Origin of the sequence: Blautia sp. SC05B48 (assembly GCF_005848555.1) — a bacterium.
Classification (GTDB): Bacteria; Bacillota; Clostridia; order Lachnospirales; family Lachnospiraceae; genus Blautia_A.
The window spans coordinates 519,043-634,385 of the sequence record NZ_CP040518.1 but is presented as its reverse complement, the minus strand read 5'-3'; the positions used below and the strand labels follow the sequence as shown (position 1 = coordinate 634,385).

102 protein-coding genes, 1 tRNA gene and 3 pseudogenes (2 of these 106 only partly in view) are annotated in these 115,343 nt (G+C 43.5%); 80 read left to right on the top strand and 26 right to left on the bottom strand.

Features of this window, described 5'->3' with window-relative positions; genetic code table 11:
* The 3 genes from EYS05_RS02825 to EYS05_RS02815 form a co-directional block, all read left to right on the top strand.
* Positions 1 to 787, top strand: partial view of a CDP-glycerol glycerophosphotransferase family protein gene (locus EYS05_RS02825; RefSeq protein ID WP_118512955.1) — the final stretch only. It extends 1,982 nt beyond the left edge of the window; 787 of the gene's 2,769 nt are visible here — the last part of the coding sequence; its start codon lies beyond the left edge, outside the window; its stop codon occupies positions 785 to 787.
* Positions 788 to 802: 15 nt separating this feature from the next.
* On the top strand, positions 803 to 1,879 hold the full coding sequence (locus tag EYS05_RS02820; protein ID WP_138276563.1) for an acyltransferase family protein: 1,077 nt from the start codon (positions 803 to 805) through the stop codon (positions 1,877 to 1,879).
* 97 nt (positions 1,880 to 1,976) lie between these two features.
* On the top strand, positions 1,977 to 3,506 hold the full coding sequence (locus EYS05_RS02815; protein ID WP_158293299.1) for a serine hydrolase: 1,530 nt from the start codon (positions 1,977 to 1,979) through the stop codon (positions 3,504 to 3,506).
* 136 nt (positions 3,507 to 3,642) lie between these two features.
* Here EYS05_RS02815 and EYS05_RS02810 read toward each other — a convergent pair whose 3' ends face one another.
* Both EYS05_RS02810 and EYS05_RS02805 read right to left on the bottom strand, forming a co-directional pair.
* Positions 3,643 to 4,569, bottom strand: a complete 927-nt coding sequence (locus EYS05_RS02810) for a helix-turn-helix transcriptional regulator (RefSeq protein WP_138276561.1) — start codon at positions 4,567 to 4,569, stop codon at positions 3,643 to 3,645.
* The gene (locus tag EYS05_RS02805) at positions 4,562 to 4,774 is read right to left on the bottom strand and encodes a TOBE domain-containing protein (RefSeq protein ID WP_015527392.1); all 213 of its coding nucleotides are present in this window, start codon (positions 4,772 to 4,774) and stop codon (positions 4,562 to 4,564) included. Before EYS05_RS02805 ends, EYS05_RS02810 begins: the two co-directional genes overlap by 8 nt.
* A gap of 307 nt (positions 4,775 to 5,081) precedes the next feature.
* Between EYS05_RS02805 and modA the strand changes: the two genes are divergently transcribed.
* The 3 genes from modA to EYS05_RS02790 all read left to right on the top strand — a co-directional run bounded on the left by modA (position 5,082) and on the right by EYS05_RS02790 (position 7,744).
* Entirely contained in the window at positions 5,082 to 5,936 is an 855-nt protein-coding gene (gene modA / locus EYS05_RS02800; protein WP_138276560.1) for a molybdate ABC transporter substrate-binding protein, read from the top strand.
* Positions 5,937 to 5,999: 63 nt separating this feature from the next.
* Complete coding sequence (modB, locus tag EYS05_RS02795; protein ID WP_138276559.1) at positions 6,000 to 6,695, top strand: molybdate ABC transporter permease subunit; 696 nt, start codon at positions 6,000 to 6,002, stop codon at positions 6,693 to 6,695.
* Positions 6,695 to 7,744, top strand: coding sequence for a sulfate/molybdate ABC transporter ATP-binding protein (locus tag EYS05_RS02790; RefSeq protein ID WP_138276558.1), 1,050 nt, complete (start codon positions 6,695 to 6,697; stop codon positions 7,742 to 7,744). Before modB ends, EYS05_RS02790 begins: the two co-directional genes overlap by 1 nt.
* 85 nt (positions 7,745 to 7,829) lie before the next feature.
* Here EYS05_RS02790 and EYS05_RS02785 read toward each other — a convergent pair whose 3' ends face one another.
* Both EYS05_RS02785 and EYS05_RS02780 read right to left on the bottom strand, forming a co-directional pair.
* Entirely contained in the window at positions 7,830 to 8,918 is a 1,089-nt protein-coding gene (locus tag EYS05_RS02785) for a PucR family transcriptional regulator (RefSeq protein ID WP_138276557.1), read from the bottom strand.
* A 105-nt stretch (positions 8,919 to 9,023) separates the two neighbouring features.
* Entirely contained in the window at positions 9,024 to 10,139 is a 1,116-nt protein-coding gene (locus tag EYS05_RS02780) for an ABC transporter ATP-binding protein (RefSeq protein ID WP_138276556.1), read from the bottom strand.
* Between the two features lie 309 nt (positions 10,140 to 10,448).
* Here EYS05_RS02780 and EYS05_RS02775 point away from each other — a divergent pair, with 309 nt between their 5' ends.
* From EYS05_RS02775 to EYS05_RS02765, 3 genes are all read left to right on the top strand, one after another.
* Positions 10,449 to 10,907, top strand: coding sequence for a transcriptional repressor (locus EYS05_RS02775; protein ID WP_227752296.1), 459 nt, complete (start codon positions 10,449 to 10,451; stop codon positions 10,905 to 10,907).
* Between the two features lie 260 nt (positions 10,908 to 11,167).
* The gene (locus tag EYS05_RS02770) at positions 11,168 to 11,521 is read left to right on the top strand and encodes a DUF6110 family protein (RefSeq protein ID WP_118625824.1); all 354 of its coding nucleotides are present in this window, start codon (positions 11,168 to 11,170) and stop codon (positions 11,519 to 11,521) included.
* 14 nt (positions 11,522 to 11,535) lie between these two features.
* On the top strand, positions 11,536 to 13,611 hold the full coding sequence (locus EYS05_RS02765) for a heavy metal translocating P-type ATPase (RefSeq protein WP_138276555.1): 2,076 nt from the start codon (positions 11,536 to 11,538) through the stop codon (positions 13,609 to 13,611).
* 136 nt (positions 13,612 to 13,747) lie between these two features.
* Here the strand turns inward: EYS05_RS02765 and EYS05_RS02760 are convergent, their stop codons facing one another.
* Positions 13,748 to 14,695, bottom strand: a complete 948-nt coding sequence (locus EYS05_RS02760) for an AraC family transcriptional regulator (RefSeq protein ID WP_138276554.1) — start codon at positions 14,693 to 14,695, stop codon at positions 13,748 to 13,750.
* A gap of 256 nt (positions 14,696 to 14,951) precedes the next feature.
* On the opposite strand from EYS05_RS02760, the gene EYS05_RS02755 reads away from it, so the two are divergent.
* Positions 14,952 to 17,069 (top strand): glycoside hydrolase family 36 protein, encoded by a 2,118-nt coding sequence (locus EYS05_RS02755; RefSeq protein ID WP_138276553.1) that lies wholly within the window; start codon positions 14,952 to 14,954, stop codon positions 17,067 to 17,069.
* A 141-nt stretch (positions 17,070 to 17,210) separates the two neighbouring features.
* Here the strand turns inward: EYS05_RS02755 and EYS05_RS02750 are convergent, their stop codons facing one another.
* Entirely contained in the window at positions 17,211 to 18,404 is a 1,194-nt protein-coding gene (locus EYS05_RS02750; protein WP_138276552.1) for an MFS transporter, read from the bottom strand.
* A gap of 180 nt (positions 18,405 to 18,584) precedes the next feature.
* Between EYS05_RS02750 and EYS05_RS02745 the strand changes: the two genes are divergently transcribed.
* Positions 18,585 to 19,430: an AraC family transcriptional regulator gene (locus EYS05_RS02745; protein WP_118625814.1), complete on the top strand. Its 846-nt coding sequence runs from the start codon at positions 18,585 to 18,587 to the stop codon at positions 19,428 to 19,430.
* A 321-nt stretch (positions 19,431 to 19,751) separates the two neighbouring features.
* Here EYS05_RS02745 and EYS05_RS02740 read toward each other — a convergent pair whose 3' ends face one another.
* The 3 genes from EYS05_RS02740 to EYS05_RS02730 all read right to left on the bottom strand — a co-directional run bounded on the left by EYS05_RS02740 (position 19,752) and on the right by EYS05_RS02730 (position 22,857).
* Positions 19,752 to 20,165, bottom strand: a complete 414-nt coding sequence (locus EYS05_RS02740) for a C-GCAxxG-C-C family protein (protein ID WP_138276551.1) — start codon at positions 20,163 to 20,165, stop codon at positions 19,752 to 19,754.
* 20 nt (positions 20,166 to 20,185) lie between these two features.
* Positions 20,186 to 21,544, bottom strand: coding sequence for a M20 family metallopeptidase (locus EYS05_RS02735; protein WP_138276550.1), 1,359 nt, complete (start codon positions 21,542 to 21,544; stop codon positions 20,186 to 20,188).
* A gap of 104 nt (positions 21,545 to 21,648) precedes the next feature.
* Positions 21,649 to 22,857 (bottom strand): MalY/PatB family protein, encoded by a 1,209-nt coding sequence (locus tag EYS05_RS02730; protein ID WP_138276549.1) that lies wholly within the window; start codon positions 22,855 to 22,857, stop codon positions 21,649 to 21,651.
* A 149-nt stretch (positions 22,858 to 23,006) separates the two neighbouring features.
* On the opposite strand from EYS05_RS02730, the pseudogene EYS05_RS02725 reads away from it, so the two are divergent.
* Positions 23,007 to 23,462 (top strand): annotated as a pseudogene (locus EYS05_RS02725) (ABC transporter substrate-binding protein); the annotation flags it as partial.
* A 517-nt stretch (positions 23,463 to 23,979) separates the two neighbouring features.
* Here the strand turns inward: EYS05_RS02725 and EYS05_RS02720 are convergent.
* The 3 genes from EYS05_RS02720 to EYS05_RS02710 all read right to left on the bottom strand — a co-directional run bounded on the left by EYS05_RS02720 (position 23,980) and on the right by EYS05_RS02710 (position 27,151).
* Complete coding sequence (locus EYS05_RS02720) at positions 23,980 to 24,717, bottom strand: Abi family protein (protein WP_243119193.1); 738 nt, start codon at positions 24,715 to 24,717, stop codon at positions 23,980 to 23,982.
* A gap of 358 nt (positions 24,718 to 25,075) precedes the next feature.
* Entirely contained in the window at positions 25,076 to 26,110 is a 1,035-nt protein-coding gene (locus tag EYS05_RS02715; RefSeq protein ID WP_138276547.1) for a helix-turn-helix domain-containing protein, read from the bottom strand.
* Positions 26,111 to 26,383: 273 nt separating this feature from the next.
* A complete protein-coding gene (locus tag EYS05_RS02710) occupies positions 26,384 to 27,151 on the bottom strand; it encodes a helix-turn-helix domain-containing protein (RefSeq protein WP_138276546.1) in 768 nt (255 codons plus the stop codon).
* A gap of 469 nt (positions 27,152 to 27,620) precedes the next feature.
* Between EYS05_RS02710 and EYS05_RS02705 the strand changes: the two genes are divergently transcribed.
* Entirely contained in the window at positions 27,621 to 27,815 is a 195-nt protein-coding gene (locus tag EYS05_RS02705; protein WP_138276545.1) for a hypothetical protein, read from the top strand.
* Positions 27,816 to 27,832: 17 nt separating this feature from the next.
* Here EYS05_RS02705 and EYS05_RS02700 read toward each other — a convergent pair whose 3' ends face one another.
* Complete coding sequence (locus EYS05_RS02700) at positions 27,833 to 28,210, bottom strand: SdpI family protein (protein ID WP_003864540.1); 378 nt, start codon at positions 28,208 to 28,210, stop codon at positions 27,833 to 27,835.
* A gap of 30 nt (positions 28,211 to 28,240) precedes the next feature.
* A complete protein-coding gene (locus EYS05_RS02695; RefSeq protein ID WP_138276544.1) occupies positions 28,241 to 28,873 on the bottom strand; it encodes a GyrI-like domain-containing protein in 633 nt (210 codons plus the stop codon).
* A 365-nt stretch (positions 28,874 to 29,238) separates the two neighbouring features.
* On the opposite strand from EYS05_RS02695, the gene EYS05_RS02690 reads away from it, so the two are divergent.
* The 8 genes and pseudogenes from EYS05_RS02690 (at position 29,239) to EYS05_RS02660 (ending at position 39,001) form a co-directional block, all read left to right on the top strand.
* Positions 29,239 to 31,197 carry a recombinase family protein gene (locus tag EYS05_RS02690; RefSeq protein WP_243119192.1) on the top strand — a complete coding sequence of 653 codons (1,959 nt, stop codon included), beginning with the start codon at positions 29,239 to 29,241 and terminating at the stop codon, positions 31,195 to 31,197.
* Positions 31,172 to 31,747, top strand: a pseudogene (locus EYS05_RS17565) (ABC transporter substrate-binding protein); the annotation flags it as partial. The gene EYS05_RS02690 and the pseudogene EYS05_RS17565, both read left to right, overlap by 26 nt.
* A gap of 420 nt (positions 31,748 to 32,167) precedes the next feature.
* Positions 32,168 to 33,406, top strand: a complete 1,239-nt coding sequence (locus EYS05_RS02685; protein ID WP_118512929.1) for an ABC transporter substrate-binding protein — start codon at positions 32,168 to 32,170, stop codon at positions 33,404 to 33,406.
* A gap of 74 nt (positions 33,407 to 33,480) precedes the next feature.
* Positions 33,481 to 34,353: a carbohydrate ABC transporter permease gene (locus EYS05_RS02680; RefSeq protein ID WP_118512928.1), complete on the top strand. Its 873-nt coding sequence runs from the start codon at positions 33,481 to 33,483 to the stop codon at positions 34,351 to 34,353.
* Positions 34,354 to 34,365: 12 nt separating this feature from the next.
* Positions 34,366 to 35,205, top strand: coding sequence for a carbohydrate ABC transporter permease (locus tag EYS05_RS02675; protein ID WP_118512927.1), 840 nt, complete (start codon positions 34,366 to 34,368; stop codon positions 35,203 to 35,205).
* A gap of 77 nt (positions 35,206 to 35,282) precedes the next feature.
* On the top strand, positions 35,283 to 36,809 hold the full coding sequence (locus EYS05_RS02670; RefSeq protein ID WP_138276543.1) for a DUF5605 domain-containing protein: 1,527 nt from the start codon (positions 35,283 to 35,285) through the stop codon (positions 36,807 to 36,809).
* Between the two features lie 105 nt (positions 36,810 to 36,914).
* Entirely contained in the window at positions 36,915 to 37,949 is a 1,035-nt protein-coding gene (locus EYS05_RS02665) for a LacI family DNA-binding transcriptional regulator (RefSeq protein ID WP_118625075.1), read from the top strand.
* Between the two features lie 29 nt (positions 37,950 to 37,978).
* Entirely contained in the window at positions 37,979 to 39,001 is a 1,023-nt protein-coding gene (locus tag EYS05_RS02660) for a threonine aldolase family protein (protein WP_138276542.1), read from the top strand.
* 90 nt (positions 39,002 to 39,091) lie between these two features.
* Here the strand turns inward: EYS05_RS02660 and proC are convergent, their stop codons facing one another.
* From proC to EYS05_RS02645, 3 genes are all read right to left on the bottom strand, one after another.
* Positions 39,092 to 39,886: a pyrroline-5-carboxylate reductase gene (proC, locus tag EYS05_RS02655; RefSeq protein ID WP_138276541.1), complete on the bottom strand. Its 795-nt coding sequence runs from the start codon at positions 39,884 to 39,886 to the stop codon at positions 39,092 to 39,094.
* Between the two features lie 68 nt (positions 39,887 to 39,954).
* Positions 39,955 to 40,025 (bottom strand) — tRNA-Gly (locus EYS05_RS02650).
* A 74-nt stretch (positions 40,026 to 40,099) separates the two neighbouring features.
* A complete protein-coding gene (locus EYS05_RS02645; RefSeq protein WP_138276540.1) occupies positions 40,100 to 40,582 on the bottom strand; it encodes a CYTH domain-containing protein in 483 nt (160 codons plus the stop codon).
* 183 nt (positions 40,583 to 40,765) lie between these two features.
* On the opposite strand from EYS05_RS02645, the gene EYS05_RS02640 reads away from it, so the two are divergent.
* The 13 genes from EYS05_RS02640 (at position 40,766) to rpsI (ending at position 53,664) form a co-directional block, all read left to right on the top strand.
* On the top strand, positions 40,766 to 41,323 hold the full coding sequence (locus EYS05_RS02640) for a DJ-1 family glyoxalase III (protein ID WP_138277667.1): 558 nt from the start codon (positions 40,766 to 40,768) through the stop codon (positions 41,321 to 41,323).
* The gene (locus tag EYS05_RS02635) at positions 41,320 to 42,615 is read left to right on the top strand and encodes an InlB B-repeat-containing protein (RefSeq protein WP_138276539.1); all 1,296 of its coding nucleotides are present in this window, start codon (positions 41,320 to 41,322) and stop codon (positions 42,613 to 42,615) included. The genes EYS05_RS02640 and EYS05_RS02635 overlap by 4 nt, the downstream gene beginning before the upstream one ends.
* 210 nt (positions 42,616 to 42,825) lie before the next feature.
* Positions 42,826 to 44,112, top strand: coding sequence for a trigger factor (tig, locus tag EYS05_RS02630; RefSeq protein WP_118512920.1), 1,287 nt, complete (start codon positions 42,826 to 42,828; stop codon positions 44,110 to 44,112).
* A 24-nt stretch (positions 44,113 to 44,136) separates the two neighbouring features.
* Positions 44,137 to 44,718 (top strand): ATP-dependent Clp endopeptidase proteolytic subunit ClpP, encoded by a 582-nt coding sequence (gene clpP, locus EYS05_RS02625; RefSeq protein WP_015527365.1) that lies wholly within the window; start codon positions 44,137 to 44,139, stop codon positions 44,716 to 44,718.
* A gap of 111 nt (positions 44,719 to 44,829) precedes the next feature.
* Complete coding sequence (gene clpX / locus EYS05_RS02620) at positions 44,830 to 46,143, top strand: ATP-dependent Clp protease ATP-binding subunit ClpX (protein ID WP_118512919.1); 1,314 nt, start codon at positions 44,830 to 44,832, stop codon at positions 46,141 to 46,143.
* A 17-nt stretch (positions 46,144 to 46,160) separates the two neighbouring features.
* The gene (gene lon / locus EYS05_RS02615; protein ID WP_138276538.1) at positions 46,161 to 48,473 is read left to right on the top strand and encodes an endopeptidase La; all 2,313 of its coding nucleotides are present in this window, start codon (positions 46,161 to 46,163) and stop codon (positions 48,471 to 48,473) included.
* A gap of 65 nt (positions 48,474 to 48,538) precedes the next feature.
* Entirely contained in the window at positions 48,539 to 49,150 is a 612-nt protein-coding gene (gene yihA, locus EYS05_RS02610; RefSeq protein ID WP_118512917.1) for a ribosome biogenesis GTP-binding protein YihA/YsxC, read from the top strand.
* Between the two features lie 14 nt (positions 49,151 to 49,164).
* The gene (locus EYS05_RS02605; RefSeq protein WP_118512916.1) at positions 49,165 to 50,016 is read left to right on the top strand and encodes an energy-coupling factor transporter ATPase; all 852 of its coding nucleotides are present in this window, start codon (positions 49,165 to 49,167) and stop codon (positions 50,014 to 50,016) included.
* Complete coding sequence (locus tag EYS05_RS02600) at positions 50,001 to 50,888, top strand: energy-coupling factor transporter ATPase (RefSeq protein ID WP_138276537.1); 888 nt, start codon at positions 50,001 to 50,003, stop codon at positions 50,886 to 50,888. Before EYS05_RS02605 ends, EYS05_RS02600 begins: the two co-directional genes overlap by 16 nt.
* Positions 50,885 to 51,688: an energy-coupling factor transporter transmembrane component T family protein gene (locus tag EYS05_RS02595; protein WP_118512914.1), complete on the top strand. Its 804-nt coding sequence runs from the start codon at positions 50,885 to 50,887 to the stop codon at positions 51,686 to 51,688. Before EYS05_RS02600 ends, EYS05_RS02595 begins: the two co-directional genes overlap by 4 nt.
* A gap of 157 nt (positions 51,689 to 51,845) precedes the next feature.
* Positions 51,846 to 52,583, top strand: a complete 738-nt coding sequence (gene truA / locus EYS05_RS02590) for a tRNA pseudouridine(38-40) synthase TruA (protein WP_118512981.1) — start codon at positions 51,846 to 51,848, stop codon at positions 52,581 to 52,583.
* Between the two features lie 243 nt (positions 52,584 to 52,826).
* The gene (rplM, locus tag EYS05_RS02585; RefSeq protein ID WP_021650595.1) at positions 52,827 to 53,255 is read left to right on the top strand and encodes a 50S ribosomal protein L13; all 429 of its coding nucleotides are present in this window, start codon (positions 52,827 to 52,829) and stop codon (positions 53,253 to 53,255) included.
* 16 nt (positions 53,256 to 53,271) lie between these two features.
* Positions 53,272 to 53,664, top strand: a complete 393-nt coding sequence (gene rpsI, locus EYS05_RS02580) for a 30S ribosomal protein S9 (protein ID WP_059086106.1) — start codon at positions 53,272 to 53,274, stop codon at positions 53,662 to 53,664.
* Between the two features lie 386 nt (positions 53,665 to 54,050).
* Here rpsI and EYS05_RS02575 read toward each other — a convergent pair whose 3' ends face one another.
* The 7 genes from EYS05_RS02575 to EYS05_RS02540 all read right to left on the bottom strand — a co-directional run bounded on the left by EYS05_RS02575 (position 54,051) and on the right by EYS05_RS02540 (position 60,647).
* A complete protein-coding gene (locus EYS05_RS02575) occupies positions 54,051 to 55,463 on the bottom strand; it encodes an ATP-binding protein (RefSeq protein ID WP_138276536.1) in 1,413 nt (470 codons plus the stop codon).
* 560 nt (positions 55,464 to 56,023) lie between these two features.
* The gene (locus EYS05_RS02565; protein ID WP_138276535.1) at positions 56,024 to 57,388 is read right to left on the bottom strand and encodes a sensor histidine kinase; all 1,365 of its coding nucleotides are present in this window, start codon (positions 57,386 to 57,388) and stop codon (positions 56,024 to 56,026) included.
* Complete coding sequence (locus tag EYS05_RS02560; protein WP_174235824.1) at positions 57,379 to 58,041, bottom strand: response regulator transcription factor; 663 nt, start codon at positions 58,039 to 58,041, stop codon at positions 57,379 to 57,381. Before EYS05_RS02560 ends, EYS05_RS02565 begins: the two co-directional genes overlap by 10 nt.
* 38 nt (positions 58,042 to 58,079) lie before the next feature.
* The gene (locus tag EYS05_RS02555) at positions 58,080 to 58,457 is read right to left on the bottom strand and encodes a NisI/SpaI family lantibiotic immunity lipoprotein (RefSeq protein ID WP_025580194.1); all 378 of its coding nucleotides are present in this window, start codon (positions 58,455 to 58,457) and stop codon (positions 58,080 to 58,082) included.
* Positions 58,450 to 59,193, bottom strand: coding sequence for a lantibiotic immunity ABC transporter MutG family permease subunit (locus tag EYS05_RS02550; RefSeq protein WP_138276533.1), 744 nt, complete (start codon positions 59,191 to 59,193; stop codon positions 58,450 to 58,452). Before EYS05_RS02550 ends, EYS05_RS02555 begins: the two co-directional genes overlap by 8 nt.
* 2 nt (positions 59,194 to 59,195) lie before the next feature.
* Complete coding sequence (locus tag EYS05_RS02545; protein ID WP_138276532.1) at positions 59,196 to 59,942, bottom strand: lantibiotic immunity ABC transporter MutE/EpiE family permease subunit; 747 nt, start codon at positions 59,940 to 59,942, stop codon at positions 59,196 to 59,198.
* Complete coding sequence (locus EYS05_RS02540) at positions 59,943 to 60,647, bottom strand: lantibiotic protection ABC transporter ATP-binding protein (RefSeq protein ID WP_174235858.1); 705 nt, start codon at positions 60,645 to 60,647, stop codon at positions 59,943 to 59,945. It lies immediately after the preceding gene.
* A gap of 101 nt (positions 60,648 to 60,748) precedes the next feature.
* On the opposite strand from EYS05_RS02540, the gene EYS05_RS02535 reads away from it, so the two are divergent.
* The 23 genes from EYS05_RS02535 to galE all read left to right on the top strand — a co-directional run bounded on the left by EYS05_RS02535 (position 60,749) and on the right by galE (position 86,640).
* Positions 60,749 to 62,023: an MATE family efflux transporter gene (locus EYS05_RS02535; RefSeq protein WP_243119191.1), complete on the top strand. Its 1,275-nt coding sequence runs from the start codon at positions 60,749 to 60,751 to the stop codon at positions 62,021 to 62,023.
* Between the two features lie 29 nt (positions 62,024 to 62,052).
* Positions 62,053 to 62,535, top strand: coding sequence for a flavodoxin (locus EYS05_RS02530; protein WP_138276530.1), 483 nt, complete (start codon positions 62,053 to 62,055; stop codon positions 62,533 to 62,535).
* 348 nt (positions 62,536 to 62,883) lie between these two features.
* Complete coding sequence (locus tag EYS05_RS02525) at positions 62,884 to 63,462, top strand: TetR/AcrR family transcriptional regulator (RefSeq protein WP_138276529.1); 579 nt, start codon at positions 62,884 to 62,886, stop codon at positions 63,460 to 63,462.
* Between the two features lie 77 nt (positions 63,463 to 63,539).
* A complete protein-coding gene (locus tag EYS05_RS17335; protein ID WP_158293298.1) occupies positions 63,540 to 63,974 on the top strand; it encodes a hypothetical protein in 435 nt (144 codons plus the stop codon).
* Positions 63,975 to 64,130: 156 nt separating this feature from the next.
* The gene (locus EYS05_RS02515; protein ID WP_138276528.1) at positions 64,131 to 64,904 is read left to right on the top strand and encodes a ZIP family metal transporter; all 774 of its coding nucleotides are present in this window, start codon (positions 64,131 to 64,133) and stop codon (positions 64,902 to 64,904) included.
* A gap of 169 nt (positions 64,905 to 65,073) precedes the next feature.
* Entirely contained in the window at positions 65,074 to 66,051 is a 978-nt protein-coding gene (locus tag EYS05_RS02510; protein WP_227752278.1) for a helix-turn-helix domain-containing protein, read from the top strand.
* Positions 66,052 to 66,054: 3 nt separating this feature from the next.
* Entirely contained in the window at positions 66,055 to 67,818 is a 1,764-nt protein-coding gene (locus EYS05_RS02505) for an ABC transporter ATP-binding protein (RefSeq protein WP_138276527.1), read from the top strand.
* Positions 67,815 to 69,548, top strand: a complete 1,734-nt coding sequence (locus EYS05_RS02500; protein WP_138276526.1) for an ABC transporter ATP-binding protein — start codon at positions 67,815 to 67,817, stop codon at positions 69,546 to 69,548. The genes EYS05_RS02505 and EYS05_RS02500 overlap by 4 nt, the downstream gene beginning before the upstream one ends.
* Complete coding sequence (locus EYS05_RS02495; RefSeq protein WP_138276525.1) at positions 69,532 to 69,777, top strand: hypothetical protein; 246 nt, start codon at positions 69,532 to 69,534, stop codon at positions 69,775 to 69,777. Before EYS05_RS02500 ends, EYS05_RS02495 begins: the two co-directional genes overlap by 17 nt.
* A 206-nt stretch (positions 69,778 to 69,983) precedes the next feature.
* Positions 69,984 to 71,540 (top strand): cardiolipin synthase, encoded by a 1,557-nt coding sequence (gene cls / locus EYS05_RS02490; RefSeq protein WP_138276524.1) that lies wholly within the window; start codon positions 69,984 to 69,986, stop codon positions 71,538 to 71,540.
* A gap of 17 nt (positions 71,541 to 71,557) precedes the next feature.
* Positions 71,558 to 72,547, top strand: coding sequence for a choloylglycine hydrolase (bsh, locus tag EYS05_RS02485; RefSeq protein ID WP_118625039.1), 990 nt, complete (start codon positions 71,558 to 71,560; stop codon positions 72,545 to 72,547).
* A gap of 36 nt (positions 72,548 to 72,583) precedes the next feature.
* Positions 72,584 to 73,081 carry a flavodoxin family protein BilS gene (gene bilS / locus EYS05_RS02480; protein ID WP_022427068.1) on the top strand — a complete coding sequence of 166 codons (498 nt, stop codon included), beginning with the start codon at positions 72,584 to 72,586 and terminating at the stop codon, positions 73,079 to 73,081.
* A gap of 153 nt (positions 73,082 to 73,234) precedes the next feature.
* Positions 73,235 to 74,791, top strand: coding sequence for an ABC-F family ATP-binding cassette domain-containing protein (locus EYS05_RS02475; protein ID WP_118625037.1), 1,557 nt, complete (start codon positions 73,235 to 73,237; stop codon positions 74,789 to 74,791).
* 121 nt (positions 74,792 to 74,912) lie between these two features.
* A complete protein-coding gene (locus EYS05_RS02470; protein WP_118512892.1) occupies positions 74,913 to 75,782 on the top strand; it encodes a patatin-like phospholipase family protein in 870 nt (289 codons plus the stop codon).
* 84 nt (positions 75,783 to 75,866) lie between these two features.
* Complete coding sequence (locus EYS05_RS02465) at positions 75,867 to 78,881, top strand: translation factor GTPase family protein (RefSeq protein WP_138276523.1); 3,015 nt, start codon at positions 75,867 to 75,869, stop codon at positions 78,879 to 78,881.
* A gap of 216 nt (positions 78,882 to 79,097) precedes the next feature.
* Positions 79,098 to 79,631, top strand: a complete 534-nt coding sequence (locus EYS05_RS02460; RefSeq protein WP_243119189.1) for a CarD family transcriptional regulator — start codon at positions 79,098 to 79,100, stop codon at positions 79,629 to 79,631.
* Positions 79,619 to 79,771 (top strand): hypothetical protein, encoded by a 153-nt coding sequence (locus EYS05_RS17330; protein WP_015527341.1) that lies wholly within the window; start codon positions 79,619 to 79,621, stop codon positions 79,769 to 79,771. The genes EYS05_RS02460 and EYS05_RS17330 overlap by 13 nt, the downstream gene beginning before the upstream one ends.
* Positions 79,768 to 80,268, top strand: coding sequence for a transcription elongation factor GreA (gene greA / locus EYS05_RS02455; RefSeq protein ID WP_015527340.1), 501 nt, complete (start codon positions 79,768 to 79,770; stop codon positions 80,266 to 80,268). The genes EYS05_RS17330 and greA overlap by 4 nt, the downstream gene beginning before the upstream one ends.
* Before the next feature lie 189 nt (positions 80,269 to 80,457).
* Positions 80,458 to 82,278: a Na/Pi cotransporter family protein gene (locus EYS05_RS02450; RefSeq protein ID WP_138276521.1), complete on the top strand. Its 1,821-nt coding sequence runs from the start codon at positions 80,458 to 80,460 to the stop codon at positions 82,276 to 82,278.
* Positions 82,279 to 82,436: 158 nt separating this feature from the next.
* Positions 82,437 to 83,111 carry a winged helix-turn-helix domain-containing protein gene (locus EYS05_RS02445; RefSeq protein ID WP_118608440.1) on the top strand — a complete coding sequence of 225 codons (675 nt, stop codon included), beginning with the start codon at positions 82,437 to 82,439 and terminating at the stop codon, positions 83,109 to 83,111.
* Positions 83,108 to 84,463: a sensor histidine kinase gene (locus tag EYS05_RS02440; protein ID WP_118512887.1), complete on the top strand. Its 1,356-nt coding sequence runs from the start codon at positions 83,108 to 83,110 to the stop codon at positions 84,461 to 84,463. The genes EYS05_RS02445 and EYS05_RS02440 overlap by 4 nt, the downstream gene beginning before the upstream one ends.
* 144 nt (positions 84,464 to 84,607) lie before the next feature.
* A complete protein-coding gene (locus tag EYS05_RS02435; protein ID WP_138276520.1) occupies positions 84,608 to 85,531 on the top strand; it encodes a sugar phosphate nucleotidyltransferase in 924 nt (307 codons plus the stop codon).
* Between the two features lie 92 nt (positions 85,532 to 85,623).
* A complete protein-coding gene (gene galE / locus EYS05_RS02430) occupies positions 85,624 to 86,640 on the top strand; it encodes a UDP-glucose 4-epimerase GalE (protein WP_138276519.1) in 1,017 nt (338 codons plus the stop codon).
* 181 nt (positions 86,641 to 86,821) lie between these two features.
* On the opposite strand, the gene EYS05_RS02425 is transcribed toward galE, so the two are convergent.
* On the bottom strand, positions 86,822 to 87,931 hold the full coding sequence (locus EYS05_RS02425; protein ID WP_138276518.1) for a tyrosine-type recombinase/integrase: 1,110 nt from the start codon (positions 87,929 to 87,931) through the stop codon (positions 86,822 to 86,824).
* A gap of 312 nt (positions 87,932 to 88,243) precedes the next feature.
* Between EYS05_RS02425 and EYS05_RS02420 the strand changes: the two genes are divergently transcribed.
* The 18 genes and pseudogenes from EYS05_RS02420 (at position 88,244) to EYS05_RS17560 (ending at position 106,692) form a co-directional block, all read left to right on the top strand.
* Positions 88,244 to 89,479 carry a zinc ribbon domain-containing protein gene (locus tag EYS05_RS02420; RefSeq protein ID WP_158293297.1) on the top strand — a complete coding sequence of 412 codons (1,236 nt, stop codon included), beginning with the start codon at positions 88,244 to 88,246 and terminating at the stop codon, positions 89,477 to 89,479.
* 333 nt (positions 89,480 to 89,812) lie between these two features.
* The gene (locus EYS05_RS02415) at positions 89,813 to 90,637 is read left to right on the top strand and encodes a DUF4422 domain-containing protein (protein ID WP_118512882.1); all 825 of its coding nucleotides are present in this window, start codon (positions 89,813 to 89,815) and stop codon (positions 90,635 to 90,637) included.
* Positions 90,638 to 90,648: 11 nt separating this feature from the next.
* Positions 90,649 to 91,683, top strand: a complete 1,035-nt coding sequence (locus tag EYS05_RS02410; protein WP_138276516.1) for a glycosyltransferase family 2 protein — start codon at positions 90,649 to 90,651, stop codon at positions 91,681 to 91,683.
* Positions 91,684 to 91,714: 31 nt separating this feature from the next.
* Positions 91,715 to 92,845, top strand: coding sequence for a glycosyltransferase family 1 protein (locus tag EYS05_RS02405; protein WP_118512880.1), 1,131 nt, complete (start codon positions 91,715 to 91,717; stop codon positions 92,843 to 92,845).
* Positions 92,846 to 93,154: 309 nt separating this feature from the next.
* Positions 93,155 to 93,844, top strand: coding sequence for a LicD family protein (locus tag EYS05_RS02400; RefSeq protein ID WP_243101052.1), 690 nt, complete (start codon positions 93,155 to 93,157; stop codon positions 93,842 to 93,844).
* Between the two features lie 24 nt (positions 93,845 to 93,868).
* A complete protein-coding gene (locus EYS05_RS02395) occupies positions 93,869 to 94,951 on the top strand; it encodes a galactofuranosyltransferase (protein ID WP_118512878.1) in 1,083 nt (360 codons plus the stop codon).
* A gap of 48 nt (positions 94,952 to 94,999) precedes the next feature.
* Positions 95,000 to 96,379, top strand: coding sequence for an O-antigen polymerase (locus EYS05_RS02390; RefSeq protein ID WP_138276515.1), 1,380 nt, complete (start codon positions 95,000 to 95,002; stop codon positions 96,377 to 96,379).
* Positions 96,380 to 96,455: 76 nt separating this feature from the next.
* A complete protein-coding gene (locus tag EYS05_RS02385; RefSeq protein WP_118512876.1) occupies positions 96,456 to 97,184 on the top strand; it encodes an IspD/TarI family cytidylyltransferase in 729 nt (242 codons plus the stop codon).
* Between the two features lie 52 nt (positions 97,185 to 97,236).
* Positions 97,237 to 98,274 carry an NAD-dependent epimerase/dehydratase family protein gene (locus EYS05_RS02380; RefSeq protein WP_118512875.1) on the top strand — a complete coding sequence of 346 codons (1,038 nt, stop codon included), beginning with the start codon at positions 97,237 to 97,239 and terminating at the stop codon, positions 98,272 to 98,274.
* 43 nt (positions 98,275 to 98,317) lie between these two features.
* Positions 98,318 to 99,760, top strand: a complete 1,443-nt coding sequence (locus EYS05_RS02375; RefSeq protein WP_138276514.1) for a flippase — start codon at positions 98,318 to 98,320, stop codon at positions 99,758 to 99,760.
* Between the two features lie 50 nt (positions 99,761 to 99,810).
* Positions 99,811 to 100,872: an acyltransferase family protein gene (locus EYS05_RS02370; protein WP_158293296.1), complete on the top strand. Its 1,062-nt coding sequence runs from the start codon at positions 99,811 to 99,813 to the stop codon at positions 100,870 to 100,872.
* A 62-nt stretch (positions 100,873 to 100,934) separates the two neighbouring features.
* On the top strand, positions 100,935 to 102,050 hold the full coding sequence (gene glf, locus EYS05_RS02365; RefSeq protein WP_334295813.1) for a UDP-galactopyranose mutase: 1,116 nt from the start codon (positions 100,935 to 100,937) through the stop codon (positions 102,048 to 102,050).
* A 24-nt stretch (positions 102,051 to 102,074) separates the two neighbouring features.
* Entirely contained in the window at positions 102,075 to 102,980 is a 906-nt protein-coding gene (locus tag EYS05_RS02360) for a sugar phosphate nucleotidyltransferase (RefSeq protein WP_138276511.1), read from the top strand.
* Positions 102,981 to 103,228: 248 nt separating this feature from the next.
* Positions 103,229 to 104,932, top strand: coding sequence for an IS1634 family transposase (locus tag EYS05_RS02355; RefSeq protein ID WP_138276510.1), 1,704 nt, complete (start codon positions 103,229 to 103,231; stop codon positions 104,930 to 104,932).
* A 5-nt stretch (positions 104,933 to 104,937) separates the two neighbouring features.
* Positions 104,938 to 105,162, top strand: coding sequence for an ErpK protein (locus EYS05_RS02350; protein WP_118512869.1), 225 nt, complete (start codon positions 104,938 to 104,940; stop codon positions 105,160 to 105,162).
* The gene (locus tag EYS05_RS02345; RefSeq protein WP_243101051.1) at positions 105,152 to 105,577 is read left to right on the top strand and encodes a plasmid pRiA4b ORF-3 family protein; all 426 of its coding nucleotides are present in this window, start codon (positions 105,152 to 105,154) and stop codon (positions 105,575 to 105,577) included. The genes EYS05_RS02350 and EYS05_RS02345 overlap by 11 nt, the downstream gene beginning before the upstream one ends.
* A 174-nt stretch (positions 105,578 to 105,751) precedes the next feature.
* Positions 105,752 to 105,892, top strand: a pseudogene (locus EYS05_RS02340) (VOC family protein); the annotation flags it as partial.
* Between the two features lie 11 nt (positions 105,893 to 105,903).
* A complete protein-coding gene (locus tag EYS05_RS17560) occupies positions 105,904 to 106,692 on the top strand; it encodes a hypothetical protein (protein WP_243101050.1) in 789 nt (262 codons plus the stop codon).
* 502 nt (positions 106,693 to 107,194) lie between these two features.
* On the opposite strand, the gene EYS05_RS02330 is transcribed toward EYS05_RS17560, so the two are convergent.
* Positions 107,195 to 108,157 (bottom strand): Rpn family recombination-promoting nuclease/putative transposase, encoded by a 963-nt coding sequence (locus EYS05_RS02330; RefSeq protein ID WP_118512867.1) that lies wholly within the window; start codon positions 108,155 to 108,157, stop codon positions 107,195 to 107,197.
* A 332-nt stretch (positions 108,158 to 108,489) separates the two neighbouring features.
* Here EYS05_RS02330 and EYS05_RS02325 point away from each other — a divergent pair, with 332 nt between their 5' ends.
* The 5 genes from EYS05_RS02325 to EYS05_RS02305 all read left to right on the top strand — a co-directional run.
* Complete coding sequence (locus EYS05_RS02325) at positions 108,490 to 109,182, top strand: N-acetylmannosamine-6-phosphate 2-epimerase (protein WP_118512866.1); 693 nt, start codon at positions 108,490 to 108,492, stop codon at positions 109,180 to 109,182.
* 29 nt (positions 109,183 to 109,211) lie between these two features.
* Positions 109,212 to 110,099, top strand: a complete 888-nt coding sequence (locus EYS05_RS02320; RefSeq protein ID WP_118512975.1) for an ROK family protein — start codon at positions 109,212 to 109,214, stop codon at positions 110,097 to 110,099.
* 118 nt (positions 110,100 to 110,217) lie between these two features.
* Entirely contained in the window at positions 110,218 to 111,333 is a 1,116-nt protein-coding gene (gene glf / locus EYS05_RS02315; protein ID WP_118512865.1) for a UDP-galactopyranose mutase, read from the top strand.
* Between the two features lie 124 nt (positions 111,334 to 111,457).
* Complete coding sequence (locus EYS05_RS02310; protein ID WP_118512864.1) at positions 111,458 to 112,390, top strand: hypothetical protein; 933 nt, start codon at positions 111,458 to 111,460, stop codon at positions 112,388 to 112,390.
* 39 nt (positions 112,391 to 112,429) lie between these two features.
* On the top strand, positions 112,430 to 115,343 hold the 5' portion of the coding sequence (locus EYS05_RS02305) for a C1 family peptidase (RefSeq protein ID WP_158293295.1). The gene runs 26 nt beyond the window's last position; 2,914 of the gene's 2,940 nt are visible here — the first part of the coding sequence; it begins with the start codon at positions 112,430 to 112,432; the stop codon falls past the right edge of the window.

Here is a 115,343-nt window from a genome sequence, read left to right as displayed (position 1 = left end):
GCATGGTGTTACCAAAGACAACCAGTCCAAGTGGCTGAACAAATACAACCGTAATCTTTTCGGATTTATCGTCAGCACAAAGCCGGAGTATGATTCTGCCTTTACCTATGACTATTTTTATCCGGAAAAAAATATCTGGCTTACGGGAATGCCACGTTATGACCGTCTGGTCCATGATGAACGCAAGTATGTGACGGTGATGCCTACCTGGCGCAAGAGCCTTTCCTCAGGAACCGATGCCAGAGGAGTATGGCAGCTTGGAAAAGAATTTCAGGAAAGCGAATACTTCCATTTTTATGATGATCTTCTCAACAACGAAAAACTTCTGGGAGCGGCAGAGAAATACGGATATACCATCTGCTTCATGCCTCACCCAAATACCATTGATGGCCTGCATATGTTCCGCCATGATCCACGGGTAAAATTTATGGATTCGTCTTATTCCTACAAGGACATTTTTGCCCAGACAGATCTGATGATCACGGACTATTCTTCGGTTGCCTTTGATTTTGCATACCTGAGAAAACCCATCGTATACTCCCAGTTTGACAGAGACAGCTTTTTCAGTGGTGCGCATTCCTACACAGAGGGATACTTTGACTATGAGAGAGATGGCTTTGGAGAGGTGGAACATACACTGGACGGAACTGTGGAACGGATCATTGAATATATGGCAGACAGCTGTCAGATGAAAGAGGAATATCGGAAACGAATGGATGAGACCTTTGCATTTAATGACCGTAACTGTTCCAAACGTGTGTATGAGAGAATCATCGAGAATCGGTAATATGGAGGTTGGATTTTGGAAGGAAAGCAGGCAATAAAGTTTGATAAATATAATTCTCAGGCGATAAAGGGCATTGCCATTGTTATGATGCTGTTCCATCATATGTATCTGAGTCAAGACAGATTTGAGGGACTGAATGTTGTTTTCACTCCGTTTTCGGCAGATCGGATCATGTATCTGTGCAGAACATTTAAGATCTGTGTACCGATCTATGCATTTATTTCCGGATACGGACTGTATCTCAGTTACAGAAAAAATAATTCCACACCTGGTAAGTGGACAGCCAAAAGACTGATAAAAACAATGGGAGGGTTCTGGATCATATGGGGGCTTTCTGTTGTGATCTTACAGCTTTATAACGGCTATGCCGTGACCAGATATTTCGGAAACGGAAATATTGCCAAAGGTGTTAGCGCAATGGTGCTGGATTTTTTTGGTCTGGCGAAACTTTTCGGAACTTCGACTCTGAACGGAACCTGGTGGTATATGAGCGCGGCGATCATTTTTATCATCTGCGTGCCGCTGTTTATGATAAAGGAAGAATATCTGGTATTTATTCTTGTGGCTGTTGCGGCATTTCCGCGGACAATTTCCATGGAGGTTATGGGAATTACAGGTATTTATGCATTTTTACCGGTATTTCTCATGGGAATGTGCGTAGCCAAGTATGATTTGTTTAACCGATGGTTTAGGATATGGAATGTTGGAGTGAAGCATGTTTTCAAATTTCTTCTGGAACTTCTTGCGGTGTTTATTTTGTATAAAGCCTACAGAACTTTGCCGCTGAAGGTATACAGTGAGATCCACTGGGGTGTGTATCCAATTGTATTTATGGCATTTTGCTGCGAATTTATTAATGTTATTCCGGGAGTGCGACAGATTTTACTGTTTCTCGGAAAACATTCCATGAATATATTTCTGATACATACATTTATAAGACAATATTCTTTTGTGTATGTGAGTGGATATTTTCTGACCAATACACTGACGCTTCTGCTGGCTTCACTGGCCGTGTCCATAGCGCTGGAATGGCTGAAAAAGGTAAGCGGATACAACCGCCTGATCCAGAACATCTGTGTGAAAATAGGATAATAAAGATAAAGGAGAAAGACCTGTCATCGTCTGTGGCAGGTCTTGTTAAAGTATGAAAGCAAAGAAAATAGTTTGTATATATTGGATGATATTAGTAATGATTTTTGGAGGCATTATTGGTATCAGAAGTACAGAGATAAAGGTCGAGGCTGCTGAAAGAACAGTACGATTTTGGGATAACAGTGGAAATTATCTTCAGAAATCCGGCGGAAACTGGTATCTGAAAGATTCAAAGAAGCGAAAACTTAGCGGATTGCGTTATTTGTCAATTCCAAAGACAGAGTTTTTAAAAACAGGATTTTATATGTTTGACAAAAACGGAAAACTTTTGAGAAAACAATCCGTGTATTATTTCGATAAAAAGACAGTTTCTGGTGTTCGCTTTGATAAATACCACATCACAGACTCCAATGGAAGAATTTCAAAGGGAGAGCGTGGCTTTGTAAACGTAGCTGAACAGAACGTGCGGGGCAAAAAAATTATCGCAGGCATTTATTATGTGGAAGCGTACGGAAAACTGGCTGATCGTGGAACAGTACGTTATATAAGACAGAGAAGATTCGGTGGGCGTAATTTTAAAAGTGGTTATTATTATTTCTATGGAACCGGAAGAATCTGCATGCGTCCGTCTTTTCATAAAATGAACAAAACAGTTCAGGGAAAAAAGTTTAACGGAATCTATTATTTTGGCAATGATAACGGAAGAATGGCACAGAAGGCAGGGTGGGTAACCTGTGATGGCCAGCAATATTATGTAGATCAAAATGGAAAAATGCTGGTGAACCGGTGGAAAGATGGCTATTACCTGAAATCTAACGGAACCATTGCGAAAAATATGAAAACACCGGATGGTCAGTATGTGGACTGGAGGGGAAGAAAAAGTACAAGATCAGAGTATGCCTTAAGTGAGTTTAAATCGGAATTAGAGAGTTTTGCTTCTGCCTACGGTGGAAACTGGTCTGTTTATATAAAAGATCTGAAAACAGGAAATGTTGTAAATATAAATGATCAGGAAATGTATCCGGCAAGTACGATCAAGGCGTTTGTGATGGCATCCGTCTATGATCAGATTCGTCAGGGAAAAATGCAATACAGCTCCGGTGTGTACAGCTTGCTGTGGGATATGATCACCGTCAGTGATAATGAATGTTATAATGAACTGGTAAGGCGTCAAGGGGGCGGAAGCTTTGTAGGAGGAACGGCTGTAGTGAACCAATATCTTCGAAAGAACGGTTACAAAAATACCGGCTGCCACAGTTCCTTGCATCCATCTTCTTCAGCCTGGAGCAGTGATGGGTGGCGTAACACGGCATCTGCAAAAGATTGTGGGATGCTTTTAGAAAAAATCTATAGAGGTCGGTGCGTTTCTCAACAGTATTCCAGAGAAATGTTAAATCTTTTACTGTATCAGACGAAACGATACAAAATTCCATCAGGCCTTCCGGCAGGTGTAGTGTGTGCGAACAAAACGGGTGAAACAAGCTCAGTTCAGCATGATATGGCGATCATCTATGGAAAGAAAACAAATTATGTATTATGTATATTCTCTGAAGGAGCCTCCGAAGATCATTTACTGCACGGAATCCGTTCGATTTCTTCAAGAGTATATCAATATCTGAATAAATAAAGATCAGCCAGCAGTCATGAGCCCGGGGGCCTTCCTTGATTCGGTAAAAATAAGTGGCATTCATGAACGTGCTGGCTGATTTTGTATTATCATCAAAGAAATGGTTGCGGAAGAATTTCACAGATAAGGTTTTTCTTTATCCTTTAATATGCCGGATGTTTCCGGTATCTGTGATATCGTAGCCGGTCTGGAGAGACAGGAACCGACGGAAAGGTTCGGATGCAACGGTTTCCGCTACGGCCTGAAAGCCGGGGGTGCTCAGATTTTTGGTCTGCATAACCAGGAAGCGTGATTCCTGGCAAACAGGAAGAAAATCCAGCTCCGGAAAGCTTCTCGCCACACAGGCCTCGCCAAGAGCTATGTCTGCCTGTCCACCAGCCACTGCGGCAGCCGTGGAGTGATCGGTAACAAGCTCATTTCGATATCCGGATATGGAATCCGGTGAAATTTCGGAAGACAGCAGTGTACGGTCGAGAAGGATCCGACGGCTGCTTCCTTTTTCGCGGTTCGCAAAAATAATATCTGCCCGTGTAAGATCAGAAAATCCCCGGATATTCTTGGGATTTTCTTTTTTTACATAGAAGCCGACGGGATACTGACACAGAGAGATCACAGTCAGTGGGATACCGGGTACAAGGCTATGGATATCCTCCGGTGAGGCGGATGCACAGGCAATGTGGACTTTTTCAAAATAAAGAGAATACAGTCCGTTGTAGGTATTCATGTGAGATTGCAGAATCGGCAGACTGTCCGGGTGTGTGGGAAGCTGATTCAGGAGAAGATCCAGAGCCGGAGAAGCCTGCCCGCTGATGATCAGTCCACTGGAATGCAGAAGATAATCTCTTTTCAGAAGAGAACTTTCCGGCTGATAATTGTGAGACTGAACAGAAAGGGGAGAATATTCCGGACTATTAAGATACTGAGACAACTGTTCCTCGCTGACCCGCAGCTGTTTGCCGACTTTGGAGGATGGGAGCTCTCCCCGCTTGATCAGGTCATATACCGTTGACTTTTTGATTTTCAGCTTATCTGCCACTTCCTGAGCTGTGTAAACCTTATTCATCGATACCTACCATAACATTGGTTGCTTTGATGACTGCGTAAGCATCAGAGCCTACTTTCAGTCCAAGTTCTTCCACCGCCGCACAGGAGATGGTAGCAGTGATGATATTTCCACCACCGATATCGATAGAAACGATGGAATTTACAGCTCCCTGGTTGATGTTGATGATTTTTCCTTTTAACTGATTACGTGCACTGAGTTTCATAAGTAATTCTCCCTTTCTTGAATATTGAATGAACCGGATCAGGCAAATTCTCTGCTTCCGTTGTGCAGAGCAATGAACCTTGTGTGGGATTTGTCTGTATCAGGAGTGCTGTAAGCCACTCATGATAAGAAACGAAGCGGATCGTGAACATCCGCCTGGCTTGTCAACTATGTATTTATGATAGCACTTGTAGAGAAAAACAGCAATGCCTTATAGCTTGACAAGAAACTTTCCTTTCGGTAAAATTAAACAAAACCATTCAAAACTAAACAAAACTGAATGAAACGGAAAAGTAGAGGAACAAAAGATGAAGAAAAAAATCTTAGCAGCCCTTACCGCGGGAATTTTAACAACAGGCCTTATGACCGGAACTGTTTTTGCGGCAGACACAGAAGTGAAAGGTGATGAGAACCTGAAGGGAGAGGTTTATGCATTTATTGCTGCCAGCCTCAGCAATTCCATGGAGGAGATCCAGAAGGATTTCAATGAGCTTTATCCGAATGTAACGATCTATTACAGTGCAGACAGTTCAGGTACACTGCAGACACAGATCGAGGAAGGTGCACGCTGTGATCTTTTCTTTTCAGCAGCAGATAAACAGATGGATGCCCTCACAGAGGAAAAACTGACAAAGGAAGACACCGTTAAGGATCTTCTTGAGAACAAAGTCGTTCTGATCAAACCAAAGGACGGAGAGACAAAGGTAACAGGATTCGAGAATATCACAGACGCTGAGAATATGGCGCTTGCAGGAGAGGATGTTCCGGTGGGACAGTACTCCCGTGAGATCTTTAGCAATCTTGGAATCATGGACGATGTAAACAAAATGGAGATCAACGAGTGCAAGAATGTAACGGATGTACTTGCAGCAGTCAGTGAAAGAAGTAATGAGGTTGGTGTTGTATATGCGACAGATGCTGCATCTGTTACTGATAAAGTAGATATCATCGCAGAGGCGCCGGCAGACAGCCTTAAGACGCCGGTTCTTTATCCTGTGGGACTTATCGAGGACAAGGAAGCATCTGAAGACGATACCAAGGCAGCAGAGGCTTTTCTTGATTATGTAGAGTCTGACGCAGCGATCAAGGTCTTTGAGGACTATGGATTTACAGCATATGAGGCTGAGGACAGCACAGCTTCCGCAGACAGCACATCCAAATGAGTATGATGTAGAAAATCGGCAGTAAATACTGAAACACAGTAAATGCTGACGCAGGAATGAAATATGGCAGAATTTTTGAGCGAAATAAACTGGAGTCCTCTGTGGATTTCCTTAAAAACAGGTCTGGCAGCGACAGTGATCGCTTTTTTTCTGGGAATATTCTGTGCCCGAAAGATTATGAAACTGAAGCCGGGAGCCAGAGCAGTACTGGACGGGATCCTTACTCTTCCGCTGGTACTTCCTCCTACAGTGGCTGGATTTTTTCTGCTTCTGATCTTCAGCCTGAAAAGGCCCTTCGGAAGCTTTCTTCTGGATAATTTTGATATTAAGATCGTGCAGACCTGGAAGGGCTGTGTGATTGCAGCGGCAGTGATCGCATTTCCGCTGATGTACCGCAATGCACGGGCTGCTTTTGAACAGGTGGATATAAATCTTATCCATGCAGGTCAGACTCTGGGGATGAGCGACAGCCGGATATTCTGGCGAGTAGTCATGCCGGCGGCAGGACCGGGGATTGCATCCGGAACAGTGCTGGCATTTGCACGCGCGATCGGAGAATATGGCGCAACCTCCATGCTTGCCGGAAATATCCTTGGAAAAACCAGAACAGTTTCTGTTGCGATTGCATCAGAGACAGCAGCCGGAAATTACGGAACTGCAGGATTCTGGGTCATTGTGATCGTGCTGATCTCCTTTGTGATCGTGGCATTGATCAATATCGTATCCGGAAGAGGAATGAAGACAAGAAGGTGGATCTGATGGCAGTCAAAGTAAATATCGAAAAAAACTTCCGTGATTTTTCCCTGAAGGTGGATTTTGAAGGCAGTTCGGCATCCATTGGGCTTCTTGGCGCTTCCGGCAGCGGAAAAAGCATGACCTTACGCTGTATTGCAGGGATCGAAACACCGGATAAGGGAAGAATCATCATCAATGGAAAAACAGTATTTGATTCTGAAAAGGGGATCAATTTGAAACCGCAGAAGCGACGGATCGGATATCTGTTTCAGAATTATGCTTTGTTCCCAACCATGACAGTGGAACAGAACATCCGCTGTGGTTATCGTGGGGAAAAAGCCTCCGCCAGGGAAAAGGTGGCAGATCTGATTCGGCGATATCATCTGGAGGGGCTGGAGAAGCGCCTGCCCTCACAGCTTTCCGGCGGACAGCAGCAGAGAGTGGCACTGGCCAGAATGATGATCGGAGAGCCGGAAGCTATTCTTCTGGATGAGCCGTTTTCCGCACTGGACGGTTACCTGAAGGATGTGCTCCAGCGAGAGATGCAGGATTTCCTCAAGGACTATCCGGGAGATATGATCCTTGTGACACACAGCAGAGATGAGGCCTATAAATTCTGCAGGGAGCTTTCCATTGTACATGAAGGCAGGATCCTTGTGACCGGGGAGACAAAGCAGCTGTTTGAGAGACCGGGACTTCTGGAAGCAGCAAAGCTTACCGGCTGTAAGAATTTTTCCAGAGCGGAGAGGCTGGGATCTCACGAGATCTATGCGGCGGACTGGAAAATGAAGCTCCATACCGAAGAAAACGTAGATGAGGACATTACTTACGTAGGGATACGCGGTCACTGGATCCGCCCGGAATCAAAGCCGGGTGAGAACTGTATGGCAGTGCGGGTAGACCAATACATAGAAACTACATTTGAACATCAGTATATGATCCGGAACAAAGCAGAAGAGAATGCTGCCGGATTATGGTGGATGCGTCCCAAAAACAGCTTTACGGAGGATCCGGATAAAGATCTTCCGGAATATCTGTATCTTCCACCGGAGCATCTGATGTTGCTGAAATAAAGAAAGCTCCGGAAACAGACATTATCTGCTGTTTCCGGGGCTTTTTTGTGTTCCGGAATTTTTGATGGATTTTTACGGGCAGAATCTATTTTCCATGATTTCCGGAGTAGGTGATGTAATCGGACACCATCATGGCAAGCTTGAAGGCCAGTGCATCCTCAAAGGTACGGATATCCAGGCCAAAACGTTTCTGCAGCTTTTCAAAACGGTATACCAGAGTATTCCGGTGCACATAGAGCTGTCTGGAAGTTTCAGAAAGGTTCAGGTTATTTTCAAAGAAGGTCCGGATGATATTGAGGGTTTCGTCGTCGATAGATTCCAGGGATTCTTCTCCGAAGATCTCGCCTACAAACATGTTGCAGACCTGAGTGGGAAGCTGATAGATCAGACGGCCAATGCCCAGCCGGTTGTAACCGAAAACGTTTTTGTCAGCATAAAAGATCTTGCCGACCTCCAGAGCAGTGCGGGCTTCCTTGTAGGCGTCGGAAAGCTCCATGATATCATCTGCAACATTGCTGTAGGAAACCCAGGCAGAGGTCATGGCCTCTGTATTGAGCATATCCACCAGCATGCAGGCGATACCATCCAGCTCTTCGTAGCTTTCGGTGTTCTGAAGCTCACGTACTACGATGATGCCGGAATCATCCAGTGCAGTGATAAAATCCCGTGTACGGGCAGAAAAGATGTTACGGATGGTAGCCAGGGCATTTTCGTCCTTGTGCTGCTTGGTTTCCACAAGAAATACCGCACGGCGGGCAGAAGGTGTGATATGAAGACGGGCAGCCTTGTTAAAAGCCTCTACCTGGGAATAGCGGTTCAGGAGAAGATTCTGCATAAAGGAGTTCTTGTCTGTTTTTTCCGTATAGGCGGTTAGGAGACTTTCTACCTGGCAGACAGCAAGCTCTCCGATGGTAGAAGCCTGCTCTCCGGAGCCCCATACGATCAGAAGCATATTGCTCTGAGGTGTGTTGTTCAGCTTGTACAGAATGCAGCTGTGATTGGAGATGCATAAGGCAGGATCCTCCCGGAACTGAGCAAGCTTTTCAGAAGAAGGAAGCCGGCGATCCCCTGTGGAAATGTATATCTGGTCATTTTCATCCAGAATACAGAAATCAAGACCGCTGATCCGGTTCCAGTCATCCAGAGATTTTTGAATTGTTTGCTGTATTTTCATAAAAAGCGTCCTTTCTGATGTAAAATAAAACTAGTGAAATAAAAAGAAAACCCCGGGAAATCATATCCCCCGGGGTTACATTCTGTTTTTATGATTCGATGAGAATTAGTTTGTGATAGTAAGCTCTGTCTCTTTGTCGAAGAAGTGAGCTTTCTCCATATCGAATGCAAATCTGATCGGATCACCGGTCTTAGCTGTTGTACGAGGATCAACTCGTGCTGTAACCTGAGTTCCGTCAACATCGAAGTACAGGAATACTTCAGCACCAAGAAGCTCGTAAACTTTAACTACGGAGTTCATTGGTTTGCTTGGAGATGTCTCAAGGAACATCTGAGAATCATGGATATCCTCAGGACGGATACCAAGAACAACTTTCTTTCCAACATAGCCTTTGTCTTTCAGGATTTTAGCCTTAGCTGCCGGAACGATAACCTCATGCTCACCACCGATCGTAGCAACTACATTGCCGCCTTTCTCGGAGATAACAGCATCAAGGAAGTTCATCTGCGGAGATCCCATGAATCCAGCAACGAAGAGGTTGCCTGGTTTCTGATACAGGTTCTGTGGTGTATCAACCTGCTGAACAACACCGTCTTTCATAACAACGATTCTGGTACCAAGTGTCATAGCCTCTGTCTGGTCATGTGTTACATAGATGATTGTAGCACCAAGTCTCTGATGGATCTTGGAGATCTCGATACGCATCTGTACACGAAGTTTAGCATCCAGGTTGGAAAGAGGCTCATCCATAAGGAATACCTTAGGATTACGAACGATAGCACGTCCCATAGCAACTCGCTGTCTCTGACCACCGGAAAGAGCCTTCGGTTTACGATCAAGAAGCTTGTCAAGGTCAAGGATTCTTGCTGCTTCACGAACAGCCTTGTCGATCTGGTCCTTCGGAACTTTACGAAGCTTAAGTCCGAATGCCATGTTATCATAAACTGTCATATGAGGATACAGAGCGTAGTTCTGGAATACCATTGCGATATCACGGTCCTTAGGCTCAACATCGTTCATGACTTTGTCACCGATCTTAAGTGTACCACCGCTGATCTCCTCAAGACCTGCGATCATACGAAGTGTTGTAGATTTTCCACATCCGGATGGTCCTACGAAGATGATGAATTCTTTGTCTTCGATCTCCAGGTTGAAATCTTTAACTGCCTGGAAGCCGTTCGGATAAGTTTTATTAATGTGAGATAATGATAAACTTGCCATTGTTGTTTCCCTCCAAAATTAATATATTGTTTTTACGTAATTTCCTTTGCTGGTTAACAGTATATCGAAAATGAGGGAAAAGGGCTAGAGCTGAATCGTACAAAGTTTCCGGCAGTTTCTTGTCATTCTGACGAAAAAATGAAAGGGGATTTTTCGTCATTTTGTCAAAACGACGGTTTCCAGTGTACCGTAACGCAGAATCTTCAATATGTAAAAAAAGTTCAAATAAGTTATTTACAGCTAACTGAAGTTGGAGTATACTAACTTATTAGATAAAAGAAAAGTTTTCTCAATAAAGGAGGGATCAGAATGCATATTGCAGAAGCTGAAACAGAAGAGAAAAAAACGGGATGCTACCGACATACAGAGATGCAGAGGGATCTTATTATAGAGAAACTGAAGGAGAAGGGATTCCGCATCACCAGACAGAGAAAGATCCTTCTGGATATTATCCTGGAGGGAGAGTGCTCCTGCTGTAAGGAAATCTATTACAGGGCTTTCGCACTGGATCCAGGAATCGGTGTGGCCACAGTATATCGTATGATCAATACACTGGAGTCCATCGGTGCTATCAGCCGAAAGAATATGTATCGCGTGGCATGCAGCACAAAAGGAGCCTGTGCAGTAGAACTGGATGATGATACGATATGCCATCTGTCCGGGCAGAAGCTTAATGAAGTGATCCTTGCAGGACTTCGGGCCTGCGGAGAGATCAGTGAGCAGAATATCCGTACCCTGGCACTGCTGCCTGTTCATGAGGTCGGGTGAGTATGGAAAAGCTATGGCACAATATAATAGGAAAGAAGAGGTTTGTGCAGACTAATAATTAGACAAATTAAACTATTAGTAAAAAATAACTGTTAGGCAAAAATAACTGAAAATTCAACAAATTGTATCAAAAACACAAAAAAAACACTGGACTTTTTCTTACAGACATTTTATAATGATGAAAATATCGGGGCGGACATGAAAAAATCCTCACCGGAAATCAGAAAAAATAAAAATCATATATCAGGAGGATACTTATTATGGCAGACTTTAAATTCAAAAAATCAGGACTTTTTGCAGCAGGCGTTCTTTTCGGAACAGCAGGAATCAAGATCCTTACAAGCAAGGATGCGAAGAAGCTTTACACAGGATGCACAGCAGCCGTTTTAAGAGCTAAGGACTGCATTATGAAAACAGCTACGAATCTGCAGGAGAACGCTGAAGATATTTTCGCTGAAGCTAAGGAGATCAATGAGGAAAGAGCAGCAGCTGAAGAAGCTGTAGAGGATGTTGAGACAGAAGCTGAGGAAACTGTAGCTGAGGATGCATTCAAAGAAACAGCAGAAGAGACAGAAGAAGCAACAGAAGAGACAGCAGAAGAGACAGCAGAGTAAAGAGGCGATTTTCCGTGAAATTTTATATCAAACATGAGACAAGAGGCCGGCTTCGTATCCATCTTGCTCAGAAGAGAATGAGTTACGGGCAGGCAGATACGCTGCTGTATTATCTCGAGAACCTTGATGGAGTGGCTTCTGCTAAGGTATACGAGAGAACCTGTGATGCAGTTATAAATTATCGGGGCAGCAGAGCAGCGGTTATCCGTGGCATCAGCGAATTTCATTATCAGGATGTAGAGGTTCCTTCACAGGTGCTGCAGAGCTCAGGGAGAGCACTGAATGCAGAATATCAGGAGAAGCTGATCTCCAAAGTGATCTGTCATTATGGAAGAAGGCTTTTTTTGCCATATCCGCTGAATGCCATTTATACAACAGCTACTTCCCTGAAATATATCTGGAAGGGAATTGATACACTTCTTCACCGTAAGATCGAGGTGCCGGTTCTGGATGCCACTGCAATTGGAGTGTCTGTATTACGTCAGGACTTCGGTACTGCAGGCTCCATCATGTTCCTGCTTGGGATCGGAGAGATCCTGGAAGAGTGGACACATAAGAAATCCGTAGGTGATCTTGCAAGAACCATGTCCCTGAATGTTGGCAAGGTATGGCTGAAGAGACAGGATCAGGAGATCCTGGTAGAGTCCGGAGAGGTCCAGCCGGGAGATGAGGTTGTTGTACGTATGGGTACCGTAATTCCTTTTGACGGAAGTGTTACGGATGGAGAGGCTATGGTCAACCAGGCTTCTCTTACCGGCGAGTCTGTACCGGTATGCAAGAAAGAGGGCAGCGTTGCCTATGCAGGCACTGTTGTGGAGGAAGGTGAGATCACCATCCGCGTAAAGACCGTAGGAGGTTCCAGCCGTTATGACAAGATCGTCACCATGATCGAGGAGTCTGAGAAGCTGAAATCTTCTTTGGAGGGAAAGGCAGAGCATCTGGCAGATAAGCTGGTTCCGTATACACTTGGAGGAACAGCTCTTACATATCTGATTACCAGAAACGCTACCAAAGCTCTTGCGATCCTGATGGTAGACTTCTCCTGTGCGCTGAAGCTTGCAATGCCGATCTCCGTATTGTCCGCAATCCGTGAGGCCGGTACACACAAAGTTACAGTTAAGGGCGGTAAATATCTGGAGGCAATGGCAGAGGCAGATACCATCGTATTTGACAAGACCGGAACTCTGACAAAAGCGAAACCGACCGTTGTGGACGTGGTTCCGTTTGATAACAATAATCCGGATGAAATGCTTCGTATCGCCGCATGTATGGAAGAGCATTTCCCGCATTCCATGGCGAAAGCCGTTGTCAGTGCAGCCAAGAAGAAACATCTGGCACACGAGGAGATGCATTCCAAGGTTGAATATGTAGTAGCGCATGGAATTTCCACTACGATCGAAAACCATAAGGCCGTGATCGGAAGCTATCACTTTGTATTTGAAGATGAGAAATGTCTGATCCCGGAGGAGGGCAGGGAGAAATTCGACAATATTCCGGAAGAGTATTCTCATCTGTATCTTGCCATTGACGGACGCCTTGCGGCAGTGATCTGTATTGAAGATCCCCTTCGTGAGGAAGCGAAAGCTTCTGTAGAAGCACTGCGTGGGGCAGGAATTTCCAAGATCGTTATGATGACAGGGGACAGCGAGCGTACAGCAGCAGCCATTGCCAGACGTGTGGGAGTGGACGAATATTATTCCGAGGTACTTCCGGAGGATAAGGCCAACTTCATCGAAAAAGAAAAGGCAGCCGGAAGAAAGGTTATCATGGTAGGTGACGGAATCAATGATTCTCCGGCACTTTCCGCAGCCAATGTCGGTATCGCCATCAGTGATGGTGCTGAAATTGCCCGGGAGATCGCAGATATTACTGTAGGTGCAGATGATCTTCAGGAGCTTGTTGTTCTGAAAGAGATCAGCAATGCACTGATGAAGCGTATCAGACGCAATTACCGTTTTATTATTACCTTTAACGCAGGCCTTATCGCCTGTGGCGTTGCAGGTATCCTGCAGCCGACTTCATCCGCACTTCTGCATAATACCTCCACACTGGCGATCAGTCTGAAGAGTATGCAGAATCTGCTCCCATAGAAATTTTTCAAAATAAATATAAAAAGCCGGCCAGGTTATCGAAGAGATAAGAGCTTCGTGCCTGGCCGCTTTTTTTAGGCTGCTCAGACGCGGATCGCAGGTATCAGCATGAAGGTGCAGGTGTATGAAGTAAGTTTTATTCATGAGGAAAGGGTTCGCTTTCCAGCTTCAGTCCGTCAGTCATATGATAGCGTTTCTTTTGGGTATCCGAACGGAGAGGCCGAGTATGAAGGCTTCGGTACCTGGAAGGGCTCATATGATAAAATTTTTCGAAGGTATGTGCAAAATGCTGCCGGCTGTTGCAGCCGGAAGAAAAGGCAATATCCGTAATGCGCAGAGTACTGTTGCACAGAAGAAAGGCGGCCTGTTCCATACGCTTGCGGTTGATATAGGTATTGATGGTGCAGCCGTTTTTTTCTGTAAAGAGCGCCTGCAGGTAGGATTTGTTGATCCCTGCATATGCGGAGATGGCAGGAATATCAATGTCTTCCAGATAATGCTCATCAATGTAGCGGAGCGCTTTTTTCAGATAGACGATTCCCTGAGTGCTCCGGCTGGAGCGGGCGCAGAATGCAAGCTCTGTAAGCATACGGCTGAAAAGAAGAAAGAAGAGAAATTCTTCCTTTTGTATCTGACCGGGATTTTGTTGTAAAAATGTGAGCAGATCCTTCAGGCTGTATCCGAAGCTGCGGGAATCCGTGCCGGAGCAGAAGCCCTGGGAGACGTCCGTAAAATTCCAGAACCGGGAAAATCTGGGATCCTTTTTCAGGAGAAGCTCCAGAGCAACCGGGCTTTTTTCGGAAGTAAGGGAAAATTCCAGATTCAGGATCGAGCAAGGGAAACCATCTGGAATCTCCAGCCTGTGAGGTACATCCGGCCGGATAAAGATAAATTGCCCGGATTTCAGTGGGAATTCTGTGTCCTGCGTGCCGTCCAGGCAGAAAACCCGGCAGGAACCGGAGGTGATATACATGATCTCATAGCTGGAATGTGTGTGGTGCTCCATATGATAATAAGGCAGGGAGAGAGCATAAAAAGCAGAAATATGGAAATATTGGGAAGAGTCCTGGAAAATATCTGGCATGAAAAAACCTCCTGAGTACGATGCGAAACGGAATGTAAATATTTCAGCTGTAAATTTCGAGTCAGACAGATGCAGATATCCGGTTAAAAAACTCTGCCCGCCTGAATATACCCTTTGCTGTCTGCAAACAGTATATCACGCAAAAATAAATACGACAATATATTGCATTTTTACATTCAGGGGATGATACCTGTCACCTCATAAAAAAACAGATGTTATACTGTGATCAGAATCAGAAAAACGGAGGGTATTTTCTATGAGCTATAAAAATGAAAACATGAAAATGATCGAATTACATGAGAATGGCCTGGATATCCGGTTCCGTATCCGGGAAAACGGCGTGGTAGAGCTGGCAGATTTTTCTTCACAGGAAGTAAAAAAAGCAATCATGGAGCCGAAGGAGGATATCTGTTACCCGGCTGTTGAGATTCACAGAAGCGGCACAGGAAGCCTGAACATGCATGCTTACAAAAACAACATTAATCAGTCCTCTGTGGATTTTGTTTATGAGAACCATGAGCTGAAGGAACAGGATGGCGGAAAAGAGCTGGAGATCGTAATGGTTTCCCCGGAAAAGCTGAAGGCGGTATATCATATGCGCCTGTTTGACGGAGTGCCGGCAGTACAGACCTGGACAGAGATCATCAACGAGGGAAGCGAGGATCAGGGGCTGACTTATGTTTCTTCCTTTATGTATCAGGGAATCTCCGGAGGCGGCGAGAAGCCTTATTATAAAAAAACAGATATCTATGTGCCATTTAACAGCTGGTGCTGTGAGGCACAGTGGCAGAAATACGATGCAGAAACGCTGAATTTAAACGGAATGGTCGTAGATGGCTTCAATCATCAGGGATATGGCCTGAACCGTTATTGTTACAGTGGAAAGGGCACCTGGTCTACCTGTGAGTATCTTCCCATGGGAATTGCCGAGGACAGAGAAACGGGGGAGACGTATATTTTCCAGATTGAAAGCTCCGGACAGTGGCTGGCAGAATATGGCTCTGCACAGGGCGGAAATCTGTATCTTACCTTAAGCGGTGCCACCGAGCAGGAGCACGGTTGGTATAAGAATCTGAAACCAGGAGAAAGCTTCACAACCGTTCCGGCAGGGGCAGCTGTTGTAAAAGGTGGCCTGAATCCGGCAGCAGCGGCATTGACCAGGTATCGGAGAAAAGTACGCAGACCTAATACGGACGATGAGAAGCTGAACGTGGTATTTAATGATTACATGAACTGCCTGATGGGAGACCCTACAACGGAGCGGGAGCTTTCCATTATTGACAAGGCAGCAGAGCTTGGATGTGAATATTACTGCTTGGATGCAGGCTGGTATGACGACGGATTCTGGTGGGACCGTGTCGGGGAATGGAAAGAAGCATCCGGAAGATTCCCGAATGGTCTGAAAGAAGTCTGCGATCATGCACACAGTAAAGGCCTGAAAATGGGACTCTGGCTGGAAATCGAGGTTATGGGAGTTGCCTGCGAGCTGGCAAACAAGCTTCCTGATGACTGGTTTGTCTGCCGCCATGGAAAACGCCACATTGACAATAAACGCTATATGCTGGATTTCCGCAATCCGGAGGTACGAAAATACTGCCGTGATGTAGTAGACAGGCTGATCAATGATTACGGTGTAGAGTACTTTAAAGTGGACTATAACGTAACCATGGGATACGGAAGTGACCTGAACAGTGACAGCTGTGCAGATGCCATCCGTGAGCATTATGAATGCCTCCACCAGTGGTATGAGGAAATCTTCCGGGATCATCCGGAGCTTGTTGTGGAGAACTGCGGTTCCGGCGGACAGCGTATGGATTATGGTATGCTGAAGATATTAAGCCTGCAGTCTACCAGTGATCAGACAGATTATCTCTACAATGCCAATATCGCTGCCAACGTAGCCAGTGCGGTAACTCCGGAGCAGGGAGGTATGTGGGTATATCCGTATGAGGATGAAGAAGAGCATGTGATCTACAATGTAGTAAATGGCATACTTCTCCGCCCATATATCAGCGGTATGGTATGGAAACTGGGAGAAAATTCCATGAACCGGATGAAGGAGGGAATCTCCCTGTATAAGGAGATCCGGGAGGAAGTCCGTGACGGCGTGCCGTTCTTCCCACTTGGTTTTGGAACTCTGAAATCCGAAGTTCTTGCTTACGGAGTGAAAGCAGAGAAGAATACTTATCTTTCCGTATGGACACCGGGAACAACAGAAGCAGTGATCCCTCTGGAAAATGCAGATCAGATTAGCAGAGTATCCGTGATCTATCCGAAGGAAGAGATGTGCGAATATAAAATCGAAAATGGAAATCTTGCAGTGAAGATGCCGCAGGAAAAAGCAGCGAGATTATTTAGAATCGAGATGAAATAGAAAAACAGGAAAGTCCTGATTATGGGACTGAAAGAATATGAAAGTAAAACCACATCAGTAACAGAAGAAAATTGAGAGAATAAAAATACAGCCAGAAATATCGGATATAAGATCCGGATAATTTCCTGGCTGTATTTTTATTTACCGGATATCCGCGCCAGGCTTCATGATCTGAAGCAGGATCATCGCACAGATGAACGCTCCGATGCCGGGAACTGCACCGCCGATCCCTACAAAACGAAGTCCGGCATATTTTACGATCATTCCACCCATGGCAGAACCGGCTGCAATACCAAAGTTAAAGAAAACCGAGATCAAAGAAGATGCAAGGTTTACACAGGCAGGATGCTCTCTGGTAGCGATCTTCAAAAAATGCATCTGCAATGGTGAGTTCAGAAGATACATCACAACACCGAGGATAAACAGTACCAGTCCTCCGCTTATCAGATTATGGGTGGCAATGGGCAGAAGCAGCAGACATACAGTTTGGATGACGTAGATCAGGGGCAGCATGTGGATGCCGGTTTTGTTTGCCACCTGACCGGAGCTTACATTGCTGGTGATCGCTGCAATACCAAAGATCAGAAGCGCAAGGCTCAGCATGGAATCCGGAATATGGAGCTCCTGCTGGAAAATCGGTGTCAGATAAGTATAGAAACAGTAAGTGGAGGCGCCTGCCAGGAAAACGATGGCACAGCCAATGGAGATCCTTTTGTCCAGAAAAAGCTTAAACTGTTCCAGAATACTTCCGGCCTTCAGCCGGTTCTGCCGCGGCAGTTTCACAAACAGAAGCGCCAGCAGAGCCAGGGTTGCCACGAAGATCGTGATAAAAGCCGCACGCCAGCCAAAAGTTTGCGTGATAGTGGAAGCGATAGGCACACCCACAACAGAAGCAACGCTGAAGCCTGAAAAGACACCTGCGATCACACCTGGGATATGCTCCGGGATGGAAGCAACATCTTCCGCATAAGTCATGGAGATGGAAACCACAGTACCGGAAACCACAGCCGTAAGAATACGGAACACCAGAAATACCATGTAATTGACAGCAATGGCACAGATCAGATTGCAGAGCGCAAACAGTGAGATCCCCAGCATGGTAATACGAAAACGGTTGTATTTTCCCACATAGGCAGCCAGAAACGGAGTGCCAAGGCCATAGGCAAAGGCAAACAGAGATACAATGCTTCCGGCCTGAGTCAGTGAAATTCCGAATCCGTCCGCAATTTCCGGCAGGATACCGATCACAGTATATTCACTGGTACCCAGAAAAAAGCTGAGCATGATCAGGCCTACAACAGCCGGATTAAAAAATCGAGCTTTGGATGATGACATGATGATAAGTCCTCCCTGAAAAAATTAAAGATTAAATATCTGCATCAGAGAAATTTTTTTCAACAAGAAAATCTCCTTCAATGCGGTAAAAGAATATCACAATTTACACTACGTTTCTTGTTTACAGCTGTCAGATTTTTGTAGTATATTGATATCAGGAAGCGGGGAGGAGAAGAGAAGATGGAAATACCGGTATTTGGAAAAGAACAGTATCCGCTGAACAGAGAGTCCGGACTTTCCTATACGATTTCGGATATTTACAAGCATGTGCCAATACATACTCATAATCATTATGAACTTTTTATCATTTCAGAGGGTACGGCCTATCATATGATCAATGATTCCGTGCAGACAGTAAGAAAGGGGGATCTGTTTTTTATACGCCCCAATGATATGCACAGCTATAACTTTTATCATTCGGAGAATTTCTGCGTCCGGAATCTGGGCTTTTCTACCCAGGTGCTCCGGAATGTTTCTCTGTTTCTGGAGCAGGAGGAAAAGATGGATAAACTGATAAACAGTGAGATGCCTGCCTATGTACATCTGGAAGGGGAAAATTTCCGCAAGGTTCTGGATGCAATGGATACTGCGGGAAAGCTGGTAAACAGCAGCCATCCCCGGCACGCAAGATATCATGCGCAGTGTGTCATTGCGCTTCTTCTGGAGGATTATTTCTTCACTTATGATGAAAAGGATCCCTGGAATCAGATGCCTTCCTGGCTGTCAGAGCTTCTCTTAAATATGTCAAAGATTGAAAATCTCCAGGAAGGCTACGAAAAAATGTGCGAGTTGGCTCCCTGCTCTCCAAGCCATCTCTGCAGGCTGCTGAAACAGATCTGTGGGAAAACGCCTACCCAGTATATTAACCAGGAGCGTCTGAAATATGCAGTTTATCTTCTGGCACAGACAGACCGGGAGATTCTGGATATCTGTGAGTGCTGCGGATTTTCCAATGTGAGCCACTTTTATCATCTGTTCCGGGAGCAGTTTGGAGTGTCACCGGCGAAATTCAGGAAGACGGTGTGATCGGGTATGAGTTAGAAGAGGCAGAACAAAAGTTTTATCTGAGAGATCACAGATGCGGACAAGCCATATTACTTTAAGGACCGTAAGTTTGATGAGGAGGTATGGGAAAAATAAATGAAAAATAAAAGATACCTGGCATTTTTACCAGAAAGCTTATCAGCCTGGATGAATTTGTAAAGATCCCGGCGGTGTACCTGAATTATAAGAAATACAGATGAGTGAAGGATCTGACAGTGAAAAGCGAATAGGAACAGAAAACAGCAGAGCTGTATGTCCCGGGATTACAGGGAATATACAATTCTGCTGTTTTATTTTATGAGATTATCTGTTTTCCGCAAGATATTCTTCTGTAAGAGCAACCGCATCCGTGATGCACTGCGGGCAGCTGCAGAGGACCTTGCCTGTCTCTACACCTTTTAATTCACGGCAGATGCAGGAGCCGTTTTTTTCTTTGAATTTCCCGATATAGGTGCGAAGCTTTTTGTAAGTGTCACCTTTGGAGCCGGAACCTTCTTCGGTATTTCCGCGGCTGTTGGAAAGTCCGATGATCATAGCCATACCGGAAATAGCACCGCACATTTCCATAACACCCATTCCAAGGCCGAAACCCTCAGCAATACGGAACATCTCGTTTTCATCGATGCCAAATTCCCGGCAGAAAGAGCAGGCAACTGCCTGTGCACAGTTGCAGCCATTCTCGTGTAATTTTGCAGCGTATTCGGCTTTTGTACTCATGATTTCTTATCCTCCTGATTTCAAATCGCAAGTAGGTTTTTGATCGCTTCCATATAAATCAGTACCGCTTCTTCCATACCGGAGACCAGGATAAATTCATCGGCTCCGTGGATGCGGTAGTCAATTCCCTCTTTTTCAGGTCCGAAGGCTATGATGTTTTTGAGGGATTTTGCGTAAGTGCCGCCTCCGATGACCATTGGTTTGTGCTCGGTATCGCCGGTCACATCTGTGTAAGCTTTGTAAAGAGCATTTACCAGCGGAGATTCTCTTGGGAAGAATAACGGGGCAACAATCTGTGTGATCTCAATACGACCGTTTTTATCTTCCAGTCTGTCCTGGCACATTTTGCGGATATCGGTCTCATTAAGAGTTACCGGAACACGGATATCGATGGTACAGGAAATGACACCGTTTTCTGTTTTTACGATTCCGTTGCATAACGTCAGATCGCCGTATTCATCTGCAAATTTCAGACCAATGCCGGAGCCGTCACATGCAGTGCCGATATGGGAGTTATAGAATTCTACAAAGTCATCTTCAAAGCCTGCTTCTGCCAGGCATTCAAAGGTTACTCCTGCAGCATTGACACCGAGATGAGGAGTGCTGGCATGGGCCGGAACACCTTTGGCGTAGATGGTGAGTCTGCCATTTTCTTCGCTTACCTTATATTCCTGGAGCTTCGTCCGGGAAAGTGCGGATTCCAGTTTTTCCTTCAGACCGTCCTCATCGGGAACAACGGTTGTACAGGTGTCACACATTGCATTGGATACAAAACCGCCGTTTATGGAGATGATTCGGGTGTTTTTTGAGCAGGCGATCATGGCAAGCTGGCCTTTTTCGCCGTGGATACATGGGAAGCTGGCATCCGGTGTGAAACCGCAGGAAAGCTCTTCTGCTACCTGATTGTAGTGAGCCATACATTTGGAACCTGTTTCCTCGTTGCAGCCCATGATCAGGCGGACTCTTTTGTTCAGCTTCACGCCGTGATCGCGGAGAAGCTTCATAGCATAGAGCGCTTCCAGGATAGGGCCCTTGTCATCAGTGGTCCCGCGGCCGTATACATGATCGCCTTCACGGGTAAGGCGGAACGGATCGTAGGTCCAGTCTCCGCCTACAGGAACGATATCCAGATGACCGGCGATGCCGACGATCTCATCGCCCTCGCCCATTTCGGCATAACCACAGTAGTTATCCAGGTTTACGGTTTTAAAGCCAAGTTCTTCGGCGATCTTCAGTCCCTCTTTCAGGGCTTTTGCAGGGCCCTCACCAAATGGCTTTCCCTCGGAAGGGGTACCGAGCTGGGAGTCAATGGCAACCAGTCTGCCAAGATTTGTGAGCATTTCTTCTGATAATGCGTGGATTTCTTCTTTAATATCCATATTGATTTCCTCCTATTTACAGCGTTCCGGAAAGTGACAGGATGGAACGCTGGTGTTATGAGCTCTATTATAGCATAGATTGTAATGAACGGCAGAGTAGATTTTTACCTGTTGAAGACGTATCGATCCATTCGGCGGAAGGCTTCCTCTATGCGGGAACGGGGTGAGGCCAGATTCATTCTCAGGTGACAGGAACCGAAAAACATCCTGCCGTCCTGGACGGCAACACCGACATCCCAGCAGGCTTTTTCCACATCCTCGATTGTTTTGCCATGGGCGGCACACCAGTCGGTGCAGTCGGCAAAGAGCATGTAGGTGCCTTCAGGCCTGGAAACGTTGACACCATTAAAGTGCCGGTCAATGTAATCACAGGCAAAGTTTACATTTCCGCTTAGTACTTCGCATAGTTCATCGGTCCATTCATAGCCCTCAGGCTGATAAGCGCCAAGCAGAGCGTGCATGGACAGAACATTCATCATATTATAATGGCTCAGACTGGACTCTTTCAAAATACGATCCCGCCACCAGCTGTTGTATACAATGTGATAGCTGCCAACAAGCCCTGCAAGATTAAAGGTTTTGGATGGAGCGTAGAAGGCCGCTGTACGCTGGCGGGCATCTTCACTGACGGACTGGCTAGGGATATGCTTATGGCCGTTCAGGATGAGGTCAGACCAGATCTCGTCTGAGATGACATAGACATCATGTTTTCGGTAAAGTTCCATGGCTTTTTCCAGCTCCCAACGCTCCCACACGCGTCCACAGGGATTATGCGGATTGCAGAGAATGGCAGCGTGGATCTTCTTTTCCCGGAGTTGTTTCTCCATGTCTGCATAATCCATTCTCCATATGCCGTTTTCATCCCTTACCAGCGGAGAATGTACGGCCTCGTAGCCGTTGTTTTTTAGACTTGTTGTGAAGCCTATGTATGTCGGGCTGTGAACCAGGACGTTATCACCGCGGGAGCAGATGCAGTTCAGTGTACTGATAACTCCGCCCAGAACGCCATTTTCGTAGCCAATGTGCTTGGGCTTCAGACCGGTGACACCGTGACGTGTTTCCTGCCAGCGGATGATGGCCTTATAATATTCCGGCGGGGCTTCGAAGTAACCGAAGGCCGGGTGACCGGCCCGTTCGATGATCGCCTGCTGTATGGTAGGTACAGTAGGGAAGTTCATGTCTGCTACCCACATCGGGATGGCATCGAAGCCTTCTTTCGGCGGGGCAGGAGAGAAACCATCGCCCTTCAGGCCGTCTACTGCGATGGAATCTCTGCCATGCCGGTCAATGATGGAAGTGAAGTCATATTTCATATGGATACTCCTTCTGAAAGATTCTATTTGCTTCACCTTATCATATTTTTGGGGGAGAGGCAATTCCTTTCCATTTCAGTATGATGTTCCGAACCCTTCAGGTCCTTCTGGCATATGCTAAAATCAGAAGTCAAAAAAGGAGTATCTGCATGAAAAATAAAAAACGGATCGCATTGGCGGTGGCAGTCGTGCTGGCGGTGACGGCGCTGCCGATGACAGTTTTTGCATCAAAGAAAGATAAGGAAGAGGAGAAATTGAGCAAAGTCACTTTAAATGAGGTAGCACATTCTGTTTTCTATGCACCCCAGTATGTTGCGATCGAGAAGGGATATTTTGCGGAGGAAGGTCTGAATCTGACACTGGTGACGGGATTCGGAGCAGATAAAACGATGACTGCTGTGATTTCCGGTGAGGCAGATATTGGATTTATGGGTGCAGAGGCATCTGTTTATGCTTATCAGGAGGGCGCCACGGATCCTGTCGTAAATTTCGCGCAGTTAACTCAGCGTGCGGGGAATTTTCTTGTGGCAAGAGAAGAGATGCCTGATTTCAAGTGGGAGGATCTGAAAGGAGAGAAGGTTCTTGGCGGTCGTAAGGGTGGCGTACATATAACTATGTAAATTATGAGACGATTGTGATTCTGTGTAACTGGGTGGATGGGATGAATAGTGCGAAGAATGTATAAAAGAAGTGGCGGAAATACCAGCAATGATATTTCCGCCGTTTTACAACTCTGAATATCCGATTCAGAGCTACTTTGTATTTATATAATACTGCATGGATTACTTACCGTCAATAAAGAAGGAGCCAGATTGTCCCGACTCCTCCAAGTATATGTCCGCAAACACATACCCCAATTGTTATTAATATACTGCAACAACTCTAAATATGCAATAAACAAGATAAAACTTTTATTTAAATTTATATTTTGCGGAATTTTGTTATCTCTTTCCAGTTTGATGGGAATCCCATATATTCAAAGAGAACATTCAGCTTAAGATTTGAATTCTGTTTTTCGTACTTACTGAAAATATGCAATAGTTGTTTTTTAAATTGTATAAAATCTGTTTTGGAAAGTAGATAACGAAAAGCAATAACAACACTGAATAAGTCGTTTTTTCCTTATATGTATTTTGAACCATTTTTAGAAATGTTCAATTTTTTATGTAACAATGTATCTGGAATGTCGATATATGTGCGATAAGAAAACAGGCGTTCATTATGTGCACATACGTTTCGGTACAGCGTTAATACCTTCAAATACTTTATCATTTCATTTTTCTTAACATTCCCAAAATCCTGGCAAACTGTTCCCTGTATATTCTGAGGTAAAAATTCAAACATTTTGGATATCTGACCAAAAGTAAGTGTATTCATAATCACCCATAATGGAATATTATGATATTTATTACGCTGATAAACAAGATAATCATGATCCCTATTTTGTTTCGCCATCGTATCAAGCATCTTAATTAATTTTGCGATTCCATTTTTATTTTTTGAAAGATTGTTATAATTGTTAGGATTGAGATATTCTTCCTGACGCTCCCCATGCTTTTTACAGAAATGATAAGAAATGGACGAACGCATTCTTCTTTCTACACGGCATAAATATTTAAAAAAGAGTCCACGCAGTTCTTCATCAAATTCATAAAGAGATACGATATCTTCAAAACGTGCTTCGTTAATATATTTACGAGTATGAATATCAATAAATGGATGTTTATATCCACCAATCAATGCATAATAACTGATATTTTGCAGAGCTTCTACCGCGAAATCAGAATCTACAATAATCAGATTTTTTTCACTTTTCAGTTTTTCAATCTGTGTAGTATATGTAATAAATGGTTTGCTCATATGTACCTCTCAGCAAAATATTTTCAGATAAAGAAAAAGGAGAGGGGCCTCGGCACCCTCCCCCGATCGCAGGCTTCACGAGTTTCTGCAATCTGATCACTAAAGATAATATAACCGATATAACTTGGAAAGTCAATCAGAAATTATCCTTGCGTTAAATTATATTCAATCAGGATTTTTTTATACCCACTTGTTTACAAGTATGCAAATTTCAATTATTATGGTGGTAAGATTATTTGAGGTGGTAAATTTCGTTGCAACCACGCACCCTATAGGTTAAAAGAGATGCAGGAGCCGCGACGCCTGCCAAATAATCTCTTTCATCTATAAAATGCTCTGTTCCCGGCGGATAGGGCTTTTATTCATGAATAAATTGATCCCACGGTTCATATCCATTCATGTAAGAAAATTCTTCTTCAGTTCTGAATCCTTCCAGTAATGCCTTCTTCATTTCTTTGGCATACGGATTTTCAGTATCCCGGAATTTCATGTGCTGATATAATTTTGATTCTCGAAAATCACCCATGGTATCTACGTTCTCCAAGAGTTGCTTTGCCATCTGAAAAGTGCCTTTCACATCTTTTTCGGCAACAACAACATTTAACATTGCTGCGCATTCATGATATTTTCCCATGTCAAATACATTGGCTAAAATACTCATTTTTTTTGCCAGATATTTTGCATATTCATGATTCTTTTCTTCAAGAGCTTGGGTGATCATGGTACCAAAAGTCAGATTTAATGTAGTATACGTTGAAAAGACTACATCTTCAAGTTTTTCATATGCATCTTCTGTTTTTCCCTGCTTCATATATAATTGTCCCATTTTTACTTTTTTCACAGGATCATAGTCGGAAAAATAACGTAGATATTTTTCTGCCATAGCATAATCCTTTTTCCTTAAATAAAAGCCAAACAGGGAATCTGCTGCATGGTGCTGGATTTTTTCCTCTTCGTCATTCAAGGCTATTTCATACCAGGCATTGATTTGTTCATCGTACTTATCTGGATTATCACATTCACCAATAATTCTTCGGGAATCGAGCATTACTGCGATCTGCCAGATAAGCAAGTTGCAGTTTGGGTATTTTTTTATGGTATTTACAGCCCATTGATATGTTTTTTCGTAACCTTCCTCTGAAAACATTTTGTCCATCTTCTGAATAAATTCTCCGATTTCAAAATCTGTCAATTTTTCTTGAAAAGACAACAGGGTATCCAGAGAAATATGCAACAATCTTGCAATAGGTGACAACAATTCAATGTCTGGCTTAGAGTTGCCATTTTCCCATTTATTTACTGCTGGAGTTGTAACACCAAGCCTGTTTGCCATCTCTTCCTGGGTGTATCCGGCTTCTTTTCTGTATTTTTTTATCACACTACCAATATTCATTTAAATTCTCTCCTAACAGATTTTCCAAAAGCTTTTGTAACTAAATCATAACAGCATTCAAGATATAGCACAATTGAATTGTTGTTAATTATCTTTCAGATTTTTTAACTGCCGGGAAAATAACCTACTGCTCTACATTTACCTGTAGCTCTCGGCATTCTGCGATGGAAGGTATCCCGCAAAGGAGATTCCTGAAAGAGCAGAACTGAGTTTGAATAATAGCATGGCGATGCTGTTATTTAAACGATGCCACATTTGAAGAAAGGTATATTTCTACCAATGATCATCTGATCTTTTCTCCGGCACACTGTTATCAAAAATATATTTTGCCAATTCCTGTACCATTGTAAGTCCCGTATCGTTCAGATCTGTTGTCTGCCCCATATAAAAAGCAACGGCATTTGCCACATCATCACTTGTAATATCAGAAGCTGGCTTATCAGGCAATGCATTTCGGATTGTCTTTATGGATTCGGCTGTAGCAACAGTACTTGTAAGTTCTTTGTTCTGCATACTGGATTTTATATCACGCAATATGGATACAAACTGATTCTTGATTTTTTCAATATCTGCTTCATTCAATCCTAATTTCTGCCAATTTAAAAACTGTTTATCTTTTATAATTTCTTTTCGTTTTGCCGGTTCTGCATTCATTAAATCCGTCAACTGATCTACTGCAAAATCAACCACCTGGTTTCGAGCCATGACTCCCTCGATAATGGTACCATCAAAGAAATTGCGAATCATAATACACAGGCGTGGAAAGTGCTCATGTTCTAACAGGCAGTTTAAAATATTTATATCTATTCTTCCGGTAATTAACCTCTTTACAGGTTCTTCAGAAAGTCCTAATTCTGAAATATCATAACTTTTTGGTGTGGTAATCTGTGTAATTCCAAGCAGATAATCTGTGGAAACATGAAAAAATCTGGCTGCATCTATCACGATACTTATATTAGGATTTTTTGTTTCACCACTTTCGCTATGGCTGATCTGTGAGTGTGTCACATGAAGCTCCTCAGCCAGTTGTTTTTGGCTCATGCTACGGTCTTTGCGTAAATTACTTAACCGATAAAGAAATTACTGATCTACTGGAAAATACAAACTTTTTCAATGCGGGTAAAAATACGGATAAAGCAGTTGAACTTTTGCAGAAGTTTTTCCCCGCAATGGAGAATTTTCAGACACAGATTCGAAAGTACGATCAGACACTTCGTTCCTTAAAGTCAGATAAATCATCTTTGCAAAAACAGACAGAGAATTTATCCAGACAGGTAAAAGAAGCAAAATCCAGTAGTATGCGAAAAAAATGGATGATGCCAGACTCAGGGCGGATTATGAAAATCTGCAACATCTGGTAAAACGTATTCCACCGGGAATACTGGAATTGGCAAAAAGAGGTCAGTTAAGCCATTCAGACCGTGAACGATAAAATTATTTTAAAGTGGACAGACACGAAAACTGTCCACTTTTTATATGATAATGATAGAAAATTTAACAGAATGAGGATGTGATAGCCTTGTGTAAACCAACGTATTATCTCTGGCGCAGCGACTTCTCCTCACAGGAAGAATTTGAAGCTGAACGTAAGAAATATACGGATAGTGGTTTCCGGGTTGTCACATTTCTGGATGGGAACTCGGATGCCGATATTCACAATGGTATCAAAGCAATGGTTAGAAATCACTGGAATGATATATCATGATTTCAACAAACTGGAATTTATCGTCTTGTTCCATTCTTATCAAAATTCTTTTTTAATGCTATTTCTGTTGGGAGAATAGATCCAATTAAAGGAATAAGTTGAACACCACAGATAATTCCTCCTATACTCCCAACACAATCTTCATTTTTTCCAATTACTAAAAGCATGAATATTACTGTTATCGGCAACATAACCATTCCACAGACATACCAAACTTTACCACAATATTTATGAGCAAATTCCCATGTGTCTTTGTTCTTCATAGACATCGAAGTCCGATATCCAAATACTGAATTTATTTCCTTTGGAGCCTTTTTCATAAAATATCTTCCAAAACCAATCATCGTAAATGGAAGAAGCAAATCCATAATCAACATAAAAATCCAAAACCCCATTGTAAACCTCCTTTACTACAACTTCCGATTTCACGCTTTCTTGATTGGATGTCTAATTACAGTTTTCCATTTTTCCGGGGCAACCTTTCTTGCATCAGACATATAAATCTCGTGGTGCAATCTATCTTTGTTAATATCATTCACATACCCATTTTGTTCTACATAAGTATCCATAAGAGCAACGGTTGCTGGCTCATCATCAAAAGAACCTATGTGCATAATTTGGACGCATAATCCTTCATCAATCGTAAGATACTCTGCGGATGAACAATCGAGTTTCTTCTTTTTGGTTGCTGTTTCTACCGCCCAGTCAAAATTGGCTTTAGAAATGAAATCAGGCAGACGAATGACAGAAATCCAGTTAAAAGCAGATTTATTTGTATAATCTACACCTTCGATATCATCCTGCCACCAAAAGCCTTCCAATGGAGGGACAACATATTCAAAAAAGCCTTCAATTTTATAATCAGTCTTGTAACTCATTTTTAATGTGTATGCAACAGCATATAAAACACTAATCGCTTGTTGATATGCACCGCCTTCTTCGTTTGGATTGCCTTTACCTCTGACTGCAATGTAATTAGCCTTCGGGACATTTACAATCTCTGGTTTTTTCTTCGGCATATAAAATTCTTTATATTCTTTCTTAAAATCAAAAGCCATAACTACCTCCGTCAAATTTCCAAAATCTAATCAAGCGGATATTCGCAATCCGCTTTGCTACTTGCTCATAACCGAATAACTGCTCCGCAGTTTATCAGAAGGAGCTTGCACTCCTCCTGATACAAGCAAGTCCCCACCCACTGCTTATTTCTTTTCGCAATTGAAGCAGGGGACTTACTTGATTCGATTAAATATTTCCTTAAAATCATATCAAATCTCACATGTTTTCGCAATCTATCATCAATATCAAATATTTCATAATTTTAAATGCCTTCAATTTGACTATATACTTTTTCTTACCCATAATATATAACGATATTACATAATGCATAGTATTTAAATTTACATTAATGAAAGGGGCAGCTATGAATGCAGGATATGTCCGTCTCTCCCGAGATGATGATAAGAAAAATTACGTTTCCATAGAAAATCAGAAGCTGATCATCAGTCAATATGCCAATGATCATGGCGTAAAAATTGACCGCTGGTATGAAGACGATGGAATTTCCGGCTATATTTTTGACAGACCTGGATTTCAGCAGATGATGGCAGATCTGGATCAAGAGATTGATACCGTATACGTCAAAGACTTCTCCCGTCTTGGCAGACATAATGCAAAGGTTCTTCTGCTTCTGGATGAGTTCCAGGAGCGTGGCAAACACTTGATTGTCATTGATGACAACTATGATTCCATGGATTCCAGTGATGACACCATTGGTATAAAAACATGGTTTAATGAAAGGTATGTGAAAGACACCAGTAAAAAGATCAAACGTGCCATCGGAGCCCGGCAAAAAGAAGGAACTTTGATCACCAGACCCCCGTTTGGGTACCGTCGCAATACAGAAGATAAAACGATTTTGGAGATTGTGCCAAAAGAAGCGGAATATATCAGGAAGATTTATGATTTATACCTTTCCGGTTCCGGTTATCGAAAAATCGCTACGTATCTGACAGAGCACAACGCACCGACTCCGTCTATGATACAGCGGGAACGTGAAATCGAAGAAGGAAGATTATCCAAAAGACAGGTGGCTTCCAAATGGTCGGATGCCATGATAAAAGAAATCCTGGACAATGATTTTTATATTGGAACGTTTCGGTTGAAAAAGCGTGCAAGGAATACCGTTCATGGAAAGGACAAACGTGTCCCAAAGGAAGAACAGTGTATTTTCGAGAATCATCACCCGGCGATTATTGACAAAGCTACCTTTTCACTGGTGCAGGAATTAAAAGAAAAACGTAACCGCACGAATTATCGTGGAAGCCGTGGACAGTGGCTTGGTTCAGAGATTCCCAATCCTTTCGGAAGCTGTCTGTATTGTAAGGACTGTGGCAGCCGTCTTACACCGATCAAGCGTCAGACATCCAGCAGGGAACGAAAATATTATATCTGTACGACATATAACACCAAAGGCAGGCGTTATTGCTCCAAGGCTCATCTGATCGAAGAAGATGATTTAATGGAAGATGTTCTGACTTATATCAAACTATGCAGAAATGCTCTCAGTGAAGTCATTGCTACCTATGATTTGAAAGATTTTGAAGCAGAAAAAAAAACAGTCGAAGAAAAACGACAGGAACTACATAGAGAAATCGGTGACCGAAAGAATCAGCTGAAAGTTTTACTTACACAGAAAGTAAAAGATCTGGCAGTTGCTAACGGAAATGAAAATTTGATCAATGAGACTTACGATTCCATGCAGAATGATTTGTTTGCTCAGATTCATGGTCTGGAAATGCAGTTAAAGGAACTGGATGAAGCAGCAATCGAAACGCCGGATGTAAAAGATAAATTACGGAATGCTCTTGATGTAGTAGATAAGATCATTGCCGGGGGAACGCTTGACCGCAGAGATATTGAACTTCTCATAGAAAAAATTGTGGTGGATGAGGACGGAATGCCGGAAATTACTTTAAAGTATGGACTATCCAATCTGATTCATTATAGTCCTTCCGATGAAATGAACCGCAGAGAAAATACGATAATTGCTATCGTAATGAAGCTGATCGCTGAGGATGAGCGTGGCTACACATCTGCCAAGTATCTGTCTGAGCACATCACAGATCTTGGATTCAAAAAGACAAAGCAGAGTATTCTGCCCTATATTGAGCTGGCGAAAAATCTTGGAATTCTGGAACCCACAGAAAACTCGCTGAAGCCGTATAAAATCGTAAAATCAAAAGAAGAAATTACGGTGCTTGTCAAAGACTATCTGCCGGATACGTCAGATATCTCAGCAGAAACCACCGCAAAACAACTATCGGATAAATATTTACATTGTAATACAGGCGACAGGTGGAATGCCGGAAATGGTATTTGAATATATACTGAAGAAAAACAGCATTGATCCGCAAAAGGATCTGATCATTGACCAGAGTATTGATTTCGGTTCCACGGCAGCAGCCTTTACAGGTGATGATTCAGCGGCATATACAGTAGAATTCGAACCATCTGCAACTATTCTGGAAAAAGAAGGAGCGGGCTATGTAGTGGCATCTCTCGGGGAGGCATCCGGATATGTACCATATACATCCTACAGTGCAAAAGCAAGCTACATGAAAGAAAATCCTGAGATCATCCAGAAATTCACCGATGCACTTCAGAAGGGAATGGACTATGTGCAGAGTCATACGCCGGAGGAAATCGCGGAAGTGATCGCACCGCAGTTCAAAGAAACAGATCTTGAAACCATCACTGCCATTGTAAAACGTTATTATGACCAGGACACATGGAAAGAGAATCTCATCTTTGAAAAAGACAGCTTTGAGCTTCTGCAGGATATCCTGGAAGATGCAGGAGAGTTGACGGATCGTGCGGCGTATGAAGATTTGGTGCAGACGGAGTATGCACGGAAAGCATGTGAAAGTTAAAGAAAGTTTAAAAAACATGGGAAAAACCTGCGGCTTTTATAAAAACCGCAGGTTTTTGTACGTAACAAAGAAGGAATAAGAAAAAGAGAATGTCAGAATATGCTATTGAGTGACTGAAAATATTAGATAAAAAGTTCCAAAATAGTATTTAATAAATGGATGAAAATGATTCGTTAAACATAAATGGTGTAAATAAATTTAAAATAATTCAAAAAAAGTTTAAATGAGGTCAAATGAAATATAATAAAGATATGGTAAAAATGCACAAAAAATATCAAATAAAATTATAAAAAATATAGAAAAGATAAAATGTAGTTGAAAATTACTAAACAATATGCTATCTTTTACTTAACAAAAAACGAGACGTGCTAAACGGAAAACTAAACAAAATTCATGGAAAAGTTTAAAGGAGGACATGGTATGAATTTTAAAAAGGTAATGGCAGCAGTACTTGCAGGAACAATGGTATTCGGAATGGCTTCTTCTGTAAGTGCAGCAACAGAGGTTTCATTCTGGACACTGAGCACAAGACAGAATGCGGTTGAGCCGATCGTAGAGGCATTCAACGAAGCAAACCCGGATATTAAAGTAACAGCTTCTTTCTATGACACAGATGGAATCAAGGATGCCTGCAAAGTAGCAGCTTCTTCAGATACACTTCCAAGTATGTGGTTTAACTGGGGCGGCAGTCTTGGAAGCTTCTATGAGGAGAATGGAAAGACATATGATCTTACACAGTATGCGAAAGATAACGGATGGAACGACAAATTTACAGAATCTTCTTTAAATCTCTGTACATTTGAAAACAAGCTTTCCGGATATCCGACAAGCTACAATGCACTTGGTGTTTACTATAATAAACAGATCTTTGAAGATAACGGAATCGAAGTTCCTACTACATTCGAGGATTTCGAAGCAGCTCTTAAGACTCTGAAAGATAACGGAGTTACACCAATGGATACAGCCGGACTTAACGGATGGCATGTAATGAGATGGTTTGAGCTTCTTGTTGAGCACTATGCAGGTGCTGAGCTTCATGACAAGCTGAACACATTTGAGGAGAGCTGGAACTGCGATGCAGTAGTACAGGCTTTTGAGAAATATAAAGAGTGGGTTGACGCAGGATACTTCCCGGATGGTTTCCTTACACTTGATCCGAACGATACCATCATGGCAATGGGTACAGGAGAGTGTGCAATGGATCTCCAGGGACAGTGGTATGACGGACAGTTCATCCAGAATGATCTTGATCCTAACAATTATGGTGTATTTGCATTCCCGTCAGGTGATGACAACCGTATGTCTGCTTTCGCAGAGATGACACAGTTCAATGCTAATCTTTCTGATGAAGAACTTGATGCATGCGTGAAGTTCATGGATTACTATCAGAGTGATGAGAATGTTGCAGAGTATGGTGAGTACTATAACGTACCGCTTCCTGTACAGGGCGCTGAAGCTCCGGCTGAGCAGGTCAACGTAAACGGTATGCTTGAAACATCTAATGAGAACGGTACATTCACGATCACTGACCAGGCATTCCCGACAGAGGTTGCAGATGTTCTCTTTAATGCACAGGATGCAGTTGCAAACGGCGAGATGACACCGGAAGATGCAGCAGCTAATATCCAGAAGGCAATTGAAGAATATCAGGCTAAATAATCATAAAAGCATAACGGGGCGGCCAGAGCGCAGGCTTTGGCCGCTTTTTTCAGTAAAAATGGAGGTGATCCGGAATGAAGAAAAAAAGAAAAGTTGATTTTGGGGCATATGCGTTTCTGATACCGGCAGCAGTGATCTACCTTTCCGTAATTGTGGTACCGGTATTTTACTCACTGTTTATCAGTATGTTTAAATGGAACGGTGTTGCTGAGAAGGAGTTTGTAGGTCTGTCAAACTATGTTAATCTTTTTACAAATGATGCAACATTTATGATCGCGTTGAAGAATAACCTGGTCTGGATCGTACTTACGATTGTACTTCTGATGACGGTTTCTCTTGGCTTTGCGGTCATTCTTAACAAACAGTTCCGCGGACGTACCGTGTTCCGTGCATTTTTCTATTTTCCCTGCGTTATCGCACCAATCGCGGTAGCGATCATCTGGAGATGGATCTACAATCCGAACATCGGATTTATCAATCAGTTTTTCAAGGTACTTGGGATTAATTTCAAACAGACCTGGATCTCTGATCCGAAGGTGAGCCTGTATGCAATCTTTGCGGCAGCACTGTGGCAGGGGATCGGCCAGCCGATGATCCTTTTCCTGGCAGGTCTTCAGGCAGTATCCCCGGATGTCCTTGAGGCAGCAACCATTGATGGTGCAGGTCCGGTCCGTAAATTCTTCAGTGTTACCGTACCGCTTATGAAAGAAACATTCGTTATGGTTCTTGCAACACTGATCGTAGCAGCTATGAAGGTTTTCGATATTGTACAGGGTCTTACAGGAGGCGGTCCAAACAACTCTACACAGGTTCTGGCAACCTATATGTATTCTCAGACATTCCAGTATAACAATGTAGGTATGGGAACTGCAGTTGCCTGTGTCATGGTAGTCATGATGCTTGTGGTGATCATTCCGTATGTTTCCTTCACGGCAAAAGAAAAGTAGGAGGTGCAGACAATGGACGGAAAAACAAAAAAAATCACAAAAAAAATATTGCTGTACGTACTTCTGATAATTTTGGCACTGATCTGGATCGTTCCGATCTTTACATTGGTCGCAACAGCATTGAAACACAAAAAGGATTTTATGAGCGGACTGAGTCTGTTCCAGCTTCCTGCTGAAATTGCCTGGGATAACTTTACCAATGCCATTACAAAGGGAAATCTTTTTACTTATATGAAGAATGATCTGATCATTTCCTGCCTGAAGGTACCGCTTGGTATTTTTGTAGGTGCTATGGCTTCCTTTGCACTGACAAGACTGAATATCAAGCACCGTATAGGTATCTTCGTATTCTTCCTTATTGGTATGATGCTTCCGATGCAGACAGCACTGGTACCGATCAACATCATCTACAGCAAATTGAATCTTCTGAATACATATTTCGGATTATTCTATGTATATATCGGATTTGGTATTTCCTACTGTATCCTGATCATGCGAGGTTTCATGTTGGGAATTCCGAAAGATATTGATGAGGCTGCATGTATTGACGGATGTAATAAATGGCAGCTTTTTTACAAGATCATCCTGCCGATCGCAAAACCGGCGATCGCAACACTGTTTATCACAGATTTCCTTTCCACATGGAATGAGTATCTTCTGGCCAGCGTTATCATCAACGACAATGCCATGAAGACAGTACCGGTTGGTATTATGACATTCGTAGGTGAGCACGGAACAGACTATGGTTATCTGTGTGCAGGTGTACTTGTTTCCGTTATTCCGGTTATGGTGGTATATCTGATCTTCCAGAGATATTTCGTGGAAGGTATGGCCGGAGCAGTTAAATCATGATATTTGATGCAGACTGCTGCATGGCGGTATCGTGAACAGCAGCCCGCGCATGAATACAGAAAGAAAGAGGACGACTTATGAGTACTTGCAAATATACAGAATCCGTAGAAAAATGGGGAACCTTTGAAGCAGAAATGTCAGGCAGACATGAGGGAAATCCGTTTACGGATTATACAATTCAGGGAACCTTTAAGGGCAAGGAAGAAACAAAAACCGTAGACGGTTTCTATGATGGAGACGGAATCTACCGCGTACGTTTTATGCCATCTTTTGAAGGTGATTATACATTTGAGATCAAAGGAAGCTTTTCTGATGAAGTGTATACAGGTGCATTTCATGTAACACCGGCAGCAGAGGGCAATCACGGACCGGTCCGTGTATCCTACACCTATCATATGGCATATGAAGATGGAAAACCTTATTATTCCATCGGAACAACATGCTATGTGTGGGAACTTCAGAGCGAGGAGCTTCAGAAACAGACACTGGAGACACTGGCAGACAGTGCATTTAATAAGATCCGTTTCTGTGTATTCCCGAAACATTATGACTACAACCTGAATGAGCCGATCAGCTATCCATATGAAGGAACTCCGATGGACAGCTCTGTACTGACATCTGAGAATTTTCTGGAATATGTTGGCTGTACAGCAGGCAATGATTTTGATCACAAGAGATTTAATGTAAAACATTTCCAGCACATTGATGACTGTATAAAGAAGCTGATGGACCTTGGGATCCAGGCTGACATCATTGTGATGCATCCATATGACAGATGGGGCTTCAGTGAGATGAGTGCAGAGTGTGATGATCTTTACTGGAAATATCTCATTGCCAGAGTAAGTGCATACAGAAACGTATGGTGGTCACTTGCCAATGAGTACGATCTTTTCCCGAAAAAGACAACAGAGGACTGGGAGCGTTACGCAGCTATTATCCAGGAAAAAGATGTATACAATCATCTTCGTTCCATTCACAATTGCAAGAGTTTCTATGATTATACAAGACCGTGGATCACTCACTGCAGCATTCAGAGACAGGATCTTTACAAGTCCTCCGAGATGGTAAATGAGTGGCGGATCCGTTACAAAAAACCGGTAGTTCTGGATGAGATTGCATATGAAGGAAATATCCAGCATGGATGGGGAAATATCAGTGGAAAAGAAATGACAAGACGTTTCTGGGAAGCATTCTGTCGGGGAGCATATCCGGGACACGGAGAAACCTATATGAATGATGAGGGAATTCTCTGGTGGTCTCATGGCGGCAAGCTTCACGGAGAAAGCCCCGAGAGATTTAAATTCCTCCAGAAGATTATGGAGGAGACACCGGCACCGGGACTTCGTCCGCTGGAAAATCAGTGGGATGAGGTTGGTGCAGCAGTAGATAATAGTCTTCAGGATATTAAATATTATATTTTCTATTACAGCTTCATGCGTCCGTCATTCCGTGAGTATCATATCGATGATGAGACAGAATTTGAGGTAGAAGTAATTGATACCTGGAATATGACGATCGAGAAGAAAGGAATCTTTAAAGGCAAGTTCCGGATCGACCTGCCTGGAAGAGAATATATGGCTGTACGTGTACGTGAGGTCAAATGATCATTTTTGCGGGGAGCTGCCTGTGAGCAGCTTCCCGCTTTGTGTTGACAGTGCAGAAGAAAATGTTTAAAATCAAGGAGAGAATGTTTAGTAAGAGGGAGCGGCATGAAGATTAAAGCAGCGGATATAGCAAGAAATCTTAATCTTTCCAAGGCAACTGTATCTCTGGTTTTGAACAACAAGCCAGGGGTCAGTGAAAAGACCAGACGGAAGGTTTTCGATTATATAGAAGAAGTTACCGGAGAACCGGAAAAACAAAAAGAAGAAAAAGATAAACAGAATCAGGAATTGGAAAATAAAAATATCATCAAGGTGCTTTATATTGACAATCATCTCAGGTTCCTCAAAAATTTTGAATTGGATGTATGCCCGGATAGTCTGACGATATTTGAACAGGAAGCCAGAAGAATGGGCTGTATCGTCAGTGTGACTTATGCTTCTTCCACAAAAAAAGAAGACGTGGAGCGCGTAGTGCGTGAGGCCAATGAGGAAAATGTGGCAGGTGTGATCCTGTATGCAACAGAGATGCAGCCGGATCAGTTTCCACCGTTTCGGGCGATCCGAAAGCCAATGGTGATTTATGATAATGATCTTGGAAATGAATATCATTGCGTTACCTTCGGTGGAGTGGAAGGAATCAGAGATTGTGTGGATTATCTGGTTTCCAGAGGATGCCGGAATATCAAATATATGGCCAACACCCAGGATATCTTTAATTTCCAGCAAAGGCGTGCAGGATTCCGTGCAGGACTTCGGAAGAATGGCCTGCCGCTGGAGAAAGAGTCTATTTACTCGCTGGGAGAAACTACCAGTGAGGTATGTGAGGCAACACTGAAATATCTGGATACTCATGAATTGCCGGATGCCTTTATCATGGAAAATTATCAGATATCCATTGGAGTGATGCGTGCGTTACGGCAGAAGAAAATTTCGGTTCCGGAAGACATTTCTCTTCTGGGTGTGGATGAGATCCCGGACTATCTTACCGGAGATATCCTTCTTACCACACTTCGGATGGAGCATCTGGAACGTGCGCATGTAGCCATGCTTTTCCTGGAACAGGAGATGAAGGGGGCGATTTCCTGTAAATTCAAATCGTTTTCTACCTGTAAGATCATTCCAGGGCAGACGGTCAAATAAAATGAAAATACAGATGAGGAGAAAATAAAATGTTATTTTTTGTAAACGATTACTGCGAGGGAGCTCATCCGGCGATCCTCCAGAAGCTTCTGGAAACCAATATGGAGAAACTTTCCGGTTATGGCACAGACAAATACTGTGATTCTGCAAAAGAGAAGATCCGTAAGGCCTGTGGCTGCCCGGATGCTGAGGTGCTTTTCCTGGTGGGAGGAACCCAGACCAATGCCACGGTCATAGGTTCTGTCTTGAACCGTTATGAAGGTGTTCTTGCGGCGCAGACCGGACACGTAAGCTGTCATGAGGCCGGAGCGATCGAGTATACAGGACATAAGGTACTGACACTTCCGGCAGAAAACGGAAAGATCAAAGCAGAAAGTATCACAGATTATGTGGAAACTTTTTACGGGGATGAAAGTCACAACCATATGGTATTTCCGGGAATGGTTTATATTTCCCATCCGACAGAGTACGGAACACTTTATACGAAGAAAGAGCTGGAGGAAATTTCCGAGGTATGCCATAAATACGAGCTTCCGCTATTTCTGGACGGAGCAAGACTTGGTTACGGTCTGGTAAGTCCGGAAGCAGATGTGACACTTGAGGATATCGCCAGATGTACAGATATGTTCTACATCGGCGGAACCAAGGTAGGAGCACTTTGCGGTGAGGCAGTGGTCTTTACGAAAAAAGCTCCGAAGCACATTATGACTATGGTGAAACAGCAGGGAGCCCTTCTGGCAAAAGGCCGTCTTCTGGGAATCCAGTTTGACACACTGTTTACCGATGATCTGTATACAAGGATCAGCAAAAATGCTATTGAAACAGCTATGAAGCTGAAAAAAGCCCTTCAGGAAAAAGGATATCAGCTTTTCTTGGATTCTCCCACGAACCAGCAGTTTGTAGTTCTGGAAAATAAAAAGAAAGAAGAACTGGGCAAAGAAGTGCAGTTTGATTTCTGGGAAAAATATGATGAAGATCATACAGTGATCCGTTTTGCCACAAGCTGGGGAACAAAAATGGAAGATATTGATGCGCTGATCGAGCTGCTGTAGGGCTGTCGGCAGATGATAAAAGAGATGAGATGGAAAAACTCCGTAAGGTCCGGGTGAATGCAGGCCTCACGGAGTTTTTGTTTTCGGAAATTATAACTTTTTACCCTTTTCAGCAGCTGCGGTAAGCGCTTCAAATACGGCACTGCGGAAGCCGCTCTTTTCCAGGGTGCGGACACCTTCAATGGTAGTTCCTGCCGGTGAGCAGACCATGTCTTTCAGGTCTCCAGGGTGTCTGCCGGTTTCCAGAACCATTTTTGCACTGCCGAGAACAGTCTGGGAAGCAAATTTATAAGCCTGCTTACGAGGCATTCCCTGGCTGACAGCGGCATCTGCCATGGCTTCGATAAACATAAACACATAAGCCGGTGCACAGCCGCCTACAGCGCCTGCGGCGTCCATCAGACGCTCCGGTATCACTTCGGTACAGCCAAAGCTGTCTGTGATCTTAAGGATTTCTGCCAGTTCGTCTTCCGAAACCCGGTCATTGGCACATACAGCAGTCATTCCGGCTCCAACCTGTGCAGGCGTATTAGGCATAAAACGAACAACCTTCAGAGGAAGACCGGCTTTTTCTTCCAGCCATGCAAGCGTCTTGCCGGGAGCGATTCCGATGATGGTGTGCTCTGTCGTGAGGCTGTCGTGGATCTCCGTGAGAACTTCCTCATAAAACTGCGGTTTTACTGCAAGAACGACAGTTTTTGCAGATCTGACTATTTCATTGTTATCCAGAGTGGTGACAACACCAAGAGTTTTTTTACTGCGCACTCTGCCTTCTTCTGTAAGGTTGGAAACAATGATCTCGTCCTTTGAAAAGATCCCATGACGGAGAATACCGCCGATCATGGCAGAGGCCATATTTCCACATCCGATAAATCCAATCTTCATAAACAAAAATCCTCCTTAAAATTTATAAAAAAAGACACGCCTGACTGCGTGCCCTCTTTGGCAATGAAAGCAGATAACGGGAATCGAACCCGCCTCCTCAGCTTGGGAAGCTGATGTTCTACCGATGAACTATATCTGCCTGCATTACTAATTATAACACCTGAAATAAGAAATACAAGTGCGATTTCCGATTCGTTTAGCGATCAATCTACGTTACTGAGAACGGAGTGAACAGTAATCAGTCTGCCAGCCCTGGCTCATGGTACTGTTATGATATCTGGTAGAATAAGTCACATCTTCTCCGAACCAGTCCGGCGCAGTGTAGGCATTGGCGGCTTCCTCTGTAGGAAATTCAACCTCAGCCAGAAGAACTCCCTCGTATTCTCCGTGGAACACATCCAGCTCAATAAAAAGTCCGTCTTTTTCCGGGATCACATAGCGGTCCTTGGTAATGAGGATACCGTCTGCTTTAGACTTCAGATGCTCATAGGCTTCAGCGGTGAGCGGAAGATTATATTCTTCACGGCTCATGAGACCTTTGGATTTGTAAGTAAGAAAATAGTCATCATCCTGCCGGCGGATGCGGACAACAGGGGAAGTGCAAAGATACCCCTGCTCAATCCGGTGGCAGGGATAGGAAGCCAGATCCTGCGGAAGGTCATCCTTCCGGATCAGAAATTTACGTTCAATCTCCATAATAAAAAACCTCCGGGTTTGTGAAATGAAAAGATATTATGTTCAGTCTACAGGAAAAAAACAGGATTTGCAATGGGATATCTGTTGAAATTTCTTGACATTTTCAGATGGAAAAAGCATTATGGAAGGGAATGGGGAATACAGAAAATATTTATGGATTTTATAAAAGAAAGGATGAACAGGATCATGAGTAAAGTGTATATTTTTTTCGCAGATGGTTTTGAGGATATTGAAGGACTGACAGTGGTAGATCTGATGAGAAGAGCCGGGATCGACATCCAGACAGTATCTATCAAAGAGACAAAAGAGATCAGAACCTCTCATGAGATCGATCTTCTTACAGACCGTACCTTTGGAGAATGTGATTTTTCCGATGCGGATATGCTTGTAATTCCGGGAGGAATGCCGGGAACAAAATATCTGGAGGAATATAAACCGCTGACTGAACTTCTGACAGATTTCTATCAGAAGGGCGGCAAGGTAGCAGCTATCTGTGCGGCACCAGGTGTATTCGAAAGACTTGGATTCCTGAAAGGCAGAAATGCTACATCTTATCCATCTGTTATGGAACAGCTTAAAAGTGCCAGAACATCTCTGAAGCCTGTAGTGGTAGATGGAAATGTAACTACCAGCAGAGGCCTTGGAACAGCCATCGACTTCAGCCTTTCCCTGATCGGACAGCTGGAGGGAAGCGCAAAGGCAGAAGAGATTGCTGAATCGGTGGTGTATGTAAGATCATGAAAAAAGAGATGAAACAGATCCTGTGGGTAGTGGCGCTTCTTGTTATACTGATGACCGCCACAGGACATTTGGTGTCAGCTGCCGGCTTTGACTGGTCGGATGGTACATCCAGGAACGCCTGCAAAAAGATGTATTCCGTATCTTTCAGGTCAGGCAGAGGAGTCTCCTCTGCTGTATATGAAAAATTGGGAAAGAAACAGAAATTTGGTTCCATGATCACGATTCCCAAAGTGCCGCAGGTCCCAGCAGGATATCAGGCAGAGGGATGGTCTCTGAAAAAAGGAGGAACGGAGGCAAGATATAAGCCGGGAAAAAAATATTTTGTAAGAAGAAATGTAACGTTTTATGCAGTGATAAAAAAGAAGAACAATCTCAAACTGATCCTGCACAGGAATGACGGAGGTATCTACAAGATCATACGGGTTCCAAGCGGAAAACTGAAACTGCCGGTGATGGCCAATGAAGAGAATTCTACATTCCTTGGATGGTCCACCCGAGCAGGTCAGAAGACCTCGCCAAGGTATGAAGCCGGACAGGTGATCACAGTCAGTGGGACCATGCATCTCTATGCAGTTAGATTCTGGCGTTATCAGGAACCGAATCTGGTCAGGAACAGCTTTCATTATCCTGAGAACTACGAAAGGATCATCTTCGTGGGAGATTCCAGGACATATGGTCTTCAGAAGGTATTGTACGAACAGTTTGGGGAGGAGTATGTGGACAGCCATGTCAGCTTTGTATGCTGTTCTAATACGGAACTGGACTGGCTGAAGTTGACGGGCGCACAGGCTCTTTTGAAAGAAATAGAAAAATATCGTAAAAATGAAAAATACGCAAAGATCGCGGTGGTGTTTAATCATGGTGTCAACGATCTCAGAGATATTAAAGGAAAACAGGATCTGAATGATAAACTCTCACAGTACGGGTCTTACATGAAAAAGCTGGGAACAGAGCTTTCCATGAAAAACTGCAGTCTGTATTATATGTCTGTGAATCCGATCAATGGAGGGGAAAGGGGAAGTACCCGGAATCGTAAATGTGAGAATATCCGGGCTTTTAACAGCGGTCTTGCCAGTAAGCTTGGAAGTCAGTACCATTATATCGATGTTTACAGTTATCTGATGCGGACAGGATATGGTACTGTATCCAATACGGGAGACGGTACAGACGATGGTGTTCATTATACGCCCGGAACTTATAAAAGAATTTTTGCATTTTGTCTTGCTTACATAAGAAAAACAGAAAATTACTTTGATATTGAGGAAATACACCGCACGGATTTTGGCGATTAGCATAAATTCTGTGCATTGCGAAGTGCGTTGCTGAGAACGAAGTGAGCAGTGACAAATGCCCTGTGTGGGCATATGGAAAACTGAAAAAAATACTGGCGTTTTTACAGTGGTTATGCTATACTACAGAAATGACTGTAAATATATATAATGCGAGTGTTAACTATTTTATATAAGGTATTTACTCGATATGATTAAGGAGGAACAAGAAACATGAGTTTACAGGTGGAGAAAATGGAGAAAAACATGGCGAAACTTACAATCGAGGTTTCCGCCGAGGATCTTGACAAAGCAATGCAGAATGCATATCAGAAAGCAAAAGGCAGAATTTCTATTCCGGGATTCCGTAAAGGAAAAGCTCCAAGAAAAATGATCGAGCAGATGTACGGAAAGGGAGTATTCCTTGAGGACGCTGCAAACGCTCTGATCCCTGAGCATTACAGCAAAGCACTTGCTGAGTGTGATCTTGAGATCGTTTCCCAGCCTAAGATCGATGTAACACAGGTTGAGCCTGGCAAACCATTTATCTTTACAGCAGAAGTAGCTACTAAACCAGAGGTAACTCTCGGTGACTATAAAGGACTTGAGGTTCCGAAGTCTGAGACAGAGGTAACAGACGAGGAAGTCGAGGCTGAGCTTAAGAAAGAGCAGGAGAAAAACTCCAGAACGATCACAGTTGAGGATCGTGCAGCACAGAACGGCGATACAGCAACTATCGATTTCGAGGGCTTCGTAGACGGTGAGGCATTCGAGGGCGGTAAAGGAACAGACTATCCGCTGACACTTGGTTCCAACACCTTCATCCCGGGATTCGAGGAGCAGCTTGTTGGTGCTAACACAGGTGATCACGTAGAAGTTAAGGTTACATTCCCAGAGGAGTATCAGGCAAAAGAGCTGGCTGGCAAAGAAGCTGTATTCCAGTGCGATGTTAAGAAGATCGAAGCAAAAGAGCTTCCGGAGCTTGATGACGACTTTGCTAAGGATGTATCTGAGTTTGATACACTTGCTGAGTACAAGGAAGACGTTAAGAAGAACCTGACAGAGAAGAAAGCAGAAGACGCACGTCGTGCAAAAGAAGACGCAGCAGTAGATAAAGCGATCGAGAATGCACAGATGGATATTCCGGAGGCAATGATCGAGACACAGACACGTCAGATGCTTGACGATTTCGCAAGAAGAATGCAGTCTCAGGGCCTTTCCATGGAGCAGTACTTCCAGTTCACAGGTCAGAGTGTTGACAAGATGATGGAAGACATGAAGCCACAGGCTCTTAAGAGAATCCAGACAAGACTTGTTCTTGAGAAGATCGCTGAGGTAGAGAACATCCAGCCAACAGAGGATGAGGTTAACGAAGAGATCTCCAAGATGGCAGAGATGTACAAGATGGAAGCAGACAAATTAAAAGATCTCATCGGTGAGAACGAGATGGAGCAGATGAAGAAAGATATGGCTGTTCAGAAAGCTGTTACATTAGTTGCCGATGCAGCTGTAGAGGCGTAATAAACCTCGGAAATGGAGGGCAAAATGAGTTTAGTACCTTACGTCATTGAGCAGACCAGCAGAGGAGAAAGAAGTTACGATATCTATTCAAGACTTCTTAAGGACCGAATCATTTTCCTTGGAGAAGAGGTAAACGATGTCAGTGCGAACCTGATCGTTGCGCAGCTTCTCTTCCTGGAAGCAGAAGATCCTTCCAAGGATATCCAGCTTTATATCAACAGCCCGGGTGGTTCTGTAACTGCCGGAATGGCAATTTATGATACAATGCAGTATATTAAGTGCGATGTATCTACGATCTGCCTTGGAATGGCAGCCAGCATGGGAGCTTTCCTCCTGTCCTCCGGTGCCAAAGGCAAGAGATATGCACTGCCGAATTCGACGATCATGATCCATCAGCCATCAGGCGGTGCACAGGGGCAGGCTACAGAAATCCAGATCGTAGCTGACCAGATCGCAAAAACCAAAAAGAAGCTGAACGAGATTCTTTCTGCGAATACCGGACAGCCTCTTGAGATTGTGGAAAAAGATACTGACCGTGACAACTATATGACAGCGGAAGAAGCTAAGGCATACGGCCTGATCGACGGTGTTGTGATCCACAAATAATGCGTAAGAAAAGACTCCTGTAAAGACACAGGAGTCTTATCTTGCTTTAAAAAGGAATTTTAAATGTCTGCGAGAGACGGACATTTACGTTTAGAAAGGAAACAAAAAGATATGGCAGATAAAGTAAAAGAAGGAAAAGTAAGATGCTCCTTTTGCCATAAGACTGAAGATCAGGTACGCAAGCTGATCGCAGGTCCGGATGGAGCATATATTTGTGATGAATGTATCGGGATCTGCTCCGAGATCATGGAAGAAGAATTCAGTATGTATGATCATGAGGCAGATTATGAAACAGGGATCAACCTTCTGAAACCGGAAGAGATCCACAGTATCCTGGATGAGTATGTGATCGGACAGGATGATGCCAAGAAGGCACTTTCCGTAGCTGTTTACAATCATTACAAGAGAATTCTTGCTTCAAGAAACCTGGACGTGGAGCTGCAGAAGAGTAATATCCTGATGCTTGGTCCGACCGGTTCCGGTAAAACACTTCTTGCACAGACACTGGCAAGACTGCTGAATGTTCCCTTTGCCATCGCAGATGCCACTACTCTCACAGAGGCGGGCTATGTTGGCGAGGATGTTGAGAACATTCTTCTGAAGATCATTCAGGCAGCCGATTACGATATTGAGCGTGCCCAGTACGGAATCATCTATATCGATGAGATCGATAAGATCACAAGAAAATCCGAGAATACATCCATCACCAGAGATGTGTCCGGTGAGGGCGTACAGCAGGCACTTCTGAAAATTTTGGAAGGAACCGTTGCAAGCGTACCTCCTCAGGGAGGAAGAAAGCATCCTCATCAGGAATTTATCCAGATTGATACTACAAACATCCTGTTCATTTGCGGTGGTGCCTTTGACGGACTGGAGAAGATCATCGAGGCAAGACAGGATACCAAATCCATTGGTTTCGGAGCGGAGGTTTCCGAGAAGGAAGACCGCAATGTGGGCGAAGTTCTGAAGGAGGTTATGCCGGAGGACTTTATTAAATTCGGTCTGATCCCGGAGTTTATCGGACGAGTTCCGGTCGTGGTAACCTTGGATTCTCTGGATGAAGAAGCACTGATCCGTATTCTGAAGGAGCCTAAGAATTCTCTCACAAAGCAGTATGACAAGCTTTTTGAGCTGGATGGCGTGAAGCTTGAGTTCCAGGATGAAGCACTTGAGACAGTTGCCCGGAAATCTCTTGAGAGAAAAACAGGTGCCAGAGGACTTCGTGCTATCATGGAGCATACCCTGATGGATCTGATGTACAAGACACCATCTGACGACACCATCCGTAAGTGTATCGTTACAAAAGAGGCAGTGGAGGGAACCGGAGAGCCGGAGATCATCCACGGGGAGGCCAAGGCTCCTGCAAAAAAAGCAGGACGCAAAACATCCCGTTCGAGAAAGAAAGGCAAGCCGGAAACAGCTTGATGAAGGGAATGACATAAATGACAAATCAGGTCAATATATTGCCAATGATCGCTCTCCGTGGGACCACAGTCCTTCCGGATATGATCGTACACTTTGATGTGAGCAGGGAGAAATCTATCCGTGCCGTGGAAGCAGCCATGCTCCATGACCAGAAGATCTTTCTGCTGACACAGAAGGATCCTGAGGTGGAAATACCGGAACTTACGGATTTGTATCAGGTAGGAACCGTCGCTTATATCAAGCAGGTGGTGAAGCTTCCGCAGGATCTTTACCGGGTTCTGGTAGAGGGACTGGACAGGGCAGAGGTTCTGGGCCTGGAGCAGGAGGAACCATTTCTGAAGGCGGAATGCGAGATCGTTACGGCGCAGGAAGAGGATTACCCGGAACCGGTAAAGGACGCCATGCTTCGCAGCATCCGGGAGCTTTTTCAGAGATACTGCAGAGAAAGCGGAAAAGTAAGCAAGGATCTGGTAACCCAGATCATGAACATCGAAGATGTGCAGGAAACCATCGACCAGATCGCAGTAAATCTTCCGATGGCGTATCAGAACAAGCAGAAACTTCTGGAAGCAGTGTCTTTGAATGACCGTTATGAGATCCTTGGAGCGCTTCTTGGCAGCGAGATCGAGGTGATCCATATCACCAAAGATCTTCAGCGCAAGGTGAAATCCCATATCGACAAGAATCAGAGAGAGTATATCCTCCGTGAACAGCTGAAAACCATCCGTGAGGAGCTGGGTGAGGAGAATACTGCAGATGATATCGATGAATTAAAAAAACAGCTGAAGGAGCTGGATGCATCTGATGAAGTAAAAGAGAAGATTTCCAAGGAGATCAGCCGTTTTAAAGGAATGGCAGCCAGTGCCGCAGAGGCAACGGTGCAGAGAGGCTATCTGGAAACCGTTCTTGCACTTCCGTGGAATAAGAAATCCGAGGATTCCGAGGATCTTGAGAACGCATGGAAGATTTTGGAAGAGGGGCATTACGGACTGAAAGAGGTCAAAGAGCGTATCATGGAATTCCTTGCTGTACGTAAGCTGACCCACAAGGGAAAGAGTCCGATCCTCTGTCTGGTGGGACCTCCGGGAACCGGAAAAACTTCCATTGCACGTTCTGTGGCAGAGGCTATGAACAAGAAATACGTCCGGATCTGTCTTGGAGGTGTCCGTGATGAGGCAGAGATCCGGGGTCACAGAAAGACTTACGTCGGTGCCATGCCAGGAAGGATCACAGTCGCACTGAAGGAAGCCGGAGTCAGCAACCCGCTGATGCTTCTTGATGAGATCGACAAGACCAGCAGCGATTATAAAGGAGATACATCCGCAGCACTTCTGGAGGTTCTGGATCCGGAGCAGAACAGTAAGTTTAATGATCACTATGTAGAGATTCCCCAGGATCTTTCCGAGGTACTGTTTATTGCCACTGCAAATGATGTTCAGGGAATCCCGAGACCTCTTCTTGACCGTATGGAGCTGATGGAAATCCCGGGATATACGGAGAATGAGAAGGAACATATCGCAAGGGAACATCTGATCCCGAAGCAGATGGAGATCAACGGTATTCCGGAAGGCAAGCTGATGATCCAGCCGGCAGCTCTTGGCAAGCTGATCAACAACTATACCAAGGAAGCAGGAGTCCGTTCTCTGGAGAGAAGCATCGGACGTATCTGCAGAAAGACTGCACGTGCTATCATGGAAGAGGGTAAGGATAAAGTAGTTGTCACATCCAGAAATATTTCCAGATTCCTTGGCAAAGAACGATATAACTATCTGATGGCCAATGAGAAGGATGAGATCGGGATCGCCCGCGGTCTTGCATGGACACAGGTAGGCGGTGATACCCTGCAGATCGAGGTCAATATCATGCCCGGAAAAGGCGAACTGCTTCTTACCGGACAGCTTGGAGATGTGATGAAGGAATCTGCACAGGCAGGTATCAGTTATATCCGTTCGGTTTCTGACCAATATGAGATCGATCCGGAATTTTTCCAGAAGCATGATATGCATGTACATATCCCGGAGGGTGCCGTTCCGAAGGATGGCCCGTCTGCAGGTATTACAATGGCAACTGCCATGCTGTCTGCAATTATCGAAAAACCGGTACGTGCGGATCTTGCCATGACCGGTGAGATCACCTTAAGAGGCCGTGTGCTTCCGATCGGCGGACTGAAAGAGAAGCTGCTTGCAGCTAAATATGCCAGAATCAAAGAAGTCCTTGTTCCGGAGAAAAATCGTCCGGATATCGAGGAGATGGACAGAGAGATCATCCAGGGACTGAATATCCGGTTTGTGGATAACATGAAAGAAGTTCTCGGTGAAGCTCTTGCATAAAAAACAGAAAAACCCTGCCCTGGCCTTCAGGACAGGGCTTTTAAAAGAAAAGGGAGGAATAACGAATGGTAATCAAAAACGTATCGCTGGATATCGTCTGCGGCATCACAAGCAAGATCCCGGACACAGGAAGGCCGGAGGTAGCTTTTGCGGGAAAATCAAATGTAGGGAAATCCTCCCTGATCAATGGTCTGATGAACCGCAAGGCCCTGGCAAGAACCAGCGCACAGCCGGGAAAAACACAGACGATCAATTTTTATAATATTAATGAAGTAATGTATCTCGTAGACCTGCCGGGCTACGGCTACGCCAAGGTCTCTGCAGCAGAAAAGGAAAAATGGGGAAAAATGATCGAGGGCTATCTCCATAATTCCAAAGAGCTCCGTGCGGTTTTTCTCCTGGTGGATATCCGCCACAAGCCTTCAGCCAATGACAAGCAGATGTATGACTGGATCTGTCACAACGGATATGAGCCGGTGATCATCGCGACCAAGCTTGACAAGCTGAAACGCAGCCAGGTGGCAAAAAGCCTGAAGGAAATCCGCATCGGACTGGGCCTCCCGAAAGAGGGAAAGATCCTTCCGTTTTCTGCGGAGACAAAGCAGGGAAGAGACGAGATATGGGCACTGATCGATGAGTTGACCGGCCTTGGTGAACCGGCAGCTACAGAGGATTAAGGAGAGCAGAAAAGATGGGAATTATCAAGGCGCTCAAGCTGGGATTTGACTATCAGAGATACGATGATGACGGCAATGTGGTAGACATGCAGCGTGCAGTCAATGATGTGAACCTGGACATTGAAGCAGGAGAATTTGTGGCAGTTCTGGGACATAACGGATCCGGAAAATCCACACTGGCGAAGCATATGAATGCGCTTCTGATCCCAACAGAGGGAACGATGCTGGTGGACGGGATCGATACCGCCAGAGAGACCAAACTCTGGAAGGTACGCCAGAAGGCAGGAATGGTATTTCAGAATCCGGATAACCAGATCATAGGAACCGTTGTGGAAGAGGACGTAGGCTTTGGCCCGGAAAACATGGGAGTTCCTACAGATGATATCTGGAAACGTGTGAATGACAGCCTGGAAAAAGTCGGTATGACAGCCTACCGTTATCAGTCCCCAAACAAGCTTTCTGGAGGGCAGAAGCAGAGAGTGGCTATTGCAGGCGTGATGGCCATGCGCCCGCGGTGCATCATCCTGGATGAGCCTACCGCCATGCTGGATCCTAACGGAAGAAAGGAAGTCCTGGAGGCAGTGCGGGAGCTGAACCGTAAGGAAAAGGTAACAGTCATTTTGATCACCCATTACATGGAGGAAGTGATCCATGCTGACCGTGTCTACGTCATGGACAGCGGAAATGTTGTGATGCAGGGAAATCCCAAAGAGATTTTTTCCCAGGTGGATACCCTTAAGGCGTATGGACTGGATGTACCACAGGTAACACTTCTTGCATATGAACTGAAGAAATCCGGCGTGGATGTTCCGGATGGAATACTGACTACAGAGGAGCTGGTGAGCGCATTATGTCAATCGAATTAAAAAATGTAACTTATACCTACAGCCCCGGGACAGCCTATGAGAGCCATGCGCTGAAGGATGTCAGCCTTGTGATCCCGGATGGCCAGTTTATCGGGATCATCGGACACACAGGAAGCGGAAAATCCACGCTGATCCAGCATCTGAATGCGCTGGTACAGCCAACATCCGGCCAGGTTCTGTATAACGGAGAAGATGTGTGGGCTGAGAAATATGACCGGAAACAGCTCCGAAGCGAGGTTGGCCTGGTGTTCCAGTACCCGGAGCATCAGCTGTTTGAAAATGATGTGATCTCTGATGTATGTTTTGGCCCCATGAATCAGGGACTTTCCAGGGAAGAAGCAGAGAAAGAAGCGAAGCAGGCTCTGATTCAGGTTGGAGTAAAAGAATCCAATTTCAAGAAATCACCTTTTGAGCTTTCCGGAGGCCAGAAAAAAAGGGTAGCTATTGCAGGGGTTCTTGCAATGAACCCGAAGATCCTGATTCTGGACGAGCCCACAGCAGGGCTTGATCCGAAGGGCAGGGATGATATCCTGGATCAGATCGCAGAGCTTCATAAGGTGCGAGGGATAACCATTGTTCTGGTTTCCCACAGCATGGAGGATATTGCGAAATATGTGGAGCGTCTCATTGTTATGAACCACGGAGAAGCTGTATTTGATGATGAACCGAAGAAGGTTTTTTCACATTATAAGGAACTGGAAACCATGGGACTTGCCGCACCGCAGATCACTTATATCATGCATGCGCTGAAGGAACATGGGCTGCAGGGGGATGCAGATGCCACAACGGTGGAGGAAGCCAGAGACAGCATCCTTGCCGCACTTACGCGGGCAAACTCTCCATTACTGAACAAAGGAGGGGCGGAAAAATGATCAGAGATATTACTATCGGTCAGTATTATCCGGCCAAATCCGTTCTTCACAGACTGGACCCACGGACCAAATTTCTGGGAACTCTGGGATTTCTGATCTCTGTGTTCCTGTTCCATACATTTCTCGGATATGCGGTAGCAACAGTATTTCTGGTTGCTATGATCGCAATATCCAAGGTTCCGGTGAAATTCATGTTCAAGGGTCTGAAGGCTATCGTTATGATCCTTTTGATCACGGTTGTGTTCAATATCATCCTGACGCCTGGCGAAGTGCTGTGGCGTTTCGGGATCATCAAGGTCACAAGGGAAGGCCTTGTTCTTGCAGGAAGAATGGCGATCCGTCTTGTTTACCTTGTGATCGGTTCTTCCATCATGACATTGACTACCACGCCGAATCAGCTGACAGATGGTCTGGAGAGACTGCTCCGTCCGCTGAACAAGATCCGGGTGCCGGTACATGAGATCGCCATGATGATGTCCATTGCTCTTCGCTTTATCCCGATCCTTCTGGAGGAGACGGATAAGATCATGAAGGCACAGATTGCCAGAGGTGCAGATTTTGAAAGCGGAAATCTGATCCAGAAGGCGAAAAATATGGTCCCTCTTCTTGTGCCGCTGTTTATTTCAGCGTTCCGCCGCGCCAATGATCTGGCAATGGCCATGGAAGCAAGGTGTTACCATGGTGGAGAGCACAGAACCCAGATGAAGCCGCTGCATTACGAAAAAAGAGATTATGCGGCCTATGGGATCCTTGTGGTATATCTTGCTGTGGGGGTTGCATTCCGCGTGGCAGGACTGTAACCGAATCCTGCAGGTACTTAGACATGGAACGGTCCGAAGCGTTGCATTTTGCATAGCGGAACTGTAACCGAATCAGGCAGGCATTTTGCTGGACGGTATGTCTGTTTTGGGATGGGAAGTACTGCAGGGATGTCTGTATCAGGAGGGAATATATTATATGAAACGAGTAGGACTTGTTGTAGCTTATGATGGAACCAAGTACTCAGGCTGGCAGACACAGCCAAATGGAATCACCATTCAGGGCGTTTTAAACGATACCTTAAGTGAGCTTCTGGGAGAAAAGATCGAGACGATCGGCGCAAGCCGCACAGACGCAGGGGTTCATGCACTTGGAAATGTGGCGGTTTTTGATACCGAATCCAGAATACCCGGAGAAAAATTTTCTTATGCATTGAACCAGAGACTTCCGGAGGATATCCGTATTCAGCTGTCGGAGGAAGTGGAACCGGATTTTCATCCCCGTTACTGTGACAGTGAAAAAACATATGAATATCGTATCCTGAACCGGAAGTTTCCGGTGCCAACGGAGCGTTTGTACTCTTATTTTTACCATTATAAACTGGATGTGAATAAGATGAAGGAAGCAACATCTTATCTGATCGGACGCCATGATTTTGCCAGCTTCTGCGGCTCCGGCGCACAGGTGAAGACCACCATCCGTACCGTGACGTCCATGGATGTGTGGAGAGATGGTGATATGGTGACCATCCGCATTTCAGGAACAGGTTTCCTTTACAATATGGTGCGTATTATTTCAGGAACTCTGATCGAGATCGGGAACGGACAGTATCCGCCGGAACGTATGGATAAGATTTTAAAAGCCTGTGACCGCGGGGCTGCAGGCCCCACAGCGCCGGCGCAGGGGCTGACATTGATGGGAATTGAGTTTTTCTGAAAACAGGAATTTTGTTGAAAATTACAAGAAAAAACAGTTGACAGGCAAGGTGCCTTATAATATAATAACTCAATGTGACGTAGTGCGAAGATGCTTGAGCCAATAGCCCCGGCGATGGCATTTTATCAGCGGTTTCGGACATTTCCGCGATTTATTTTGCACCCGCGTTTCCATTTACTTTTTTTCGCGGAAGTACCGCGGTTTGAGAAACATTATCGTTGATAAATAACAGGAGGTAGGACCATGCAGACTTATATGGCTAATCCGGATAAAATCGAAAGAAAATGGTATGTAGTTGACGCAGAGGGTTGCACTCTGGGACGTCTGGCATCCGGTGTTGCAAGTGTTTTAAGAGGAAAGAACAAACCTCAGTTTACACCGCACGTTGACACAGGAGATTATGTAATCGTTGTAAACGCTGATAAGATCAAAGTTACAGGCAAGAAGCTTGAGCAGAAGATTTATTATAACCACTCCGACTATGTTGGTGGAATGAAAGAAACCACATTAAAAGAAATGTTAGCAAAGAAACCTGAGAAGGTTATCGAGCTCGCAGTTAAGGGAATGCTTCCGAAAGGACCTCTTGGAAGAGCTATGAACAAGAAACTTTTCGTATACGCAGGACCAGAGCACAAACATGAGGCTCAGAAGCCTGAAGTTTTAACATTTTAATAGGAGGTAGAAAACATTGGCTAGCGCAAAATTCTACGGAACAGGAAGAAGAAAGAAATCAATCGCAAGAGTTTACCTGGTACCTGGAACAGGTAAAATCACTATCAATAAAAGAGACATCGATGAGTACTTCGGACTTGAGACTCTGAAAGTTATCGTTCGTCAGCCACTGGCTTTAACAGAGACAGAGGGTAAATTCGACGTGATCGTTAACGTTCACGGCGGTGGATACACAGGACAGGCTGGAGCAATCCGTCATGGTCTTTCCAGAGCACTCCTTGAGGCAGACAAAGACTACAGACCAGCTCTTAAAGCTGCTGGATTCCTTACACGTGATCCACGTATGAAAGAGCGTAAGAAATACGGTCTCAAAGCAGCTCGTCGCGCTCCGCAGTTCAGCAAACGATAATCGACTGCTCAGACTATATCAAAATGATTCAAAAACCCCGGAAAATCAAGGTTTTCTGGGGTTTTCTTATACCTAAACGCATCTGTGTGGTTTGACCAAATTTGTCTAAACGAGAGCCGTGTTCACCCAATTTTTAGTGGTTAAAAAATAGGACAACCAGAGCGTAATTTCGGGGGTATTTTTGAGGGTGATTTTGGCACTCTCAGATTTCAGATTTTTTGCTGGTGAGTTTGGCATAATCAGACCAAATCTGAACAATTAAATACGATTCTAATGCAGACACTCAGTAACAAATAACTGGGTGCTTTTTGTCATGGCGAGGGAAAAAGATTCCGGCATTAGAAAGGGCCGTCACTTTATGATTTTGAAGTGGCGGCTTTTTCTATTTATTCGGAACGAACTGTAATATATTTTTGATTGCGACTTTTAGGTTTATCGGGAATAGTCATTTCTAATTGCCCGGCTTCTAAAAGCGGATTGATATGCTTCAAAGTGAAGTTTCTTAAATCTTTGAAGCCGCAAAATACTGCAAGCTCTTTCTTGGATTTTGGTGTTGTGAAAAAAGTCAAAATCTGTTTGGACACCGTTGATAGTTCAGTATCTTGGTGGGTAACTTGGTGGATAACTTGGTGGGTGTCACCCTCTAAGTTGTAGTTTACATTTTTCAAAATAACTCTGAAATCTGTCGCTGTAGAGGAAAATTCGGGTTTATATGCCTCAGTGTATCCAGGCAGCTTTTCAGTTTCACTGACGATTTTGCGCAGACCACTTCCACAGCGTTCCATGTACTTCATGCGGTGGAACAGGTCGGCAATCACAGGGTTTCGCCGCATCGAACGAATACTGTAAATATCGTATTCCTGAATTGAGCCGCCACCAAACATACCGCCAGGAGGTGTGATTTCCACCCGATCATCAAACATATCAATATGGATTTCGCTGCCAAGCACAATATAATCACGATGGATAAGCGCATTGACAAGAGCCTCTGTCACAGCTCGTTCAGCATAATCCGGCTTGTCTACACGATACTGTGCCTCTTTGACAAAACGGACGTTGGAATTATTGCGAATAAATTCACTGCCGCTTTTCAGTAGATAAATCAGATTCCCTTCGTATTCTTTATCGTCCAGCGCATCATCAAAGATAGAGCCTTTTTCCAAGCCATTCCACCGGGTACAGAACATACGGGAGTTATAAACTGTGTGCTGATCGGTCATGAGCATTCTGGCATTGGTCAAGAACCCATTTTTGTCAGCCAAACCGAAGGAGACATAATCGGAAGGCTCAAAGCGGAGACCGGTTCGTTCCAGATAGGTTGCCTCCAGGAGTGTGAAGCTGTAATCCTTTTTCACAGCTTCTGTTGTTAAGGTGTCAAAGGACTGATTGGTTCCCTTTAAGATCAGTTCATTCACAATGTAATCCGGTGCAATTACGCTTTCATTTCCAACACGGATGTATGCTTCCATTACTCCGTCTGCCTTGTAATAGTATGGGGTGCTGCGGCCAGGAGAAACTTCCAGAGCCAACAGGTTTTTACCATCTTCCTGCAATGGCTTTAAGATAAACTGCGGTAATGGTGTGATACGTTCTTTGATTAAGCGGCTGATCGCTTCAGCATCCTTTTGAACATCGGACAAGCCGATAGGCTCCCGGTCATCAGAGACTCCGAAAAACAGAGTGCCGCCGATTCCATTGGAAAAAGCACTGACACTTTTTAACCAGCTTTTTGGCTTTTTTGTTTCGAGAGCAACTTTGAAATCACATTCTGTTGCTTCAGCAATGAGCTGTTCTATCATAGAAATCCCTCCTTTCCGTGGGGAGTGAGCAGGATGATCCTGTCCGTTGTCAGGGGCCTATGCTGGCCCTGGTCTGCTGACAGCCTCCTTTTCCATCTGATTTTTTGCCGGAAATGACAATCCGCGAAAATCGACAAAAATCGCCCGGCAGGTCGTAAACCTACCGGGCGACGATTTGAAGCGTTTTGTTGTTTTCTTACATGGTATAGTTCATACTCATAGCCGGAATATTCCCGTGGCGGGGCAAGGCTTTTTTTAAGCGGTAGAAGTGGATTAGATTATAATGATAGTAAAACAGCATGGCGGCGTCCTCCCGTGGGCCGCCATGCCTTTAACTGCTGGGAATGACAGAAAGAAAGCAGCGGCCTTGATTTCTCAAAACCGCCACCAGTGAATATAAATTAAGCGTGAAAATGGGTCTGCCCAGCAGCGTTTTTTTTTCTTTTCTGCCGCTGGGCAGATGTTTTTTCTTTAGATACATGATAAGAGGAATTTTGAAGATTCCATGAAGATTTGAAAAATGGACGGACATAAAAGACGTCCATTACACTATCGGAAAATCAGCAAGGAAGTTTCATAGTAACCTTTGCGCCGCCGGTTTCTTTTGAATTTTCTAAAATAAGCTGACCATTATGTTGTTCCATAATCGAATTTGTAATATATAGACCTATACCAAAGTGTAACTTTGAATTGCGGCTTTGATCGCCCATATAGAACCGTTCCTGTGCGTGGCATAATGCCTCTTTAGAAAACCCCGTTCCCTCGTCTGTGACTGAAATTTCCACGAAACCGTTGTTACTCTGAACATCCACATAAAGCGTTCCGCCTTGCGGGGAGTAGTCCAGCCCATTACTGATAACATTCATAATAGCACGTTCTATCAGCACCCTATCAAATTTCAGCATTTGAGGGAGTGAAACAGTATTCATTTGCAGCCGGATTTCTTTTGTCCGGCATAGTGATTCCATATAACCGAACAAGTGCTGCATGAACGCTGGCAAGTCTATACTTTCAATATGGAGCTGATAACCAACCGCCGCCCGTGATATATCAATCAGGGTTTGAATATATGACTGCATCTGGCCGGAGCTTTCCACGACGTAACCAGCGTATAATCGTTGCTCATCATCAAGATTTGTTTCTGTGAGTAAATCAGCATTTCCTTGAATAACCGTCAGAGGCGTTTTCAAATCATGGGCAAGCGCGGCGATTTGATCTTTCTGTGTCTGTTCGGTTTTCCATTGCCGTTCTAACGAAATTTTCAGATTATCTTTCATATCTGAAAAAGATGCAAGGACATCTTCAAACTCTTTGATTTTGGCGTGTCCTACTTCAAAATCAAGGTTTTGCTTTGAAACCTCCGCAGTTGCTTCAAAAAGCGGGGTCAGTTGTGTACGCAGGTTCTTAGCAAATCTGGCGGTCAGTATGATAATGACCAGCAGCGAATTTACAGCCATCAGGATAAACGCAAGCGTGTCAGGAGATGGAAAATATTCCGGTAGCCATGACACTGTAAATTGAGAACCAATATAATACCTTAAAACGCAAAATTCGTTTTCCCGGACAACAAGTGCAAACTGCCTCCCCGTAGCATATTCAATATATTCTCCCTTTGCGTACAGCAGGGCAATTTCTTTTTCATCATCGTCCATATTGCTGTAAAGCTCATTAAAGTTCTTGTCCAGAATTAAGTAGCCGCATCCCTGTGGAATCACAACCTTTGTAATATCCGGGGCAATCGTCAGCGTTGGAATGATCTCTTTTACCTGCAATTCACTTAGATTTGCTCTTGTAGCTAATCCAGCATTTATAGCAAGTCCCTCCAAACCAAAAGGGACAATAATTGCCGCTACCAGCATGACAATGAGGGAGATAGCAAACTGGCGAAACAATATTTTCAATGTAGGTTTCTTTTTCACTCCCATTTATATCCTATCCCCCATACGGTGCTGATCGGACTTATTTTGAAATGCTCCAATTTCGCACGAATATTTTTTATATGCGTTGAGATCGTAGAGTTATCGCCTATTCCATCAAACCCGAAAACGGCTTCATAGATTTGTTCTTTTGTAAAAACCTGTCCCCGGTTTTTCGCAAGGTATTCACAGATTGAATACTCGCTTTTGGTAAGGGGAACCGGCTGTTCTGAAACATACAGTACCTTTGCGGAAAGGTCAAATCTTATATCAGGCTCAAATGAAAGTGTGCTGTGATGCTCCCTTTTTTCTCTGCGTAAATGTGCCGTGACACGGGCGCGAAGCTCCTGAATACGAAAAGGTTTCGTAATATAATCATCCGCACCGATGCCCAATCCAAACAATATATCTTCCTCTAATGTCTTTGCGGTCAGAAAGAGAATCGGGCAGTCTACCATATTCCTGATCTGTTTGCAAAACTCAAACCCGTCTGTGCCAGGCATCATCACATCCAAAAGAATGAGGTCATAGAAATGCAGCTTTTTGATGTCTACATCATCCGCATTTTGACAGACTGTTATCAAATATCCATCTTTCCCCAAACTGTTCTTAATCAATTCCAAGATAGAAACTTCATCGTCAACTACAAGTAAGTGGGTCAAAAAATCACCTCCCGCCCCATTATACCACATTGTCGAGGTTACTCATCATTATTTTTAATGTCAGCTTTCCGATATTCATTGTTGATATTTACAGCTACGGCATTGCTTATATCCACATCCACAATACTGTAAACGTAGCCGAAACTGAAATCTTCCCCCGCCACATTTTTGAAGCGTTTCGATACCTGCCCGATTTCTTCTTGCAGTTCTGACATTTCAAGACATTCATCCGTTATGGTATATGTCAGGCCGTTATATGAAATTTCATCATAGTTTGCGGCGTTCAGCTCATAATACGGCAGAGATTCATTTAACGCCTTATTTTTATCGGCGGTATCGCGGAGCGCACCGCAGGCCGATAAGCATATAAGACTTACAAGCACAATTACCACGGCAAACAGGCACTTTTTATTCACTGTTTTTACCTCCCTCCCAACCATGAAACCAAACCAAACTGGCAATCAGCAGACAAACAGTGCAGCATACAGAAATAATCATACCGCTGAAAAAATCGGTTTTTACCTGTGCATACAGTTGGGGGCTATCCCATGCAAGCACAGTGTAATCCATAGCACGAACGCCCCAGGCCCAGGGAATATATTTCCATGTAGCGTCACCAAGCCCTGTTATCATAAGGGCAGCTATTAAACTCCCTGCAATTCCCAATCCCATAGATGCACCTTTTCCGAAGCTCATTCCCACAAACAAATGAATCAGGTAAATGGGAAGCATGGTAATCAACAATAGAATCCCTGCTTTCAGGTAAAGGCTTGCCGGAGCATCCCTATATAGTGCAGCGAATGTTCCTAACGCTAAAAATGTTGCGCCAAAAGCACAGATCATCAGAAAACCAAGTTTACCAATATACGTTGCCATGCGAGATGGGATTGTTCCCAACAAAAGCTGATAATGCCCGGCCTGATTTTCGATCTGAACAACCAGGCCCACAATAATGCCGATCAGAAACGGGAACGCAACGGCCAGCACTTCCAGATAGGCACTGATTTTGGTTGCCAGTTCCCATCTGGATATATGATAGTAACCTGCAAAAATCGCCGCACATATAATCGGAATCATGTTGTGCATATAGAGCAAAATGCTATGTTTACACTTCTGATATTCTGCTTTCCAGCAGCGAACCACAGATACCATAGTTACCCCACCTCCTTTTTCTCAAACCATCTTGCAGTTAAAAATGACAGCGCCGCAAACCAGACCAGCGAAATGACCAATACAAGTATAATCATCCAAAATGCCATTGCCGTACTCTGATCTGCAACCGGCTCACCATTAGGCAAAATACCTAACACGGAAATCATAAGATGCGGCACCCAGCTATACGGGCAGATCATCCACAAAGAGGTTGTAGCCGTAAAAATCCCTAAAACGCTTCCAAGTCCGGCATTAAGAATAACCGTGACAAAGATACCAACTTTTTTTGATAACCATAAGCACAGCGGAACTTCCCATAGGCTTGCAATGACAATACAAGTTGTTCCGGCCGCAGCCTGCCAAATTTCGATTGTCAGGGGAATTTCGTTGATAACTAATATTGCAAAACCGCCCAACAGATTTAGCGCCAGGAAAATGAAATTCCCCACACAGGAGTAAATACCGGCCACTCCAATTTTTGCTTTCCAGACTTTGTTCTGCGAAACAGGCAATGAAGCAACGGCACGATATTTTAGTTTGCCATTATCCCGCTGTTCAATCAAGGCACAGGTGAGCGTAAGGAATCCAGGATAAAGCAGGATATACCACCAATTATAAGAATTGAGCTGGAACCAAAGAGGGGCAAAAAAGTTCATAAGCGCAGTTACAAACGGGGCCAGAACGATCAGCGTTTTTGTGAAAGTTCTCTTATGCTTTAGGTTCTCTGCCTGAATATATGCCATCTCCATTTAATATCCCTCCTTACCATTTCTGCGAATAACATCCATAAAGAGTTGTTCCAAATCTTCACCGGCGCGAAGCTCTCCCTCATATCCAAGGACGCCGCCAGCAATGATACCCACATGATCTGCAATCTGCTGGACTTCTGACAGAATATGGCTGGACAAAATAACTGTAATCCCTTTGCAGGGAAAAGAGCGAATTAACTCTCGAAGTTCCTCAATCCCTAAAGGGTCAAGGCCGTTAGTCGGTTCATCCAGAATCAAAAGCTGGGGACTGTTCAGCAATGCAATAGCAATACCAAGCCGCTGCTTCATACCAAGAGAAAACTGCCCGGCCCGTTTCTTGCCGGTATTCGTGAGCTGGACAATTTGCAATACCTCGTTAATTCGTGCATCGTCCAGGCCGAGCAATGTAGTTCTGACTTTGAGATTTTCGTATGCAGTCAGATTTTCGTAAAGCGGGGGCATCTCAATCAAAGCACCGATATGCTCCAGAGCATTCCGCTTCCACGGGTGGCCGTCAAACTCGATGCTTCCCGATGTGGGGCGCAAAATGCCGGTGAACATTTTTAAGATCGTGGATTTGCCAGCCCCATTCGGCCCCAGCAGACCATAAACCGAGTTGCGCCGGATGTTCAGTGACACATTGTTTACCGCCATTTGCCCCTTGAAATTTTTGCAGAGGTCAGTCGTTTTCAAAATCATATCCATATAATCAAGTCCTTTCTTTGATTTTACGGATAGCATACCGTGCAATTTTGAAGATTTCATAAAGATTCCCGAAAACAGAATATGAACAATACACCGTAACCGTGGAGCATATCGCAACAAAGCACCAACCTACGCATTTGGTGGTCAGCTATGCCGGGGAAGCGGCGGTTTCCGGTGTTTCTCTGGTAAACCAGTTTAACACGATTTTTATTTACCTGTTTACGGCACTGGCATCCGGTGGCGCAGTGGTGATCAGCCAGTATATTGGCAGAAAGGCAATAGATGCTGCCGGGGAATCTGCAAGCCAGCTCCTGCGGTTCTCCGCAATTTTTTCCACATTAGTCTCAGCACTTGTGCTGATCGGTAATGAGGGAATGCTGCGTCTGATGTTCGGAAAAGTGGAAAGCGATGTGATGCAGGCCTGCATTACTTATCTTAAAATTTCCGCTTATTCCTATCCGGCTCTGGCGGTCTATAATGCCGGTGCTTCCCTTTTTCGCAGTGTGGGAAAGACCAGCGTGACCATGTATCTGTCGGTGGCTTCCAATATCATCAATGTCATTGGGAACCTGATCGGCGTGTTTGTGCTGCACGCAGGCGTTGCCGGTGTCGCCTGGCCCTCTTTGATCGCCCGGACATTTTCGGCAGTGGTAATCACCGTGCTTTGTTTCCGCAAGAAAAACCATGTATTTTATACGCGCAAATGGATTTTTCAGTGGAACGGGGCGCTTATGCGGCACATTTTAAGGATAGCCATTCCAAATGGGTTGGAAAACGGCGTGTTTCAGTTGGTAAAGGTGGCACTCAGCAGTATTGTGGCACTCTTTGGTACTTATCAGATCGCGGCAAACGGCGTGGCGCAAAGCATCTGGTCTTTGGCTGCCCTGGCTAGCGTTTCTATGGGGCCGGTGTTTATCACGGTCATTGGGCAGTGCATGGGAAACAATAATACACAGATTGCAGAGAGTTACTTAAAAAAACTGACAAAGATTACGGTGCTGCTTTCATTCGCATGGAATCTGCTGATTTTCGTTTTGACTCCTCTGTTTATGAGGTTCTATGCGTTGGAGCCGGACACCAAGCAGCTTGTCATTTGGTTGGTTCTGATACACAATCTGTTCAATGCCATTGCCTATCCTTTTTCCGGGGCACTTAGTAATGGGCTGCGTGCCGCAGGCGATGTGAAGTTCACCATGTATGTTTCGGTCATATCTACCATAGCAGTGCGCCTGTTGCTGTCCTGGCTTTTAGGGGTTGCCCTGCAGATGGGCGTCATAGGAATTGCGATTGCAATGGTCAGCGATTGGGTTATCCGGGCTGTTATTTTCTTCTGGAGACAAAAGTCCGGGAAGTGGAAAACTTTTCAGGTAATATAATTTTATTAGAAAAATGATGGAGGTACATTATGAGCAAGAAAATTTTAGTGGCGTATTTTTCAGCCAGTGGTGTGACTGCAAAGGCAGCGTGGAAACTTTCAGAAGCGATTGAAGCTGATCTGCACGAAATCAAACCGGAGGTTCCTTATTCTTCTGCTGATTTGAATTGGATGGACAAAAAGAGCAGAAGCTCTGTTGAAATGAATGACCCGTCATCCCGGCCGACGATTGCAGAGAAGCTAGCTGACATGGAAAAGTATGATGTTGTTTTCGTGGGGTTCCCTATCTGGTGGTATGTTGCTCCGACGATTATCAATACGTTTCTGGAAAGCTATGATTTTTCCGGTAAGACGATTATTCCTTTTGCAACCTCCGGAGGCAGCGGTATGGGAAAGACAAATGAGAAACTGGAACCGAGCTGTCCGGGGGCAACACTGCTTCAGGGCAAGCTGCTGAATGGAAACTTATCAGAATATTCCTTAAAAAATTGGGTGAAGAATCTGAACTTATAAAAACAATGGCAGGGAGGACAAAGCGGGATGAATGCGATGGGATATCGAATATCGCCCAACGGATGGGAAGTAATCCCTGAAGATGGACTAATAATTAAGCTTGATTTTACCGTTACTGTTCATTCCGTTCTCAGTAACACGCTTCGCGATGCACAGAATTTATGCTGATCGCATAAATTCGCGCAGTATGTCTCGGGTTTTCTGTGACCTTCGCTCACAAAAAACACCTCACGGAATATTGCCAGTGAACAGTAACTTTTCTTTGAAATCCATTGACAGGGACGAGTACAAAGAGTATAATCATGACCGAAAGAACAAAAATGGTCAAAACGATTTGGAGGTTATCACTTGGCGTTTACAGAACAGAAAAATGAAATGATCCGCAAGGATTTGTTAGACGAAGCGTTGCGTTGTGCCGTGACCATCGGGGTGCGGAAAACATCGGTGGAACAGCTCACGGAGGCGGTGGGTATTGCAAAGGGTTCGTTCTATAAGTTCTTCCCATCCAAAGAACTGCTGTTCTTTGCTGTGCTGGAAAATATTCATGCGGAAACGTATGCCGTAGCGGAGAAAGCCTTGCAGGACAATGCAGAACTTCCACCAACGGAGCGAGCAACGAAGATCATTCTTGCCGCCTGCAAATACCTTTCCGATACCAAAGCTATGACCTTCATCGAAAACAATGCGGAGTATTTGTTGCGGCGGATACCATCTGACATCAAGGCCGCCCACTATCACGATGACGAAGTTCATATTCGCCAAATTCTGGAGGCAAGTGGACTTGTGCCGAAAGGCGGAATGGATCTGGCTGCCGCCACCATCCGTGGACTGATCTTAACTGTCTCCCATCAGGGGGAAATCGGCGAACTGTATCCGCAGGTGTTGGGAATGCTGGTGCATGGTGCTTGCAGGGAATTATTTGATTAAATCGAAAAGCTGCCGTCTGGCGGCTTTTCAAAAGACAGAGAGTTAGATGCGACTAATCGGAACGCAGGAGTGATGTTATGAAGGTAACATTTTGGGATCGCACAGCGAAAATCTATGACCACTTTATAAAGAAAGACCACAAGGCATATAAGCAAATGTATTCTCTAATCTATCCTGTGGTGCGGCACAAGCAGGTGCTGGAGCTGGCAACCGATACAGCAGCAATATGTTTCCTATCTGTCCGATTGGCGTACCAATCTTGGTGGGAAAAAGAATTTCCACAACAGCACAGGCGCACTTATGATTGTATTGCACTGATGAGCTATTATACCGTCTGCAAAGCGGTGACAAGCGTTGCGGAAATTACCAAACAGCATGACCTATTGGAAGTTATACCTGCCATGTGCAATCCCGATCATGCTGCCTGTTGGGGCGAGTCTGTTTGTGAAAATGGCGTTTCAGAGTGCAAAGAAGCATCCGAAGGAATGCAGATCGGCTCGTGTGGATATTGATCGGCGTATCACCGCCACCATTGAATCGTGGAAGAAGGCTGCGATATGAAATTTTGATAAATTAGAAAATCGCTTCGAAGGGGAGTAAAAAAAATGTGAGCACCCATCGGAAATTTGGATGGGTGCTCATTGCTGTTTATCAGGAGGGATTGATATATGACGGCTTTTTATGGAATCCTGCTCCCGTTTTTCGGAACTGTAATGGGAGCCGGATGCGTATTCTTTTTGAAAAGATCACTTGGAACGCAAGTACAGCGGGCATTGACCGGCTTTGCCGCCGGGGTTATGGTGGCGGCCTCTATCTGGAGTTTGCTGATTCCAGCTATGGAACAGGCGGCGGATATGGGTAAAGGTGCGGTGATTCCTGCCGCAGCCGGTTTCTGGCTTGGCATCCTGTTCCTGCTGATTTTGGATAGGCTCATCCCACACCTGCATCGTAATGCTGACCAGCCGGAAGGTGTAAAAAGTGGATTTGGCAGGACAACTATGCTGCTGGCAGTAACGCTCCATAACATTCCCGAAGGAATGGCAGTAGGCGTGGTCTATGCAGGCTTTTTGACCGGAAACGATGAAATCACAGCAGCGGGTGCGTTGGCATTATCTCTCGGTATCGCCATTCAAAACTTCCCGGAGGGTGCCATTATCTCTATGCCTCTGCGGGCAGAGGGAATGAAGAAAGGGCAAGCCTTTCTAAGCGGTGTCCTATCCGGCATTGTAGAGCCACTGGGGGCGGTGTTAACAATTCTTGCAGCACAGTTTGTTGTCCCCGCTTTGCCGTATTTGCTGAGTTTTGCCGCAGGAGCTATGCTCTATGTGGTAGTGGAAGAACTGATTCCTGAAATGTCTGCTGGAAAGCATTCCAACATCGGTACAGTATTCTTTGCGTTAGGATTCAGCGTGATGATGGTGTTGGATGTGGTGCTGGGATAAGAATTTCAGCTTTGCTGCAAATATTTTTTACCAAATGGAGCGAAAAAAGCGGATCGGATTAGAAAGTAAACTGTAAAATGAATATAATTACTACGGAAGCCGTGAAAACCGGCTTTCCTTAATTAATACGAGTTAGCTGCCTATAACTTTCCTTTAAGGAGGTGTTAATTTGGAAAATGAATATAGTCCCTGGGCAATGTTTCACAGTACGGACATGGGTGACAATCTGGAAGAAATGGTGGAGACTGAGGATTGCAAGGTGCTTCGGATGAGAGATCCCAGCGGCGATGGACTTATGACCATTTATCGGGTATTTGACGGTGTGTACCTGATATATAACGATTTTCACATGACCCATTGTTACAGCCGTTTTAACAGTTCGTCCCGCATCTTCTGCATCGACCATTGTCGGGAAGGACGAATCGAGCATCGGACGGACAAAGATATGCGGTATTACATGGAACAGGGCGATTTGCGAATGGATCGCCGGGTGCATCACAGCGGCGATATGTATTTTCCTGTGTCTCACTATCATGGTATCACGGTTGGCTTCTTCCTCGATCATGCGGAACAATCCGTGCGGGAGGCAATGCCTGGTGTGTCCTTTGACTTATCGGAACTGGCAGACAAGTTCTGCGGTAAGGACAGTATCTATATCCTGCGCAAACACCCTTCCATTGAGCATATCTTCTCGGAGCTTTACAATGTTCCGGCAAAGATACGCATGGACTATTTCAAAATTAAGGTCATGGAGCTGCTGGTGTTCCTGCGGGCTTTGGAACTGTCTGAGTACAAGGATGAACGCCCGTATTTCTATTCCAGCCAGGCTGAGAAGATCAGGGCGGTACATAAGCTGCTGACCGACGATTTGACCCGAAATTACACCACTGAAGAACTGGCAAAGCAATTTGATCTCAGCACATCGGCCCTGAAAAACGGCTTCAAGGGTGTGTATGGCAGCCCCATCTATACCTATATCCGCAACTACAAGATGAATGTGGCAGCGTCCATGCTGGTAACAGACCGTAAAAAGCGGATTATTGAGATTGCGTCTGCTGTCGGCTACGATAATCCAAGTAAATTTGCAGCGGCTTTCAAGGAAATCTTTGATACGCCCCCTGCTGAATACAGAAATGACAGGAGGTAGAACATGAACACAAAAATGAAACGCTCTACAGCAACGTGGATCTGGGACTTTGCGGGAGAATATCGCTCCCGTTATGTACTCAGCGTACTCAGTGCTGTGTGTGGCGTGATCTGCGGCATTTTGCCCTATTTCGTCATGGCAAATATGATTGGCGATTTACTGGGTGGATGCCGGGACACGAATATTTACTTACAACACTGCCTTGTGATGGCGCTTCTTTGGGTGGGGCGATGCGGCTTTCACAGCATTTCCACCACGCTTTCTCACAAGGCGACCTTTGCGGTGTTGGGCAACATCCGCAAACGGGTATGTGAGAAGCTGACTCGTGTGCCGCTGGGCACGGTGCTGGATATGCCCTCCGGTTCGGTGAAAAATGTACTGGTGGAGCGCATCGACAGCATCGAGACCACTATGGCGCATATCATTCCCGAATTTACATCAAACCTGTTGGTGCCTATTGCCCTGCTGGTGTATCTCTTTGTACTGGATTGGCGCATGGCTCTGGCTGTGCTGGTAACAGTGCCCATCGGATTCGGGTGCTATGCAGGAATGACCCGTGGCTATGCGGAAAGCTATCAGAACACCGTGGATAAAACCAAGATACTCAATGATACTGCGGTAGAGTATATCAACGGCATTGAGGTCATCAAAGCGTTTGGCAAGGCACAAAGCTCCTATGAAAAATTCGTGGTCGCCGCCAAAGAGGGCGCAAGCTGTTATGTGGAATGGATGCGGCGATGCAATATCTATTTCTGCCTTGCCATGTCCGTTTTCCCGGCGACCATGGTGGCGGTTCTTCCCATCGGCGGTCTGCTGTTCCGTGCCGGTACGCTGGATGCCAATACCTTTATTCAGGTCATTTTGTTCTCCGTTGGTTTGATCACATCCCTGATTACCGTTATGTCCTACGGCGACGATCTGGCAAAGCTGAGTACTATCATCGGAGAAGTGACCGGTATTTTAGAGCAGGAGGAGCAGACCCGCCCGCAGGTTTCCGCATCTCAGCCGAAAAATAACGATATTGCGCTGCATGACGTGACCTTCGGCTACCACGAGAAAGAGGTGCTTCATGGCATCAACATGACCATTCGGGAAGGCACGGTCAACGCCCTCGTTGGTCCTTCCGGCAGCGGGAAATCCACCATTGCAAAACTCATTGCGGGACTGTGGGATGTGGACGGCGGCAGTATTTCTTTCGGCGGCGTGGATATTCGCCAAATGACCCAGCAGGACTACAATCGGTACATTGCCTATGTCTCTCAGGACAATTACCTGTTCGACACCACCGTCATGGAAAATATTCGTATGGGCAACCAGAGCGCAACGGACGAAGAAGTCATTGAGGCGGCCCAGAACAGCGGTTGCCATGACTTTATTATGAGTTTGGATCACGGCTACCAGACTATTGTGGGCGGTGCCGGTGGGCATCTCTCCGGTGGCGAGCGTCAGCGTATCACCATTGCCCGTGCCATGTTGAAAAACGCTCCTATCGTCATTCTGGACGAGGCAACAGCTTTTACCGATCCGGAAAATGAAGCCCTCATTCAGTCCTCCGTAGCCAAGCTGACAAAAGGAAAGACCCTGCTGGTCATTGCCCATAGGCTTTCCACTATCACCAACAGCGACCGGATATTTGTGGTGGAGGATGGCAATATCCGCTCCAGTGGTACCCACCAGGAGCTGCTGGAAAAGGACAGCCTGTACGCACAGATGTGGCGTTCTCATATTGCTGTGCGGGATACGGAGGAAGGAGGTGCAGCACAATGATCCAGATATTTAGACGTTTTTTCAATTTTTGCGGTGAGATCAACAAACGCAAATTTACAAAGTCCATTTTCCTCGGTGTGCTGAAGGCTATGTTTGAGGCTTTGAAAATTCCGGCTATCGCCGTGACCTTACAGGGCGTTTTGAGCGGAAATCTGACGGTACAGCATATCTTGCTGTCTTTCGGTATTATGTTGCTTAGTATCGCAGGCAATGCTTTTGCGAATTACTGCTCCACCATGCTCCAATGCGAGGCTGGATACGGCACCTGTGCCGACAAACGCATTGAAATTGCCGAGCATTTGAAGTATCTCCCTATGGGCTACTTCAACCAAAACAGCCTTGGCTATATCACCTCCGTCGCCACCAACAGCATGGAGGCTCTGGCAGATGTTGCCACCCGTGTTGTCATGATGGTGACCCAGGGCATTCTGACTACGGTGGTGGTTGCGCTGATGATTTTGTACTTTGACCTGCGGATTGGCGGCATCTCCGTAATTGGTGTGCTCCTGTTCTTTGCCGTCAACAGCTACTTGCAGAAGAAAGCAAAGACGGTCGCACCGGTAAAGGATGCTTCTGACCGCAAGCTGGTGGAAAAGGTGCTGGAGTACATTCAGGGCATTGCGGAAGTCAAGTCTTACAATCTGACCGGAGAAAAGAGCAAGGCTCTGAATCAGGCCATCGACGAAAACACAGCAGCAAACATAAAATCGGAGATTACCTTTGTCCCCATCATGTTCTTGCAAAGTCTGATAGCCAAGCTCATCGGCGTGGTCATTGCGGGCGTATCCGTTGCGTTTTATCTGAACGGCACAATGGAACTGCTGAACGCCGTGGTCATGATCATTGCCGCCTTTATTCTGTTCGGCGCACTGGACAGTGCTGGCAGTTACTCGGCACTCCTGCGAAATGTTGACTTGAATGTAAGCAAGGCAAACTCTGTGCTGGATATGCCTACTATGGATATTGACGGAAAAGATATTACCCCGGATAGTTATGATATTGATGTGGAGAATGTAGAGTTCTCTTACGACAAGCGAAAGACTATTGACGGCATTTCCGTGCATATTCCGCAGAAAACCTCCACAGCCATCGTGGGTCCTTCCGGTGGTGGCAAAACAACGCTTTGCCATCTCATCGCCCGGTTCTGGGATGTGGACAAGGGCTGCGTTAGCTTAGGAGGTGTGGATGTAAAGGAATACAGCATGGACAGTTTGATGCGCAATTTCAGCTTTGTGTTCCAGAGCGTCTATCTGTTCCAGGACACCATTGCCAACAATATCCGTTTCGGTCAGCCGGATGCACCGATGGAAAAGGTTATCGAAGCAGCGAAAAAAGCCTGCTGTCACGATTTCATCATGGCACTACCCGATGGGTATGAAACCATTATCGGTGAGGGCGGCGCAAATCTTTCCGGCGGTGAAAAACAGCGCATTTCCATTGCCAGAGCCATTATGAAGGATGCACCCATTGTCATTTTGGACGAGGCAACCGCCAATGTTGACCCGGAAAGCGAGCAGGAGCTGACTAATGCCATTGAAGCACTGACCAAAGAGAAAACCATCATCATGATTGCCCATCGACTGAAAACCGTTCGCCACGCTGACAACATCCTCGTCATTGACGGCGGCAAAATTGTCCAAAGCGGTACTCACGAACAGCTCATGCAGCAAGGCGGCATCTATCGCAGATTTGTGGAGTCCAGAGAACTGGCCGTTGGCTGGAAAGTATAAAAAAAGAAGAAAACAACAAGAAAGACAACAAACTCCCAATCGTGGATTGCAACGGTGGAAATTTCCTTCTGAGTCGTTAGAAATTGCAAAGATGTATCTGCATACTGCTGATTATAGTATGAAAAAGCCATGTGGTATTTATGAACTGAAAAATATACAGAGTATATTGCGAAGAAAAATCGCATATGATATAATGCTCGCAGGCAAAAAAGAATTAAAGTGTTTATAACAAAAAAAGCAAAAGCCCTCGAAGTTGCAGCTTCCAGGGCTTTCTTCATATTTCATTTTTTATTACAGTGGACAAAGAATCAGCAGGTCAGAGCTGCGCTGTTTGCAGTATAGAAGATAATTGCTGATTTTATTACGCAGCAGGAATATTCAGTTAGGCTTACGCACAACAGGAAATTCCCATTCAATGCAGAAAGGGGCGGTTTTATGAAGCAGGATACATTGGAGGGCAGAGCAAAAACGAAAAACGGTGTCATTCGATTATGCTTTTCGGTGCTTTGTATTTTATTGGAAGCAGCTTTTATCATTATCATGATCACAAGGCTGAATGAGTATGCGGAGATCGTTAATCTGCTGACCAGAGTCTTTGCAGGAATTCTGGTTCTGGCACTATATGCATCTGATCAGACCTCTTCCATGAAAATGCCATGGATCATTCTGATACTTGTGTTTCCGATCATGGGTGTAGCATTATATCTGCTCATCGGATTAAATGGCGGAACCCATAAAATGCGAGAACGATATGCGGATATCGACAGAAAGCTTCTGCCGCTTCTGCCGGACAATCGGGAAAAACTGGAAAATATCAAAAACAAAATCCCCAAAGCAGGAAATATCAGTGAGTATATTTGGAAAAACGCAGGTTATCCCGTATACCAGAACACGGATATTGTTTATTATGATGAGGCGGTAAAGGGATTAGAAGCACAATTATTGGCACTGTCAAAGGCTGAAAAATTTATTTTTATGGAATACCATGCGATAGAAGATGCAGAGGCCTGGAAAAAGATCCAGAAAGTACTGGAGGAGCGTGTGCAGGCAGGCGTGGAAGTGCGAGTATTTTATGATGATATGGGATCTATTGGATTTATTAATACGGATTTCGTAAAAAAGATGGAGCAGATCGGAATCCACTGCCGGGTATTTAATCCATTTATGCCGGGGCTGAATGTATTTCTGAACAACCGTGATCATCGAAAAATAACAGTGATCGATGGAAAAGTAGCTTTCACAGGCGGCTATAATCTGGCAAATGAATATTTTAATTACACCAATCCTTACGGACAATGGAAGGATACCGGGATCCGTCTTGAAGGCGATGCAGTTCAGTCGCTGACAGCAACATTCCTTGAAATGTGGAATGCAGCCAATGACAGGAATAATAATGAGGATTTCAGCAAATATTTTATAAGATCAGAATATAAGGCAGCTCAGACCGGATTTGTACAGCCTTATGCAGATAGTCCAATGGATGATGAACAGGTAGGAGAGGAAGTTTATATCAGCATGGTCAACAAAGCAGAAAAATACTGCTGGTTTATGACGCCATATCTGATCATTACGGATGAAATGACACATGCTCTGTGCCTTGCTGCAAAGAGGGGAGTTGATGTAAGGATCATTACACCGGGAATCCCGGATAAAAAAATGATTTACAGTGTTACACGTTCTTTTTATCATGGACTGGTTAAAAATGGAGTGCGGATCTATGAGTGGACACCTGGCTTCTGCCACGCCAAGATGAGTGTGGCAGATGACTGTATGGCAACCTGCGGAACCATAAATCTGGATTACAGAAGTCTTTATCATCATTTTGAAAACGGATGCTTTATGGCAGACAGTCCGGCTGTGTTATCCATAAGAAATGATCTGGAAGAAACAATGCAGGAATGTCGGGAAGTAACAGAACAATACCGGACAGGACGCAGTGCATATCTTCGTCTGGGACAGCTTTTCATGAGATTATTTGCAGGATTATTGTAAGAAAGAGGTGTAGATCTATGTGTACAGCAGCAACTTATCAGACAAAGGATTTTTATATGGGAAGAACTCTTGACTATGAGTTTTCCTATGGGGAAGAGGTGACCATAACTCCAAGAAATTATGAGTTCGATTTTCGATATGCAGGAAAATCAAAAACACATTATGCTCTCATAGGAATGGCATTTGTAGCAGGAGATTATCCGCTTTATTATGATGCGGCTAATGAAAAGGGACTGGGTATGGCAGGACTTAACTTTGTGGGGAATGCGGCATATGCAGATGAAGTGACAGAGGCAGATAAGGATCTTATCCAGGTGGCGCAATATGAATTTATTCCATGGATCCTTACCCAATGTGCTTCGGTGGCTGAAGCAAGGAGGATGCTTTCTAATATGAAGCTTATGGGAACACCCTTCAGTGAACAGCTTCCAACTGCACAGCTTCACTGGATGATCGCAGACAAGGAGGAATGCATCGTTGTAGAATCCATGAAAGACGGAATGCACATCTATGATGATCCTGTTGGCGTACTTACAAATAATCCTCCATTCCCCGGTCAGATGTTTGCACTTAACAATTTTGCAGGTGTATCCAGAAAGCAGCCGGAAAGTACATTTGCAGGAGTGCTGGAGCTGGATCCATACAGCAGAGGAATGGGCGGAATGGGAATTCCGGGAGATCTTTCAAGCCAGTCAAGATTTGTAAAGGTTGCATTTACAAAACTAAATGCAATATCCGGAGATGGGGAAAACGAAAGTGTCAGCCAGTTTTTCCATATTTTAGGCTCTGTTGATCAGCAGCGGGGATGCTGTGAGGTATCAGATGGCGCATATGAGATCACGATCTATACTTCATGCTGCAACACGACAAAGGGAATCTATTATTACACCACATATGATAATCATCAGATAACAGCAGTAGATATGTATGCGGAAAACCTTGATTCAGACAAGCTGATCCGTTATCCGATCATATTAAATGGTGAGATCAGATGGCATAATAAATGAGATCAGGATTTTTACAGAAGATAATGAGGTAGGAAGATGGAAAATTATTCAATAGTATTCAGCAGCTTAACCGGTAATACAAAAAAGTTGGCTGAGGCGATCTATGAAGTGCTGCCAAAAGATAAGTGTGATCACTTTGGGGAGACCGGATCACAGGTACCTGGATCCGATCTGCTGTATATCGGATTTTGGACGGACAAAGGGAATGCAGATAAGAAGACCCTGGAATTGTTATCCAAATTAAAAGGGAAGAAGATTTTTCTGTTTGGAACAGCCGGTTTTGGTGCAAGTGCGGCATATTTTGAAAAGGTCCTCGGTCAGGTCAGACAGTCTGTTGCTCCGGGTAATGTTGTTATCGGAGAGTATATGTGTCAGGGAAAGATGCCCCAGTCTGTGCGTGAACGATATATAAAAATGAAAGAAAATCCGGAACACCCTGCGAATCTTGATCTGTTGATCAAAAATTTTGACTGTGCTTTGTCTCATCCTGATACGGACGACCTGGAAAAACTGAAGAAGATCATTATGAAATAAAAACGGTGTACCAGCAACTGCCAGTCAGCCGATCGCAGTGTATACAGAGATTTGACTTTACAGCAGAGAAAAATATCAAGTATAATACTATAGCATTATTAAAAATCCCTTCCGGGAAAACACAAAAACCACAATGATAAAGGAATATAACAAATGAGTATTTTAAATGTAGAACACCTGACCCACGGGTTTGGAGACAGAGCAATTTTCGAAGATGTATCTTTCCGGCTTCTTAAGGGAGAACATATCGGACTTGTAGGCGCCAACGGCGAAGGAAAGTCCACATTTATGAGCATCGTGACCGGAAAACTGATGCCGGATGAGGGCAAGGTAGAGTGGGCAAAAAATGTCCACGCAGGCTATCTGGATCAGCATGCGGTTCTGGAAAAGGGGATGACCATCGGCCAGGTGCTGAAATCCGCTTTTGATCCTCTTCTTAAAAAAGAGGAACGGATGAACGAGATCTGCGACAGGCTGGGAACTGCAGATCCTGACGAGATGGATGGGCTGATGGAAGAGCTTGGAACGATCCAGGATGAACTGACACTTCACGATTTTTATGCGATCGATGCCAAAGTGGAGGAGGTTGCCAGAGCTCTGGGCCTTCTGGATCTGGGGCTTGACCGTGATGTTACGGATCTAAGCGGCGGACAGCGAACCAAGGTACTTCTTGCGAAGCTTCTTCTTGAGAAGCCAGATATCCTGCTTCTGGATGAGCCTACCAACTATCTGGATGAGGAGCATATTGCATGGCTGAAAAGATATCTTTTGGATTACGAGAATGCCTTTATCCTTATTTCACACGATATTCCGTTCCTGAATTCTGTAGTTAACATTATCTATCACATGGAAAATCAGGAACTGAACCGTTACGTAGGAGATTACGATCATTTTCAGGAGGTCTATGCGGTCAAGAAGGCACAGCTGGAGGCTGCTTACCGCAAACAGCAGCAGGAGATCAGTGAGCTGAAGGATTTCGTGGCAAGGAATAAGGCACGTGTTTCCACAAGGAACATGGCTATGTCCCGTCAGAAAAAGCTGGACAAGATGGATGTGATCGAGCTGGCAGCAGAGAAGCCGAAGCCGGAGTTCAAATTCCGTTATGGCCGAACACCGGGAAAGATGCTTTTTGAGACCCATGATCTTGTGATCGGTTATGATGAGCCACTTTCCAAGCCGCTGAATTTTACTATGGAGCGAGGACAGAAGATCGCACTGGTGGGAACCAATGGAATAGGAAAAACAACACTTCTTCGGAGTCTTCTCGGACTGATCAAGCCTCTTTCCGGAAGTGTGGAGCAGGGCGAGAACCTTGAGATCGGATATTTTGAGCAGGAAGTTAAAGGTGAGAATCGAACTACCTGTATCGAAGAACTCTGGCAGGAATTTCCGGCATTTTCCCAGTATGAAGTGCGTTCCGCGCTGGCAAAATGCGGACTGACGACCAAGCATATTGAGAGCCAGGTACGGGTTTTAAGCGGTGGTGAGCAGGCAAAAGTGCGTCTTTGCAAGCTGGTGAACCGTGACACCAACATTCTTCTTCTGGACGAGCCTACCAATCATCTGGATGTAGATGCAAAAGACGAGCTGAAAAAAGCTCTCAGGGAATACCGCGGAAGTATCCTTCTCATCTGCCATGAGCCGGAATTTTACCAGGATGTGGTAAATGAAGTCTGGGATATGAGCAGGTGGACAACCAAGATATTCTGATAATGGATATAGATATATGTCAGAAAAGACAGATATAATTCAAGAAGTACAATAAATGGGACATAAAAGATGACAGCATAAGGGCAGCAGAGTCTGCCAGACAGAATACGAGGACAAATAAATGGAAGAAACACAATTGAAAAAATTCAGTATCGTTATGGAGGGCGGCGGTATGCGAGGCTTGTATACAGCCGGTGTGATCGATGTTCTGATGGAAAATGAGATTTACGCAGACAGTGCAGTGGGCGTATCGGCTGGAGCTGTTTTTGGATGCAATTATAAATCCAGGCAGATCGGAAGAGTTCTTCGCTATAACAAAAAGTACTGCAAGGATAAAAGACTTGCAAGCATCCGGAACTGGATCACCACAGGAGATGTATACAGCCGGGAATTCGGATATTATGAACTGCCTTGGAAACTGGATATTTTTGACCGTCAGACCTACGCGGAAAATCCCATGAAATTTACAGTGGTGTGTACGGACCTGGATACAGGAAAACCGGTGTATCATGAATGTCCCAACGGAGATGTGGAGGATATTGAATGGATGCGTGCATCTGCATCGATTCCGGTAGCCTCCCGGCCGGTGATGCTTGGGGGGAAGAGACTTCTGGACGGTGGTGTGTCTGATCCGATCCCGGTTAAATGGATGCTTTCCCGGGGATACGAAAAAAACGTAGTGGTGCTTACCAGAGATGTGAAGTACCGAAAAAAAGCAAACCCGAAGATGCAGCTTTTTCTGAAAGCAGTATTACATAAATATCCGGCTTTTCTGAAGGATCTGGAGGAACGGCATATCCATTATAATGAAACACTGGAGGAACTGGCTTCTCTGGAAAAAGAGGGGCGTATCCACATCATCCGTCCGAGCAGTCCCATCCAGGCGGCGATGATCGAGCGTGATGAGAGCAATCTGGAGCGGATCTACCAGACAGGAAGAGCAGATATGAAAAAGGATTTGGAGAAGCTGAAAGCCTACCTGGATTCCTGAATCACAGACCGAAACAAAATTCGACTTATACCCCTTTCTATGTTATGATATTGGATATCATTACAACAGAAAGGGGTATTTTCAATGGGAGAAAAACCTCAGAATATAAAACACAGACATATAAGCCTGGGCGTGCTTGCCCATGTGGATGCAGGAAAGACGACATTATCGGAAGGCCTGCTTTTTAAATGCGGAAGGATCCGAAAAATCGGAAGAGTCGATCACAAGGATGCGTATCTGGATACCTATGAGCTTGAGAGGGAGAGAGGAATCACCATTTTTTCAAAGCAGGCAGTTTTTTCCATGGGGGATATGGAAGTGACACTTCTGGATACGCCGGGGCATGTGGATTTTTCTGCTGAGATGGAGCGTACCCTGCAGGTGCTGGATTATGCGATCCTGGTGATCAACGGAGCAGATGGTGTGCAAGGGCATACACAGACATTGTGGAGACTGCTGACACAGTATAAGATCCCAACATTTCTTTTTGTAAATAAAATGGACCAGGAAGGAACGGACAGGGAAAGACTTCTTGAGGAGCTGAAGAAGAAATTAAGCGGATGCTGTGTGGATTTTAGTGGAGAACTGGAATGCTCCGGTGCAGAAGCAGCAGGGAAAAAGGAGAATCCTGTGGATAACTCCGGGAAATCTCCGTCAGCTGAAGGAATGCAGCTGAAAGACAACGCCAGTGAAGCAGAAAAAGAGAATATATCCGGAACGCAGGGTGCTTCTGATAAAATAAATGGTACGGATGATTTTCTGGAAAATATCGCCATGTGTGAGGAGAACCTTCTGGAAAGCTTCCTGGAAACAGGAACGATCGCAAAAAAGGATGTGGCAGAGCTGATCCTGGAGCGAAAGCTTTTTCCATGCTTTTTTGGATCTGCCCTGAAGATGGAAGGCGTAGATGCTTTTATCCATGGAATGGAGACCTACATGGCAGTACCGTCCTATCCCGCAGAATTCGGAGCCAGGATCTTTAAGATCGCCAGAGATGAGCAGGGAAGCCGTCTCACTTATATGAAGATCACCGGCGGCAGCCTGAAGGTTAAGGAGACGCTGACCAATGCAGGAAGAAATGGTATTCCGGCAGAGGAGATCTGGGAGGAAAAGGCAGATCAGATCCGTATCTATTCCGGTGCAAAATTTGAAATGCTCAAAGAGGCAGAGGCAGGAACCGTCTGTGCAGTTACAGGTCTTACCGAAACATATCCTGGAGAGGGACTTGGCATTGAGGCGGATTCTGCCATGCCGGTGCTGGAACCGGTACTGAATTATCAGATCATCCTTCCGGAGGGCTGTGACGCTCACAGGATGCTGAAAAGCCTGAAGGAGCTGGAGGAGGAAGAACCGCAGCTTCATATCATGTGGGATGAGCAGCTGGGAGAGATCCACGCCATGCTGATGGGCGAGGTACAGATCGAGATCCTGAAGCATCTGATCTGGGAGCGTTTTCATGTGGCAGTAGAATTTGGGACCGGTAATATCGTATACAAAGAAACCATTGTCGCACCGGTGGAAGGCGTGGGACATTTTGAACCGCTTCGTCATTATGCAGAGGTGCATCTTCTTCTGGAACCGGGAGAGAGAGGAAGCGGACTTCAGTTTTTTACTGCGGCAAATGAAGATCAGCTGGATCGGAACTGGCAGCGGCTGATCCTGACACATCTGGAGGAAAAAGAGCATCTGGGAGTCCTTACCGGATCACCCATCACCGATATGCAGATCACACTTCTCACCGGGCGGGCACATCAGAAGCATACGGAAGGTGGAGATTTCCGGCAGGCGACCTACCGTGCTGTGCGCCAGGGCCTCAAGAAAGCGGAGACGCTTCTTCTGGAACCCTATTACAGCTTCCGACTTGAGGTTCCGGCAGAAAATGTAGGACGTGCCATGACGGATATCCAGAGGATGCAGGGAACCTTTCAGGGGCCGGAAACCCAGGGAGAGCTATCGGTGATCACAGGAAGTGCGCCGGTGGCAAAAATGAGGGATTATCAGAGTCAGGTAGTTTCCTACACAAGAGGCAGAGGTCATCTGACCTGTACTCTGAAGGGCTATGAACCCTGCCAGGATCAGGAGCAGATCGCAGAGGAGATCGGATATGATTCCGAGAGAGATCTTGAGAATCCTACAGGTTCTGTATTCTGTGCCCATGGAGCAGGCTTCGTGGTTCCCTGGTATGAGGTAGAAGAATATATGCATCTGGAAGGAACTCAGCTTCCGGACAGTAATGATGCCTATGAGGATTCCGACAACAGCTCTGCAGGAGTGCGTGCAGGTCAGGGAACAGCCAAAAACAGTCCTGATCACAGAGCAGCCAATGCCGGCCGTGGAAAATATACATCCATGTATGGAAGCTACGAAGAGGAAAAAGAACTGAAGGCAATCTTTGAGAAAACTTTTGGTCCGGTGAGCTCAAAGAAATACGGCAGTAACAGCCGAAGCTTCGGAAATCCGGAAAGCGGAAGCAGCTTTTCCGGAAAGGGAGACAAAGGTGCAGCAGATTCCGGCCTTACGGCAAAAACCGGTCACGGCGCTTGGAGAAATAGCAGTCCGGCCATCCACAGAGAGGACTATCTGCTGGTGGACGGCTGCAATATCATATTTGCCTGGGAGGATTTAAGAGATCTGGCACAGGCAGACTTTCATGCGGCACAGTCCAGGTTAATGGACATCTTAAGCGATTATCAGGGAATCAAGGGATGTATCCTGATCCTGGTATTTGATGCCTACCGTGTGGAGGGCCATCCGGAGGAAACCTTCCAGTATCATAACATTCATGTTGTCTATACAAAAGAAGCGGAAACAGCAGACCAGTATATTGAACGCACTGTCCATAAAATCGGACGGAAGCATAACGTGACAGTTGCCACATCAGACGGACTGGAGCAGATCATCATTATGGGACAGGGAGCCGCCAGGATCTCAGCGCGCGGATTCAAAGATGAGATCGCTTCCGCAAAACAGCAGATGAGAGAAGAATGGCAGGAGCGCAGGGACAACAGCAAAACCTATCTCTTTGACAGTATGACACCGGAACTGAAATCTCATATGGAAGACATCCGTCTGGGAAGAAAGAAAAAAGAAGAATTATAACAAAAAATATATGCCCTCATTGTGGGCATATTTCACAAAAATAAAAAAACTTTTTGAATTCTTTTGCAAATAAATGGGAAAAGTAGTAAAATAAGGATAGAATCCTCAGTGAGAAGCTCCTTGTCTGGATATATAACCTGGCAGGGAGCTTTCATTAGAGCACAATAAGCGCCAGGATAACAAAAGAAAAGTAAAAAAATGAAAGGAAGTGGAAAAATGTTTGAAACAGGCGAATATGTTGTGTATGGTCGTACCGGCATCTGCCAGGTAACAGGAGTTACCACAATGAGGGTGGATGGTTCCTCCGGCGAGAAGCTTTATTATGTACTGAGACCCGGAGGAGAGACAGATGGGAAGATATTTACACCGGTGAAAGGTGGAAAGCAGGTGCTTCGCGGAATCATTACGAGGGAAGAAGCGGAGAGGCTTATCGATGAGATCCCATCCATTGAGACACTGAGTATTGAGAATGAGAAATTCCGGGAGGATAGCTACAAGAAATGCATCCGTACCTGTGAATGCAGAGATCTTCTTCGGATCATCAAGACGATCTACGTCAGAAAACAGGCCAGATTATCTCATGGCAAAAAAACAACCGCTACAGACGAGCGGTATCTGAAGCTTGCAGAGGATCATCTCTATTCTGAATTTTCCATGTTACTGGATATCCCCAAAGAACATATGGCAGATTATATTGAACAGCGAGTACACCAGCAGGAGGAAGCCGAAGAACAGGTATGCGCTGTTTGACAAAGCAGAGCGTATCTGCTATGGTATTTCCGGTAACCTTCCAGAAATCCTGTATCTGTGACAGAAGCTTCACAGGAAGTGGAGAACAGATCCAGGATCAGTCTGAATGTTATAAAGAAAAGGAGATGCCAGAGAAATGAGAGAACAGCTTACCCGCAAGGATGTTGAAAAAATAGAGCAGGAGATCGAACACCGTAAACTGGTAGTACGTAAGGAAGCCATTGAGGCGGTCAAGGAGGCACGTGCCCAGGGAGACTTAAGCGAGAACTTTGAGTATTATGCAGCCAAGAAGCATAAGAATCAGAACGAGAGCCGCATCCGTTATCTGGAGAGGATGCTGAAGACGGCATCCATTGTATCCGATGCTTCCAGATCTGACGAAGTGGGAATGGACGATATCGTGGAAGTTCTTTTTGAAGAAGATAATGAGGTGGAGAAGTACAAGCTGGTTACTTCCATCCGCGGAAATTCCATGGAAAACCGTATCAGTATTGAATCGCCTATCGGCAAGGCACTGCGCGGTCATCGTGTAGGAGACCGGGTGGAAGTAAAGGTCAATGATGATTACAGCTATTACCTTGTAATAAAATCCATCGACAAGACCGGATCTGAGGATGAGGAGATCCGCGGATTCTGAACGATATATAGGACAGAGAGATTCTGACGGGAAATCTGTTTCCCGTAGCAGGATCCTCTGTTTTATTTTTTTACACAGATTTTACATTCCAGTGGGGAAAATTTTACAATAGGCCGCTATTATGAAAATCGTTGAAATGAGAAAAAAGGAAATCAAACATATCAAAAAGAGAAAGTGAAGGAGAGTATTATGGACTTTTTCAGCGTACTGGCATTGCTTGGCGGCCTTGCTATTTTCCTTTATGGAATGAACTTAATGGGAGACGGGCTTGCGAAGGTTGCAGGCGGAAAGCTTGAGCGGATCCTGGAGACACTTACCTCCAATCCCATCAGAGCCGTTCTTCTTGGAATGGGTGTGACTGCAGTGATCCAGTCATCCTCGGCAACTACCGTTATGGTCGTTGGTTTTGTAAACTCGGGAATCATGAAGCTGTCCCAGGTTGTGGGAATCATCATGGGTGCCAATATCGGTACTACCGTAACCTCATGGATCTTAAGTCTTACAGGTATCCAGAGTGATAACTTTATTATCCGGCTTTTTAAGCCGACGTCATTTTCACCGATACTGGCACTGATCGGCGTGGTTCTGATCATGTTTACAAAAAGCCAGAAGAAAAAGGACGTGGGAGCGATCTTTGTAGGCTTTGCGATCCTGATGTATGGAATGAATGCCATGAGCGGAGCTGTGGAACCTCTTGCAGAGGTACCGGAGTTTACCGGAATGCTGGTGAAATTCTCCAATCCGATCCTTGGAGTTGTGGCCGGAGCAGTGCTGACAGCGATCATCCAGTCGTCCTCCGCATCGGTTGGTATCCTCCAGGCACTGTGCCTTACCGGAATGGTACCGTTCAGTGCAGCACTTCCTATTATCATGGGACAGAATATCGGTACCTGTATCACTGCGATCCTTTCAGCCATCGGAGCCAGCAAAAACGCAAAACGTGCGGCTATGGTCCATCTGTATTTCAATCTGATCGGAACCATGCTGTTCATGGCAGTATTTTATGCGATAAATGCAGCAGTACATTTTTCATTTATGGCACAGGCAGCGACTCCGGCCGGGATCGCGATCCTGCACAGTGCCTTCAATATCACGGCAACTCTTGTTCTTCTTCCGTTTGGAAAGGCTCTGGAGAAGCTTGCCTGTCTTACTATCCGCGACAGAAAGGAAGAGGAGGAGAAGGTGGCAGCAGATCCGGATTTCATGATCCTGGAAAGCCGTTTTCTGGAGAAACCTGCATTTGCAGTTGAGCAGAGCAGGAATGCAGCGAAAAAAATGGCAGAGGATTCTCACAGAACTCTGTTTACCGCCCTGGACCTTCTGAAGAATTTCAGCACAGAAGGAAAGGCTCTGGTGGAAGAAGCAGAGAAAAAGGTAGACCGTTATGAGGATGAACTTGGAACCTATCTTGTAAAACTGAACCAGAAGGATCTTTCCGTTCATGACAGTCACAGTGTTTCCATCATGCTCCACTGTATCGGTGATTTCGAGAGGATTTCCGATCACGGTGTGAACATCATGGAATCCGCACAGGAGCTTTATGAAAAAGGCCTGAAGTTTTCGGATAAGGCGCTGGAAGAGTTACGTGTCATGGAGCATGCGGTGGAAGACATTGTAGATATTGCTTACAAGGTTTACGAAAATCAGGATGTGCAGCTTGCGAGAGAGATCGAGCCACTGGAGGAAGTGATCGATGAACTCAGCAAGGAACTGAAGTACCGGCATATCCAGAGACTTCGCGCCGGGGAATGTACCATTGAAATGGGATTCATCCTGTCCGATGTGACGACCAGCCTGGAGCGTGTGGCAGATCACTGTTCCAATATCGGTGTTTGTGTGACACAGGTTCATGAAGATGCTTTTGATACACATCAGCACCTGAAGCAGATCAAACATGGGCCGGACGAAACCTTCTACCGTGCGCTGGAGGTGATCCGGAGTCAGTATCAGCTTCCGGAAATAAAGGATGAGCCGGCGGCAGCCCAGATGGCAGCGGCAGGCAGCCAATAAAAAGATATCGAAATAATGCTATGCCCTGGTTATCTGTATCAGCAGACGGCCAGGGCTTGTGCAGTAAAAAGAAAGCAGTTATACTGAAGGCATGGAACAAAAAAGACCAGACGATTATGAAGTGCCAACGGCAAAAAAACGAACAGAGAGGATATAGAATGATCTACTGTGTGGAAGATGAGAGAAATATCAGAGAGCTTCTTGTCTATACCCTGGAGACAACAGGCTTTGAGGCAGAAGGTTTTGAAACCGGGGCAGAACTTGACACAGCCATGAAAAAAAATCTACCGGAGCTGATCCTGCTGGACATCATGCTCCCGGGTGAAGATGGGTATAATATTTTGAAACGACTGAAAAGCGATACCAGGACCCGGGATATCCCGGTGATCATGGTCACAGCCAAAGAAGCGGAGTTTGACAAGGTAAAAGGTTTGGAGAGCGGCGCAGATGATTATATCACCAAGCCCTTCGGGATGATGGAATTTGTAGCCAGGGTCAAAGCGGTCCTTCGGCGCTGCGCAAGGCAGAGTGAAGAGAGGGAGCTGCACTGCAAGGGCCTTCGTGTCAATGTGTCCCGTCACGAAGTCAGCTATCAGGGTGAGGTGAAAGAGCTGACCAGAAAGGAATTTGAACTTCTGGAATATCTTATGGAGAACAAAGGACTGGTCATGTCCAGAAACCAGATCCTGTGCCATGTGTGGGGCTATGATTTTGACGGAGAAACGAGGACGGTAGATGTTCATGTACGGACTCTCCGACAGAAGCTGGGGGAAGCCGGAAATCTGATTGAGACAGTACGTGGCGTGGGATACCGGATCGGAGATCATGTATGAAAAAGAAAATTCTGCATCATACAAGCATTATGATCATTTTTGCTGTTCTTGTCACGTTTCTGGCAGCAAGTGTGGTCACCTACAATAAATTAAACACATACATGCAGCGGGGAGTCCGTGAGGAAGCTCAGTATATCTGCCTTGCCATGGATGAGTATGGAGATTCCTTTCTCACAAAAAAGCTCCAGACAGTATCATCAAGTCGTGTGACTCTCATCCGTAAAGACGGAACCGTTCTCTACGATTCTGAAACATCTCCGAAAAAACTGGCAAATCACAGTGATCGTCCGGAATTTATACAGGCAGAAAAAAACGGAAAAAGCGAAAGTATCCGTTATTCAGAAACCTTTGCAAAAAAGACCTTTTATTATGCGGTGAAGCTGGATGACGGAAACGTGCTCCGGGTGGGAAAAACCGTAGATTCCATATATTCCACATGGACCTCAAGTCTTGCAGTGCTGGGACTTCTGATGCTCCTGGTACTGATCCTGGAGTTTGTTTTTGCACAGAGACAGACCAGAGAGCTGATCCGTCCGGTCAACGATCTGGATCTGGAGCATCCACTGAACAACGTGTGCTATGAGGAGCTGCGTCCCCTTCTTGTGCGGGTGGATGAACAGAATCGGCAGATCCGGCAGCAGGTAAAAGAACTGAAGGAGGCAGAGGAAATCCGGAAGGAATTTTCTGCAAATGTTTCCCATGAGCTGAAGACCCCGCTGATGTCCATTTCCGGTTATGCGGAGCTTATGATGAACGGCATGGTTCCGGCAGATCATATACAGGAATTTTCCGGAAGGATCTACCATGAATCAATAAGACTTTCCAATCTGGTGGCGGATATCATCCAGCTTTCCAGACTGGATGAAAGCAACAGTGAGGTCCCTTTTGAAGAGGTGGATCTTTATGAGCTTGCAGAAGATGTGAGGAATAACCTCAGACATCCTGCCGGAAAGAAAAATATTTCTCTTGAGCTTGCCGGAAGTACAGAGAAGATCCAGGGCGTCCGCCATGTACTCTATGAGATGCTTTTTAATATTGCAGATAATGCAGTTCGCTATACAGAACAGAATGGTCATGTGCGGATCATGGTAGGCAACCGGAAAGGGCATCCGTTCTACTGTGTGGCAGATGACGGGATCGGAATCCCGAAAAGTGAACAGGGAAGGATCTTTGAGCGTTTTTACCGGGTAGACAAAAGCCATTCCAGACAGACCGGCGGAACAGGTCTGGGTCTTTCCATTGTGAAGCATGGAGCAACGCTTCATCATGCACAGATCAATGTGGAAAGTGAACAGGGAGTTGGAACCAGGATGGAGATCGTTTTCCCGGAGAATACTTCTGACCGAAAATAAACTGAAAATAATCAGTAGGATTTCACGGTGAAGTGTAGTATAATAAAAAAAGGTTCAAAGGCCGGTCGGATGAGAATCTGACCGGCTTAAACTATGTATGGGAAAAAATCCCTGTATTTCTAAAAAATCAGGAGGAACAAGATTATGAAAGAGCCGGTTCTGGTAGTAATGGCAGCAGGAATGGGAAGCCGCTACGGCGGACTGAAACAGATCGATCCTGTAGATCAGGAAGGTCATATCATTATGGATTTTTCCATTTATGATGCCGTACGTGCAGGCTTTAAGAAAGTGATATTCATCATAAAAAAAGAGAATGAACAGGATTTCCGCGATGCCATCGGCGACCGCTTAAGTGACAAGGTGGAGATCGTTTATGTGCATCAGGATCTCAACAACATCCCGGAAGGCTTCCGGGTTCCGGAAGGCCGTGTGAAGCCATGGGGAACCGGACATGCGGTATTAAGCTGTGCCGGAGAGATCGACGGACCGTTTGTGGTGATCAATGCAGATGATTATTATGGAACCCATGCCTTTAAGATGGCGTATGATTTCCTGATCCAGACCCAGGAGGACACCGTACCTGCCCAGTATATGATGGTAGGCTACCGTCTTGAGAACACCCTGACAGACAACGGCTACGTTTCCAGAGGTGTCTGTGAGACAGATGAAAATGGATATCTTGCAGATATCAATGAGCGAACACATATTGAGAAACGTGACGGCGGAGCAGCCTACACAGAGGACGATGGAAAAACCTGGACAAGTCTCCCGGGAGAGACTCCGGTATCCATGAACATGTGGGGATTCACCGGTGGATTTATGAAAGAGCTGGTAAAACGCTTCCCGGTATTCCTTGAAAAGAGCATCCCGGAAAATCCTCTGAAATGCGAATATTTTCTTCCGTTTGTAGTTGACGAGCTCCTTCAGGAAAAAAAGGCAGCAGTCAAAGTCCTTACCACACAGGATAAATGGTACGGAGTGACCTATAAAGAGGACAAACCGGTAGTGGTAGCTGCGATCCAGAATCTGAAGGATCAGGGACTTTATCCGCAGGGACTCTGGGATTAAGTAGTAAACCTGGTTTTCGGCTATTGTGGAAACAAAGGAACAGTGCTAAAATAAACAGGAACAGTTAGATCCAATAGAGGAGGAGAAAAACTATGGCAATTTTAGTAACAGGCGGAGCAGGATACATTGGAAGTCATACCGTTGTAGAGCTGCAGAACGCAGGATATGATGTTGTAGTAGTTGACAATTTATGCAATTCCAGTGAGAAGGCTCTGGACAGAGTATCCAAGATCACAGGCAAAACGGTGAAATTCTATAAAGCAGATATCCTGGACCGCGATGCATTAAATGAGGTTTTTGACAAGGAAGAGATCGATTCCTGTATTCATTTTGCAGGACTGAAGGCAGTTGGTGAATCTGTTGCCAAGCCGTGGGAGTATTATGAGAACAATATCGCGGGAACCCTTACCCTTGTAGACGTGATGAGAAAGCATAATGTTAAAAATATTATTTTCTCTTCCTCAGCAACCGTATACGGAGATCCGGCAATGATCCCGATCACCGAGGAGTGCCCGAAGGGACAGTGTACCAACCCGTATGGCTGGACCAAATCCATGCTGGAGCAGATCCTTACAGACATCCAGAAGGCAGACCCGGAGTGGAATGTAGTTCTTCTTCGTTACTTCAACCCGATCGGTGCTCATAAGAGCGGAACCATCGGTGAGAATCCAAATGGTATCCCGAACAACCTGATGCCATATATCACACAGGTAGCAGTAGGTAAGCTGAAAGAGCTTGGCGTATTCGGAAACGATTACGATACACCGGATGGAACAGGTGTCCGTGACTACATCCACGTAGTAGACCTTGCCAAAGGCCATGTAAAAGCCCTTAAGAAGCTGGAAGACAATTCCGGATTAAGCATCTACAACCTTGGAACCGGAAAAGGCTATAGTGTTCTTGATATCGTTAAGAACTTTGAGGCAGCTACCGGCGTCAAGATTCCATATGTGATCAAACCACGCCGCCCAGGCGACATCGCAACCTGCTACTCCGATGCAACCAAAGCAGAGAAAGAGCTTGGCTGGAAGGCAGAGAACGGAATCCGCGAGATGTGTGCAGACTCCTGGAGATGGCAGAGCCAGAACCCTAATGGATATGAGGCTTAAAGAACAGAAAGCCTAATTACATAAAAGTGATATAAAATACGGCAGACAGCCCCGGAGGGATGTCTGCCGTGTTGTTTTTTTGAGGGGAAAAAAGTCGCTTATCATTTCCATAAGCGACAAACAGGCCGGAAACCCGTATAAAAGCGGACTTCCGGCCTTGCTTTGACCATAATTCTGACTGCTAATAGCTTAACTTTTCCATGCACTTCTGCTTTTGTTTTATACTGCTGTGCACATAAATATCCATGGTGATCTTGACGGACGAATGCCCGAGAATTTCAGAAAGTGTCTTGCTGTCAAATCCCATCTCTGTACATCGGGTGGCAAATGCATGCCTGAGAGAATGGATGTTGATGCTGGGGATTTCGCATTGCTGAAGAACCCGCTGGAATTTTCGCTGGATATTTCTGGGTTCCATGCATTTACGATTCGTACTCGTCAGCAGGTATGAATCAGGTTCAGCAGCAATCCGTTCCATTTTTTTCAATAAAAAATCAGGGATTGGAATATCCCTGATGGATGAGACTGATTTAGGAGGACCTATCATTAAAACGGTTTTGGGTTCGTCATCAGATGCACCAGAATAATCAAGATTTTTTATTCGTGAGATCGTTCGTCTTATATGTAGCAGTTTTTCATCAAAATCAATATCTTCCCAGCGAATGCCGCTGAGCTCTCCAACACGGATCCCTGTGTAAATGCATAACAGGATGCCGATGGAAAACTCAGAATCCTCAGCGGAGAGAGTCGTGATCAGTTTTGTAAGATTTTCAGAAGAAATAAGCTCGAAAGGACTGGTATTTATTTTTGGATACCGAAAATCCAGTTGTGAAAGATTCAGATAACCCTGCTTCTCACCATAGCGTAAAATACTGTGGAACAGGATCAGAAGATTTTTGATCGTACGTGGCGAAAGCCCCTGACGTTTCAGCTTTTCGGAGAAAGCGTATACAGAAGCAGAAGAGATATATTTCAGAGGTGTATCTCCAAATTCCGGAAGGATATGTGTATCGAGCAGTGTCTCATAGCATGCATAGGTGCTAAGTTTCACTGCATAACGCATGGAAAGCATCCATTCTTCACTGAGATTTCGAAATACGTAGCGTTTTCCGCAAAATTTCCGAGGATTGTTCTGACACAGGATGTCCAGTTTTTTCTGTTTTACAGCTTCATATGTACGACCATACAGATATCCGTACTGGATCCGTCCATTCTGGTCACGGCATTTTTCATAGCGCGCCTCCCATCTTCCGTCTTTCCTTTTTCTGATATTTTCCCCTTTTCTAGGCATAATCGTAGTCTCCTTTTCGCACTATTATAGCAAAAGTCTGACCATTTTTGTGACCACTAATAAGCGAAAAAAAGGAAAATTTGTCGTATATAAAAAAATCAACCGAAAAAAAACTGCATTTTTGGTCGAAAGTGGTGCATTTTTCGCATCTTGACAGCGACAGGGTGCAATGCTATCATTGATTAAGATTCAAAAACTATGCAATTTGAGAGAAAATCACCTGTCGCTTATGGAAATGATAAGCGACAGGAAATAATAATTTAGATAAGTTATATTATAATGATTTTTCTTTACAAAAAACGGAGAACCAAAATGAAAGAACCGGAAACTGGCAAAAAAGAAAACACCGGAAAAAGCGGCTACAGCATCACAACCTGGCGACTGCATCTCTGGTGCAGACATCCGGAATGGCTGCGGACCACGCAGGAATTTTATAACCGGATCGCTGAATTTTATTACAACCTGCTTCTGGATCATACGGAACTCTGGGAACTGGGAAGCCAGCAGACTTTACGCGAGCTGGAGATCATGAGCATTCCGGGACGAGGCGGACGCATACCATCAGATCCCCTCCCCTGGCAAAAGGTTCCGCTGTATTTTCGAAGAGCAGCAGCCAATGAGGGAATTGCTTCAGCCAAAAGTTATCTCAGCCGTTTTACCCAGGATGAGAAAATCGGCAGAGCAGAGAAACTAAATGCAGCAGTTACCTATTACAAAGGAATGTATCAGGATTTTTCCGCTAAAGAGATCACATTGCGTGTTTGGACAGGAGACACATGGACCTGGATGCATTGCCGGCTGTCAGGCAGAGACTTTCCGGAAAACGCCAGACTCATGTCACCATCCGTAGTTTTTGAATACAAATATGACATGCTGCATGTTCCAGTACGTCAGAACAATGAAAATACAGCAACAGTACGTCAGAGGATGCAGGCAGGATGCAGGATACTCTGTATTCAGTTTACAAACAGTGATGCCTTTGCAGCAGGCGTTGTTCTGGATGGAAACGGTCAGGAAATCGCAGTGAAGTTCTGGAAAGGCGGAAAGGAATACAGCCACCATTGCAGAAAGCTTCTGGAAAAGATCCAGAAGTCCCAGGAAGCAACCGGAGGCAGACAGACAGGCAGAGTTGATCAGAAATATTGGATGCATCTGAAACATCTTTCTGAACACTATGGACACCAGGTCACAAGCCAGATCCTCCGTTTTGCCGTAGAGCAGGACGTTTCCGTGATCGTACTTCCACGTTATAACCAGGAATATTCCAGAAACGTAATGAAAGGCTCAGGAAACTGGGGCCCGCTCCACCTAAGCACCAGGATCCGCCAGTACCTGGACTACAAAGCCTGGAAAAACGGAATCATCGTTATCGAAGTCCACGCCACCGGCATCAGCAAAATCTGTGCAAAGTGCGGTGCAGAAATCATTCGGACCGACACCAAAACAGAACTATGCTGCTGTGCCAACGGACATCAGACGAACCGGTATCTGAATGCTGTGAGAAATCTCGGGAAAAAGTGCCTGACACAGTTTGGACGCAGAGCATGAAGGGAAGAACAAAGGAAACAGAACAGAATATCAGTATGAAAAGCAAGCAGGTGGATTGACCTTATGGCATGTCAGAAAACAGATGTCATAAGGTCAGTGCATCGGCTTTGCCGTGCTGACAAAAAGAAAGCGAAAGCAAAACACGGTGTATATCAGTGATAAACACCGTCGGGTTGAATACCGCCTGTCGTGTGTGTACCTGAACAAGGTGCGGGCACGGCGAAGAATGTACCGGCTTTTGAGTTGGGGAGTGTATTCGAAGTTATGAAAAATAAAAACTTGCATATGGAGGATGAATAGAAAAAGAGAGAAAGCATGTAAGGAAATATTGAAATGACGAAGAATACGCCTACAGTAAAAATTATAGTAGCAACACATAAAAAATATGAAATGCCTCAAGATGCAATGTATCTTCCACTGCATGTTGGCGCAGAGGGGAAAACAGATCAAAATGGAAATCCGCTGGATTTAGGGTATCAAAAAGATAATACAGGAGAAAACATTTCAAACAAAAACGCTGCGTATTGTGAGCTTACAGGCTTATATTGGGCGTGGAAAAATCTAGACACGGATTATACAGGATTGGCACATTACAGACGCCATTTTGGAAAGAAAACCAAGACACCATTTGAAGGTGTTCTTACGTATAATGAGCTGTGCCCAATGCTTGGAAAATATAAAATCTTTGTACCTAAAAAAAGAAAGTATTATATTGAAACCTTATATTCCCATTATGAACATACACATTATGCAACTCAATTAGATATCACCAGAGAGATAATCGCTGAAAAATATCCCGACTATCTGAAAAGCTATGATGAAGTTGTAAAACACACTTATGGTTATATGTTCAATATGATGATCATGCAAAAACGATATCTGAATGATTATTGTGAATGGTTATTTGATATTCTCTTCGAGTTAGAAAAACGCATCGATCCACAGGAATTATCAGCATTCCAGGGGCGATTTTATGGAAGAGTAAGCGAGATAATATTTAATGTGTGGCTTGATGGTGAGATTAAACTGGGGAAAATTAAGAAAAATGAGATTAAAGAGTTACCTTACCAGCATATGGAAAAGATTAATTGGTGGAAAAAGAGTACAGCGTTTTTAAAAGCTAAGTTTGGTGGGAAAAGATATGAGGGGAGCTTTTAAATAAGAGAATTATGAATGAAAAAATACTAATGTCATATATTATTCCAGCATATAATGCGGCTGATACATTAGAAAGAGCTGTGGAAAGTATTACACATACTTGTAACATGGAGAAATGTGAAATATTGATTGTTGAAAATGGATCAACTGATTACACCAATAGCGTTGCATTAAAATTAATTCAAAAATATGGAGAGAATGTTAAACTAATTCATTCGAAAAAAGGAGTGTCAATAGCTAGAAATGAAGGATTGAAAAACGCCGGAGGAGAATGGATTGTCTTTGTCGATGCAGATGATTATATAGTATCTAAAAGCAAAAAATATATTTACGAAGATATATTAAATGCTAAAGCGGATTTATATGTATATAGTTACGAGATTGGTAATAGAGCAAATTATATAAACAACAAAGAAGAGAAAACATATTATTTTAATGACTCCGCAGAAAACATGAAGTTGGAAATGATCGCAAATCCGACAAAATTTATGCAGGTTTGGGGAAAGATTTTTAGGAAAAGCATTATTTATGAAAATAGAATTGGCTTTAATACAAAAATGCAGCTTTCAGAGGATAGTGATTTTACATTACATTATTTAATGCATTGTTCCAGAATCAGCATAAGTGATACGATATTTTACCATTATTCTATAGACAATGAGTCTACGATGAGAAGTAACGCAGATAAAAAAGTGCTTCAATACATTGAAGCTATGAATATAACGAGTAAGTATATTGAAAAACAACATGAAAATGTACAATTGGCATTTAATGATTATATTTTGATGCATTTAAATATAGCCTGTGTTAGAGGTATATTTTGCGTTAATAATAAAGAAAATTATGTAAAAAAAATAGAGCATACAAAAAAAATTATAAATACACCTGTATTCAAAGATGCGATAAAAAAGTTCCATATAAAGAATAATTTTTCAGTGAGAACATTGCCTGTTTTTTTTATGAAATATAAATTGGTTCATATTGCAAGTATTATATATATTGTGCGGGCATATCAAAATTATATTTACGAAAAAAGTAGAAATTAAAATAGTGAAACATTAAATTGTGAGGAAACCTATGTATAAAATATTAGTTTTTGGTATGACAGAAAATCCAGGTGGGGTAGAGAGTGTTATTATGAATTACTATCATTACATGGACAAGAATACCTTCCATTTTGATTTTTTATGTAATTCATATAATAAAATCGCTTTCGAAGATGAAATTATTTCCAATGGATCACAAACATTTCATTTTCCTGCGAGAAGTAAGAATTATAAAAAATACAAAAAAGAATTAAATGATTTTTTTAAAAATAATGCCGCTAAGTATGATGCAATATGGGTGAATGTGTGTAGTCTTGCCAATATTGATTATTTAAAAATGGCAAAAAAATATGGGGTAAAAAGAAGAATTATACATAGCCATAATTCTCAAAATATGGATAGTAGATTAAGAGGAATTTTACATCAATATAATAAAAAAAGAATTGCTTATTACGCAACGGATTTTTGGAGCTGCTCAAAAGAAGCTTCGGAATGGTTTTATGATTCTTCAATAATAAAAAAATCTATTATTATCAGTAATGCAATAGACGTAGAAAAATATTGTTTTGATGATGTGAAGCGAAAAAAATTGCGGCGAGATTTGAAGTGGGAAGAAAATTATGTCATAGGAAATATAGGAAGGTTACATTTCCAAAAAAATCAAATGTTTATTTTAGACATATTTGAAAAACTTATAAAAAAAGAACCAAAAGTAAGATTGATTTTAATAGGTGATGGAGAAGACAGGACAAAGCTCGAAAAAGAGATTGATAAAAAGAAACTAAATAAGTATGTATATATGGCCGGAATTCAGAAAGACATATGTGGATGGTTGAGTACATTCGATCTGTTTTTATTTCCATCTAAATTTGAAGGACTCAGCGTGGCTGCGATGGAAGCTCAGGCAAATGGAGTACCTATGTTAGCATCTGACAGCGTAATTCCTAAAGAAGTTAAAATTAATCCATCATTTATATTTTGGAATTTGGAAAATTCAGCGGAGTCTTGGGCAGAAGAAATTTTAAATATCAAAGCAAATATAAACCGAGTGTCCCAAAAGGAGATAGTGGATAATTTTACAATGCGAGGATACGAAATTCATACTGAAGCAAAAAAATTAGAAAAATTATTGTTGAATGGTGTGGTGAATAAATTAGTTTAAAAATAAAAGAAACAGTAATGGAATAACGGACTGATAAAGAGAGAATATAAAAAAACAATCAGATAATAAGGCTATTTCTATGAGACATTTAATAGGGGAGAAAGATAGGAGCGTATATATCGCACAATAACTATTTAACCTTTATATATTAAAGAAAGGACAGTGAGATAAGAGATTTGTGTTTTATCTCTGTAAAGTATGAGAAAGTTAGACAATACGGAAGTTAAAAAGTATATTTTGAATATATTATGTGAGTTTGCGGCATTCTGTGATCAGAATGGGCTGAGATATTATTTATCGGGAGGAACTTTGTTAGGAGCAGTACGCCATAAAGGTTTTATTCCATGGGATGATGATGTTGATTTATTAATGCCTCGTCCGGATTTTGATAAATTACATGATCTGTTAAGAAGAGAAAATATTCGACCATATTATAAATTAATTAGTCTGCAGATGGAAAACAGCTTTTGGCCATTTGCTAAAATTATTGATACAAGAACCTATGTGAAAAATGAATATTCAAATGTTGATCAACATTTGTGGATTGATATTTTTCCGATGGATGGTCTTCCAGATGATAAGGAAGAAAGTGATATATTGTTGAGTAAAGCGGAACCATTAAAAAAATGGATTAATCGGTGCAGTGCAACTATAGGAAAAGGAAAAGGTTTTGTACGAAGTATAGTTAAAATACCGATGATTCTTTTTTTGCGAATGTATACACCAGAAAGATTTGGGAGAAAATTAGATAAGCTGGCTCATCAGTATGATTTTGACAAACAGGAGTATATTGGTGGAGTTGCTTGGAGCTTGGGTCCTAACGAAAGAATGAAAAAGAAAGAATACTTACCATATAATGATGTGGAATTTTGTGGGAGAAAATTTCATGCGCCAGCATGTTGGAAGTTTTATTTGACACAAATATATGGAGACTATATGCAACTTCCGCCAGAAAGTAAGCGGATAAATCATGAGTTTGATGCTTATATTACGGAATGATTGAGGGAAAGGCGGATATAATAAATGAATTATTATGTTGTGGAAACCGATAAACATAAGTTGATACAAAAAACAGCTGGAGTTAAAGCCAGACAAGATGTAGAAACTATTTTTAAGTGGAATAATTTAAAAAAAATTGAGATTCCATGCCTGATAGAGGGACGTGAAAACAAAACAAGACTAGGAAAAATAAAAGCACATTATGATGTTTATAAGTTATGGAATAATGCATTAAAAAAAATAAAAAAAAATGATTGGATATATATTCAGTTTCCATTGTTAGAACATACAATGCTGTTTTCATTACTTATAAAAAAATTGGAAAAAAGAGGAATACATACTTCTATAATCATACATGACGTTGAGGCAATTCGTTTTACATTAAGAAATGATGTTCCATTATCTCGAAAAATTAGAATGAGATTTGAAGAAATTAGTTCATTTAAGAATTGCAGTAAAATCGTTGTGCATAATGAAAAAATGAAGTCATTTATGCATGAAAAATGGAAAATACATAAAGATAAAATGGACATATTAGAAATATTTGATTATTTAGTTGAGAATTATAATGAAGAATTATTAGAAAAGAGAAACTTAAGCAGAAAAGGTCCAGTTATCATAGCGGGGGCATTGAGTAAACACAAGGCTGGATATATATATAATTTACCGGAAAATTGTAACTTTAATTTATATGGGATTAATTTTGAGCGAGAAAAAGCTTCTTCAAATGCAAATTTTGTTGGGGCATTTAATCCAGAAGAATTAATTTATAATCTAGAAGGTAGTTTTGGCTTGGTCTGGGATGGAGACAGTAGTGCTACTTGTACTGGAGTTTATGGAGATTATCTTAAAATTAATAATCCGCATAAGACATCAATGTATTTAGCAGCAGGAATTCCTGTAATTATATGGGAAGAAGCTGCATTAGCAAATTTTATTAAGAAAAATCATTGTGGAATAACAATAAAGTCAATAGATGAAATTAGAAACATAATAGACAATATGTGCGATGAAGAATATGAAACATTAAAAACTAATGCATGCAAAATTGGTGGGGAATTAAGAAGAGGATATTTCTTAAAAAGTGCAATGAAACAAAGTATATAATATTTGTGAAATTATATTGAACTTCTAATATATGAGGAACAGGTGAAAATGTTTAATCTTATAGTACTTATTTTAGTAACAATTGTATTTTTAATGTTTGGGTATTTAATTACTCATGCAGATATTTTTTCTCCATTTTGCGTTTTTTGTGAAATGTTTTTAATTGCAGAATTTTTGTGCCTTTTTTTTGCAAGGATGTATAAGGTAGAAATTCATTTGAATACTATTTTAGTAATTTCTTTAGGAATGATTTCATTTGGAATTGTTAGTGCTTTTTTTAACATGAAAAGAGTTGATGTTCGAAATTATGGAGAACTACATTCCAGAAATTATATTTCTATAAATTATTTTATTCAACTAGTATTTCTTATTTTGGAATTTCTAGTAGTGTTTTATCATGCTAAATATATAAAAGATGTTGTAGCAGCGTTTGGGTATAGTACTTCATCAATTTTTGATATAGCCGGCAAGTACCATGTCATTACACTGTTCAATTATAATAATTTTATTGAAAAGGCAGTCTCTGCATCTTTTATATATAGACATGGTATTGTTTGGATAACTGCATATGCATATGTATTGCTTTATATTTTAATTAATAATTTAGCCGTAAAGAAAAAAATAGAAATTATACAGATAATATATTTGGGAATTTATGCATTTGATCAGATGTTATCGGGTGGTAGAACTGCATTATTTAGGATGATAACTGCAATTTTGATAATAACGGTAATACGTTTTGGACTTAATAAACGTCGAAATTTTACAAAGTTATTATTTAAAATTGTAGGTATTATTTTTGGAATAATTTTATTACTTATCGGAATCAATATGCTTTTAAATCGTACGGGTGAGAATAGCACTTTAAATCTAATTCTGGAATCAATTTATGTATATATTGGAGCTCCAATGCAAAATTTGGATACGTATTTACAAGGAACTCGTCATACACCTGAATTGTGGGGAAGTCAGGTGTTTCGTAATATTTATACATACTTGGGGGGAAAATATGGAATAAGTCAATATTTATATCAATTAGATCTTCCATTTTTAAAACATAATGGCTTAAATACTGGTAATGTATATACTACCTTTTATCAGTTTTATTATGATTTTGGTTATGATGGTATTGTACCGCTTATGGCAATAATTGCTTTATATTTTAGTTGTGCATATAGAAAAATATATAACAATAAACCTTTTACACTAATAATATATGCATATTTATTTAACGATTTAATTATGTTGATTTTTTCAGATAGATTTTACGAAACGGTAGCATCAATAGGTTTTGTGAAGCACTTGTTAATCACATTTATATTATATAAGGTGTTGATTGATAAAGGAGTTGCATTGGAGTATAGACATGGGATTAAACTTAAATTCAAAAGGCAAAAGAAAACAGTAATACCAATGGGAACAAATTAGAACATAAAAAATGGACAAATAATCAAGAGATAATTGAATTTGATTAACACGAGTTAGAGACTAGGAGGTTCAAGGGATGAATATTGCAGTGATTTTTGCTGGAGGTGTTGGAAGCCGTATGCATAGTAAAGATCGACCGAAACAGTTTCTTGAAATGTATAATAAACCAATAATAATACATACATTGGAATATTTTGAAAACCATTCTATGATAGATGCGATTGTGATTGTGTGTATAAAAGATTGGATTCCATATTTAAATAAACTTCTTTATAAATTTCGTATTGAAAAAGTAAAATCTGTAGTTCCTGGAGGGGAAACAGGTCAATTATCCATATACAATGGTCTTAAATCTGCAAAACAGATTGCAAAAGATGAAAAAAGCATTGTTTTAATTCATGATGGCGTTAGACCATTGATTAATGAGAAAGTAATTAGTGATAATATTCAATCGGTGATTAAATATGGTTCTGCAATCACAACAGCTAAAGTAAAAGAGACAATACTTGTTGTTAATGAGGGAACAGCAACAATTGATTATGTCCCAAGTCGGAACAATTCAAGAGTTGCCAAAGCTCCACAAAGTTTTTGGCTAGATGATATTTTGAAGGCTCATGAAAAAGCACTTTCAGAAGGTGAAAAAAATTGTATTGATTCTTGCACAATGATGCAAAGATATGGATATGATCTTTATTTGATTGATGGACCAGGAGAGAATATTAAAATTACAACACCAGAAGATTTTTATACTATGCGAGCTATTCTTGAAGCAAAAGAAAATGAGCAAATATATGGGCTTGAATAAGGATAATAAAAAACTCTCATAAAGAAAAATAAATTAAAGGAGGAGATGCTGGATGAGAAAAGGACCGCTAGAAGATGATTTGCAATATATAGCAAAATATCTGTTACAGTATGAGCAATTGAAGGAAACCACTGTTATGGTAACTGGAGCAACCGGGCTTATCGGAGTTTCAGTAGTAAGAGCGCTTATAGCTGTAGAAGGCATTCATATTATTGCACTAGTGAGAAATATTGAAAAAGCAAATAAATTATATAGTAGACATGAGTTGGACAATATTGAGCTTATTGTTGGTGATATCACATTTCCTATTAATGTTAATAAAAAAGTTGACTGGATCTTTCATTGTGCTGCTGTAACAACATCTAAATTAATGATTGAAAAACCAGTAGAGACATTATCTACAGCAATAGAGGGTACAAAAAATATTTTAGAATTTGCTCGTAAAAATGAATGTAAATCAATGGTATATATTTCATCAATGGAAATGTATGGAACATTTAATAATTCTGATACAGAGATAACAGAAGATAAGATTGGTTACATTAATCCATTGAAAGTACGTAGTAATTATCCTGAAAGTAAGCGGTTATGCGAAAATATGTGTGTTGCATATATGAAAGAATACGGAGTTAAAGTTAAGATTGCTAGGTTAGCACAAACGTTTGGCGCAGGAATTTTGCCAGGGGAGAATCGTGTATTTGCTCAATTTGCTAAAAGCGTTATCTCAGGAAGAGATATAGTATTGCATACGAGAGGATTATCGGAAGGAAATTATTGTTATACTCGAGATTGTGTTTTAGGATTATTTACAATTTTACTTTGCGGAGAAAATGGTGAAGCATATAATGTGGCAAATCCAAAATCACATACTACAATTGCAGAAATGGCGCATATGGTTGCGGATAAAATTTCAAATGGGAAAATTAAAGTAATATACGATATTCCTAAAGATAATGTATTTGGTTATGCAGAAGATACGAAAATGAAATTAAATTCTGATAAATTACAAGCTTTAGGGTGGACACCAGAAATAGGCTTAGAGGATGCATATAAGAGAATGATTGAACAGATGAAGATTGAGGGAATATAGAGTAAGTACGAAAATCTTATAAGTAAGAGAGTAGAAAAAATAAATGAAAAAGAAATCAATAAAACTAAATTTTATTATGAATATAATTCTGACAATGTCTTCTTTCATTTTTCCATTGATTACTTTTCCGTACGTATCAAGAGTTTTATTGCCAGTTGGAATAGGAAAAGTGTCGATGGCAACATCTGTTATTACATATTTTTCTATGTTTGCTCAATTAGGTATTCCTACATATGGAATTCGGGCATGTGCAAAAGTTAGGGATAATCGTGAGAAACTTTCCAAGGTGGCACAGGAACTTTTGATTATTAATATAATTATGAGTATGATTTCTTATATGGTATTGATTGTATTGTTGTTTTATGTACCTAAATTTAGATGTGAAAAAGAATTGTATGTAGTATTGAGTTTTAACATTATTTTGACATCTATCGGCATGGAATGGTTATATAAAGCCTTGGAACAGTATACTTATATCACAGTACGATCAGTTATTTTCAAATTTATCGCACTGATTTTTATGTTCTTTCTTGTACATAAACAGACGGATTATGTTATTTATGGTGGAATAACAATTTTTGCAGCTTCTGCATCGAATATTTTAAATTTGATTAATGCACATAAATTTATAAATCTGAAGGCTGTTGGAAATTACAATTTTAGACGACACCTAAAACCAGTATTGATATTCTTTGCTATGTCATGTGCAACAACAATATATACAAATCTTGATACGGTAATGTTGGGATTTATGACAACAGATACAGATGTGGGATACTATAATGCAGCAGTAAAAATTAAAGTAATCCTTGTGAGTGTTGTAACATCATTGGGGACAGTATTGTTGCCCAGAGCATCTTATTATATACAAAAAGGAGAATTGAAAGAGTTCCATAGAATTACAAAAAAGGCATTGAATTTTGTCTTTTTAATAGCAACACCTTTGTTTGTATATTTCATCTATTTTGCAAAAGAAGGGATTTTCTTTTTGTCAGGTAATAATTATGTTGGATCTATTATACCCATGCAGGTGATTATGCCAACTCTTTTATTAATTGGTATTACAAATATACTTGGAATTCAGATACTTGTACCAACAGGACGAGAGAAAATTGTATTATATTCTGAGATCGTTGGTGCTATCGTGGATGTCATTATTAATGCATTATTGATTCCGGTTTATGCATCAACAGGAGCTGCAATAGGTACATTAGTTGCTGAGTTTGCAGTTTTTGTTGTCCAGTTTTATGCGCTAAAAGATGAAATTTTGAATACTTTTCGACAGATACATTATATAAAAATATTAATTGCATTGTCTGCCGGTAGTATTGTATCTTTGTGGGTGAAAATATTAAATTTAGGATATTTTTTTTCATTAGTAATATCATCCCTTCTTTTTGGGGGTGCATATGGACTTGTATTACTGATTTTGAAAGAAGAACTGTTTCTTGAAATTTTTAATACGATAAAAAATAAAATAAAATAATATAATATCTGTTGCATTAAATAATGAAAGTGAGAGATTTAATAAAAAGAATGGAAAATACAAACAAAAACAACATATATTGGCAAGAAGATAAGGATATATTAAGAATTATATTGGTAGTTTTGGTGGTTATAGGTCACGGGACATATTATAATATAACTACAAAATTTGGAGGCATTAATTACGGAACTATGATGTCAGATGCGTTTATATCTGATACAATGTTTCATAAAATTACAAGCATTTTAACAAATTTTATTTATACATTTCATATGCCAGCATTTATAGCGTTATCTGGAAGTCTTTTTTCATTGAAAAAGAATATTAATACCAGAGGAACTATTATTAAAAAGGCAAAAAGGTTACTGATTCCATTTATTGCTGTATGGCTTTTCTGGAATTTACCTGTTAAATATTTTTCGGGTTATTACCATGGTGTTAGTATAAGGGGAATGCTATTGCAGTTGATTTTTCCTTCATGTGTATATTTATGGTATTTAGAATGTTTGTTTTTTGTGTTTGTCATTGCAAGTTTTGTTTGTAAATTAGAAACAAAAAAGCAAATAGTTATAGTTGGCTTTTGTTGGTGTATAGGAGTAATCTTATATAAAGGATTGGGTCAATATCACGTTTTGGGAGATCCTTTATATTATCTTTTATGGTTTTATTTGGGATATAGATTGGAAAATATGATTGAGTGGTTGAAAAAACATAATATTTGGAAGGATTCATCGATGTTATGTTTGTTTGGGCTGGTATGTTTATCTTTTATTGTTGATAAGATAGTAAAGATTCATTTTTTCCATTTTTTTAGTTCGTATATTGTATGTCCATTTCTTATGTTGATAGTTTTAAACTATATGGTAAGGCATATAAAAATAAATGGTAGAGCAGTAAAGTCATTGAGTGACTATGGAATGGGAATATATTTGTATGCAGAACCATTAAATTATTTATTTTTGTTTTGGTTTTATCGTTTTTGTGGAATTGAATTTTTTGGTTCAGAGTTCGGGGCAGCAATAATATATTTTTCAAGAATTGTTATAACACCAATAATAGCAATAGGTATTACATGGATATTAAAAAGATTTAATTTGAAATATTTATATTAATAAGGCAGACAGAAAGTTAAAGATGTAACTAAAGAAATTGATAACAAGGAGAAATTAAAATGATGTACGATTATTTAGTAGTAGGTTCCGGCTTATACGGAGCAATCTTTGCACACGAGGCAAAAAAAACAGGAAAGACAGTTCTTGTAGTAGACAAGCGACCGAATATTGCAGGAAATGTCTACACAGAGAAAACAGAAGGTATTAACGTACATAAATATGGAGCACATATCTTCCATACAAACAACAAAAAAGTATGGAATTATATCACTCAGTTTGCAGAGTTCAACAGATTTACAAACAGTCCGGTTGCCAATTATAAAGGGGAGCTTTACAGTCTTCCTTTTAATATGTATACATTTAATAAAATGTGGGGTGTGGTAACACCAGAGGAAGCAGCAGCGAAGATTGAGGAGCAGAGAAAAGAAGCTGGAATTACAGAACCAAAAAATCTGGAAGAGCAGGCAATTTCACTGGTCGGGCGTGACATTTATGAAAAGCTGATCAAGGGTTATACAGAGAAGCAGTGGGGACGTGACTGCAGGGATCTTCCTTCGTTTATCATTAAACGTCTGCCGGTTCGTCTGACATTTGATAATAACTATTTTAATGCTTTATATCAGGGTATCCCAGTTGGTGGTTACACGAAGATGGTAGCAAATCTTCTGGAGGGTATTGAGATTCGTTTGAATACAGATTATCTGGAAAACAAAGATGAATTAGATGCGATGGCTGAAAAAGTAGTTTACACAGGTCCGATCGATGCATATTTTGATTATAAGCTTGGTACACTGGAATATCGTTCCGTGCGTTTTGAAACAGAAACTTTGGATAAACCGAATTTCCAGGGAAATGCAGCTGTGAATTATACGGACCGGGAAACTCCATGGACGCGTATCATTGAGCATAAGTGGTTTGAATTTGGCAAGGATGAGGAAGGTAATGATCTTCCAAAAACAGTGATCAGTCGGGAGTTCAGTTCTGAATGGAAGCCGGGAGATGAGCCGTATTATCCTGTTAATGATGAAAAGAACGGAGCTCTTTACGCAGAGTATAAAAAGCTGGCAGAAGCTGAGACAAATGTGATTTTTGGCGGACGTCTTGGTGAATATAAATACTATGACATGGATCAGGTTATTGCAGCTGTATTGGATCGCTGCGAAAAGGAATTACATTAAGATCAGGAAATGAGGGAAAATTAAATGCAAACAACATTACTTATCATGGCTGCTGGTATTGGTTCCCGTTTTGGCGGTGGTATCAAACAGCTGGAGCCGGTTGATGAACAGGGGCATATTATCATGGATTATTCGATTCATGATGCGATCGAAGCAGGTTTTAACAAGGTGGTTTTTATTATCCGAAAGGATATTGAAAATGAATTTAAGGATGTGATCGGGAATCGGATTGAGGCGGTCTGCAAGGTGCATTCAGTTACTGTGGAGTATGTTTTCCAGGATATCAACGATATTCCGGGAGAACTTCCGAAAGGCCGTACGAAGCTTTGGGGTACCGGACAGGCAGTTCTGGCTGCAAAGGATGTTTTGACAACGCCTTTTGTTGTGATCAATGCGGATGATTATTACGGAAAAGAAGGCTTCTGTGAGGTTCATGATTATCTTGTAAAGGGAGGCCAGTCCTGCATGGCTGGTTTTGTGTTGAAGAATACGTTGTCTGATAATGGTGGTGTGACACGTGGTATCTGCAAAATGGATGAGCATAATGACCTGACAGAAGTTGTGGAGACTTCCAATATTGTAAAAACTGTGGATGGTGCAGAGGCGGATGGTGTGAAGCTGGATACAGAGTCACTTGTTTCTATGAACATGTGGGGCTTGAGACCGGAGTTTCTGGAAACTCTGGAAGAGGGATTTGCGGAATTTTTTGAAAAAGTAGTCCCGGGAAATCCCATGAAGGCGGAGTTTCTGATTCCTACATTTATCGGGGAACTTCTGGCAGAGGATAAGATGTCTGTTAAGGTGCTGCGGACTAATGATACATGGTATGGCATGACCTATAAAGAGGATGTTGCGGTTGTAAAAGCGAGTTTTCGCGATATGCTGGAGCGTGGTGTTTATAAAGAAGAACTGTTCTGTGATATAGAGTAATATTGTGAACTTCTGTAATAATTAACTCTCGTTTGTGTCCTAAAAGACAGTAAAGACGACAAAAGCCCTTACTTTCAGCGGTGTGAACTTTCATAATAAAGTGCAACACAAGTGAATCATACGGATTGAGAATGCCCTGAAAATACTGAAAAAATAAGGAAAAACCTGCATTTTGTTGTTGCAGAAATGCAGGTTTTATGTTATACCATATTTAGTCGTAAATACAACTACAAAGAAGTGAGATGTTCATGTATCTGGATTATGTTGTTGATATACCTGATGTAAAAGGAAAAATCACATTTCGAACCAAAGGTAAGGCACGCTATGTTTATTATGAGTACAGCCGTGAGTACGATCCATCCAAACAGTATACAAATGTAAAAAGGGTCACCATCGGTAAGGTTTTACCGGAAGATGAAAATAAAATGAGACCTAATGAAAATTTCAGGAGATATTTTCCGGAGGTTGAACAGCCTGAGGAAAAAACAGTTTCATGCAGGAGCAGCTGTTTGAAGACAGGTGCATATATGATCATAGATAAAGCTGTAAAAGATCTCGAACTGGATACAAAACTGCAGGATTCATTTGGGGCAAAAGCAGCCGGGATCATGCTTGACCTGGCAGCCTATTCCATTATTACAGAAGGGAATGCAGCACAGTATTATCCTGATTATGCTTACAATCATCCGCTTTTTACTCCGGATATGAAATGTTACAGTGATTCATTTATTTCAGATTTTCTGAGGTCAATAAAAGAAAATCAGAGGCAGGATTTCCTGGATCAGTGGAATGCAGACAGATGCAAACGTGAGCGTATTTATATATCATATGATTCAACAAATAAGAACTGTCAGGCCGGAGATATAGATATAGTGGAATTCGGAGCAGCAAAGGTGGATGCAGGACTTCCGATATTCAATTATGCTGTTGGCTATGATGTAAACAACCGGGAGCCTCTCATGTATGAAAAATATTCCGGAAGTATCAATGATGTTTCCCAGTTACAGTTTATGGTTGATAAGATAAAATGCTATGGTTATAAAAATATCGGGTTTATCCTGGACCGGGGATATTTTAGCAAAGATAATCTTAACTACATGGACAGCAGTGGATTTTCCTTTATCATTATGGTGAAAGGAATAAAGGATTTTATAAGCAGTCAGGTGAGAAAACAGAAAGGCACTTTTGAAAATAACTGGGGAAACCGGATCGAGGAATTCGAAGTGTATGGAAAAACGGTCTACACTTTTGTGTATGCCAGTGACACAAAGAAACGATACATACATATTTATTACAGTGCTGCCAAAGCGGTTGGTGAACGTGCAAGACTGGAAGAAAAAATCCATGAAATGCAGAGATTTATGGAACAGCATGAAGATAAGGAGTATGAATTCGGACCGGCATTCCATAAGTATTTTCATATGCATTATAACAAGGAAAACGGACATTTTGTTTATGGCGAACCCAAGCTGCCGGTGATCCAGGATGAGCTGGAGCTTTGTGGATATTTTGCTATCATCTCATCCGAAAAGATGGATGCAAAGGATGCGATAAACCTTTACAAGAGCAGGGATGTATCGGAAAAAGTATTCCGGGCAGATAAAACTTATCTCGGAAACCATTGTCTGAGAGTGGCATCAGAAGAGGCGGCATCAAATAAGATATTCATTGGTTTTCTTGCACTGATCATCCGGTGCAGGATATATACAGCCTTAAAGGAAAAGGCGAATGGACTGGCAAAAAAGCCGAATTATCTTACAGTTCCGGCAGCAATCCGGGAACTGGAAAAGATAGAACTGATCCGCCAGAGCGACTGGGGATACCGCATGGATTATGCGGTTACGGCCACGCAGAAAGAAATCCTGAAGGCATTTAACATGACGGCGGCAAACATCAGAACCCAGGCTGCTGCAATGAATGAATATCTGATGCAGATAGAGAAAGAAGGATAAGAACGATGGCAAGGAGAAGTGTTCCGATAGAAGAAAAGATTGAATCACAAAAGGAAGTAGTTTCGAAAGCAAAAGACAGGTATGAGAACGAATTGGATAAGCTTGAGAAGCTGGTGCAGAAACGGGATGAACTTCGCAGTAAGGAATTAATGGAAGCATTTGCCAGAAGCGAACGTTCTTTTGAGGAAGTAATGAGATTTTTATCTGGAAATGAGGTGGATGATGAGTAACCAGTATACGATGAAGATATATCCTGCAGGCAGAGGACGTGATGTTTACCGAAATATCGAAATCTGCGGTAACAGTACATTAAATCAATTGTGCCAGATTATCCTGGAATCATTTGATTTTATAGATGAGCATCTGTATGAATTTTGTATGGATAACCGTATGTACAGCGAATATGCTTATCAGTCAGATCCAGAGGGAGACGAACCTTCTGCAGATATCACACTGGATGAGGTCAGGCTTTGCAAAGGACAGAAATTTGCACTTCATTATGATTTTGGGGATGATTGGATGTTCACGATTACAGTTTCAAAAATCAGTGAAGTTCAGGGAGATTTTAAGCCTCGTATCGTTAAGGCAAAAGGAAGCATTCAACAGTATCCAGACTGGGATGAAGATGAGTTTGACGAAGAATAATGTGATGTTCGCGTTTAACGAGAGCTAATTGTACAGGAAGTTAAGATCACAAATATTTGCCGTGTGGACAAACTGAACTCCAGGAGTTCACACGGTATATTTTAAGGGTCGCTATATAGTTTATGACGGAAATAAAAGAAGAACATAATTAAAAGAAGAGGAGCGTGATACAAAATGAATTTATCAAAAATACATCATATTGCAATCATCGTATCTGACTACGAAGCCGCAAAGGATTTCTATGTGAACAAGCTGGGATTTTCTGTCATCAGGGAGAATTATCGCTCGGAATGCAAAGATTGGAAGTTGGAGCTGCACAAATAATTATGGAAGAGAAAAGAGCACATAAAGTCAGGAAGTCCGGCGGTGGCCGGAAGAAGCGGAAGCCGGATTACGATGCCGGGAAAAATCTGAAGGAACAGATGGAAAGTGCTGTGGCACTTTATAATACTATGTCCCTCCAAGCCATAGCAGATGAGCTATCGTTCAATCCAATAAAGGTACGGAAGCTGCTCATCACGGCTGGTGTGTATGAGTCGGATGTGGCGAAGAAGGTGCAGGACACTTTTGAAGAATACCGAGAAACACAAGACTACAAAACCTCCATCGTCTCAACATCCTCTACTCTTCAACTCTCCATAGCCTCTGTCACCTCGTACCTGCCATATAAAAAAGGTGTGTACTTCCCAAGTACAGAGAAAGAGAAAATCAGTGTTGGAGCAGAACGGCAGCGGAGATATAGAGCGATGAAACGGTGGAGGGCTGATCCGACAGAAGAAAACTTCTGGGGTGTGGTTTTGGCCTATGCAGGTGTGAAATTCAAAACTTACTCCGGGTTGCCATTCTCTTATGAGGTACGGAAAGGCAGGAATGGCGAGTATACGAAAGAACTGTGGATCGATAGACGGGAGAAGAGTAAAAGTCTGGCATGGAGTTCAGTGCTGTTGGCACTGCACAATATTAAAAAGGTAGGAGCAGTGGTAGATCGCCCAAAAGCTCTGGGAGATATCAGGGGCGTGACTTACATCTACGGGATGTTCTACCGATTCGGACTGATTGATGTGCCGGATGATGCGAAGGAGAAGATGGGTCATCCGAAAAAATGCAAAAAATAGGTTGCTATGTGCAAAAGTCTACGGTAAGATGTGCCGCAACCGTATAATTGAATAATCCGGGCTCCGTGTCCCTACTGCCCGGACTCACCGCACAAGAATATTCATTTTTGTTTTTTGGCTGTCTTGTATTGCTGAAAGTATACGAAAGATGCCTAAAAGAATTGTAAAGATATTGGAGCAGTTTGGAAAAATGTCTTATGAATTATATTTGACTCATGTTGCGATTAGAGCACTTATGAATGTTATAGGGATAAAGACATTTTATTTTCAAAATTATGTTTTGTGTATTTTGATAAGTTTGTTTTTAACATACACAATTATAAAATTACAAAAAAAGCTGATTTAGTATCTGATCCAGTTATAGGGTATCATACATCAGGGTGTTTGAGAAGCGGATCTCTGATGTTTTATAAATGACAGATATGCTGGTGTTACCGAGGGTATTGTAAAATAGAAAAATGCTCAGATTCCCTACAAAGGATCTGAGCATTTCCAATACGAACTATTTTTTCTGTAATTTCAGCACGTCCTCAAGAGAAAGGCCAGAAAATCTGGAGATGTCTTCAGGGGAGAATCTTGGATCCTGAAGCATACGCTGTGCTGTCAGCATAGCTTGTTCCTGAAGACCTTCTGCGAGCCCGGCAGTACGGCCTTCGGCACGTGCATCATCGCACATTTCTTGAACAGCCTGACACATATTAACACTCCCTTCTGTTTCTGTGAAACGTAAGTTGATACCTGTTATGGAGTCGATGACCCGGGCTGCTTTGAGCTCGAGTGAGCGGAAACCGGGGCTCTGTGTGGTGAGCTCCTTGAGCTTCCGTTTATCTTTGGAATATTTGATGAAGAGCATGACTTCTTTGAGATTGCTCTGGAGTTTATCAAGTTCTTCATCCTTTATCTCAGCAGGTGAGAAGAGATTGATCCGGTAATCCGGGACCAGAGAAAGGATCTCAGGGTCCTGAACAGAGAGCATTTCGTGGAGGCTTCTGGGAGCGTTCCAGGTGTCGGAACCGAAGTACACGACTGTGGTTATGACCGGGATCAGCCGGTCATCCTTGTAGAAGCCGGTGAGATATTCTCCGGATGTGGAAGGCCATTGCTTTGCTTCTCTGTGGGATCTTGCGGAATTTTCTACCTGCCCTGCGTATTCTAATGCATCATAGACCATGTTCTTGACCGGCATTGCATAGTGTGCTTCCGACTGGTTTTCAATCCCCAGGAGAAGATAGATCCTGGAATCATCATGCATAACATTAAGAGATTTGAATTCGTCCCGGAATTTCTGGACAGGAATTTCTGAAGTGCCGGATCCGTAGGGGACAGCGAGAGCTGTGGTATCTAGTGGATGAAGAGTGTCAGGGTCTATGACGTTTTTTCCTTTGTACAGCATATGGTTGAACACGTCCGCAAAAACGCGGTTGTCAGCCATGTAATCTTTGGTGATGGTATCCTTTGTACCCATAGGTTTCACCACCTTCGATCTGTTTATGTGATCAGGATAGTTTTATCATCTGATCCAGTTATAGGGTATCATACATCAGGGCGTTTGAGAAGCGGATCTCTGATATTTTATAAAAAGATCATAAATGACAGATATGCTGATCGCATAAATTCGCGCGGTATGTCTCGGGTTTTCTGTGACCTTCGCTCACAAAAAACACCTCGCGGGACATTACCAGTGAACAGTAATAATTGCTGGTCCGGGACTGTGGATTTATGTGGTTGTAAACTTTACGGAAAAACGGTTTCATGGTATCATTGTTTCATCAACAGAAAAGTGGGGAAATGACAAAAATGGATCAGAAGATAGCAAATCTGGAGGGGAAGCTGATCGTATCCTGTCAGGCGCTGCCGGAGGAGCCGCTGCATTCTTCATTTATTATGGGAAGAATGGCTTTGGCAGCAAAAATCGGCGGAGCATGCGGGATACGGGCAAATACCAAAGAGGATATCAGGGAGATACAGTCGCAGGTGGATCTTCCGGTCATCGGGATCGTGAAGAGGGATTATGCGGACAGTGAGGTTTACATTACGCCAACTATGAAAGAGATCGAGGAACTGATGGAGGTAAGGCCGGAGATCATAGCAATGGATGCAACGATCTCAAAAAGACCCGGAAATAAAACCCTGGAGGAGTTTTTCCATGAGGTAAAAGAAAGATACCCGGATCAGCTATGGATGGCGGACTGTTCTACAGTAGAAGAGGCACTTCATGCAGATGAGCTGGGATTTGATTTTATAGGAACGACGATGGTTGGTTATACGGAGCAGAGCAAGGGCGCTAAGATCGAAGAGGATGATTTCGCAATTTTAAGAGAAATCGTGGCGAAAGCAAAACATAAGGTGATCGCAGAGGGGAATATCAATACACCGGAAAAAGCGAAGCATGTGATCGAGCTGGGAGCTTACAGCGTTGTGGTGGGCTCGATCATCACAAGGCCACAGCTGATCACGAAATCATTTGTTGAAGTAATGGAACGAAAATGACGGATGAGAGTGTAAATGAGGATCACAGGATGAAAATGTATGTCAGTCTTGATATTGGCGGTACAGCCATCAAGTATGGCCTGATCAGTGACAGCGCTGAGATTATTTTTAAGGGATCGACAAAAACGGAAGCAGAAAAGGGTGGCCCGGAAATTCTTAAAAAGGTTATTGGAATAGTGGAAGATCTGCTCACACGGACACAGGATACAGTTTCCGGCATCTGTATTTCAACAGCCGGTATGGTGGATACAAAAGAGGGATCTATTTTTTATGCGTCTCCGTTGATACCAAACTATGCAGGGATCCAGTACAAAAAAATTCTGGAAGAAAGGTTTCACATTCCGTGTGAGGTAGAAAATGATGTAAACTGTGCGGGTCTTGCGGAATACAGCTCCGGTGCGGCAAAGGGAAGCCGCATTGCCCTGATCCTTACGGTGGGAACAGGAATCGGCGGCTGTATTGTGATCGACGGAAAGGTTTTTCGCGGGTTTGGGAACAGTGCATGTGAGGTTGGCTATATGCATATGGGAGACAGTGATTTCCAGACCCGGGGAGCGGCCAGTACGCTGACCAAAAAGGTCGCACAGTGGAAGGGTGAGCCGCAGGAAAAATGGGATGGCCGCCATGTTTTTGAGGAGGCCGGAAGAGGAGATTGGCTCTGTATTCAGGCAATTGATGAGATGACGGATGTTCTGGGCAAGGGGATCGCAAATATTTGCTATGTGATCGATCCTGAGGTCGTTGTGCTTGGCGGCGGGATCATGGCACAGGAGGATTTTCTGAAGGAAAAAATAGAAAATGCCCTGAAAAAATATCTTGTTCCCAGTATGGCGGAGCATACAAGGATCGCATTTGCACGACATCGGAATGATGCGGGTATGCTTGGCGCCTTTTATCATTTCTGCAGCTTGGGGTAATCTGTTTGGCAACATTCTTACATAAGATTTACCGGGATTTTACAGTGGCTTCTTGCCAGCTGCCCTTTTTCGGTGTTAAAATAACAGCATCAATGAAAGAACAGGGAGAATGAAATCAATGTACGATTATCTTATCGTAGGTGCAGGTCTTTACGGTGCGGTTTTTGCACAGGAGGCGAAGCGTGCCGGGAAGTCAGTGCTTGTGATCGACAAGCGTCCGCATATTGCGGGAAATGTATATACAGAGAAGGTGGAAGGGATCAACGTGCATAAATACGGTGCACATATTTTCCATACTAATAATAAGAAGGTCTGGGATTATATCACCCGGTTTGCCACCTTCAATCGTTTTACCAACAGTCCGGTTGCCAATTATCACGGGGAGCTGTACAGTCTTCCGTTTAATATGTATACCTTTAACAGGATGTGGGGCGTGGTGACTCCGGAGGAGGCTGCGGCAAAGATTGAGGAGCAGCGTCAGGCAGCAGGTATCACGGAACCCTCAAATTTGGAGGAACAGGCTATCAGCCTTGTAGGTACGGATATTTATGAGAAGCTGATCAAGGGCTACACGGAGAAGCAGTGGGGACGTCCATGTACGGAGCTTCCTGCTTTTATCATCAAGAGGCTTCCGGTGCGTCTGACCTTTGACAACAACTATTTCAATGCGCTGTATCAGGGAATACCAGTGGGTGGTTATACGAAGATGGTTGCCAATCTGCTGGACGGTATCGAGGTACGGCTGAATGAGGATTATCTGAAGAAAAAAGAGAAGTACGATGCAATGGCGGAGAAAGTGATCTACACAGGTGCCATTGATGCGTATTTTGACTATAAGCTGGGAACTCTGGAGTATCGTTCCGTGCGTTTTGAGAACGAGACACTGAATAAACCTAATTTCCAGGGAAATGCAGCAGTGAATTATACGGATGTGGAGACTCCTTGGACACGTATCATTGAGCATAAATGGTTTGAGTTCGGAAAAGATGAGGCGGGCAATGATCTTCCGAAAACGGTGATCAGCCGGGAATACAGTTCCGAGTGGAAACCGGGGGATGAGCCCTATTATCCGGTCAATGATGAGAAGAACGGAGCGCTTTACGCACAGTATAAGGCGCTTGCAGAGAAGGAACCGAAGGTGATCTTCGGCGGCCGTCTTGGCGAATATAAATATTATGACATGGATGCGGTGATCGCTTCTGCGCTGGATATGTGTGAGCGGGAGCTTGCATAAAAAAGATACTGGATATAACAAATGATAAGATCCTCTTATATTTCGGAGCCAAGGCAAAAGAGAAATATAGGGGGATTTTATGCATATAGAATGGCAGTAAGATTTTTTGAAGGAGGAAAGAGCAATGAGAAGGTGCAAAGGTGTGCTTCTGGCAGGAATGCTGGTGCTGAGTATGAGTGTTCCGGTGTATGCGGACAAGTCGGTTGTAGTGAAGGTGGAGGCTCCGGCAGATACCACAGATTATTATATGACTGTGGATTCCGGCGGAGTTGGTGTGGATATCTATCCTTCCACCGATGAAAAAGGTGAAAAGCTCAATGATAAGACGGTAAAGGATGGTACTGTCCTGCATATCGAAGGGGAGACAGAGAAGAATGGTGAAACCTGGGGATATACAGAGTATAATGGCAGATACGGTTATGTGCCGCTGGAGGAGCTGCGGCCCTCAAGGGATGCGGAGCTGGTGAAGGCCGGAATCGCAGGGAGCACGGAGAAAGAGACTTCCGGAGTGAAGCAGGGAGGAACATCCGATACACAGAACTTTTCAGCCGGCGAGACTCAGGGGGAAGCAGCAGGGACGGACAGCACAGGCAGCGCTCAGGCTCAGAATGGCGAAAGACCGGGAACGTCTGCAGGGACGGACAGCACAGGCAGCTCACAGGCTCAGAATGGCGAAGGACAGGGAGCGTCTGCAGGGACGGACAGCACGGGGAGTTTGCAGTCTCAGAATGGCGAAGGACAGGGAACGTCTGCAGGGACGGACAGCACAGACAGCTCGCAGGCTCAGAGAGGCGAGGTCCAGGGACCACCTGCGGCGTCGGACAGAACAGGCAGCTCACAGGCTCAGAGCGGTGAGGTCCAGGGACCGCCTGCAGCGGAGGGAACAACAGAAGATGGAGATTATGCGGAAGAAGCTGTCACCAAGCCGGTCAATGGCACGGCTGCTACATCCTTTAAAGAAGAAAATTCCTGGTATAAAAGTCCGTTTATCTGGATCGGGATCGCAACAGTACTTGCAGTAATCGGAATTCTGGGTTATCATTTGAAGAAACGTTAACAGATAGACCAGATCAATATAAGAAAAATGGAGAGTTTTGTGAAGAGATTACAGCTTGTCAGGAAGAAATTATTGCCGCTTCTCCTGTGTGTGGCAGTTGCGGGCAGCCAGGTTCCGGTCATGGCAGCCGATGTGGAAGGCTTCAGTGATTCTGCGGAAGGCTTCAATGAAGAATGGTCAAAAGATACACAGACGCAGTCGGCGGAAGCAGAGGATACAACGGAAACCGCAGAAGGGAACACCGCAGAAGGGAATACCACAGAGAACACCGGTATCCCGGATGAACAGACAGAGGATATTGCAGAGGCAGCCGATGGGGATACCAAGGATATAGCCTTGCAGAGCTCCGAGGAGGATACAGAGACTCCTGAAACATCAGAAGGATTGTCTTCTGATTCCCAGGAGGATACCTTGGGTGACGGTGAGGAGAGCTTCGGGGATGCCTCAGACAGTGGTGAGTCCGGCATCGAATATATCAAGGGCCGTCCGCTTACGGAGGAAGAGGAGCAGGAACAGCTGGCACCCTTTGATAATTTGACCTCTTATTCCACCGCTGTGGAGATCGGAAATGATGTGGATGAGGTACCTATGGGAAGAGCTGCGGCCTATCCGTCCTATTATAATGCAGCGGATCAGGGATATGTCACTTCCGTAAAGAATCAGGAGCCCTACGGTATGTGCTGGGCATTTGGAATGGCCTCTCTTCTGGAAACCTCGTTTCTGGCCCAGGGGCTTGGAACTTATGATTTGTCGGAAGAGCATCTGGCGTATTTTTTTGCAAACAGAAAGAATGACCCACTTGGAAATACCTACGGGGATGTCAATAAGCATATGGGGACAGATGATAAAGGAAACGTAGATTATCATGAGGGTGGAAATGATCTTCTGGCTTCTATGTTTCTGAGCACCTGGTCCGGAATGACAACAGAAGCGGATGTGCCTCTGGCTACAGATTCCACACATACACAGAAAACCGGTGTGACTCCTGTCGCATCCAAGGCGTACAATGCAGCTGCTTATCTGAAAAATGCCTATTTTTCCGATTATTCCGTAAATGCCATGAAGAAGCTTCTGGTTGCAAATAATTCGGTCACTGTGATGTATAACGCACAGAATGCCTATTACAATGCAAGTACAGCGGCCTATTCCTATCCTGCCAGCACCAAGAACGTGAATCATGTAGTTACAGTGGTGGGGTGGGATGACAATTATTCTGCAAAGAATTTCCGGGCATCTTCCAAGGTAAAGGGAGACGGAGCCTGGATCGTTAAGAACAGCTGGGGTACAGGCTGGGGAAAATCCGGATATTTTTACATGTCCTATGAGGATAAGTCTGTCAGTGAGCTGGTTGCGGCTACGGCTGTCAATACACCGAAATATAGAAACAATTATTTTTATGACGGAACGTCGGGGCTTGGTTCTATCCGCATGTATGCAGGGGAACAGCTGTCTACGGTTTTTCGTGCCAGTGCAGGAAACGGAAAAGCGGAATCGCTTGGCGAGGTGACTCTTAGCTCCATGTCTGACAATAATTCCTATACTGTGCAGGTATACACAAATCTGAAGGATGCCAGTGATCCTACCAGTGGAACACCGGCGTATTCCACACCGGTTTCCTGCAGTCAGCCGATGGCCGGGGTTATGACTTTTCAGATCCCGGAGGTTCTGCTCAGCCAGAACAGTCTGTATTCTATTGTGGTGACAAATGCAGGAAGCACATATATAAAATACTGTGTGGAGGCAGAGGTCAGTTATGGCTGGTGCAGCTTTTCTCCGTCTATCGTATCCGGTCAGAGTTTTCTGCGATATAATGCGGAGGATACCTGGATGGATGCGGTTGAATTTAATCCATCGGTAACTCCGAGGATCAAGGCGCACACCAGGACTCTGAGCAGCGCTGCGAGGATACAGCTTTCTTCGTCTGAGATAGATCTGTATTCCGGAGATCATAAAACACTGAGTGCTTCAGCTACCAGATCCGAGATGGATGCTTCCGGCATTGTCTGGGAAAGCTCAGATACCAGTGTGGCTGCTGTAAATGGAAGCGGCGTTGTTACTGCAAAAAATCCGGGAACAGCAACCATAACCTGCTACGGAAAAAATGCCAGGGGGATCCGGGCTACCTGTAAGGTTACGGTGAAGCTTCGTCAGACCACAGGTGTAAAGCTGGTTTCCGGCGCATTTAACAGGATTCGGATCTCCTGGAAAGTAGTTCCCGGCTGCAATCGTTATGATATCTATCGCCGGGATGAAAGCGGAAATTCAAAAAAAATGGCAACCGTGACAGCAGATGTAGTGACCTGGCAGGATACTGCAGTGAAAACAGGAAGCACTTATACGTACAGGATCAGGGCTTCTTATGTACGTTCCGGAAAGAATACGGTTTATGGAGCTGCATCTCCACCGTTAGCAGCAAAAGCGGAACTGGGGAAGGCCCGTGCAGTGGCGGAGGCTGTCAGCGGACCATGTAACAGGGTATCCTGGAAGAAGGTTTCCGGAGCCAGTGGCTATCATATCTACCGGAAGCTTCAGGGGAAAAGCTGGGTTCGGATCGGAACCGTTAACAACAAAGTATTGTCCTGGAAGGATACGGAGATTGAGGGAATCACCTCCTACGCTTATGCTGTGAGACCATATAAGAAGGTAGACGGGAAAAAAGTTTTAGGAGGATATCAGGCAAGTAGCTATATCCTGTCTTATCCGGAACTCCAGAAGATATCCTGTGTCAGGAAGACCTCCAGGGGGCTGAAAATCTGCTGGAAAGCGCAGAAGAAAGCAGATTGCTATCAGATCTACCGTAAGACTGGAAAGGGGTCATGGAAAAAGATCAGTACAGTTTCCGGAGGCAGCAGTTCTTCCTTTGAGGATAAGACCGCAAAAAAGGGAACAACGTATTACTATGCGGTGCGTGCAGGGATAAAAACCTCCGGTGGAAAAGTACTCTGCGGAGGAT

Bases quoted from the DNA above. Each gene is read 5' to 3' on its own strand.
- EYS05_RS02475 (WP_118625037.1), top strand. From the start codon at position 73,235: ATGAGTATTTTAAATGTAGAACACCTGACCCACGGGTTTGGAGACAGA.
- lon (WP_138276538.1), top strand. From the start codon at position 46,161: ATGACAAATCAGGTCAATATATTGCCAATGATCGCTCTCCGTGGGACC.
- modA (WP_138276560.1), top strand. From the start codon at position 5,082: ATGAAGAAAAAAATCTTAGCAGCCCTTACCGCGGGAATTTTAACAACA.
- EYS05_RS02785 (WP_138276557.1), bottom strand. From the start codon at position 8,918: ATGAAAATACAGCAAACAATTCAAAAATCTCTGGATGACTGGAACCGG.
- EYS05_RS02790 (WP_138276558.1), top strand. From the start codon at position 6,695: ATGGCAGTCAAAGTAAATATCGAAAAAAACTTCCGTGATTTTTCCCTG.
- EYS05_RS02690 (WP_243119192.1), top strand. From the start codon at position 29,239: ATGAATGCAGGATATGTCCGTCTCTCCCGAGATGATGATAAGAAAAAT.
- EYS05_RS02805 (WP_015527392.1), bottom strand. From the start codon at position 4,774: ATGAAACTCAGTGCACGTAATCAGTTAAAAGGAAAAATCATCAACATC.
- EYS05_RS02530 (WP_138276530.1), top strand. From the start codon at position 62,053: ATGAGCAAGAAAATTTTAGTGGCGTATTTTTCAGCCAGTGGTGTGACT.
- EYS05_RS02425 (WP_138276518.1), bottom strand. From the start codon at position 87,931: ATGCCTAGAAAAGGGGAAAATATCAGAAAAAGGAAAGACGGAAGATGG.
- modB (WP_138276559.1), top strand. From the start codon at position 6,000: ATGGCAGAATTTTTGAGCGAAATAAACTGGAGTCCTCTGTGGATTTCC.
- EYS05_RS02750 (WP_138276552.1), bottom strand. From the start codon at position 18,404: ATGTCATCATCCAAAGCTCGATTTTTTAATCCGGCTGTTGTAGGCCTG.
- EYS05_RS02395 (WP_118512878.1), top strand. From the start codon at position 93,869: ATGAATTATTATGTTGTGGAAACCGATAAACATAAGTTGATACAAAAA.
- truA (WP_118512981.1), top strand. From the start codon at position 51,846: ATGAAACGAGTAGGACTTGTTGTAGCTTATGATGGAACCAAGTACTCA.
- EYS05_RS02355 (WP_138276510.1), top strand. From the start codon at position 103,229: ATGTATCTGGATTATGTTGTTGATATACCTGATGTAAAAGGAAAAATC.
- bsh (WP_118625039.1), top strand. From the start codon at position 71,558: ATGTGTACAGCAGCAACTTATCAGACAAAGGATTTTTATATGGGAAGA.
- EYS05_RS02320 (WP_118512975.1), top strand. From the start codon at position 109,212: ATGAAAATGTATGTCAGTCTTGATATTGGCGGTACAGCCATCAAGTAT.
- clpX (WP_118512919.1), top strand. From the start codon at position 44,830: ATGGCAGATAAAGTAAAAGAAGGAAAAGTAAGATGCTCCTTTTGCCAT.
- EYS05_RS02310 (WP_118512864.1), top strand. From the start codon at position 111,458: ATGAGAAGGTGCAAAGGTGTGCTTCTGGCAGGAATGCTGGTGCTGAGT.
- EYS05_RS02575 (WP_138276536.1), bottom strand. From the start codon at position 55,463: ATGATAGAACAGCTCATTGCTGAAGCAACAGAATGTGATTTCAAAGTT.
- EYS05_RS02445 (WP_118608440.1), top strand. From the start codon at position 82,437: ATGATCTACTGTGTGGAAGATGAGAGAAATATCAGAGAGCTTCTTGTC.
- EYS05_RS02500 (WP_138276526.1), top strand. From the start codon at position 67,815: ATGATCCAGATATTTAGACGTTTTTTCAATTTTTGCGGTGAGATCAAC.
- EYS05_RS02465 (WP_138276523.1), top strand. From the start codon at position 75,867: ATGGGAGAAAAACCTCAGAATATAAAACACAGACATATAAGCCTGGGC.
- EYS05_RS02720 (WP_243119193.1), bottom strand. From the start codon at position 24,717: ATGAGCAAACCATTTATTACATATACTACACAGATTGAAAAACTGAAA.
- EYS05_RS02710 (WP_138276546.1), bottom strand. From the start codon at position 27,151: ATGAGCCAAAAACAACTGGCTGAGGAGCTTCATGTGACACACTCACAG.
- EYS05_RS02760 (WP_138276554.1), bottom strand. From the start codon at position 14,695: ATGCCAGATATTTTCCAGGACTCTTCCCAATATTTCCATATTTCTGCT.
- cls (WP_138276524.1), top strand. From the start codon at position 69,984: ATGAAGCAGGATACATTGGAGGGCAGAGCAAAAACGAAAAACGGTGTC.
- EYS05_RS02670 (WP_138276543.1), top strand. From the start codon at position 35,283: ATGAGTACTTGCAAATATACAGAATCCGTAGAAAAATGGGGAACCTTT.
- rplM (WP_021650595.1), top strand. From the start codon at position 52,827: ATGCAGACTTATATGGCTAATCCGGATAAAATCGAAAGAAAATGGTAT.
- EYS05_RS02380 (WP_118512875.1), top strand. From the start codon at position 97,237: ATGAGAAAAGGACCGCTAGAAGATGATTTGCAATATATAGCAAAATAT.
- EYS05_RS02325 (WP_118512866.1), top strand. From the start codon at position 108,490: ATGGATCAGAAGATAGCAAATCTGGAGGGGAAGCTGATCGTATCCTGT.
- bilS (WP_022427068.1), top strand. From the start codon at position 72,584: ATGGAAAATTATTCAATAGTATTCAGCAGCTTAACCGGTAATACAAAA.
- EYS05_RS02370 (WP_158293296.1), top strand. From the start codon at position 99,811: ATGGAAAATACAAACAAAAACAACATATATTGGCAAGAAGATAAGGAT.
- EYS05_RS02405 (WP_118512880.1), top strand. From the start codon at position 91,715: ATGTATAAAATATTAGTTTTTGGTATGACAGAAAATCCAGGTGGGGTA.
- EYS05_RS02440 (WP_118512887.1), top strand. From the start codon at position 83,108: ATGAAAAAGAAAATTCTGCATCATACAAGCATTATGATCATTTTTGCT.
- EYS05_RS02415 (WP_118512882.1), top strand. From the start codon at position 89,813: ATGACGAAGAATACGCCTACAGTAAAAATTATAGTAGCAACACATAAA.
- EYS05_RS02715 (WP_138276547.1), bottom strand. From the start codon at position 26,110: ATGAATATTGGTAGTGTGATAAAAAAATACAGAAAAGAAGCCGGATAC.
- EYS05_RS02730 (WP_138276549.1), bottom strand. From the start codon at position 22,857: ATGAAATATGACTTCACTTCCATCATTGACCGGCATGGCAGAGATTCC.
- EYS05_RS02375 (WP_138276514.1), top strand. From the start codon at position 98,318: ATGAAAAAGAAATCAATAAAACTAAATTTTATTATGAATATAATTCTG.
- EYS05_RS02600 (WP_138276537.1), top strand. From the start codon at position 50,001: ATGTCAATCGAATTAAAAAATGTAACTTATACCTACAGCCCCGGGACA.
- EYS05_RS02685 (WP_118512929.1), top strand. From the start codon at position 32,168: ATGAATTTTAAAAAGGTAATGGCAGCAGTACTTGCAGGAACAATGGTA.
- EYS05_RS02390 (WP_138276515.1), top strand. From the start codon at position 95,000: ATGTTTAATCTTATAGTACTTATTTTAGTAACAATTGTATTTTTAATG.
- EYS05_RS02350 (WP_118512869.1), top strand. From the start codon at position 104,938: ATGGCAAGGAGAAGTGTTCCGATAGAAGAAAAGATTGAATCACAAAAG.
- EYS05_RS02695 (WP_138276544.1), bottom strand. From the start codon at position 28,873: ATGGCTTTTGATTTTAAGAAAGAATATAAAGAATTTTATATGCCGAAG.
- glf (WP_334295813.1), top strand. From the start codon at position 100,935: ATGTACGATTATTTAGTAGTAGGTTCCGGCTTATACGGAGCAATCTTT.
- galE (WP_138276519.1), top strand. From the start codon at position 85,624: ATGGCAATTTTAGTAACAGGCGGAGCAGGATACATTGGAAGTCATACC.
- greA (WP_015527340.1), top strand. From the start codon at position 79,768: ATGAGAGAACAGCTTACCCGCAAGGATGTTGAAAAAATAGAGCAGGAG.
- EYS05_RS02595 (WP_118512914.1), top strand. From the start codon at position 50,885: ATGATCAGAGATATTACTATCGGTCAGTATTATCCGGCCAAATCCGTT.
- EYS05_RS02420 (WP_158293297.1), top strand. From the start codon at position 88,244: ATGAAAGAACCGGAAACTGGCAAAAAAGAAAACACCGGAAAAAGCGGC.
- EYS05_RS02505 (WP_138276527.1), top strand. From the start codon at position 66,055: ATGAACACAAAAATGAAACGCTCTACAGCAACGTGGATCTGGGACTTT.
- EYS05_RS02700 (WP_003864540.1), bottom strand. From the start codon at position 28,210: ATGGGGTTTTGGATTTTTATGTTGATTATGGATTTGCTTCTTCCATTT.
- EYS05_RS02810 (WP_138276561.1), bottom strand. From the start codon at position 4,569: ATGAATAAGGTTTACACAGCTCAGGAAGTGGCAGATAAGCTGAAAATC.
- EYS05_RS02635 (WP_138276539.1), top strand. From the start codon at position 41,320: ATGAAAAAAGAGATGAAACAGATCCTGTGGGTAGTGGCGCTTCTTGTT.
- glf (WP_118512865.1), top strand. From the start codon at position 110,218: ATGTACGATTATCTTATCGTAGGTGCAGGTCTTTACGGTGCGGTTTTT.
- EYS05_RS02675 (WP_118512927.1), top strand. From the start codon at position 34,366: ATGGACGGAAAAACAAAAAAAATCACAAAAAAAATATTGCTGTACGTA.
- yihA (WP_118512917.1), top strand. From the start codon at position 48,539: ATGGTAATCAAAAACGTATCGCTGGATATCGTCTGCGGCATCACAAGC.
- EYS05_RS02740 (WP_138276551.1), bottom strand. From the start codon at position 20,165: ATGAGTACAAAAGCCGAATACGCTGCAAAATTACACGAGAATGGCTGC.
- proC (WP_138276541.1), bottom strand. From the start codon at position 39,886: ATGAAGATTGGATTTATCGGATGTGGAAATATGGCCTCTGCCATGATC.
- EYS05_RS02410 (WP_138276516.1), top strand. From the start codon at position 90,649: ATGAATGAAAAAATACTAATGTCATATATTATTCCAGCATATAATGCG.
- EYS05_RS02550 (WP_138276533.1), bottom strand. From the start codon at position 59,193: ATGGTATCTGTGGTTCGCTGCTGGAAAGCAGAATATCAGAAGTGTAAA.
- EYS05_RS02660 (WP_138276542.1), top strand. From the start codon at position 37,979: ATGTTATTTTTTGTAAACGATTACTGCGAGGGAGCTCATCCGGCGATC.
- EYS05_RS02385 (WP_118512876.1), top strand. From the start codon at position 96,456: ATGAATATTGCAGTGATTTTTGCTGGAGGTGTTGGAAGCCGTATGCAT.
- EYS05_RS02435 (WP_138276520.1), top strand. From the start codon at position 84,608: ATGAAAGAGCCGGTTCTGGTAGTAATGGCAGCAGGAATGGGAAGCCGC.
- EYS05_RS02780 (WP_138276556.1), bottom strand. From the start codon at position 10,139: ATGGCAAGTTTATCATTATCTCACATTAATAAAACTTATCCGAACGGC.
- EYS05_RS02515 (WP_138276528.1), top strand. From the start codon at position 64,131: ATGACGGCTTTTTATGGAATCCTGCTCCCGTTTTTCGGAACTGTAATG.
- EYS05_RS02345 (WP_243101051.1), top strand. From the start codon at position 105,152: ATGATGAGTAACCAGTATACGATGAAGATATATCCTGCAGGCAGAGGA.
- EYS05_RS02330 (WP_118512867.1), bottom strand. From the start codon at position 108,157: ATGGGTACAAAGGATACCATCACCAAAGATTACATGGCTGACAACCGC.
- EYS05_RS02540 (WP_174235858.1), bottom strand. From the start codon at position 60,647: ATGGATATGATTTTGAAAACGACTGACCTCTGCAAAAATTTCAAGGGG.
- EYS05_RS02770 (WP_118625824.1), top strand. From the start codon at position 11,168: ATGGCAGACTTTAAATTCAAAAAATCAGGACTTTTTGCAGCAGGCGTT.
- EYS05_RS02360 (WP_138276511.1), top strand. From the start codon at position 102,075: ATGCAAACAACATTACTTATCATGGCTGCTGGTATTGGTTCCCGTTTT.
- EYS05_RS02745 (WP_118625814.1), top strand. From the start codon at position 18,585: ATGGAAATACCGGTATTTGGAAAAGAACAGTATCCGCTGAACAGAGAG.
- EYS05_RS02545 (WP_138276532.1), bottom strand. From the start codon at position 59,942: ATGGAGATGGCATATATTCAGGCAGAGAACCTAAAGCATAAGAGAACT.
- EYS05_RS17560 (WP_243101050.1), top strand. From the start codon at position 105,904: ATGGAAGAGAAAAGAGCACATAAAGTCAGGAAGTCCGGCGGTGGCCGG.
- EYS05_RS02680 (WP_118512928.1), top strand. From the start codon at position 33,481: ATGAAGAAAAAAAGAAAAGTTGATTTTGGGGCATATGCGTTTCTGATA.
- EYS05_RS02755 (WP_138276553.1), top strand. From the start codon at position 14,952: ATGAGCTATAAAAATGAAAACATGAAAATGATCGAATTACATGAGAAT.
- EYS05_RS02605 (WP_118512916.1), top strand. From the start codon at position 49,165: ATGGGAATTATCAAGGCGCTCAAGCTGGGATTTGACTATCAGAGATAC.
- clpP (WP_015527365.1), top strand. From the start codon at position 44,137: ATGAGTTTAGTACCTTACGTCATTGAGCAGACCAGCAGAGGAGAAAGA.
- EYS05_RS02735 (WP_138276550.1), bottom strand. From the start codon at position 21,544: ATGGATATTAAAGAAGAAATCCACGCATTATCAGAAGAAATGCTCACA.
- EYS05_RS02645 (WP_138276540.1), bottom strand. From the start codon at position 40,582: ATGGAGATTGAACGTAAATTTCTGATCCGGAAGGATGACCTTCCGCAG.
- EYS05_RS02665 (WP_118625075.1), top strand. From the start codon at position 36,915: ATGAAGATTAAAGCAGCGGATATAGCAAGAAATCTTAATCTTTCCAAG.
- EYS05_RS02775 (WP_227752296.1), top strand. From the start codon at position 10,449: ATGCATATTGCAGAAGCTGAAACAGAAGAGAAAAAAACGGGATGCTAC.
- EYS05_RS02470 (WP_118512892.1), top strand. From the start codon at position 74,913: ATGGAAGAAACACAATTGAAAAAATTCAGTATCGTTATGGAGGGCGGC.
- EYS05_RS02815 (WP_158293299.1), top strand. From the start codon at position 1,977: ATGATTTTTGGAGGCATTATTGGTATCAGAAGTACAGAGATAAAGGTC.
- EYS05_RS17335 (WP_158293298.1), top strand. From the start codon at position 63,540: ATGAAGGTAACATTTTGGGATCGCACAGCGAAAATCTATGACCACTTT.
- EYS05_RS02565 (WP_138276535.1), bottom strand. From the start codon at position 57,388: ATGGGAGTGAAAAAGAAACCTACATTGAAAATATTGTTTCGCCAGTTT.
- EYS05_RS02460 (WP_243119189.1), top strand. From the start codon at position 79,098: ATGTTTGAAACAGGCGAATATGTTGTGTATGGTCGTACCGGCATCTGC.
- EYS05_RS17330 (WP_015527341.1), top strand. From the start codon at position 79,619: ATGCGCTGTTTGACAAAGCAGAGCGTATCTGCTATGGTATTTCCGGTA.
- tig (WP_118512920.1), top strand. From the start codon at position 42,826: ATGAGTTTACAGGTGGAGAAAATGGAGAAAAACATGGCGAAACTTACA.
- EYS05_RS02450 (WP_138276521.1), top strand. From the start codon at position 80,458: ATGGACTTTTTCAGCGTACTGGCATTGCTTGGCGGCCTTGCTATTTTC.